100 protein-coding genes, 1 tRNA gene and 1 riboswitch (1 of these 102 cut by a window edge) are annotated in these 114,319 nt (G+C 67.1%); of the genes, 57 read left to right on the top strand and 44 right to left on the bottom strand.

Annotated features, from left to right (window positions below; genetic code table 11):
* Together ABIC50_RS31640 and ABIC50_RS31635 are read right to left on the bottom strand one after the other, a co-directional pair.
* Positions 1-10 carry the beginning of an NAD(P)/FAD-dependent oxidoreductase gene (locus tag ABIC50_RS31640; RefSeq protein ID WP_342612645.1) on the bottom strand. 1,376 nt of this gene lie to the left of the window's left edge, so the window shows 10 of its 1,386 coding nt (coding positions 1-10); its start codon is at positions 8-10; its stop codon lies off the left edge, out of view.
* A complete protein-coding gene (locus ABIC50_RS31635) occupies positions 7-792 on the bottom strand; it encodes a class I SAM-dependent methyltransferase (protein ID WP_006751057.1) in 786 nt (261 codons plus the stop codon). Before ABIC50_RS31635 ends, ABIC50_RS31640 begins: the two co-directional genes overlap by 4 nt.
* A gap of 403 nt (positions 793-1,195) precedes the next feature.
* On the opposite strand from ABIC50_RS31635, the gene ABIC50_RS31630 reads away from it, so the two are divergent.
* The 6 genes from ABIC50_RS31630 to ABIC50_RS31605 are packed head-to-tail and all read left to right on the top strand — an operon-like array spanning position 1,196 to position 12,390.
* The gene (locus ABIC50_RS31630; RefSeq protein WP_354168694.1) at positions 1,196-2,992 is read left to right on the top strand and encodes an O-linked N-acetylglucosamine transferase, SPINDLY family protein; all 1,797 of its coding nucleotides are present in this window, start codon (positions 1,196-1,198) and stop codon (positions 2,990-2,992) included.
* The gene (locus tag ABIC50_RS31625) at positions 2,989-3,930 is read left to right on the top strand and encodes a UDP-glucuronic acid decarboxylase family protein (protein ID WP_175661374.1); all 942 of its coding nucleotides are present in this window, start codon (positions 2,989-2,991) and stop codon (positions 3,928-3,930) included. The genes ABIC50_RS31630 and ABIC50_RS31625 overlap by 4 nt, the downstream gene beginning before the upstream one ends.
* A complete protein-coding gene (locus ABIC50_RS31620; RefSeq protein ID WP_011655670.1) occupies positions 3,927-5,132 on the top strand; it encodes a class I SAM-dependent methyltransferase in 1,206 nt (401 codons plus the stop codon). The genes ABIC50_RS31625 and ABIC50_RS31620 overlap by 4 nt, the downstream gene beginning before the upstream one ends.
* A gap of 12 nt (positions 5,133-5,144) precedes the next feature.
* Entirely contained in the window at positions 5,145-7,646 is a 2,502-nt protein-coding gene (locus tag ABIC50_RS31615) for a tetratricopeptide repeat protein (RefSeq protein WP_354168692.1), read from the top strand.
* Positions 7,643-10,129 (top strand): tetratricopeptide repeat protein, encoded by a 2,487-nt coding sequence (locus ABIC50_RS31610; RefSeq protein ID WP_354168690.1) that lies wholly within the window; start codon positions 7,643-7,645, stop codon positions 10,127-10,129. Before ABIC50_RS31615 ends, ABIC50_RS31610 begins: the two co-directional genes overlap by 4 nt.
* Positions 10,126-12,390 (top strand): O-linked N-acetylglucosamine transferase, SPINDLY family protein, encoded by a 2,265-nt coding sequence (locus tag ABIC50_RS31605; RefSeq protein ID WP_354168689.1) that lies wholly within the window; start codon positions 10,126-10,128, stop codon positions 12,388-12,390. Before ABIC50_RS31610 ends, ABIC50_RS31605 begins: the two co-directional genes overlap by 4 nt.
* Before the next feature lie 145 nt (positions 12,391-12,535).
* Here ABIC50_RS31605 and ABIC50_RS31600 read toward each other — a convergent pair whose 3' ends face one another.
* From ABIC50_RS31600 to ABIC50_RS31590, 3 genes are all read right to left on the bottom strand, one after another.
* Positions 12,536-12,832, bottom strand: coding sequence for a flagellar protein FliT (locus ABIC50_RS31600; RefSeq protein WP_011655674.1), 297 nt, complete (start codon positions 12,830-12,832; stop codon positions 12,536-12,538).
* A gap of 35 nt (positions 12,833-12,867) precedes the next feature.
* A complete protein-coding gene (gene fliD, locus ABIC50_RS31595; RefSeq protein WP_354168687.1) occupies positions 12,868-14,289 on the bottom strand; it encodes a flagellar filament capping protein FliD in 1,422 nt (473 codons plus the stop codon).
* 187 nt (positions 14,290-14,476) lie between these two features.
* Complete coding sequence (locus ABIC50_RS31590) at positions 14,477-15,301, bottom strand: flagellin domain-containing protein (protein ID WP_012362818.1); 825 nt, start codon at positions 15,299-15,301, stop codon at positions 14,477-14,479.
* A gap of 541 nt (positions 15,302-15,842) precedes the next feature.
* Here ABIC50_RS31590 and rpsU point away from each other — a divergent pair.
* On the top strand, positions 15,843-16,055 hold the full coding sequence (rpsU, locus tag ABIC50_RS31585; RefSeq protein ID WP_006401410.1) for a 30S ribosomal protein S21: 213 nt from the start codon (positions 15,843-15,845) through the stop codon (positions 16,053-16,055).
* Between the two features lie 261 nt (positions 16,056-16,316).
* Here the strand turns inward: rpsU and ABIC50_RS31580 are convergent, their stop codons facing one another.
* Positions 16,317-16,922: a DNA-3-methyladenine glycosylase I gene (locus ABIC50_RS31580; RefSeq protein WP_354168725.1), complete on the bottom strand. Its 606-nt coding sequence runs from the start codon at positions 16,920-16,922 to the stop codon at positions 16,317-16,319.
* 141 nt (positions 16,923-17,063) lie between these two features.
* Here ABIC50_RS31580 and ABIC50_RS31575 point away from each other — a divergent pair, with 141 nt between their 5' ends.
* The gene (locus tag ABIC50_RS31575) at positions 17,064-17,945 is read left to right on the top strand and encodes a glucosamine kinase nucleotide-binding domain-containing protein (RefSeq protein ID WP_354168685.1); all 882 of its coding nucleotides are present in this window, start codon (positions 17,064-17,066) and stop codon (positions 17,943-17,945) included.
* 239 nt (positions 17,946-18,184) lie between these two features.
* On the top strand, positions 18,185-19,018 hold the full coding sequence (locus tag ABIC50_RS31570; protein ID WP_012362821.1) for a Cof-type HAD-IIB family hydrolase: 834 nt from the start codon (positions 18,185-18,187) through the stop codon (positions 19,016-19,018).
* A 105-nt stretch (positions 19,019-19,123) separates the two neighbouring features.
* Here the strand turns inward: ABIC50_RS31570 and aqpZ are convergent, their stop codons facing one another.
* Positions 19,124-19,864 carry an aquaporin Z gene (aqpZ, locus tag ABIC50_RS31565; protein ID WP_354168683.1) on the bottom strand — a complete coding sequence of 247 codons (741 nt, stop codon included), beginning with the start codon at positions 19,862-19,864 and terminating at the stop codon, positions 19,124-19,126.
* 298 nt (positions 19,865-20,162) lie between these two features.
* Between aqpZ and ABIC50_RS31560 the strand changes: the two genes are divergently transcribed.
* The gene (locus ABIC50_RS31560) at positions 20,163-20,459 is read left to right on the top strand and encodes an H-NS histone family protein (RefSeq protein WP_006751072.1); all 297 of its coding nucleotides are present in this window, start codon (positions 20,163-20,165) and stop codon (positions 20,457-20,459) included.
* A 103-nt stretch (positions 20,460-20,562) separates the two neighbouring features.
* Here ABIC50_RS31560 and ABIC50_RS31555 read toward each other — a convergent pair whose 3' ends face one another.
* A complete protein-coding gene (locus ABIC50_RS31555; RefSeq protein WP_006751073.1) occupies positions 20,563-21,627 on the bottom strand; it encodes a glycosyltransferase family 4 protein in 1,065 nt (354 codons plus the stop codon).
* Positions 21,628-22,294: 667 nt separating this feature from the next.
* Between ABIC50_RS31555 and flhD the strand changes: the two genes are divergently transcribed.
* From flhD to metF, 25 genes are all read left to right on the top strand, one after another.
* Positions 22,295-22,615, top strand: a complete 321-nt coding sequence (gene flhD / locus ABIC50_RS31550; protein WP_006751074.1) for a flagellar transcriptional regulator FlhD — start codon at positions 22,295-22,297, stop codon at positions 22,613-22,615.
* 95 nt (positions 22,616-22,710) lie between these two features.
* Complete coding sequence (gene flhC, locus ABIC50_RS31545) at positions 22,711-23,265, top strand: flagellar transcriptional regulator FlhC (protein ID WP_011655680.1); 555 nt, start codon at positions 22,711-22,713, stop codon at positions 23,263-23,265.
* 179 nt (positions 23,266-23,444) lie between these two features.
* Positions 23,445-24,305 carry a flagellar motor stator protein MotA gene (gene motA, locus ABIC50_RS31540; protein WP_006755770.1) on the top strand — a complete coding sequence of 287 codons (861 nt, stop codon included), beginning with the start codon at positions 23,445-23,447 and terminating at the stop codon, positions 24,303-24,305.
* A gap of 13 nt (positions 24,306-24,318) precedes the next feature.
* A complete protein-coding gene (gene motB, locus ABIC50_RS31535) occupies positions 24,319-25,338 on the top strand; it encodes a flagellar motor protein MotB (RefSeq protein WP_175746828.1) in 1,020 nt (339 codons plus the stop codon).
* Between the two features lie 179 nt (positions 25,339-25,517).
* Positions 25,518-25,895: a response regulator gene (locus ABIC50_RS31530; protein WP_006755772.1), complete on the top strand. Its 378-nt coding sequence runs from the start codon at positions 25,518-25,520 to the stop codon at positions 25,893-25,895.
* A 33-nt stretch (positions 25,896-25,928) separates the two neighbouring features.
* Positions 25,929-28,163, top strand: a complete 2,235-nt coding sequence (gene cheA, locus ABIC50_RS31525; protein WP_354168681.1) for a chemotaxis protein CheA — start codon at positions 25,929-25,931, stop codon at positions 28,161-28,163.
* 48 nt (positions 28,164-28,211) lie between these two features.
* On the top strand, positions 28,212-28,727 hold the full coding sequence (gene cheW, locus ABIC50_RS31520) for a chemotaxis protein CheW (RefSeq protein ID WP_105833970.1): 516 nt from the start codon (positions 28,212-28,214) through the stop codon (positions 28,725-28,727).
* A gap of 37 nt (positions 28,728-28,764) precedes the next feature.
* A complete protein-coding gene (locus tag ABIC50_RS31515) occupies positions 28,765-30,711 on the top strand; it encodes a methyl-accepting chemotaxis protein (protein ID WP_354168680.1) in 1,947 nt (648 codons plus the stop codon).
* A gap of 3 nt (positions 30,712-30,714) precedes the next feature.
* On the top strand, positions 30,715-31,692 hold the full coding sequence (locus tag ABIC50_RS31510) for a CheR family methyltransferase (protein WP_126226967.1): 978 nt from the start codon (positions 30,715-30,717) through the stop codon (positions 31,690-31,692).
* Positions 31,689-32,450, top strand: coding sequence for a chemoreceptor glutamine deamidase CheD (gene cheD, locus ABIC50_RS31505; protein WP_126226968.1), 762 nt, complete (start codon positions 31,689-31,691; stop codon positions 32,448-32,450). The genes ABIC50_RS31510 and cheD overlap by 4 nt, the downstream gene beginning before the upstream one ends.
* Positions 32,447-33,538, top strand: coding sequence for a protein-glutamate methylesterase/protein-glutamine glutaminase (locus tag ABIC50_RS31500; RefSeq protein ID WP_354168678.1), 1,092 nt, complete (start codon positions 32,447-32,449; stop codon positions 33,536-33,538). Before cheD ends, ABIC50_RS31500 begins: the two co-directional genes overlap by 4 nt.
* 67 nt (positions 33,539-33,605) lie before the next feature.
* Positions 33,606-34,001: a chemotaxis response regulator CheY gene (gene cheY, locus ABIC50_RS31495; protein ID WP_006754880.1), complete on the top strand. Its 396-nt coding sequence runs from the start codon at positions 33,606-33,608 to the stop codon at positions 33,999-34,001.
* A gap of 1 nt (position 34,002) precedes the next feature.
* Positions 34,003-34,734 carry a protein phosphatase CheZ gene (gene cheZ / locus ABIC50_RS31490; RefSeq protein ID WP_006754879.1) on the top strand — a complete coding sequence of 244 codons (732 nt, stop codon included), beginning with the start codon at positions 34,003-34,005 and terminating at the stop codon, positions 34,732-34,734.
* 307 nt (positions 34,735-35,041) lie between these two features.
* Positions 35,042-35,545 (top strand): DUF2844 domain-containing protein, encoded by a 504-nt coding sequence (locus ABIC50_RS31485; protein ID WP_175657344.1) that lies wholly within the window; start codon positions 35,042-35,044, stop codon positions 35,543-35,545.
* Between the two features lie 16 nt (positions 35,546-35,561).
* Positions 35,562-36,791, top strand: a complete 1,230-nt coding sequence (locus ABIC50_RS31480) for a DUF3443 domain-containing protein (protein ID WP_354168676.1) — start codon at positions 35,562-35,564, stop codon at positions 36,789-36,791.
* 162 nt (positions 36,792-36,953) lie between these two features.
* Positions 36,954-37,451, top strand: coding sequence for a VOC family protein (locus ABIC50_RS31475; protein ID WP_011655690.1), 498 nt, complete (start codon positions 36,954-36,956; stop codon positions 37,449-37,451).
* 361 nt (positions 37,452-37,812) lie between these two features.
* Positions 37,813-38,193, top strand: coding sequence for a DUF805 domain-containing protein (locus tag ABIC50_RS31470; protein WP_011655691.1), 381 nt, complete (start codon positions 37,813-37,815; stop codon positions 38,191-38,193).
* A gap of 411 nt (positions 38,194-38,604) precedes the next feature.
* Positions 38,605-39,804, top strand: coding sequence for a flagellar biosynthesis protein FlhB (gene flhB, locus ABIC50_RS31465; protein ID WP_126226971.1), 1,200 nt, complete (start codon positions 38,605-38,607; stop codon positions 39,802-39,804).
* Positions 39,801-41,903 (top strand): flagellar biosynthesis protein FlhA, encoded by a 2,103-nt coding sequence (gene flhA / locus ABIC50_RS31460; protein ID WP_175723758.1) that lies wholly within the window; start codon positions 39,801-39,803, stop codon positions 41,901-41,903. The genes flhB and flhA overlap by 4 nt, the downstream gene beginning before the upstream one ends.
* Positions 41,900-43,630: a flagellar biosynthesis GTPase FlhF gene (flhF, locus tag ABIC50_RS31455; protein ID WP_354168674.1), complete on the top strand. Its 1,731-nt coding sequence runs from the start codon at positions 41,900-41,902 to the stop codon at positions 43,628-43,630. Before flhA ends, flhF begins: the two co-directional genes overlap by 4 nt.
* Positions 43,623-44,441: a nucleotide-binding protein gene (locus ABIC50_RS31450; RefSeq protein WP_354168672.1), complete on the top strand. Its 819-nt coding sequence runs from the start codon at positions 43,623-43,625 to the stop codon at positions 44,439-44,441. The genes flhF and ABIC50_RS31450 overlap by 8 nt, the downstream gene beginning before the upstream one ends.
* A gap of 14 nt (positions 44,442-44,455) precedes the next feature.
* Positions 44,456-45,190 (top strand): RNA polymerase sigma factor FliA, encoded by a 735-nt coding sequence (locus ABIC50_RS31445; protein WP_006760814.1) that lies wholly within the window; start codon positions 44,456-44,458, stop codon positions 45,188-45,190.
* Positions 45,191-45,391: 201 nt separating this feature from the next.
* A riboswitch (S-adenosyl-L-homocysteine riboswitch) is annotated at positions 45,392-45,507 on the top strand.
* 34 nt (positions 45,508-45,541) lie between these two features.
* Positions 45,542-46,960, top strand: a complete 1,419-nt coding sequence (gene ahcY / locus ABIC50_RS31440) for an adenosylhomocysteinase (RefSeq protein WP_011655697.1) — start codon at positions 45,542-45,544, stop codon at positions 46,958-46,960.
* A gap of 155 nt (positions 46,961-47,115) precedes the next feature.
* Positions 47,116-47,469, top strand: coding sequence for a phage holin family protein (locus tag ABIC50_RS31435; RefSeq protein WP_006477367.1), 354 nt, complete (start codon positions 47,116-47,118; stop codon positions 47,467-47,469).
* Between the two features lie 24 nt (positions 47,470-47,493).
* Entirely contained in the window at positions 47,494-48,324 is an 831-nt protein-coding gene (metF, locus tag ABIC50_RS31430; protein WP_354168670.1) for a methylenetetrahydrofolate reductase [NAD(P)H], read from the top strand.
* Positions 48,325-48,432: 108 nt separating this feature from the next.
* On the opposite strand, the gene ABIC50_RS31425 is transcribed toward metF, so the two are convergent.
* Together ABIC50_RS31425 and ABIC50_RS31420 are read right to left on the bottom strand one after the other, a co-directional pair.
* The gene (locus ABIC50_RS31425; protein ID WP_354168668.1) at positions 48,433-49,911 is read right to left on the bottom strand and encodes an amidase; all 1,479 of its coding nucleotides are present in this window, start codon (positions 49,909-49,911) and stop codon (positions 48,433-48,435) included.
* A gap of 80 nt (positions 49,912-49,991) precedes the next feature.
* A complete protein-coding gene (locus ABIC50_RS31420; protein ID WP_175715779.1) occupies positions 49,992-50,684 on the bottom strand; it encodes a dienelactone hydrolase family protein in 693 nt (230 codons plus the stop codon).
* Between the two features lie 282 nt (positions 50,685-50,966).
* Here ABIC50_RS31420 and ABIC50_RS31415 point away from each other — a divergent pair, with 282 nt between their 5' ends.
* Both ABIC50_RS31415 and ABIC50_RS31410 read left to right on the top strand, forming a co-directional pair.
* Positions 50,967-52,046: an NAD(P)H-dependent flavin oxidoreductase gene (locus ABIC50_RS31415; protein ID WP_354168666.1), complete on the top strand. Its 1,080-nt coding sequence runs from the start codon at positions 50,967-50,969 to the stop codon at positions 52,044-52,046.
* Between the two features lie 451 nt (positions 52,047-52,497).
* Positions 52,498-53,640 carry a branched-chain amino acid ABC transporter substrate-binding protein gene (locus ABIC50_RS31410; RefSeq protein ID WP_011655702.1) on the top strand — a complete coding sequence of 381 codons (1,143 nt, stop codon included), beginning with the start codon at positions 52,498-52,500 and terminating at the stop codon, positions 53,638-53,640.
* Between the two features lie 119 nt (positions 53,641-53,759).
* On the opposite strand, the gene ABIC50_RS31405 is transcribed toward ABIC50_RS31410, so the two are convergent.
* On the bottom strand, positions 53,760-54,974 hold the full coding sequence (locus ABIC50_RS31405) for an MFS transporter (RefSeq protein ID WP_354168664.1): 1,215 nt from the start codon (positions 54,972-54,974) through the stop codon (positions 53,760-53,762).
* Positions 54,975-55,241: 267 nt separating this feature from the next.
* Between ABIC50_RS31405 and ABIC50_RS31400 the strand changes: the two genes are divergently transcribed.
* The 3 genes from ABIC50_RS31400 (at position 55,242) to ABIC50_RS31390 (ending at position 57,946) form a co-directional block, all read left to right on the top strand.
* Positions 55,242-55,901, top strand: coding sequence for a HugZ family pyridoxamine 5'-phosphate oxidase (locus tag ABIC50_RS31400; RefSeq protein WP_354168662.1), 660 nt, complete (start codon positions 55,242-55,244; stop codon positions 55,899-55,901).
* Positions 55,902-56,256: 355 nt separating this feature from the next.
* The gene (locus tag ABIC50_RS31395; RefSeq protein WP_011655705.1) at positions 56,257-56,550 is read left to right on the top strand and encodes an H-NS histone family protein; all 294 of its coding nucleotides are present in this window, start codon (positions 56,257-56,259) and stop codon (positions 56,548-56,550) included.
* A gap of 238 nt (positions 56,551-56,788) precedes the next feature.
* Positions 56,789-57,946, top strand: coding sequence for a cation diffusion facilitator family transporter (locus ABIC50_RS31390; RefSeq protein WP_041489740.1), 1,158 nt, complete (start codon positions 56,789-56,791; stop codon positions 57,944-57,946).
* A gap of 27 nt (positions 57,947-57,973) precedes the next feature.
* Here ABIC50_RS31390 and ABIC50_RS31385 read toward each other — a convergent pair whose 3' ends face one another.
* From ABIC50_RS31385 to ABIC50_RS31375, 3 genes are all read right to left on the bottom strand, one after another.
* Positions 57,974-58,444, bottom strand: a complete 471-nt coding sequence (locus tag ABIC50_RS31385; protein WP_006477376.1) for an Lrp/AsnC family transcriptional regulator — start codon at positions 58,442-58,444, stop codon at positions 57,974-57,976.
* A gap of 79 nt (positions 58,445-58,523) precedes the next feature.
* Positions 58,524-59,183, bottom strand: a complete 660-nt coding sequence (locus ABIC50_RS31380) for a 3'-5' exonuclease family protein (RefSeq protein WP_011655707.1) — start codon at positions 59,181-59,183, stop codon at positions 58,524-58,526.
* A complete protein-coding gene (locus ABIC50_RS31375; RefSeq protein ID WP_354168660.1) occupies positions 59,180-59,824 on the bottom strand; it encodes an MBL fold metallo-hydrolase in 645 nt (214 codons plus the stop codon). The genes ABIC50_RS31380 and ABIC50_RS31375 overlap by 4 nt, the downstream gene beginning before the upstream one ends.
* Before the next feature lie 658 nt (positions 59,825-60,482).
* Between ABIC50_RS31375 and ABIC50_RS31370 the strand changes: the two genes are divergently transcribed.
* On the top strand, positions 60,483-61,094 hold the full coding sequence (locus ABIC50_RS31370; protein ID WP_105832027.1) for a septal ring lytic transglycosylase RlpA family protein: 612 nt from the start codon (positions 60,483-60,485) through the stop codon (positions 61,092-61,094).
* A gap of 96 nt (positions 61,095-61,190) precedes the next feature.
* Here ABIC50_RS31370 and rsmI read toward each other — a convergent pair whose 3' ends face one another.
* Complete coding sequence (rsmI, locus tag ABIC50_RS31365) at positions 61,191-62,081, bottom strand: 16S rRNA (cytidine(1402)-2'-O)-methyltransferase (protein ID WP_354168658.1); 891 nt, start codon at positions 62,079-62,081, stop codon at positions 61,191-61,193.
* Positions 62,082-62,127: 46 nt separating this feature from the next.
* On the opposite strand from rsmI, the gene ABIC50_RS31360 reads away from it, so the two are divergent.
* The 5 genes from ABIC50_RS31360 (at position 62,128) to ABIC50_RS31340 (ending at position 64,580) form a co-directional block, all read left to right on the top strand.
* Entirely contained in the window at positions 62,128-62,556 is a 429-nt protein-coding gene (locus tag ABIC50_RS31360) for a YraN family protein (RefSeq protein ID WP_011655711.1), read from the top strand.
* 126 nt (positions 62,557-62,682) lie between these two features.
* Positions 62,683-63,267, top strand: coding sequence for an SIS domain-containing protein (locus ABIC50_RS31355; RefSeq protein WP_105832030.1), 585 nt, complete (start codon positions 62,683-62,685; stop codon positions 63,265-63,267).
* A gap of 17 nt (positions 63,268-63,284) precedes the next feature.
* Positions 63,285-64,082 (top strand): BON domain-containing protein, encoded by a 798-nt coding sequence (locus ABIC50_RS31350; RefSeq protein WP_105832061.1) that lies wholly within the window; start codon positions 63,285-63,287, stop codon positions 64,080-64,082.
* A complete protein-coding gene (locus ABIC50_RS31345; RefSeq protein ID WP_354168656.1) occupies positions 64,079-64,438 on the top strand; it encodes a c-type cytochrome in 360 nt (119 codons plus the stop codon). The genes ABIC50_RS31350 and ABIC50_RS31345 overlap by 4 nt, the downstream gene beginning before the upstream one ends.
* Before the next feature lie 66 nt (positions 64,439-64,504).
* Positions 64,505-64,580: transfer RNA gene (locus ABIC50_RS31340), tRNA-Ala, on the top strand.
* A 906-nt stretch (positions 64,581-65,486) separates the two neighbouring features.
* Here the strand turns inward: ABIC50_RS31340 and ABIC50_RS31335 are convergent.
* From ABIC50_RS31335 to ABIC50_RS31320, 4 genes are all read right to left on the bottom strand, one after another.
* Positions 65,487-65,750, bottom strand: a complete 264-nt coding sequence (locus ABIC50_RS31335; RefSeq protein WP_085503416.1) for a PAAR domain-containing protein — start codon at positions 65,748-65,750, stop codon at positions 65,487-65,489.
* Between the two features lie 67 nt (positions 65,751-65,817).
* Positions 65,818-66,081, bottom strand: a complete 264-nt coding sequence (locus ABIC50_RS31330; protein WP_354168655.1) for a hypothetical protein — start codon at positions 66,079-66,081, stop codon at positions 65,818-65,820.
* 17 nt (positions 66,082-66,098) lie between these two features.
* Entirely contained in the window at positions 66,099-72,068 is a 5,970-nt protein-coding gene (gene tssI, locus ABIC50_RS31325) for a type VI secretion system tip protein TssI/VgrG (protein ID WP_354168653.1), read from the bottom strand.
* A gap of 815 nt (positions 72,069-72,883) precedes the next feature.
* Positions 72,884-73,564: a CGNR zinc finger domain-containing protein gene (locus tag ABIC50_RS31320; protein WP_354168651.1), complete on the bottom strand. Its 681-nt coding sequence runs from the start codon at positions 73,562-73,564 to the stop codon at positions 72,884-72,886.
* A gap of 79 nt (positions 73,565-73,643) precedes the next feature.
* Between ABIC50_RS31320 and ABIC50_RS31315 the strand changes: the two genes are divergently transcribed.
* Positions 73,644-74,636: an arginase family protein gene (locus tag ABIC50_RS31315; RefSeq protein ID WP_354168649.1), complete on the top strand. Its 993-nt coding sequence runs from the start codon at positions 73,644-73,646 to the stop codon at positions 74,634-74,636.
* Between the two features lie 48 nt (positions 74,637-74,684).
* Here the strand turns inward: ABIC50_RS31315 and ABIC50_RS31310 are convergent, their stop codons facing one another.
* Entirely contained in the window at positions 74,685-76,085 is a 1,401-nt protein-coding gene (locus ABIC50_RS31310) for an enolase C-terminal domain-like protein (RefSeq protein ID WP_354168648.1), read from the bottom strand.
* Between the two features lie 67 nt (positions 76,086-76,152).
* Positions 76,153-77,493 carry an MFS transporter gene (locus tag ABIC50_RS31305; RefSeq protein ID WP_354168647.1) on the bottom strand — a complete coding sequence of 447 codons (1,341 nt, stop codon included), beginning with the start codon at positions 77,491-77,493 and terminating at the stop codon, positions 76,153-76,155.
* Positions 77,494-77,794: 301 nt separating this feature from the next.
* Here ABIC50_RS31305 and ABIC50_RS31300 point away from each other — a divergent pair, with 301 nt between their 5' ends.
* Both ABIC50_RS31300 and ABIC50_RS31295 read left to right on the top strand, forming a co-directional pair.
* Positions 77,795-78,439 (top strand): DUF2239 family protein, encoded by a 645-nt coding sequence (locus ABIC50_RS31300; RefSeq protein WP_354168645.1) that lies wholly within the window; start codon positions 77,795-77,797, stop codon positions 78,437-78,439.
* Positions 78,436-79,773, top strand: coding sequence for a carotenoid oxygenase family protein (locus ABIC50_RS31295; RefSeq protein ID WP_354168644.1), 1,338 nt, complete (start codon positions 78,436-78,438; stop codon positions 79,771-79,773). Before ABIC50_RS31300 ends, ABIC50_RS31295 begins: the two co-directional genes overlap by 4 nt.
* Before the next feature lie 13 nt (positions 79,774-79,786).
* Here the strand turns inward: ABIC50_RS31295 and ABIC50_RS31290 are convergent, their stop codons facing one another.
* The 4 genes from ABIC50_RS31290 to ABIC50_RS31275 are packed head-to-tail and all read right to left on the bottom strand — an operon-like array spanning position 79,787 to position 84,049.
* A complete protein-coding gene (locus tag ABIC50_RS31290; protein WP_175708564.1) occupies positions 79,787-80,953 on the bottom strand; it encodes an ABC transporter permease in 1,167 nt (388 codons plus the stop codon).
* 8 nt (positions 80,954-80,961) lie between these two features.
* Entirely contained in the window at positions 80,962-82,116 is a 1,155-nt protein-coding gene (locus tag ABIC50_RS31285) for an ABC transporter permease (RefSeq protein ID WP_354168642.1), read from the bottom strand.
* An 18-nt stretch (positions 82,117-82,134) separates the two neighbouring features.
* Positions 82,135-82,833 (bottom strand): ABC transporter ATP-binding protein, encoded by a 699-nt coding sequence (locus ABIC50_RS31280; RefSeq protein WP_354168641.1) that lies wholly within the window; start codon positions 82,831-82,833, stop codon positions 82,135-82,137.
* A gap of 10 nt (positions 82,834-82,843) precedes the next feature.
* Positions 82,844-84,049 carry an efflux RND transporter periplasmic adaptor subunit gene (locus ABIC50_RS31275; protein WP_175676157.1) on the bottom strand — a complete coding sequence of 402 codons (1,206 nt, stop codon included), beginning with the start codon at positions 84,047-84,049 and terminating at the stop codon, positions 82,844-82,846.
* 369 nt (positions 84,050-84,418) lie between these two features.
* Between ABIC50_RS31275 and ABIC50_RS31270 the strand changes: the two genes are divergently transcribed.
* Positions 84,419-84,652, top strand: a complete 234-nt coding sequence (locus ABIC50_RS31270; RefSeq protein WP_165750728.1) for a hypothetical protein — start codon at positions 84,419-84,421, stop codon at positions 84,650-84,652.
* Positions 84,653-84,725: 73 nt separating this feature from the next.
* Here the strand turns inward: ABIC50_RS31270 and ABIC50_RS31265 are convergent, their stop codons facing one another.
* A complete protein-coding gene (locus tag ABIC50_RS31265) occupies positions 84,726-85,514 on the bottom strand; it encodes a Mut7-C RNAse domain-containing protein (protein ID WP_354168639.1) in 789 nt (262 codons plus the stop codon).
* Between ABIC50_RS31265 and ABIC50_RS31260 the strand changes: the two genes are divergently transcribed.
* On the top strand, positions 85,513-86,481 hold the full coding sequence (locus ABIC50_RS31260) for an NAD(P)-dependent oxidoreductase (protein ID WP_279607888.1): 969 nt from the start codon (positions 85,513-85,515) through the stop codon (positions 86,479-86,481). The two genes, ABIC50_RS31265 and ABIC50_RS31260, sit on opposite strands and share 2 nt — an antisense overlap.
* Positions 86,482-86,552: 71 nt before the next feature.
* Positions 86,553-87,188, top strand: coding sequence for a LysE family translocator (locus ABIC50_RS31255; RefSeq protein ID WP_011655733.1), 636 nt, complete (start codon positions 86,553-86,555; stop codon positions 87,186-87,188).
* A gap of 71 nt (positions 87,189-87,259) precedes the next feature.
* On the opposite strand, the gene ABIC50_RS31250 is transcribed toward ABIC50_RS31255, so the two are convergent.
* The gene (locus ABIC50_RS31250; RefSeq protein ID WP_354168637.1) at positions 87,260-88,537 is read right to left on the bottom strand and encodes an MFS transporter; all 1,278 of its coding nucleotides are present in this window, start codon (positions 88,535-88,537) and stop codon (positions 87,260-87,262) included.
* Between the two features lie 97 nt (positions 88,538-88,634).
* Between ABIC50_RS31250 and ABIC50_RS31245 the strand changes: the two genes are divergently transcribed.
* Positions 88,635-89,555: a LysR family transcriptional regulator gene (locus tag ABIC50_RS31245; protein ID WP_354168635.1), complete on the top strand. Its 921-nt coding sequence runs from the start codon at positions 88,635-88,637 to the stop codon at positions 89,553-89,555.
* 213 nt (positions 89,556-89,768) lie between these two features.
* Here ABIC50_RS31245 and ABIC50_RS31240 read toward each other — a convergent pair whose 3' ends face one another.
* The 7 genes from ABIC50_RS31240 to ABIC50_RS31210 all read right to left on the bottom strand — a co-directional run bounded on the left by ABIC50_RS31240 (position 89,769) and on the right by ABIC50_RS31210 (position 97,337).
* On the bottom strand, positions 89,769-90,602 hold the full coding sequence (locus ABIC50_RS31240) for an OmpW/AlkL family protein (RefSeq protein ID WP_011655736.1): 834 nt from the start codon (positions 90,600-90,602) through the stop codon (positions 89,769-89,771).
* 16 nt (positions 90,603-90,618) lie between these two features.
* A complete protein-coding gene (locus ABIC50_RS31235; protein ID WP_011655737.1) occupies positions 90,619-91,860 on the bottom strand; it encodes a DUF2957 domain-containing protein in 1,242 nt (413 codons plus the stop codon).
* A 154-nt stretch (positions 91,861-92,014) separates the two neighbouring features.
* Positions 92,015-93,448, bottom strand: coding sequence for a DUF2957 domain-containing protein (locus ABIC50_RS31230; RefSeq protein WP_354168634.1), 1,434 nt, complete (start codon positions 93,446-93,448; stop codon positions 92,015-92,017).
* A gap of 429 nt (positions 93,449-93,877) precedes the next feature.
* The gene (argC, locus tag ABIC50_RS31225; RefSeq protein ID WP_012362872.1) at positions 93,878-94,828 is read right to left on the bottom strand and encodes an N-acetyl-gamma-glutamyl-phosphate reductase; all 951 of its coding nucleotides are present in this window, start codon (positions 94,826-94,828) and stop codon (positions 93,878-93,880) included.
* A 200-nt stretch (positions 94,829-95,028) separates the two neighbouring features.
* Positions 95,029-95,601, bottom strand: coding sequence for a flavodoxin family protein (locus tag ABIC50_RS31220; RefSeq protein ID WP_334042694.1), 573 nt, complete (start codon positions 95,599-95,601; stop codon positions 95,029-95,031).
* A 207-nt stretch (positions 95,602-95,808) separates the two neighbouring features.
* Complete coding sequence (locus ABIC50_RS31215) at positions 95,809-96,411, bottom strand: YbhB/YbcL family Raf kinase inhibitor-like protein (protein ID WP_175792224.1); 603 nt, start codon at positions 96,409-96,411, stop codon at positions 95,809-95,811.
* Positions 96,412-96,650: 239 nt separating this feature from the next.
* Positions 96,651-97,337, bottom strand: coding sequence for an orotate phosphoribosyltransferase (locus ABIC50_RS31210; protein WP_006752465.1), 687 nt, complete (start codon positions 97,335-97,337; stop codon positions 96,651-96,653).
* A gap of 460 nt (positions 97,338-97,797) precedes the next feature.
* Here ABIC50_RS31210 and ABIC50_RS31205 point away from each other — a divergent pair, with 460 nt between their 5' ends.
* Positions 97,798-100,068 carry an NADP-dependent malic enzyme gene (locus ABIC50_RS31205; RefSeq protein WP_105832052.1) on the top strand — a complete coding sequence of 757 codons (2,271 nt, stop codon included), beginning with the start codon at positions 97,798-97,800 and terminating at the stop codon, positions 100,066-100,068.
* A 136-nt stretch (positions 100,069-100,204) separates the two neighbouring features.
* Here the strand turns inward: ABIC50_RS31205 and ABIC50_RS31200 are convergent, their stop codons facing one another.
* Positions 100,205-103,795 carry an indolepyruvate ferredoxin oxidoreductase family protein gene (locus tag ABIC50_RS31200; RefSeq protein ID WP_354168632.1) on the bottom strand — a complete coding sequence of 1,197 codons (3,591 nt, stop codon included), beginning with the start codon at positions 103,793-103,795 and terminating at the stop codon, positions 100,205-100,207.
* A 320-nt stretch (positions 103,796-104,115) separates the two neighbouring features.
* On the opposite strand from ABIC50_RS31200, the gene ABIC50_RS31195 reads away from it, so the two are divergent.
* Positions 104,116-104,307 (top strand): hypothetical protein, encoded by a 192-nt coding sequence (locus ABIC50_RS31195; protein ID WP_354168631.1) that lies wholly within the window; start codon positions 104,116-104,118, stop codon positions 104,305-104,307.
* A 114-nt stretch (positions 104,308-104,421) separates the two neighbouring features.
* Here ABIC50_RS31195 and hppD read toward each other — a convergent pair whose 3' ends face one another.
* On the bottom strand, positions 104,422-105,519 hold the full coding sequence (gene hppD, locus ABIC50_RS31190; RefSeq protein WP_105785749.1) for a 4-hydroxyphenylpyruvate dioxygenase: 1,098 nt from the start codon (positions 105,517-105,519) through the stop codon (positions 104,422-104,424).
* Positions 105,520-105,732: 213 nt separating this feature from the next.
* Between hppD and ABIC50_RS31185 the strand changes: the two genes are divergently transcribed.
* Positions 105,733-106,257 (top strand): Lrp/AsnC family transcriptional regulator, encoded by a 525-nt coding sequence (locus ABIC50_RS31185; RefSeq protein WP_011655746.1) that lies wholly within the window; start codon positions 105,733-105,735, stop codon positions 106,255-106,257.
* Positions 106,258-106,324: 67 nt separating this feature from the next.
* On the opposite strand, the gene ABIC50_RS31180 is transcribed toward ABIC50_RS31185, so the two are convergent.
* The 8 genes from ABIC50_RS31180 to paaA form a co-directional block, all read right to left on the bottom strand.
* Positions 106,325-106,972: a GNAT family N-acetyltransferase gene (locus ABIC50_RS31180; RefSeq protein WP_011655747.1), complete on the bottom strand. Its 648-nt coding sequence runs from the start codon at positions 106,970-106,972 to the stop codon at positions 106,325-106,327.
* Positions 106,973-107,206: 234 nt separating this feature from the next.
* Positions 107,207-107,812: a TetR/AcrR family transcriptional regulator gene (locus ABIC50_RS31175; RefSeq protein WP_011655748.1), complete on the bottom strand. Its 606-nt coding sequence runs from the start codon at positions 107,810-107,812 to the stop codon at positions 107,207-107,209.
* A 22-nt stretch (positions 107,813-107,834) separates the two neighbouring features.
* Positions 107,835-108,650: a DUF1835 domain-containing protein gene (locus ABIC50_RS31170; protein ID WP_354168629.1), complete on the bottom strand. Its 816-nt coding sequence runs from the start codon at positions 108,648-108,650 to the stop codon at positions 107,835-107,837.
* Between the two features lie 130 nt (positions 108,651-108,780).
* Positions 108,781-109,869 (bottom strand): 1,2-phenylacetyl-CoA epoxidase subunit PaaE, encoded by a 1,089-nt coding sequence (gene paaE / locus ABIC50_RS31165; RefSeq protein ID WP_192720254.1) that lies wholly within the window; start codon positions 109,867-109,869, stop codon positions 108,781-108,783.
* Positions 109,870-109,871: 2 nt separating this feature from the next.
* Entirely contained in the window at positions 109,872-110,435 is a 564-nt protein-coding gene (gene paaD / locus ABIC50_RS31160; protein WP_175680019.1) for a 1,2-phenylacetyl-CoA epoxidase subunit PaaD, read from the bottom strand.
* A gap of 25 nt (positions 110,436-110,460) precedes the next feature.
* Entirely contained in the window at positions 110,461-111,264 is an 804-nt protein-coding gene (gene paaC / locus ABIC50_RS31155; protein ID WP_354168627.1) for a 1,2-phenylacetyl-CoA epoxidase subunit PaaC, read from the bottom strand.
* 10 nt (positions 111,265-111,274) lie between these two features.
* On the bottom strand, positions 111,275-111,559 hold the full coding sequence (gene paaB / locus ABIC50_RS31150; protein ID WP_006752453.1) for a 1,2-phenylacetyl-CoA epoxidase subunit PaaB: 285 nt from the start codon (positions 111,557-111,559) through the stop codon (positions 111,275-111,277).
* A gap of 35 nt (positions 111,560-111,594) precedes the next feature.
* Complete coding sequence (gene paaA, locus ABIC50_RS31145) at positions 111,595-112,593, bottom strand: 1,2-phenylacetyl-CoA epoxidase subunit PaaA (protein ID WP_011655753.1); 999 nt, start codon at positions 112,591-112,593, stop codon at positions 111,595-111,597.
* A gap of 200 nt (positions 112,594-112,793) precedes the next feature.
* On the opposite strand from paaA, the gene ABIC50_RS31140 reads away from it, so the two are divergent.
* Positions 112,794-114,062 (top strand): SGNH/GDSL hydrolase family protein, encoded by a 1,269-nt coding sequence (locus ABIC50_RS31140; RefSeq protein ID WP_354168626.1) that lies wholly within the window; start codon positions 112,794-112,796, stop codon positions 114,060-114,062.
* Positions 114,063-114,319: the final 257 nt, after the last annotated feature.

Below are 114,319 nucleotides of genomic sequence, written 5' to 3'. Positions count from 1 at the left end.
CGATCTTCATGGGTGCACCCCGCCGCCTTCAGGGAAGCTCAGGTAGCAGAGCGACGGATACGACTTCGCCTTGTGGATCCGGTGCGGATGCTTGCCGAGCAGCTCGCGCACGTAGTGGATTCCTTCGGCCGGCGTCTGGCCGCCGCGCGTGAGCTGCCAGAACGCGACCACGCCGCCCGGCACGAGGCGCTTCATCACCGTCTCGAACGCCTGCCGGGTCGGGCCCGGCACGTTCAGGTCGAACCACGCGAGCGCGACCGGTTCGCCCGGATGCGCTTCCTCGTAGGCGGCCAGCGTGTCGCGGCAATCGCCTTCCCACACATGGTGCTTGCCGTTCACATGGCCCATCGCGTTGTTGCGCTCGTGCAGCGACAGCAGGTTGCGCAGCAGGTCCGCATAGTCGCCGGCGAGCGAGTACGTGCCGTCGGAGAACAGCTTGCGGTCGCGCGAATCGCCGTCGGAGAAGCCCGCGTAGCCGGTGAACGTATCGAACGCGTGAATCCGGCGCTGGAAGTTCAGCGGCTCGAGGATCGCGCGGAAGTTTTCGCACAGCACGGCAGTCTGGCCGCGCCAGGTGCCGAGATCGAGGATCGAGCCCGGCAGCGGCACGATCTGCTCGTAGACCTCGAACGTCGCGAGGATCCGCGCGAGCAGCGAGCCGCGCACGAACAGGCCGAGCGAGCGTTCGAACTCCTCTTGCGTCGCCGGATAGGTCTGCATCAGGTCGAACAGTTCGCGTCGTGCGGCGAGCTGGTCGTCGTTCGAGTTGGAGATGATTGAGGACTCGTGCATACACATGGCTCCAGGCGCTGAGGGTGGCTTCGGGGCATCCCCGGCCGCGGGCCGGCAAGCGGCTTGCGCCCTGCGCGATCGGCCGCGCGGTGGACGCCTCCAAGTCTGTGAACGAGTCTAGCGACCCGCGCGCCAATCAAATGCCGGATTAGCGGGCCGTTTTCCCCCGCATTTCGGGGAATGCCGGCACAGCCGGGGCCGGGCGCGTGCCGCGACCTTGATCGTCGTCAAGCCGGCCGCCGCACCTTCACACGAAAAGCGACCAAATCCGCCACCTGCTCCGCCGATTGGAACGGCGGGCCCCCGCCGAGAATGCTGGCATGTCGAGGGCCGTCCGCGCGTGTGCGATGCCGGCCTCCGCGCGGTTGCGCGCTCCGTACCGAACTCACGCTGGCTTACCACGATGACTGATCTCACGCTGTCCGACTCCCCCGTCGCCACGATCGAAGCGGCGCTGGCGCTCCACCAAGCCGACCGGCTCGAGGAAGCCGAGACGCTGTACCGCCGGATCCTCGATGCCGAGCCGCGGCACGCGGACGCGCTGCACCTGCTCGGCCTGATCGGTCACCAGTACGGGCGGTATCACGAGGCGACGGAACTGATCATGGCGGCGATCGAGATCAAGCCCGACGCGACCTACTACTACAACCTCGGCAACGTGATGCAGGCGAACAATCGCCCGGCCGCCGCCGCCGAGTGTTTCCGCCTCGCGATCGAGCTGCGGCCCGGCTACGTCGACGCTTACAACAACCTCGGCAACGCGCAGCGGCTCGCGGGCCACGCACGCGAGGCCGTCGACGCGTTCTGCCAGGTAATCGCGCTGCAGCCCGACCACGGGCAGGCCTACAACAACCTCGGCAACGCGCTGCTCGACCTGAACGAGATCCCGGCCGCGCTCGAGGCGTACCAGCACGCGGTCGCGCTGCGTCCGGAGTTGCCGGAGCCGCGCAGCAACCTGCTGTTCGCGTATCACTACAGCGATGCGTTCGACCCGCACGCGTACCTCGACGAAGCCGCGCGCTTCGATGCGCTCGTCACGCAGCGCGCGCAGCCGTACTCGACGTGGCAGGTCGACCTGAGCGCGCGCATCGGGCGGCCGCTGCGCGTGGGCATCGTGTCGGGCGACCTGAAGGCGCACCCGGTCGGCTACTTCATCGAAGGGATGCTCGCGCACGTGAAGCGCGAGCGCGTCGAATTGCATGCGTATCCGACGCGCGAGATCGAGGACGACGTGACCGCGCGCATCAAGCCGCGCTTCGCGTCGTGGACGTGCCTCGCCGGCCTCGACGACGCGGCGGCTGCCGCGCGCATTCACGACGACGGCATCGACGTGCTGATCGACGCGTCCGGCCATACGATCCACAACCGCCTGCCGCTGTTCGCGTGGAAGCCCGCGCCGCTGCAGGTGAGCTGGCCCGGTTACTTCGCGAGCACCGGGATGCGCGCGATCGACTACGTGCTCGGCGATCGCCACGTGATGCCGGCCGACGAGGCCGCGCATTTCGTCGAACGCGCGTGGCACCTGCCCGATAGCTACTTGTGCTTTACGCCGCCGGCCGTCGAGCTCGACGGCGGCCCGCTGCCGATGCTCGCGAACGGTTATCCGACCTTCGGCTATTTCGGCAAGCTCGCGAAGCTCACCGATCGCGTGATCGAGGTCTGGTCGCGCGTGCTGCGGGACGTGCCGAATGCACGGCTGTTCGTGAAGGCGCCGCATCTCGACGACCCGCGCGAGCAGGACGCGCTCGCGGCCCGCTTCGCCGCGCACGGCATCGACGCGGCGCGCCTGCTGTTCGAAGGCCGGTCGCCGCGCGACGAATATCTGGCGGCCTACCGGCGCGTCGATCTGATGCTGAGCCCGTTCCCGTACCCGGGCGGCACGACGACGGCCGAGGCGCTGTGGATGGGCGTGCCGGTGCTCGGCCGCCGCGGTGCGCGATTCCTGTCGCACATCTGCGAAAGTCTGCTGCACGCGGCGCGCCTGCCCGAATGGATCGCGGACGACGAGGACACGTATGTCGCGAAGGCCGTCGCGTTCGCGCGCAATCCGGCCGAGCTCGCCGTGCTGCGCACGACGCTGCGCGCGCAGGTGCTGGCGTCGCCGCTGTGCGATGCGCCCCGCTTCGCGCGTCATTTCGAGGAGGCGCTGCACGAAATGTGGGTGCGCCGCGTCGACGCTGCACCGGGAGCCGCAGCGTGAACGGCCAGTCCGTCCTCGTCACCGGCGGCGCGGGCTTTCTCGGCTCGCACCTCTGCGAGCGGCTCGTGCATGCCGGCTACGACGTGATGTGCGTCGACAACTTCCACACCGGCAGCAAGCGCAACATCGAACACCTGATCGGCCAGGTCAATTTCGAGGTGATCCGCCACGACGTGTGGCTGCCGCTCTACGTCGAAGCGGACCGCGTGTTCAACATGGCCTGCCCGGCGAGCCCCGTGCACTACCAGAGCGACCCGGTGTCGACGGTGAAGACGGCCGTGCTCGGCGCGATCAACATGCTCGGTCTCGCGAAGCGCTGCGGCGCGCGCATCCTGCAGGCGTCGACGAGCGAGGTGTACGGCGACGCGCAGCAGCATCCGCAGCAGGAAAGCTACTGGGGCAACGTGAACCCGAACGGGCTGCGTGCGTGCTACGACGAAGGCAAGCGCTGCGCCGAGACGCTGTTCTTCGACTATCACCGCCAGCATCGCGTCGATATCCGCGTGGTGCGGATCTTCAATACCTACGGGCCGCGTATGCGCGCCGACGACGGGCGCGTCGTGTCGAACTTCATCATGCAGGCGCTGCGCGGCGAGCCGATCACGCTGTACGGCGACGGCAGCCAGACGCGCTCGTTCTGCTATGTCGACGATCTCGTCGAAGGGCTGTTGCGGATGATGGACCAGGACGACGACACCGGCCCGATCAACCTCGGCAACCCGAGTGAGATCACGATCCGCGAGCTGGCCGAATGCGTGCTGCGGCTCACCGGTTCGAAAAGCCGCATCGAATATCGCCCGCTGCCGGCCGACGATCCGCTGCAGCGCCGTCCCGACATCGGCCGCGCGCGCCAGCGTCTGGACTGGCAGCCCGGCATCGCGCTCGAGGATGGCCTGAAGGAGACGATCGCCCATTTCCGCAAACAGGTGAATGCATGAGCCCCGACCTGATCGACGCCCCTTGCCCCGTCTGCGCGCATACGGTTGCCGCGCCGTTCTTCCCGGGCGGCGAGCGCACGCTCGCGACGCTCGCGTGGCCCGCATCCGCCGAAGCGGCGCGCGGGCTGCCGCGCCATGCGCTCGACTTCGTCCAGTGCCCGCAGTGTTCGCACGTGTGGAATCACCGGTTCAGCTACGACGCGATACCGTATCAGAGCAACCCGAACCGGATGTTCAACAGCGGCGGGATCTGGAAAGGCCACCTCGCGGCCACGCGCGACCTGCTGCTCGGCACGCTGCCGACTGAACCGACGGTCGTCGAGATCGGCTGCGGAGAAGGCCATTTCGTGCGCGGCCTCGCGCAGGCGAGCCGCGGCGGGCGTTTCGCCGGCTTCGATCCGAACGCGAGCGCGGGCACCGGCAACGGCATCGAATTCCATGCGCGGCTGTTCGAACCCTTGGCCGACATGCCCGCGTTTCGTCCCGATGCGATCGTGATCCGGCATGTGCTCGAACACCTGACCGAACCCGCGAAGCTCGTCGAGCAGCTCGCGTGGGGCGCGTCGCGCCAGCCGAACGCATGCTGGCTGTTCGCGGAAGTACCGTGCATCGACCGCGTGTTCGAGACCGATCGCCTCGCCGACTTCTTCTACGAGCATGTATCGCAGTTCACGACGGAGTCGTTCCGCACGCTGATGGCGCGCGCCGGCGAGATCGTGACGCTCGCGCACGGCTACGACGGTGAAGTCGTCTATGCGCTGGTACGGCTCGGCGTGCCGGCGCACGCGCGCACCCGCGCCGACGCATCGCTGCGGTTCGCGGCGCGCTCGGTCGAGAACCGCGCGGCGATCGCCGGGCAGCTCACCGAGCTTGCCGGGTCGGGGCGGCGCGTCGCGATCTGGGGCGGCACCGGCAAGGCCGCCGCGTTCATCCATCACTTCGATGCCGATGCCGCGCGCTTCCCGCTCGTCGTCGATTCCGATCCCGACAAGGTCGGCACCTATGTGCCGGGCACCGGCCAGAAGATCGAATTCCGCGACGCGCTGAAGGCGGCGCCGGCCGACGTGATCATCATTCCGACGCAATGGCGCGCACGCGACATCGTCGCCGAGATGTCGCGCGAAGGGATCGCGGCCGCGGCCGTGATGATCGAGCACGACGGCCGACTGATCGACTTCGGGCGCGAACCGCATCCGTATTGAGCGGCGCGCGCGATGGAGTCGATTGAACGGCAATTGCGCGCGGCGCTCGCGCATCACGAGGCCGGACGTCTCGGGGAAGCGAAGGCGTTGTACGACGCGATCCTGCACGCCCAGCCCGGGCAGCCCGATGCGATGCACTTCCTCGGGCTGCTCGCGTGCCAGCTGAAGCAGTACGACGCGGGCCTCGCGTTGATGGAGCGCTCGCTCGCCGCGCGGCCGGACGCGTCGTACTTCAACAACCTCGGCAACATGCTGCGCGAATGCGGGCGGCTCGACGACGCGATCGCGCACTACCGTCGCGCGGTGGCGCTGCGGCCCGACTACCCGGAAGCGCACAACAACCTCGGCAACGCGCTGCGCGACGCGCGCGATCCGGCCGAGGCGATGCAGAGCTGTTCGCGCGCGATCGAACTGCGCCCCGGCTACGCGGAGGCCTACAACAACCTCGGCAACGTGCTGCAGGACCTGGGCGAGCTGGACGCGGCCGCGGCGAGCTACGGCAAGGCGATCGCATTCCATCCCGCGTATGCGGAAGCGCATAGCAACCTCGGCAACGTGCTGCGCGCGCAGGAGCGGCACGCGGACGCGATCGTGCACTACCGCAGCGCGATCGAACTGAACCCGGCGCTGCCCGCTGCGTGTCACGGCCTCGGCCTGTCGCTGTGGGCGCTCGGCGAACTGAGCGAAGCCGCGAGCGTGCTGGGCGCCGCCGCGGCCGGGTCCGGCGACGCGAGCCTGCACAACAACTACGCGGGCGTGCTGCGCGATGCGGGTGACCTCGACGCCGCCGCGGCGCACTACACGCGCGCGATCGCACTCGATGCGTCGCTGGCCGCCGCGCATGCGAACCTGAGCGGCGTGCGGCGCCGTCAGGCGCGTTATGCGGAAGCGCTCGTGCATGCGCAGGAGGCGATCCGCATCGCGCCGGATCTCGCCGATGCGCACAACCAGGCGGGCAACGCTCACCACGGCCTGGGCGATCTCGTCGCGGCGCAAGCGTGCTACCGGACCGCGCTCGAGCTGAATCCGGCCGGCAGCGGCGCGTGCCACAACCTGTCGGTCGTGCTGCTCAAGCGCGAGCGGCACGCCGAGGCGCTCGCGTATTGCCGGCAGGCGCTGGCCGGCGGCCGCCCGACCGTGTCGATGTACGTGAATCTTGGCGACATCCTGCGCGCGCAGGGCAACGTCGACGCCGCGGTGCCCGCGTATCGCGACGCGCTTGCGCTGGTGCGCGACGACGCGAGCGACGATGCGGCGGAGGTACTCGGCCGCCTGCTGTTCGCCGCCGCGGCATCGGCGACCGTGTCCCCCGCCGACTACCTGAACGATGCGCGCCGCTACGGCCGCCACCTCGCGGCGCGTTCGACGCGCTATACGCATGACGTGCGCGCACGCGCGGCCGACGCGCTGCACCGCCCGCTGCGGGTCGGCTTCGTATCGGGCGACTTGCGGCAGCACCCGGTCGGAATCTTCGTCGAAAGCGTGTTCGCGCACCTCGATCGCACGCGCATTGCGCCGTACGTGTACACGACGTCGGACGAAGCGGACGCGATCACCGCGCGGCTGAAGCCGCACGCGGCCGTCTGGCGTTCGATCGCCGGTTGCGATCCGCAGGCGGCCGCCCGCACGATTCACGACGACGGCATCGACGTGCTCGTCGATCTCGCCGGCCATACGCAGGCGAGCGGCCTGGCCGCATTCGGCTGGAAGCCGGCGCCCGTGCAGGCGAGCTGGCTCGGCTTCTTCGCATCGACGGGCAGCGACGCGATCGACTATTTCATCGGCGACGCGCGGACGTTGCCGGCCGACGAGGCGCATCACTTCGTCGAGCAGCCGTGGCGGCTGCCCGACAGCTACCTGTGCTTCACGCCGCCGTCCGACGACGTCGCGGTCGGCCCGCTGCCGATGGCCGCGAACGGCCATGTCACGTTCGGCTGTTTCGGCAAGCTCGTGAAGCTCGGTGACGACGTCGTGCGCGTGTGGTCGCGCGTGCTGGATGCGCTGCCCGGCGCACGGCTGTTGCTGAAGGCGCGCGAACTCGAACAGGCGGCGGTGCGCGACGCGACCGCCGCGCGCTTCGCGCGGCACGGGATCGACGCGAGCCGGCTGCTGTTCGACGGCGCATCGCCCCGCGCGGAGTATTTCAACGCGTACAACCGGATCGATGTCGCGCTGAGCCCGTTCCCGTACCCGGGCGGCACGACGACGGCCGAGGCGCTGTGGATGGGCGTGCCGGTGCTCGGGATGAAGGGCGGACGGTTCGTCACGCACATCTGCGAGAGCCTGCTGCACGCGGCCGGGATGCCCGACTGGATCGCCGGCGATGAGGACGACTATGTCGCGAAGGCGGTCGCGGCCGCGCAGGACGGCGCGCGGCTGGCGGCGTTGCGCGTGACGCTGCGCGAACGCACGCTCGCGTCGCCGCTGTGCGATGCGGCACGCTTCGCACGCAATCTCGAAGATGCCTTCGTCGGCATGTGGACACGCTATACGGAAACGGCACAGACAGCATGAACGATATCCAGCAGGCCCTGCAGGAGGCCCTCACGCACCACCAGGCCGGGCGTCTCGGGGAAGCAAAGACGCTGTACGACGCGATCCTGCACGCGCAGCCCGGGCAGCCCGACGCAATGCACTTCCTCGGGCTGCTAGCATGCCAGTTGAAGCAGTACGACGCGGGCCTCGCGTTGATGGAGCGCTCGCTCGCCGCGCGGCCGGACGCGTCGTACTTCAACAACCTCGGCAACATGCTGCGCGAATGCGGGCGGCTCGACGACGCGATCGCGCACTACCGTCGCGCGGTGGCGCTGCGTCCCGACTATCCGGAAGCGCATAACAACCTCGGCAACGCGCTGCGCGACGCGCGCGATCCGGCCGAGGCGATGCAGAGCTGTTCGCGCGCGATCGAATTGCGGCCCGGCTACGCGGAGGCATACAACAACCTCGGCAACGTGCTGCAGGACCTGCGCGAGCTGGATGCGGCTGCGGCAAGCTACGGCAAGGCGATCGCATTCCATCCCGCGTATGCGGACGCACACAGCAACCTCGGCAATGTGCTGCGCGCGCAGGAGCGGCATGCGGACGCGATCGTGCATTACCGTCGCGCGATCGAACTGAACCCTGCGCTGCGCGTCGCGCATCGCGGGCTCGCCATTGCGTTGCGGGCAACCGACGATTTCGACGGCGCGCTCGAGCATGCGCGCGCGGGGCTCGAACCGGACGATGCGGAAGGCCATTGCGCGCTCGGGCGGTCGCTGCGCAGCATGAACGACTTCGACGGCGCGGCGCGCTTGTTCGAGCGCGCGTGCGAGATCGACCCCGGCTACGCGCCGGCATGGTGCCGGCTCGGCGAGCTGCGTTGCCAGCAGGGCGAATACGAGGAATCCCTGCGCCTGTGCCGGCACGCGATCGAACTCGATCCCGAACTCGCGGATGCGTACAACTTCCTCGGTCTCGCGTATCACAACCTCGACCGGATGGCGGCGTCGGAACTGAGCCATCGCCACGCGATCGACCTGAATCCGGACGACGCGGACGCGCACCACAATCTCGCGGCCGCGCTGTTCCGTCTCGACAAGCTCGACGAGGCGATGAGCGAATACCGGATCGCGCAGGAACTCGGCGTCGATCCGGTGAAGATCCAGCTGACGCTCGGCGACATCCTGTGGGCCAAGCGCGATTTCACCGGTGCGGTCGCGGCGTTCCGCGAAGCCGTCGAACACGATCCGCATCGCGCTTACGCGCGGCTGCTGTTCAACATGTCGAGCTCGCCGGCGTTCGCGCCCGAGGAGTGGGTCGTCGATGCGCAGCGCTACGGCGACTACCTCGCGCGCGACGCGCGGCTGCTGTCGCATGACCGCGAACAGCGTGCGCGGCAGGCGCGCGGCCGGCCGCTGCGTGTCGGCTTCGTGTCCGGCGACCTGCGTCAGCATCCGGTCGGGATCTTTCTCGAAAGCGTGCTCGCGCATCTCGATCGCACGCGCATCGAGCCGCATGCATACGTGACCTTCGTGGTGGAGGACGACGTGACCGCGCGGCTGAAATCGGGCTTCGCGAGCTGGAAGAAGCTCACGTGCCTGAATCGCGACCAGGCCGCGCGGATGATCCACGACGACGGCATCGACGTGCTCGTCGACCTGGCCGGCCACACCAACTGGAGCGGGCTGCCCGTATTCGCGCACCGGCCCGCGCCGGTGCAGGCGAGCTGGCTCGGCTTCTTCGCGACGACCGGCTGCCGCGCGATCGACTACTTCATCGGCGACCCGCATACGCTGCCGGCCGACGAGGCGCATCACTTCGTCGAGCAACCGTGGCATTTGCCGGACAGCTACTTGTGCTTCACGCCGCCGGCTTACGACGTCGCGGTCGGCCCGCTGCCGATGGCGACGAACGGTGGCGTGACGTTCGGCTGCTTCGGCAAGCTCACGAAGATCAGCGACGACGTGATCGCGCTGTGGTCGCGCCTGCTGCACGCGCTGCCCGATGCGCGGCTGATGCTGAAGGCGCACGAGCTCGGCGCGAGCGACCTGAACCGCGCGACGCTCGAGCGCTTCGCGCGGCACGGCATCGGCGCGCACCAGCTGATCCTCGAAGGCGGTTCGCCGCGCGCCGAGTATTTCAACGCGTACAACCGGATCGACATCGCGCTGAGCCCGTTCCCGTATCCGGGCGGCACGACGACGGCCGAAGCGCTGTGGATGGGCGTGCCGGTGATCGGGATGAAGGGCGGCCGCTTCGTCACGCATATCTGCGAAAGCCTGCTGCATGCGGCCGGGATGGGCGACTGGATCGCCGCCGACGAGGATGCGTATCTCGCGAAGGCGATCGCGTTCGCGGGCGATCGCGACGCGCTGGCGGCATTGTGCGCGACGCTGCGCGAACGCACGCTCGCGTCGCCGCTGTGCGACGCGGCGCGGTTCGCACGCAATCTCGAGGATGCGTTCCACGGGATGTGGGCGCGCTACGTGGCCGGCGACACGGACGGCACACGCACATGACGGGCGCTGTCGTGGAACGGTTGAACGCGGCGTTCGTGCACCATCAGGCCGGGCGCTTCGACGACGCGCGCGTGCTGTACGAGGCGATCCGGCGCGACGAGCCGGATCAGCCGGATGCGACGCACTTCCTCGGGCTGCTCGCGTGCCAGCTCGGCCAGTTTCCGGCCGGCCTCGCGCTGATGGAGCGCGCGATCGCGCTGCGCGCCGATCCCGTCTACCTGAACAACCTCGGCAACATGCTGCGCGCGCACGGCCGGCTCGACGATGCGATCGGCGCGTATCGGCGTGCGATCGCGCTCGCACCCGACTATGCGGAGGCGCACAGCAACCTCGGCAACGCGTTGCGCGACGCGGGCGACGCGGACGCCGCGATGCTGAGCTGCGCGCACGCGCTCACGCTGCGCCCCGATTACGCACCGGCGTTCAACAACCTCGGTAACGCACTGCAGGACAAGGGCGAACTGGACGCCGCGGCGCGCGCATACGAGAAGGCGATCGCGCTCGATCCCGGCTACGCGCAGGCCCGTTTCAACCAGGGCAACGTATTGCGCGCGCAGCGCCGGCCCGATGAGGCGATCGCGTGCTACCGCGAAGCGATCGCGCTGCAACCGGATCTGCATGCCGCGCATCACGCGCTCGGCGTGCTGCTGTTCGAGCGCGACGATCTCGAGGGCGCGATCGCGAGCCTCACCCGCGCGGCGGAATCGGGCGAAGCGGACTGCCTGTTCCATCTCGCGGCCGCGCTCGAACGTGCAGGCGATCTCGACGGCACGGTGGCGAGCCTGCGGCGTGCGCTGGTCGCGGCGCCCGATCGCGCGGACCTGCATCACCACCTCGCGCAGACGCTGGTGCGGCAGGGCAAGCGGCGTGAAGCGCTCGACAGTTGCCGGATCGCGCTGTCGCTGCCGAACCCGACCGCGCAGATGCATGCGGTGATGGGCGACATCCTGTGCGCGATGTGGCACCTCGATGCGGGGCTCGCGAGCTACGATCGTGCGCTCGAAATCGATCCCGCGTTCCGCAACGCACACTCGGGCCGCATGTTCCACGCGGCCGGCACCGACCGGCTGTCGCCCGCGCAACTGCTCGAACGCGCGCGTGAATTCGGTGCGCGGATGGCCGCGCAGGCATCGCCGCGTACGCATGTGCCGCTGCCGGCTGCCGGGCGCGTGTTGCGTGCCGGGTTCGTGTCCGGCGACCTGAAGTCCCATCCGGTCGCGGTGTTCCTGCTGAGCGTCGTCGCGGCGCTCGACCCGTCGCGCGTCGAGGCGGTGGCTTACGCGACGCAGTCGGTGGAGGACGACACGACCGCGGCGCTCAAGCGCCATTTCGCGCTGTGGCGCGACATCACCGCGCTCGACGACCGCGCGGCCGCCGATCTGATCGTGAATGACCACGTCGACGTGCTGGTCGACCTGAGCGGCCATACCGCGTCGAACCGGCTGCCGTTGTTCGCATGGAAGCCGGCACCGGTGCAGGCGACCTGGCTCGGCTATTTCGCGACGACCGGCATCGCCGCGATCGACTACGTGATCGGCGATCGCCACGTGCTGCCCGACGACGAAGCGCATCACTTCGTCGAGCGGCCGTGGCGGCTGCCCGACAGCTATCTGTGCTTCACGCCGCCCGCGCAACCGCTCGACGTCGGGCCGCTGCCGGCCGCGCGCGAAGGTGTCGTCACGTTCGGCTGCCTGAACAATGCGAACAAGATCGGCGACGCCGTCGTCGCGCTGTGGTCGCGCGTGCTGCATGCGGTCCCTGGTTCGCGGCTGCTGCTGAAGTCGGCGCAGCTCGACGAAGCCGCGCTGCGCACGAGCCTCGCCGCGCGCTTCGCGGCACACGGGATTCCGGTGGAGCGCCTGCTGTTGCGCGGCGGATCGAAGCGGCTCGCGCACATCGCCACGTACAACGACATCGACATCGTGCTCGATCCGTTCCCGTATCCGGGCGGCACGACGAGCATGGAAGGACTGTGGATGGGCGCGCCGTTCATCACGCGGCGCGGCGACCGCTTCCTGTCGCATATCGGCGAAAGCATCCTGCATACGCTCGGGATGCCTGAATGGATCGCTGACAACGACGACGACTATGTCGCGAAGGCGGCCGCGTTCGCGCAGGATCTGCCGCATGTCGCGGCCGTGCGGGCCGGGCTGCGCGAGCGGCTGCTGCGCTCGCCGCTATGCGATGCGCCGCGCTTCGCCCGCCATCTCGAAGCGGCGTTCGCGCAGATGGTCGACGCGGCGGCGGCGGCCGCGCGCTAGTCGATCCGGCACGGTGCGGATTTGCATCGTGCCGGCATCCGTGCCGTTTCTTTTTCCTTCGCTCAAAAAAATAGCCGCCCGAAGGCGACTAGACGTTACGACATCGGCGCACGCTCGACGGCGGCGCGCGTTGTTGTTCGTGGGCTTACAGCATGCCGGTCGCCTGATAGAGGCCGGCCGCGCGAATGCGCTCGCGCGATGCGGTGAATTGTTGCGCGAGCTGATCGCGATCGGCCTGCGCGTCCTGCGCGATCGACGCGTCGATCTCCATGATCCGCCGGATCGTGTCGAGCGCTTCCGGCGTCTGCTCGGGCGACAGCCCCATCAACAGCGGCGAGCGCGCGTCGGCCAGCGCCGCGACGCGTTCCCAGTCGCGCAGCGCGGTGGCCGACTGCATCGCGTGGGTCAGGTGGAGTGCTTGATTCAGCGTATCGGTCGTCATGGTCGTCGTCCGGATGCGGCCTGCGAACAGGCGGCTTACTTGTTGGTGGCGAGCGCGCCGGCGCTGTTCGTGCCGCCGAACAGCTGCGTCAGGTACTTCGTATTGTTCGCCATCGTCGCCATCAGGTTGTTCAGCGCGGTGAACTGCGCGTTGTACTGCGCGGTCAGCTGATCCGAATAGTTCTTCAGCTGCGTCGCCTGGTTGGACAGGTTCTTCAGGTCCGCGTTGAGCGCCGTGGTGCGCTGGTCGATCAGGCCGTTCGCCTGCGTGTACGTGTTGACCAGCTTGTTCAGCGTCTGGCCGACGCCGTTCGTCGTGTTGAACAGCGCGGCGACGGTCGGGCTGTTCGACGTGAGCGCGGTGTTCAGCGCGGTCGAGTCGACCTGCAGCGTCCCGTCGGCCTGCAGGTTGATGCCGATCGCCGCGAGTGAATAGGTCGTGCTCGGGCTGCCCGTCTTGACGCCGCCGCTGATCGCGGTCGCGAGACCGCTCGTGATCGTGTTGAGCATCGCGTCGCCGAGCAGCGGGCCTGCCGTCGACGTGTTCGGATCGTACGACGACAGCGACTTCGCGGTCGTCACGTAGCCGTTGTATGCGTTGACGAATGCGTTGATCGCGCTCGTCGTGGCGGTCGTGTCCTGCGACAGCGTGACCGTCTGGGTCGTGTTCAGCGCGGCCGGCGTCAGGTTCAGCGTGACGCCCGTCAGCACGCCCGACACGCTGTTGGACGCGCTGCTCACCGGCGTGCCGTCGACGGTCAATTGCGCGTCCGCGGCCTTGGTCACGGTGGAATAGCCCGACGTCAGCTTCGCGTTCACGCCGGTGCCGCTCACCGACACCGTGTTGGCCGCGCCGGTGTTGTTCGACTGGATCACGAGATGCTGGCCGTCCGAGCCGGTGATGACCGACGCGGTGACGCCCGGGTTGCCGGCCGTCGTATTGATCGACGTCGCGATGTCGGACAACGACGCGCCGGCCGCGACGTTGACGTTGAATGCCGCGTTGCTGCCGAGCGTGATGCTCAGCGAGCCGGCCGCGATCGTGTCCGCCGACGTGATGCCCGCCGACGACAGCTTGTTCGCGCTCGCGAGCTGCGTGACGTTGACCGCGTACGAGCCGGCCACCGCCCCGCCGCCGTTCTTGACCGACGCGGTGATGCCGGTGCCGCTCGCGGTCGCCGCGAGGCCGCTCAGCGTCGAGCCGTTCGCGAGACCGGCGATCGCGGTTTGCAGCGCGGACAGCGCCGATTTCAGTTTGCCGACCGCGGACAGCTCGGTGTTGTCGCGCGTCTGCTTGGTTGTGAGGGTTTGAGTCTGACCGGCGGTCTTGGCCGTGACCAGCGCGGACACCAGCGAACTGACGTCGAGCGTCGAATTGGTCGCGCCGCTGATGATCGATTGTCCGGCCTGCGCCAGAAGACTGCCGATATCGGTCGTGCTCGTGCTCGTCGTGGTCATGCGGGTGCTCCAGTCGTTTGCGCGGTCGCGCGCGTTCCGGCGGGTCGCCGTGCTTCGATTTCAATGCAAGCAGGGAGGCAAGCCTCCCTGGAGTGTCGGGTCCGGGGTGCCGGACCGGCGCCGTCGCGCGCCGCAACGCGGACGACGCCGTGCGCGCGGGCGGCGAGCCCGGCGCGGATGTTCCCGATTACTGCAGGAGCTTCAGGACCTGCTGCGGCAGCGAGTTCGCTTGCGCGAGCACCGAGATGCCGGCTTGCTGCAGCACTTGCGCCTTGCTCAGGTTCGCCGTTTCCGTCGCGAAGTCCGCGTCGGTGATCTGCGAACGCGCTGCGCTCATGTTGGTTGCCTGCGTTTGCGTCGTCGTGATTGCAGCCTGGAACGTGTTCTGTGCTGCACCCAGCGTTGCCTGGAACGTGTTGACGTTCTTCAGTGCCGTGTCGATTGCCGTGATCGCCGACTGTGCGCTCGTCTGGTCGCTGACCGTCAGGCCGCTCAGGCTCAGGCCTGCGCCCGTGCTCGTCCACACGGTCGCGCCGAAGTTGACGGCGACGGTCTGGTTTGCCGATGCGCCGACCTGGAACGTGACGTTGCCGGCGTTGCTCAGGATGGTCTGGCCGTTGAACGTCGTTTGCGTTGCCACGCGGTCGATTTCGCCCAGACGCGTCGTGACTTCAGCTTGCAGGTTTGCACGTGCGTTCGAGTCCAGCGAGCCGTCGCCGGATTCGACTGCCAGCGTACGGATACGCTGCAGGTTGTCGACGGTCGACTGCAGCGCGCCGGCTGCGGTCTGGATCATCGAGATACCGTTGTTTGCGTTTGCGACACCTTGCGTCAGCGCGTTGATCGCGGCCGTTTGCGTCGTCGAGATCGCGAGACCTGCCGCGTCGTCGGCTGCCGTGTTCACGCGCTTGCCCGACGACAGGCGGTTGATCGCTTGCGACAGGGCGCTTTGCGAGCCCGACAGGTTCGTCTGCGTCGTCAGCGAAAGGATGTTGGTATTGATGTTCAGCATTTGCTTCCTCTTTTTGGAAAATGCCTGAGTACAGACAGGGTCGTTTTCGGCGTTGCGCTTTATCGCGAGTGGCGCTGCCCGCCTTTCCTGGTTGACGGCGGCACCCGGCGAAAACTTTAGAGAGATGTTCGAGGAAATTCGGGACCGAAGAGTCGCATCGCCGCGAAGTCCGCGTCCGGCGTGGCCGGCAGCGATTTCGGCCGGGCCGCGCGAGCGCCTCGTCGGGCGGCTCGTGTGGCCGCGCCGCGTTGGACGGCGAACCGGCATCGAGAAAAGGATGGTTTTGTCTGTGATTTCCTGATATGATGGCGGGCTGAATTGAGATTTTCTGTCACGCCTGTGCCGTCTCGGCATTCTTGCTGGCAGTCAAACGCGGCGCTGCACGTGGCTTGTGAAGCGTACCCGCGGTGCTTTCCGCCTCTCTTTTCCGGCCTCCGAGGCCGTATTTCCGCTCGTTTCGCCTGTTGTGGGGACGCCCGGATGGCCGGTGCGTGGCGCTTGGCCGCTACGTTTTTGACCGTTTAAGCAATTTAGGAACGACATGACGACGATTCTTCTGAAAGAAAACGAGCCGTTCGAAGTGGCGATTCGCCGCTTTCGCCGTGCTATCGAAAAAAATGGCCTGATCGCTGAACTGCGCGAACGCCAGTCCTACGAAAAGCCGACCGCAGTCCGCAAGCGCAAGAAGGCAGCAGCCGTCAAGCGCCTGCACAAGCGCCTGCGCAGCCAGATGCTGCCGAAGAAGCTCCACTAAGAGCGTCTGTCGGTTCGCCGCGAAACGGCGGAGCGTGCTTCGAAAGAAGCCGCTCCGCCGTTTTGCTTTTGGGGGGGGAAATGGGCTTCGGGGCTGGGGCTGGGGTTTTCCCGGCGGCGGCGGTTCAGCACGTTGTCGATCGATGCGCGCGGCGTTATGTCGTGGCAGCGGATGCGCGTCAGGTAGCGCGCGCCAGCATTGACGACCAGGAAGCCCGGTTTGGCGAGGCCCCGCCGGCCGCACGCAGCGGCTCCGACGCCGTCAGCCTGCCTTGCGGCGCCGTGCCGGCTGCTGCTTGCCGGCGAGCGCCGCGCATTTGGGGTGACACGGGCAGCCGGCCTCGTGGTCGTTGACCATCCCGGTTGCCTGCATCAGCGCATAGCAGATCGTCGAGCCGACGAACTTGCAGCCGTACGCCTTCAGCGCCTTGCTGAGCGCGTCGGACTGGGCGGTGGACGCGGGCGCGTCGCGATACGACTGCCATGCGTTCTGCACCGGCATGTGATCGACGAACGACCACAGGAAGTGCGCGAGCGACCCGTGTTCGTCGCGAATGCGTTGCACGGCCAGTGCATTGGTCACCGCGGACTGGACCTTCGCGCGATTGCGCACGATGCCGGGATTCTCGAGCAGCTTCTCGATGTGCTTCGGCGTGAAGCGCGCGACGGCGTCGACATCGAAGTCGGCGAACGCCTCGCGATAGCCGGCGCGCTTGTTCAGGATCGTCGACCACGAGAGCCCCGCCTGCGCACCTTCCAGAATCAGCATCTCGAACAGGTGGCGATCGTCATGTGACGGCACGCCCCACTCGGTATCGTGATAGTGAGCATCCGCTTCCGTCTTTACCCAGTTGCACCGCTGCGACATCATCCGCCTCGTTCCAGTGTCGATTCGATCGTGCCAGCATAGCGGAAGGCCCATTCACGGCATAGCTGGCCGAACGGCAGATGGGCGTGCGGCGCCGATCCGGTTAAGCTTGGCGCCTGTTCGAATCAGCAGGATCAACGCATGACGGCATTACTTTTTGCGATCGGCATCGACGGCGGCGGCACCGGCACCCGCGCGGTGCTGGCCGACCGGCACGGGCGCGAACTCGCGCAGGGGCGCGGCGGCCCGTCGGGGCTCGGCCTCGGCATCGAGCGGGCGTGGGCGTCGATCGGCGCGGCCTGTGCCGACGCATTCACGCGGGCCGGGCTCGCGTTCGACTGGGCGCAGTGCGCGCTCGGCTGCGGGCTCGCGGGCGTCAACAATGCCGCGTGGCTCGCCGCGTTCCGCGCGCAGGCGCCGCTCGGCGCGCTGGAGATCGAGAGCGACGCCTACACGACCGTCGTCGGCGCGCATGGCGGTGCGCCCGGGCTCATCGTCGCACTCGGCACCGGCAGCATCGCGGCGGCGCTCGATGCGGCGGGCGACTGCCGCATCGCGGGCGGCTTCGGTTTTCCGTCTGGCGACGAAGCGAGCGGCGCGTGGCTCGGGCTGCGCGCGCTGGCATACGCCCAGCAGGCGCTCGACGGCCGTGCGCCGCGCGACGCGTTCGCCGGCGCGCTGCTCGCGGAGACGGGCGCGCACGATCGAGACGCACTCGTCCAGTGGTCGTGCGAGGCGAACCAGACGATCTATGCGCGCCTCGCCCCGATCGTGCTCGCGCACCGCACCCATCCGTATGCGGCCGCGCTGATCGCGCAGGCCGGCGACGAGATCGGCAAGATGATCGACGCGCTCGATCCGCAGCAGGCGCTACCGGTCGCGCTGTGCGGTGGGCTGGCAGACGCGCTTGCACCGGCCGTGCCGGCACGTCACGCGAGCCGGCTGCGCGCGCCGCTCGACGATTCCGCGCACGGCGCGTTGCGGCTCGCGCTGCAGGCGTTGCGGGCGGCTGAAGCGGAGTGAGTGGTTTGAGGAGGCCGGGCGCGGTGCGTGGGCTGGGCTGACCGGCTGGTGGGCGAGCTGAGCGGACTGCGCAGCCCGAGCAGAGGCCGAGCAAGCTGGCCAGCCCAAACTGGCAACGCGCCGAAGGCTGAACGGCTTGAACCCGCCACCCGACCCCGTCCCCCACCGCCCGACGCCCCACCGGGCCCGACGTTAAAATGGCGGTTCCGCAGCATCCTGCGCGCCATTTCCCCGCTCCCATGTACAAAGTCATCGCCACTGATCTCGACGGCACCCTGCTGAACAGCGACCACCAGCTCGATCCGTACACGATCGAGACCGTCCGCCGGCTCGACCGCGACGGCCTGCAGTTCGTGATCGCGACGGGCCGCCACTACGCGGACGTCGCCGGCATCCGCGACGTGCTGGGCATCCGGCCGTACCTGATCACGTCGAACGGTGCGCGCGTGCATGCGCCGGACGACACGGCGATTCATGCGCAGGACATCGACCCCGCGATCGTCCGCGGCCTCGTGCAGCCGGGCGTGACCGGCGCGCACGGACGCGTGATCGTCAACCTGTTCACCGACCGCGGCTGGCTGATCGACCGCGAAGCGCCGCACCTGCTCGAATTCCACCAGGATTCGGGTTTCCGGTACGACGTGATCGACATGGCCGCGCACGACGGCGCGGACATCGCGAAGGTGCTGTACATCGGCGAGCCGGCGGATCTGGCGGTGGTCGCCGAGCAGATGCGCGTGCAGTTCGGTGATGCGCTGTACGTCACGTACTCGCTGCCCGACTGCCTCGAAGTGATGACCGCGAACGTGTCGAAGGGCCGCGCGCTGCGCGCGGTGCTCGCGCGGCTCGGCGTCGATACCGGCCACTGCATCGCGTTTGGCGACAACATGAACGACATCGACCTGCTCGAAACGGCCGGTCACGCGTTCATGATGAACAACGCGAATCCCGACCTGATCGCGCAGCTGCCGCACATCCCGCGGATCGGCAACAACTTCGACGCGGGCGTCGCCCGCCACCTGCGCACGCTGTTCTCGCTCGAGGACACCGTCGACGGCGTCGCCGCTTCCTGAGCGCAAATGAAAAACGGGCGCCAGCGGCGCCCGTCCAAATTACCTGCCTCGATGTTGTTCGCCAGCGTGAGGCTCGCTGTTCTGCTCGCGTCACCCCGTAGTGTTTTATTCGCTTGTGCGAGCGGATGCGGGCAGCAGGTCGACGGCGTTGTCACGCCCCGCGACCAGCGGATAGATGATCCCGGCGATGGCCGCACCGATGATCGGCGCGATCCAGAACAGCCACAGCTGGCCGATCGCCTCGCCGCCCACGAACAGCGCGGGGCCGGTCGAGCGGGCCGGGTTCACCGACGTGTTGGTGACCGGGATCGAGATCAGGTGAATCAACGTCAGGCACAGGCCGATCGCGATCGGCGCGAAGCCGGCCGGCGCGCGCTTGTCGGTGGCGCCGAGAATCACGAACAAGAAGAAGCCCGTCATCACGACTTCGCAGATGAACGCCGCGCCGAGCGAGTAGTGGCCGGGCGAGCGCTCGCCGTAGCCGTTCGTCGCAAAGCCGCCGCCGACGAGGTCGAAGCCCGGCTTGCCGGTCGCGATCAGGTACAGCACGAACGCACCGAGCGTCGCGCCGACCACCTGCGCAACGATGTACGGCGCGAGATCGCGCGCCGGGAAGCGGCCGGCGACCGTCAGGCCCACACTCACAGCCGGATTCAAATGGCAACCCGAAATATGGCCGATCGCGAATGCCATCGTCAGCACGGTCAGGCCGAAGGCAAGCGCGACGCCGGCAAAGCCGATGCCGAGGCCCGGAAAGGCGGCGGCCAGCACGGCGCTTCCGCACCCGCCGAGCACCAGCCAGAACGTGCCGAATGCCTCTGCAGCCAGACGCTGAGAAAGATTCATGTAGGGACCTCGTTCAAGTGGGTTGAAGACAAACGGGCGGGCGGATGATTTATTCCGCCGCCCGGAATTGGTCTGGATTATAGGAAATGAATCGGGTTCAAGAGGGTCAACGATTGTTAAATTTGAATGCTGGCGAATGGCCTTTATTAGAATAAGTCCGCATTCTCCATATAGCCAAATCGGTTAAAGATGGCAGCATTAATTTTGAAGAGCAGGGCGGCAGTGCGGACGACGTAACGGGTGTTGGTGTTCCGGCCGGACTCGCCGGAGCCGCATCATGGAAAAAGGGAGTCGAAAAATGTCTCAATACGCGAAACTCAAGGCGCAGATCGCCGATCTGCAGGCTCAGGCGGACGACGTGCGCCGTCAGGAAGTGGCGACGGTGATCGCCGAAGTTCAGCGAATGATTGCCGAATATGGGCTCACGGCCCAGGATCTGGGCTTCGTGGAGCGCGCGCGGCGCGGGCGTCCGCCGAAAAAGGCGCCGCTGCCGCCGAAGTACCGCGATCCGAAGTCGGGTGCAACCTGGAGCGGGCGCGGCAAGCCGCCGAATTGGATCGTCGGGAAAAACCGCGATCGTTTCCTGATCGAATGACCGCGCAAAAAGAAAGAGCCGCATCGACGATGCGGCTCTTTGGTTTTTCCGCGCCGATTTCGGCGCGAATTTTACGGAATATTTCCTGACGAATTTCGCGGCGTCAGGCGCCCGCGACCTGGCGCAAGGTCGGCCGTTTTGCCGCCGTGCAAAGCGATTCGTAGGTTTCGACGTAACGGCGCGCCATCGCTTTCGAGCTGAAACGCGTATCGAAGCGCGCGCGGATCGCGTCGCGCGACAGGCTGTCGATCCGGTGCAGCGCGCCGACCGCGCCCTGCACGTCCTCGACGATGAAGCCCGTCACGCCGTCCTCGATCACTTCCGGCACCGAGCCGCGGTTGAACGCGACGACCGGCGTGCCGCAGGCCATCGCCTCGATCATCACCAGGCCGAACGGCTCCGGCCAGTCGATCGGGAACAGCAGCGCCTTCGCGCCGGACAGGAACGCGGGCTTCTGCGCCTCGTTGATCTCGCCGATGAATTCGACATGCGCCTCGCCGAGCAGCGGCTCGATCACTTCCTTGAAGTAGTCGGCGTCGGCCTTGTCCACCTTCGCGGCGATCTTCAGCGGCAGCCCGCTTTTCGCGGCGATCCGGATCGCCGTGTCGACCCGCTTTTCGGGACAGATCCGGCCGAGGAATGCGAGGTATTCAGGCTTCACGTGCGGCTGCGGCGTGAGCAGCGTGTCGGGCAGCCCGTGATACACGGTGCCGGCCCACGCGGCCTGCGGCAGCGGCTTGCGCTGCGAATTCGAGATCGAGACGACCGGCGAATTCGGGAACGCGTCGAACACCGGCTGCAGTTCCGGCAGGTCGAGGCGGCCGTGCAGCGTCGTCACGTACGGCGTGTCGAGGCGCGACATCAGCGAGAACGGCAGGTAGTCGAGGTGGAAGTGCAGCACGTCGAATTCGTGCGCGACACGGGCGACCTGCTCGATCAGGCGCATATGGGGCGCCATCGAATCGCGGATCGACGGGTCGAGCCGCAGTGCGCGTGGCCATGCCGCCTCGAGACGGGCGGACGTGACGGAGTCGCCGCTGGCGAACAGCGTCACATCGTGGCCGAGCTCGACGAGCGCCTCGGTGAGGTAGGACACGACACGCTCGGTGCCGCCGTAGAGTTTCGGCGGGACAGCTTCGTAAAGCGGCGCGATCTGGGCAATACGCATGGGCGTTCTCCGGTGTCGACCAGCGTGGGCGCTCGATGCGCATGCCGGTCCGATACAAGGTTGCGGAACTCGCCGACGCACGCTCTTCTGCGGTACGTGGCCGGGTCCGGGGCAGGATGCGCCGGGAGCCGGGCGGCAAGCTGCGGGGCGGGGCGGTGCGCCTCACGCCGCCGCCCGTTTGAGTCCATTATCGATATCGCCTAGAAGGGTTCGAGTGTTTTTTCAAACACTTAAGGCTTGTTACACCGTGAAATACGAGAAAACCCGGATAAAAAGGGTCCGGAATCATCATGCGAGACAGACGCAACTATTGTTGCGCTATCGTGAAAAACCACTATAATTTTTACCGATTCACCCGCCGGCAGCCTTGCCGGACGGCCTCCAGCCGGATTCGTCCCATGCGGAACCGCATCTCCGACGAATTCGCGCCCCTGTTTGCCCCGCCTTTTGTCCCCTTTCAATTCGCCTTGTCGGAAAAATTCCTACACGGTTTACAGACAAATCCTGCGCGGCATACGCCACTTCGCTGATACCGACATAAATGCGGTTTGGCCAAAATTCGCCCTGTAAGACTGATAAACGTGCCGGCGTAGCTCAATAGGGCCTGACCGAGCAAACGTTTTCATAACATGAAAGGCCAACAGCAAAGCTCTTTAACGGGGGAATCATGAGCGCCACCAGTGAAATGCTCAGTGAGATCAAAGAGGTCAACCTGTCGTACCTCCTCCTCGCGCAACGACTGCTGCGGGAAGACAAAGCGATGGGGATGTTCCGCATGGGCGTTTCCCAGGAACTGGCCGACGTGCTCGCGAACCTCACGCTCGCCCAGACCGTGAAGCTTGCCGCGTCGAACCAGATCCTGTGCCGTTTCCGCTTCGACGACCACGCGTTGCTGTCGTCGCTCGCCGACAAGGGTCGCAGCGACGTCGTCACGCACGCGCACTCGGCCATCCTGATGGCCGGCCAGCCGGTCGAAAGCGTCCGCTGATCCTTTTTTCGCCTTGCGTTCGTCCCGGCGCGCCGCGCCGGCGGGCGGCGTATTGGCCACTCATCCGAACCACGTCAAGCGGACAGTTATTCACCATGGCAAGCAAAAGCGTCGTGATCGAGGTGAAGGAAATCACCCTCGCCATCGAACTGATCGAACTGGGCGCCCGCCTGCAGCTGCTGGAGGCGGAGACGAGCCTGTCGCGCGATCGCCTGATCAAGCTGTACAAGGAGCTGAAGGGCGTGTCGCCGCCGAAGGGGATGCTGCCGTTCTCGACCGACTGGTTCATGACGTGGCAGCCGAACATCCACTCGTCGCTGTTCTACAACATCTACCGGTTCATGCAGGACCACGGCCGCTGCGATCCGATCCAGTCGATCGTGAAGGCGTACCGGCTCTACCAGGAGCACGTGAACCTGTCCGGCGACGAAGCCGCGCTCAGTCTCACGCGCGCATGGACGCTCGTGCGCTTCTTCGACTCGGGGATGCTGCAGATGACGCCGTGCACGCGCTGCGGCGGCCACTTCGTCGCCCATGCGCATGATCCACATCAAGGTTTCGTGTGCGGTCTCTGCCAGCCGCCGTCGCGCGCCGGCAAGACCCGCAAGGCCGCCGCCGCGCGCGCCGAACTGGCTGCCGCCGCAGCCTGAATGGCGCCGGACGGGGCCGAGCGGCAACCGAGGGGCTGCCGCGGGCCGCGCGAACCGGCCGGGGCTTGCTGGTAAACACCGCCGCGCCGCCGCGGCGCTGCCGCGAAAGTTTTCCTGCCGACTGCCGTAAACCTGATTAACGGCGGTCTCCCCGCCGGTTCTTTCGTGAGGGACAGGCAGTGCTGATTATCGTGGGAACACTCGTGACGCTGTTGTCCGTCTTCGGCGGTTATGCGCTGGCAGGCGGGCATCTGGGCGCATTGGTCCAGCCGCTCGAGATCCTGATGATCACCGGCGCGGGCGTCGGCGCGTTCATCCTCGGCAACGGCATGAAGACCATCAAGGCGACGCTGCGCGTGCTGCCGACGCTCTTCAAGGGCTCGAAGTACACGAAGGACGTCTATATGGAGCTGATGGCGCTCCTGTACGTGCTGCTCGCGAAGGCGCGCAAGGAAGGCACGCTGACGCTCGAAGCCGACATCGACGATCCGGACAAGAGCCCGATCTTCACGCAATACCCGAAGATCCTCGCCGATCGCCACATCGTCGAATTCCTGACCGACTACCTGCGCCTGATGGTGGGCGGCAACATGAACGCGTTCGAGATCGAGAGCCTGATGGACGAGGAGATCGAGACGCACCACACGGAAGGCGAAGGCCCCGCGCACGCGCTGATGCGTGTGGGCGACGCGATGCCGGCATTCGGGATCGTCGCGGCCGTGATGGGCGTCGTGCACACGATGGCGTCGGCCGACAAGCCGCCCGCGGTGCTCGGCGCGATGATCGCGCAGGCGCTGGTCGGTACGTTCCTCGGGATTCTGCTGTCGTACGGGCTGATCGGGCCGCTCGCGAGCCTCGCGGAGCAGCGCGTCGCCGAGTCCACCAAGATGTTCCAGTGCATCAAGGTGACGATCCTCGCGAGCCTGAACGGCTATGCGCCGGCGATCGCGGTGGAGTTCGGCCGCAAGGTGCTGTTCTCGACCGAGCGTCCGTCGTTCACGGAGCTCGAAGAGCACGTGCGCCGCGTGAAGGCAAAGTGACGCGGAGCGTTCGATGAGCAATGGCAAGGATCGCGCGATCGTCGTGAAACGGGTGGCCCCGCAGAAGAAGGGCCATCACGGCGGCGCATGGAAACTCGCGTATGCGGACTTCATGACCGCGATGATGGCGTTCTTCCTGCTGATGTGGCTGCTGAGCTCGGTCACGCCGGTGCAGCTGAAGGGGATCGCCGAGTACTTCAACACGCCGTTGAAGGCCGCGCTGTTCGGCAGCGGCGATCGCAGCTCGCAGGACTCCAGCATCATCAACGGCGGCGGCCGCGACCTGTCGAGCGCCGACGCCGGCACGCTGCGCCGCACCGACGGCACGACGTCGCTGGCCGACCGCGTCGCGAAAGCGGGCGACCAGAATTCGCGCGCGCAGGCGCAAGGCGCGCAGGACCGGCTCGAGCAGACGCGCCTGCACGACCTGCAGATCAAGCTGATGGCGGCGATCGAGGCGAACCCGACGCTGCGCCAGTTCAAGCAGCAGATCCGCATCGATTCGACGCTGATGGGGCTGCGCATCGAGATCGTCGATTCGCAGAAGCGGCCGATGTTCGCGATGTCGAGCGACCACGTCGAGCCGTACATGCGCGACATCCTGCGCGAGATCGGCAAGACGCTGAACGACGTGCCGAACCGGATCATCGTCCAGGGCCACACCGACGCGGTGCCGTACGCGGGCGGCGAAGGCGGCTACAGCAACTGGGAGCTGTCGGCCGACCGCGCGAACGCGTCGCGCCGCGAGCTGATCACGGGCGGCATGGACGAGTCGAAGGTGCTGCGCGTGCTCGGCCTCGCGTCGACGCAGAACCTGAACAAGGCCGATCCGCTCGATCCGGAAAACCGCCGGATCAGCGTGATCGTGCTGAATCGCAAATCCGAAGACGCGCTGATGCGCGACGACGCGACGACCACGACGCTGTCGGCCGACGCGGCGGGCTCGAAGCTGCTGGCCCAGCAGCTCGGCGGCCCGACGCCGGCCGCGCGACCGGAGCTCGCGAGCGCCGTCGCCGTGGCGCCGAAACCCTGACGTTTCCCCGATTCCGAGACACGCATGAAACGATCGACACGCTCACTTTGTTCGCTGCCCCCCGAGGGGGCGCTCGGCCGCCCACGGCCGGCTCTGCAAAGCCGGCCGGACGAACAGGCGCGAAGCGATGCGCCGCGCATTGCCTGCTGCGCCGTCGGGGCGGCCCCGCGGAGGCTGACATGATCCGGACCATTCTCGCGATCGACGACTCCGCGACCATGCGTGCGCTGCTGCAGGCGACGCTCGCGCAGGCCGGCTACGACGTGACGGTGGCGCCGGACGGCGAAGCCGGCTTCGACATGGCGGCCACCGTGCCGTACGACCTGGTGCTGACCGACCAGAACATGCCGCGCAGGAGCGGGCTCGAGGTGATCGCCGCGCTGCGCAAGCTGAGCGCGTACGCGGACACGCCGATCCTCGTGCTGACGACCGAAGGCAGCGATGCATTCAAGGACGCCGCGCGCGAAGCGGGCGCGACCGGCTGGATCGAAAAGCCGATCGACCCGGCCGTGCTGGTCGACCTGGTCGCGACGCTGTCCGAGCAGACGGCCTCCTGACATGAACGCGACGAATCCAACCGGTGACCGGGCATGACTCTCGACATCACGCAGTTCTACCAGACCTTTTTCGACGAAGCCGACGAGCTGCTCGCGCAGATGGAGCAGCTGCTGCTGAACCTCGACGTCGGCTCGCCCGACCCCGAGGACCTGGCCGCGATCTTCCGCGCCGCGCACTCGATCAAGGGCGGCGCCGCGACGTTCGGCTTTTCCGCGCTGACCGAGACGACCCACATCCTGGAGTCGCTGCTCGACCGCGCACGCAACCATGAGCTGACGCTGACCAAGGAAATGGTCGATGCGTTCCTCGAGACCAAGGACGTGCTGTCCGACCAGCTGGTCGACTATCGCGCGAGCGCCGAACCGGATGCGGCCGCCGCCGCGACGATCTGCGCGAAGCTCGAACGCCTGAAGGCCGAGAGCGGCGCGGGTGCGCCCGCGGCCGTCGACGTTGCGCCGGCCGCGCCCGCCGTGGCGGCTGCACCGGCGCCGGCACCGGCCGCCGGCAGCAACGGCGCGCCCGATCACGTGGTCGAACAGGCGGTCGCCGCCGCGCATCCGGCGGCCGACGTCGGCGCGGACGGCCCGCACCTGAAGATCACGCTCGTCGGCGTCGACCCGAAGGACCAGGCGCTGCTCACCGAGGAACTCGGCAATCTCGGCCGGATCGTCGGCCGCGAGGAAGCGGGCGCCGACCTCACGCTGTGGCTCGAATCGGACGTGTCGTCCGACGACATCACTGCCGTGTGCTGCTTCGTGATCGACGACAGCCAGATCCGCATCGCGCGCGGCACCGCGCCGGCCGCACCGGCGGCGCCTGCCGCCACGCCGGCCGCCGAATCGTCAGCCACGCCGGCAGCCGCGCCGGAGCCGGCCGCGCGGGTCGAGGTATTCGCGCAAGCCCCCGGTGCCACACCGGCCGCCGCCGCACCGCAGGCCCAGCCGGGCACCGCCGCGCAACCGGCACCGCAAGCGGCGCCGCAACCGCACGCCGAACCCGCGGCGCCGGCGGCCGCGCATCACGACGACAAGCGTCCGCGCCCGGCTGGCGCCGCAGCGGGCGCCGAAGGCAGCTCGATCCGCGTCGGCGTCGAGAAGGTCGACCAGCTGATCAACCTGGTCGGCGAACTGGTGATCACGCAGGCAATGCTCGCGGAAACCGCGAGCGCGTTCGATCCGGCGCTGCACGACCGCCTGTTCAACGGAATGGCGCAGCTCGAGCGCAACGCGCGCGACCTGCAGGAAGCGGTGATGTCGATCCGCATGATGCCGATGGACTACGTGTTCAGCCGCTTCCCGCGGCTTGTGCGCGACCTGGCCGGCAAGCTCGGCAAGCAGGTCGAGCTCGTCACGTTCGGCCAGGCGACCGAGCTCGACAAGAGCCTGATCGAGCGGATCATCGACCCGCTCACGCACCTCGTGCGCAACAGCCTCGATCACGGGATCGAAACCGTCGACAAGCGCGTCGCCGCCGGCAAGGACGCAGTCGGCCAGCTCGTGCTGTCGGCCGCGCATCACGGCGGCAACATCGTGATCGAGGTCAGCGACGACGGCGGCGGCCTGAACCGCGAGCGGATCCTCGCGAAGGCCGCGAAGCAGGGCATGCAGGTGTCCGACAACATCAGCGACGACGAAGTGTGGCAACTGATCTTCGCGCCGGGCTTCTCGACCGCCGAGACCGTGACCGACGTGTCGGGCCGCGGCGTCGGGATGGACGTCGTGAAGCGCAACATCCAGTCGATGGGCGGCCACGTCGAGATCTCGTCGCAGGCCGGCCGCGGCACGACCACGCGGATCGTGCTGCCGCTCACGCTCGCGATCCTCGACGGGATGTCGGTGAAGGTCGGCAGCGAGATCTTCATCCTGCCGCTGAACTTCGTGATGGAGTCGCTGCAGCCGTCGAACGACGACATCTACACGGTCGGCAACGGCGAGCGCGTGGTGCGCGTGCGCGGCGAATACCTGCCGCTCGTCGCGCTGCACGAGGTGTTCTCGGTCGAGGACGCGCGCACCGATCCGACCCAGGGGATCGTCACGATCATGGAAACCGAGGGGCGCCGCTTCGCGATGCTGATCGACGAGCTGGTCGGCCAGCAGCAGGTGGTCGTGAAGAACCTCGAAACCAACTACCGCAAGGTGCACGGCATCTCGGCGGCGACCATCCTCGGCGACGGCAGTGTCGCGCTGATCGTCGACGTCGCGGCGCTGAACCGCGAAACCCGTGCGATGCACGGCGCCCGAGTCGGCGCCGAGCTCGCGATCTTCTGACTCTCGCCATTCAACCGATTGGGGGCACACGTGTCTGCTGAAGTCCAAATGATCAATCCGGCCGCGGCGAACGCGGCTACCAGAGGCCGCGACGCCGCGCATGGCGATGCGACGGGGCAGGAGTTCCTCGTCTTCACGCTCGGCGACGAGGAATACGGGATCGACATCCTGAAGGTGCAGGAAATCCGCGGCTACGACAGCGTCACGCGCATCGCGAACGCCCCGGACTTCATCAAGGGCGTGATCAACCTGCGCGGCATCATCGTGCCGATCGTCGACATGCGGATCAAGTTCCATCTCGGCCGCGTCGAGTACGACCACCAGACCGTCGTGATCATCCTGAACGTGTCGAACCGCGTGGTCGGGATGGTGGTCGACGGCGTGTCGGACGTGCTGACGCTGCAGACGGACCAGATCATGCCGGCGCCGGAGTTCGGCGCGACGCTGACGACCGAGTACCTGACGGGCCTCGGCACCGTCGACGGCCGCATGCTGATCCTGATGGACATCGAGAAGCTGATGTCGAGCCGGGAAATGGCGCTGATCGAGACGCTCGGCGGATAAGTGCGCCGCGCACGCAGGAATTTCGGGAGAATCTGCAATGTTGCATAACTGGTCGATCCGCACGACGCTCACGGCGGTCGGACTCATCCTCGTGGGCCTGGCCGCCGCGGTCGGCGGCCTCGGCCTTTACGCGCTCGATCACGCGAGCCGCTCGCTCGACGAGATCGCGCACGTCGATCTGCCGGCGATCCATACGCTCGACGACACGTCGTCGTACCTGCTGCGCGCACGCGTGTCGCTCGACCGCTTCCGCTCGCTGACCGAGGCCGGTAACACGGCCGACGCGAGCAAGGTGCTCGAGCGCGCGCAGGAGCTGTACACGAAGTCGAACCAGAACTGGCAGGCGTTCCAGGCGACGCCGAAGCTCGGCATCGAGCAGGCGCTCGTCGACGACCTCGCCGCGCGCTACGCGACGATCATGAAGGAAGGCGTCGAGCCGGAATTCGCGGCCGCGCGCGCGGGCGACATGGCCGCCTATCATGCGGTCGCCGACACCAAGATCAGCCCGATGTTCGTCGCGTACGACCAGGCGGCGGCGGCCGTGGTCGCGTCGCTGCAGAAGCGCGCGGAAGAACGCCAGACCGCGACGCAGTCGCAGATCTCGATGATGATCGGCCTGATCGCGGCCGGCGTCGCGATCGCGTTTGTCGTCGTGATCGCGATCCGCTTCGCGCTGCGCGGGCTGATCATCAATCCGCTCGAAGACGCGATCGCGCACTTCGAGCGCATCGCCGGCGGCGACCTCACGCAGCCGGTGAACGTGTCCAGCACCAACGAGATCGGCCGGCTGTTCGGCGGCATCAAGCGGATGCAGGACGCGGTGACGACGATGGTGCAGGCCGTGCATCGCGGCACCGAGTCGATCGACGTCGGCGCGCGCGAGATCTCGACCGGCAACACCGACCTGTCGCAGCGCACCGAGGAGCAGGCCGCGTCGCTGCAGGAAACCGCCTCGAGCATGGAGCAGCTGACGGGCACCGTGCGCCAGAACGCGGAGAACGCGCGGCAGGCGAGCCAGCTCGCGGTGAACGCGTCCGACATCGCGACGCACGGAGGCGAAGTCGTCGGCCAGGTCGTGTCGACGATGCAGGACATCGCGGCAAGCTCGGGCAAGGTCGTCGACATCATCGGCACGATCGAAGGCATCGCGTTCCAGACCAACATCCTCGCGCTGAACGCGGCGGTCGAAGCCGCGCGCGCGGGCGAGCAGGGCCGCGGCTTCGCGGTGGTCGCGGGCGAAGTGCGCTCGCTGGCGCAGCGCAGCGCGAGCGCCGCGAAGGAAATCAAGCAGCTGATCGGCGATTCGGCCGAGAAGGTCGAAAGCGGGTCGGCGCTCGTCGCGCGGGCCGGTTCGACGATGGACGAGATCGTGCAGGCCGTGCGCCGCGTGACCGACATCATGGGCGAGATCAGCGCCGCGTCGGACGAGCAGTCGACCGGCATCGAGCAGGTCAATCGCGCGGTCGGCCAGATGGACTCGGTCACGCAGCAGAACGCGGCGCTCGTCGAAGAGGCCGCGGCGGCGGCCGCGTCGCTCGAGGAGCAGACGCGCCAGATGAAGGCGATCGTGTCGGGCTGGCGCGTCACGGGCGGCATCGCGATGGCGCCGGTGCGCAGCGCGGCGCGCCCGGCCGCACAAGCCCAGGCCCCGGCGTCGCCGTCGGAGAGCCGTCACGAGGCCGCGCCGGCGGCGCACGCACCGCACGCACCGCAACCCGCTGCCCAGCCGGCCCGCCGCGCGGCGCCCGCGCCGCATGCCGCGGCACCGGCGACGCGCAATGCAGCGAAGCCCGCGACGGATTCCGCCGCACGCGCATCGAAGGACGCGCCTGCCGCCGGCGGCTACGGCCCGCGCCTCGCGAAAGGTGCCGCAGCATCGCCCAAGCCGGCCGACAAGCCCACACTGGTGCGTCCGGCGCTGAACGGCGAGAAGCCGGCGCTGGCCGCGGCCGGTGCGTCCGACGACGACTGGGAGACCTTCTAAGCCATGCCGTCCGCGCGCGCACCGTTTCGACCCGATGCACCGGATACCTCGCCCCGCGCGGGCGAGCCGGGGCGCGACTTCGCGTTTACCGGCGCGGATTTCGCACGCATCCGCGCGCTGATCCATCAACGCGCAGGCATCTCGCTGTCCGAGCACAAGCGCGACATGGCGTACAGCCGGCTGGCACGCCGGCTGCGCGCACGCGGCCTCGACACGTTCCGCGACTATCTCGACCTGCTCGAGCAGGAGGACGATCCGCTCGAGTGGGAGGCGTTCACCAACGCGCTGACGACGAACCTCACCGCGTTCTTCCGCGAGTCGCACCATTTCCCGATCCTTGCCGACTTCGTGAAGGGGCGTCCTGCGCCCGTGTCGGTGTGGTGTTCGGCGGCGTCGACCGGCGAGGAACCTTACTCGATCGCGATCACGCTGATCGAGGCGCTCGGCGAATCGGCCGCGCGCGGCGCGTCGATCCTCGCGACCGACCTCGACACGCAGGTGCTCGCGAAGGCCGAGGCCGGCATCTATACGTACGACCAGGTCAAGCACCTGAGCCCGGAGCGGCTCAAGCGCTTCTTCCTGAAGGGCACCGGCGCGCAGGCCGGCCGCGTGAAGGTGCGCCCGGAACTGCGCGCGATGATCCGCTTCGAGCAGCTGAACCTGACCGATGCCGACTACGGGATCGCGAAGCCGTTCGACGCGATCTTCTGCCGCAACGTGATGATCTATTTCGACAAGCCGACGCAAGGGCAGGTGCTGTCGCGCTTCGAGCCGCTCGTGAAGCCGGGCGGGCTGCTGTTCGCCGGGCATTCGGAGAATTTCACGTACGTGTCGCAGGCATTCCGGCTGCGCGGGCAGACGGTGTACGAACTGACGCGCGATGCCGCGCAAGGCTCGCGCCCGCGCGGCGCGACGCCGGCCGCCGCAGCGCCGCCGCGCGCGCCCGCGCGTGCCGCGCTCGCTTACGGAGAACGCGAATGAGCGGCCTGCCGATCGCGACCAATCGCTACTTCGACAACCACTTCGAACGCCCGGGCGTGAAGCTGCTGCCGAACGAGTTCTACACGACGTCCGAGGACATGGTGCTGATGACCGTGCTGGGCTCGTGCGTCGCCGCGTGCCTGCACGACCCGCTCGCGGGCATCGGCGGGATGAATCACTTCATGCTGCCCGACGACGGCGCCGATGCCGGCGCGGCCGCGTCGGATTCGATGCGTTACGGCGCGTACGCGATGGAAGTGCTGATCAACGAACTGATCAAGGCCGGCGGGCGCCGCGAGCGCTTCGAGGCGAAGGTGTTCGGCGGCGCGGCCGTGCTGGCCGGGATGACGACGATCAACATCGGCGATCGCAACGCGGATTTCGTGCGCCGCTATCTCGCGCTCGAGCGCATCCGCATCACCGCGGAGGATCTGCAGGGCGTGCACCCGCGCAAGGTCGCGTTCATGCCGCGCACCGGGCGCGCGATGGTGAAGAAGCTGCGGCTGCAGGTGCCGGGCGTGACCGAGCGCGAAGCCGCGCTGGCGCGCGAGGCCGACCGCGTGCGGGCCGGCCGGCAGCGCGCGCACGTCGAGCTGTTCGCGGCGAAGCGGCCGGCCGCGCCGCCGCCGGCGCGCCCGCGCATCGAGCTGTTCGGCGCACGCGGCGCCGGCGGCGCGCAGACGACGAACCCGAAGACCGGCAGCTCGTACGCCGGCAGCCCGAGCGCGGCCAACCTTTCGAGAAAGCAGGAGGCATGACCGCAGTGCAGAAGATCAAAGTGTTGTGCGTCGACGATTCGGCGCTGATCCGCAGCCTGATGACGGAGATCATCAACAGCCAGCCCGACATGACGGTGTGCGCGACCGCGCCCGATCCGCTCGTCGCGCGCGATCTCATCAAGCAGCACAACCCGGACGTCCTGACGCTGGACGTCGAAATGCCGCGCATGGACGGGCTCGACTTCCTCGAGAAGCTGATGCGCCTGCGGCCGATGCCGGTCGTGATGGTGTCGTCGCTGACCGAGCGCGGCTCCGAGATCACGCTGCGCGCGCTCGAACTCGGCGCGGTGGATTTCGTCACGAAGCCGCGCGTCGGGATTCGCGACGGCATGCTCGACTACGCGGAAAAGCTCGCGGACAAGATCCGCGCGGCGTCGCGCGCCCGCGTGCGGCAGACGCCGCAGCCGCAGGCCGCCGCGCCCACGGCGAGCGGCCAGCCGGCCGCGCCGATGATCAACAATCCGCTCGTCAGTACCGAGAAGCTGATCATCATCGGTGCGTCGACGGGCGGCACCGAGGCGATCCGCGAGGTGCTGACGCCGCTGCCGCCGGATGCGCCGGCGGTGCTGATCGCGCAGCACATGCCGCCCGGCTTCACCAAGTCGTTCGCGCAGCGGCTGAACGGCCTGTGCCGGATCGCGGTGAAGGAAGCCGAGCACGGCGAACGCGTGCTGCCGGGCCATGCGTACATCGCGCCGGGCCATGCACACCTGCTGCTCGCGCGCAGCGGCGCGAACTACATCGCGCAGTTGTCCGACGAGCCGCCGGTGAACCGCCATCGGCCGTCGGTCGACGTGCTGTTCCGCTCGGCGGCGCAGCACGCGGGCAAGAATGCGATCGGCGTGATCCTCACGGGGATGGGCCGCGACGGCGCGGCCGGCCTGCTGGACATGAAGCGCGCGGGCGCTCATACGTTCGCGCAGGACGAGGCGAGCTGCATCGTGTTCGGGATGCCGCGCGAGGCGATCGCGCTCGGCGGCGCGGACGAGGTCGTCTCGCTGGGCGAGATGAGCCGGCGCGTGATGGCGCGCCTGGCGACGATGGGCGATCGGGTGCAGCGCGTCTGAATCAAATGTCACGGGGCACGTGGGTTGCTACGGGCCCTGACGGTAACGAATCTGGAAAGGAACGACGATGGACAAGAGCATGAAAATCCTGGTGGTGGACGATTTCCCGACGATGCGCCGGATCGTCCGCAACCTGCTCAAGGAACTGGGCTACACGAACGTCGACGAAGCCGAGGACGGCGCGGCCGGCCTCGCGCGGCTGCGCGGCGGCGGCTTCGACTTCGTGATCTCCGACTGGAACATGCCGAACCTCGACGGCCTCGCGATGCTGAAGGAAATTCGCGCGGACGCGACGCTCACGCACCTGCCGGTGCTGATGGTCACGGCCGAGTCGAAGAAGGAGAACATCATCGCGGCCGCGCAGGCGGGCGCGAGCGGCTATGTCGTGAAGCCGTTCACGGCCGCGACGCTCGACGAGAAGCTGAACAAGATCATCGACAAGATGGCGAAGGCCGGGAGCTGACGTGAACCAGCCGATCCATGCAGCGCTCGCCAGCGCGGCGTTCAGCGCCGACAGCCACGCCGAAGGCGCCGATTTCGCGAGCGACCGGATCCTCGCGCGCATCGGCCAGGTCACGCGCGCGCTGCGCGACTCGATGCGCGAACTGGGGCTCGACAAGCACGTCGAGCGCGCGGCGGAAGCCGTGCCCGATGCGCGCGACCGGCTGCGCTACGTCGCGACGATGACCGAGCAGGCGGCCGAGCGCGTGCTGAACGCGATCGAGATCGCGAAGCCGGTGCAGGAACGCATCCAGAACGAGGCCGAGGCGCTCGACGCGCGCTGGACGCAGTGGTACGCGGCGCCGATCGAGCACGCGGAAGTGCGCGAGCTGATGGACGACACGCGCACGTTCCTGCACGCGCTGCCCGACGCGACGTCGGCGACCAGCGCGCAGCTGCTGGAGATCATGCTCGCGCAGGACTTCCAGGACCTGACCGGGCAGGTGATCAAGAAGATCATGGACATGGTCTACCTGATCGAGCAGCAGCTGCTCACCGTGCTCGTCGAGAACATCGCGCCCGAGCGGCGCGAGCAGTTCGCGGCGACCGCGGCCGCGCTCGCGGCCGAGCAGATCAGCGCGACCGGCAGCCCCGAGTCGCTGCTGAACGGGCCGCAGATCGCACCGGAAGGCAAGTCAGACGTCGTGCAGGACCAGGGGCAGGTCGACGACCTGCTCGCAAGCCTCGGCTTCTGAGGCGGCCCCGCGGCTTCTGATCGCATCGGCGCCGCTCCCTGTCGTGGAGCGGCCCGACGTGCGTGGCTTTCGCCGGTTTCCCCCCCACCGGCCGGGAGCGGGGCCGGCGCGCCCGTCGTGCGCTTCGTGCCCCTTCGTGCCCTTCGTGCCCTTCGTGCCGCGACGATTTGACACTCCGGCGCACTCCGCAGGCATACTACGCGTCAGCAGTAACGACGCGTCATTTTTACGACTTTCATATGTTGGCCGGTGGCGCCGAGCCTGATGGGGCCCGCCGGCCACGAAGCCAGTCCCTTTGGGGGGGAACGTGAAGCTGAAACGCTTGGGCTGGGCCGCCGCGCACGCGACGGCTGCAATGGGTGTGCTGTGGAGCGTCCACGCACACGCCGAACTGGGCGGCGCGCCGATGTCGCCGCCGGCGGACGATCACGCCGCCACCGTGCGCGCGATGCAGCGCGCGATGCGCTCGGCCGACGGCGCGCAGGCGAACACGGCCGCCTACACCGTCCGCGAGATCACGCTCGGATCGGGCACCGTCATTCGCGAATACACGAGCGCCGCGGGCACCGTGTTCGGCCTTGCCTGGCGCGGGCCGAGCATGCCGGACCTCGCGTCGCTGCTCGGCAGCTATTTCCCGCAGTACACCGCCGGCGTCCAGGCCGCGCACGCGGCGCGCGGCTGGCGCGCGCCCGTGTCCGTCGATACGAGCGGGCTCGTGATCCGCACCGGCGGCCACATGGGCGCCTTCGCGGGCCAGGCGTGGCTGCCGGCCGCGCTGCCTGCCGGCCTGTCCGGCACCGACATCCAGTGACAGCGGGAGAGCGATCTTGAGAATTCCTCGTACCTTCAAGCGCTGGGTCGGCGTGCTGGGCCTGGCGGCTGCCACGGCCCTGCTCGTGACCGCATGCGGCGGCGGCGACGACAACAACGGCGGTAGCGGCGGCGGCAACGTATCGGACGGCAACACCGCGAACACGGCCGTGATCACGGTCAACAGCGGCGTCGCGCAAGTGATCAACATCCCGACCGTCAACGTGAAGATCTGCGCGCCGGGCACGTCGAACTGCCAGGTGGTCAACAACGTGCTCGTCGACACCGCGTCGTACGGGCTGCGGCTGGTCGGCAGCGCCGTGGGCGTGTTGAACAACCTGCCGCAGGTGACGAGCGGCGGCGCGCCGGTCGCCGAATGCGGGAAGTTCGTGTCGAGCTACACGTGGGGCACGGTGCGTACCGTCGACCTGACGATCGGCTCCGAGCACGCGGCTTCGCTGCCGGTGCAGATCATCGGCGACCTCGGCACGAGCAACGTACCGAGCTCGTGCACGAACGGCGGCGCGTCGGCCAACACGGCGCGCGACCTCGGCGCGAACGGCATCCTCGGCATCGGGCCGGCGCCGGTCGATTGCGGCATCAACTGCGCGACGTTGACGTCGGCGACGTACAACAACTACTACGCGTGCCCGAACGGCAATTCGAGCTGCACGGTGGCGCTGGTGCCGGTGGCGCAGCAGGTGGCCAACCCGGTCCATCGCTTCGCGACCGACAACAACGGCGTGATCGTGCAGATGCCGAACATCTCGAACAGCGGGCAGGGCAGCGCGACGGGCCTGCTGACGTTCGGGATCGGCACGCAGAGCAACAACGCGCTCGGGGCATCGACGGTGTTGACGTCGACGACGACGGGCGACGTGAGCGCGACGTTCCTCGGCAACAGCGCGACCGCGTTCTTCGATACCGGGTCGAACGCGTACTTCTTCGACGATTCGTCGCAGAGGAAGTGCTCGACCAATACGCAGTTCTATTGCCCGACCTCGTCGACCACCTATACGGCGACGCTGACCGGCAGGAACGGTGCGTCGGGCGGCGTGTCGATGCCCGTCGTGAATGCCGATGCGGTGTTCGCGAACGCGTCGACGTTCGCGTTCAACGACATCGCCGGCCCGTTCGGCCTGGCCGGCTGGCTCGATCTCGGCATGCCGCACTTCTACGGCAAGACGATCTACTTCGGGATGGACAAGACGTCGACCGGCGGGCAGCAGCCTTACGTCGCGTTCTGAGCGCGCACGAACGGCGGCAGCAAGAGGGGGCGAGCGATCGCCCCCTTTTTTTGATTCCGCGGGGGCGGGCGGACTACGTACCGGGCGGCCGCGCCACGCCGGCATAGCGCCTACGATATAAGACCGGCATCGGTGCCGGCACGACATCGAGGAGACAGCGCCATGAGTCAGCGCATTCAACGCATCACGCCGTTTCTGTGGTTCGACCAGGACGCCGAGGCGGCCGCCCGCTTCTACGTGTCGGTGTTCGACGACGCACGGATCCTGCACGTCGCCCGCTACGGCAAATCGGGCGCGCAGGCGTCGGGCCAGGCCGAGGGCACGGTGATGACGGTGTCGTTCGAACTCGACGGGCAGGCGTTTCTTGCGCTAAACGGTGGCCCGGTGTTTCCGCTCACGCCGGCCGTGTCGTTCGTCGTCAATTGCCGCGACCAGCAGGAGATCGACCGCTACTGGGCGGCGCTGGCCGAAGGCGGCGACGAGCGCGCGCAGCAGTGCGGCTGGCTGCGCGACCGCTTCGGCGTGTCGTGGCAGGTGGTGCCCGTGCAGATGGCCGAGTTGATGACGGGCGACCCGGCCCGCGCCGAACGCGTGATGGCGCAGGTGATGAAGATGAAGAAGCTCGATCTCGATGCGCTGCAGCAGGCGGCGGCCGGCTAGCGCGAACGCCGGCCGGGAGGCGGTATTTTCGATGCGGGCATGCGATGCACGAAGCGATTCCCGGCCGGCCGGTAAATCGGTCGTCATCTGAGCGGTTCGATTATCGATCGTGATCCATTTCATCCTGGCGTAATCAATTCATGGATTATCCGGCTGATATTTTTGTCGGCGCGTTGCGATTATAAAAATGGCGTGACATGCATGCGGCGGTCCGGCGCGTCGTTGCTGTGGCTGCCCTGCGCCACGATGGCAGTCACCACGGCGATCGTCACGCGAAAAGAGATGCGACGTGTCGAAATTCAAACTTATAATGCCCCCGTTGTTTCCGGGGTCGTCGATTAAAAAACAGGAGGGCAATAAGATGAATTTCACCGAAGCCATTCGTTCCGTATTCAATCAGTATGCGAAATTCGAAGGCCGCGCACGCCGCGCCGAATACTGGTATTTCGCGCTGCTCACCGGCGTCGTGTCGATCGCCTGCCAACTGCTCGCCGCCGCCGGCCGCGAAAGCGGCGCGGTTCCGCTGCTGCTGGCGATCGTCGCGCTGGTCGTGTCGCTCGCGCTCGTGCTGCCGAGCCTCGCGGTCACCGTGCGCCGCCTGCACGATACGGGCCGCTCGGGCTGGTTTCTGCTGATCGCGTTCATTCCGCTCATCGGCGGGATCCTGCTGCTCGTGTGGATGTGCTCGCGCGGCACGAATGGGCCGAACCGCTTCGGCACGGATCCGATTCCGGCGATCTGAGCGTTGCCCGCCCCGACGCGCGGCCGTCGCGTCGGGGGCGGGCCGATAGTTCACCGTCTCACCGACTCCCTGCCTCACCATCTCATCCGCCTCACGGCCTCATCCGCCTCACGGCCTCATCCGCCTCACCGCTTCACCGCCTCATCCATCTCATCCGCCTCACCACCTCCCCCGCTTCACCACCTCCCCCGCTTCACCACACCCCCCGCTTCACCACACCCCCCGCACACGCGTTTCCCCCACCATCCTCCGCCCGCCACACCCACCCGCCGCCTCTCCCCGCACCGCCGCGCCCGATTCCCCGAAATACCCCCCTTTCCCGGCTTTGCTCGACCGATCGGCGTTTGACCCGCGCATGAATAATCGGTGTCACTGGAAAGCGGCATTTCGCCGTACCCGACTGGAGGCCACGTGGCAGACGAGAGCGATCTCGACAGAACCGAAGCCGCCACTCCGAGGCGCCGCGAAAAGGCGCGCGAGGAGGGGCAGGTCGCGCGTTCGCGCGAGCTGGCTTCGTTCGCGCTGCTCGCGGCCGGCTTCTACGGCGCGTGGCTGCTCGCGGCTCCGTCGGGCGCTCATCTCCAGGCCATGCTGCGCGGCGCGTTCGCGTTCGACCGCGCCACCGCGTTCGACACGCACCGGATGCTGTCGGCGGCCGGCAGCGCGAGCATCGAAGGGCTCGCCGCGCTGCTGCCGATCCTCGCGCTCACCGGCCTTGCCGCGCTGCTCGCGCCGATGGCGCTCGGCGGCTGGCTGATCTCGCAGAAGACCTTCGAGCTGAAGTTCGACCGCCTGAACCCGATCTCGGGCCTCGGCCGCATCTTCTCGATCCAGGGGCCGATCCAGCTCGGGATGTCGCTCGCGAAGACTTTGGTCGTCGGCGGGATCGGCGGCATCGCGATCTGGCGCAGCAAGGACGAGCTGCTCGGTCTCGCGACCCAGCCGCTCGGCTCGGCGGTTGCCGATGCGATGCATCTGGTCGCCGTGTGCTGCGGCACGACGGTCGCCGGGATGCTGGTGGTCGCCGCGCTCGACGTGCCTTACCAAATCTGGCAGTACAACAAGAAGTTGCGCATGACGAAGGAAGAAGTGAAGCGCGAGCATCGCGAGAACGAAGGCGATCCGCACGTGAAGGGCCGCATCCGCCAGCAGCAGCGCGCGATCGCGCGGCGCCGGATGATGGCCGCCGTGCCTAAGGCCGACGTGGTCGTCACGAACCCGACGCACTTCGCCGTCGCGCTGCAATACACGGACGGCGAGATGCGCGCGCCGAAGGTCGTCGCGAAGGGCGTGAATCTCGTCGCCGCGCGCATCCGCGAACTCGCGGCCGAGCACAACGTGCCGCTGCTCGAAGCGCCGCCGCTCGCGCGTGCGTTGTATCACAACGTCGAAATCGAACGCGAGATTCCCGGCTCGCTGTACTCGGCCGTCGCCGAGGTGCTCGCGTGGGTGTATCAGTTGCGACGCTTCCGCTCGGAAGGCGGCGCGTTCCCGGCCGCGCCGGTCGATCTCGAGGTGCCGGCCGACCTCGACAAGGGGACGTCGGTATCGGCCGACGACGCGCGTGAAGAAGCCGAGGACACGCTCGGCACGCAAGGGAACGCAGCATGAGCACCCCGACCACCGGCCTGTTCGCCAAACGCACGAACCCGTTCGCGGGCGCCAACCTGCGCGGGCTCGCGGGCCCCGTCCTCATCTGCATGATCCTGGGGATGATGATCCTGCCGCTGCCGCCGCTGCTGCTGGATCTGCTGTTCACCTTCAACATCGCGCTGTCGGTGATGGTGCTGCTCGTCAGCATGTACACGATGAAGCCGCTCGACTTCGCGGCGTTCCCGAGCGTGCTGCTGTTCTCCACGCTGTTGCGCCTGTCGCTGAACGTCGCGTCGACGCGCGTCGTGCTGCTCGAGGGCCACACCGGCCCCGACGCGGCCGGCCAGGTGATCGAGGCGTTCGGCCACTTCCTCGTCGGCGGCAACTTCGCGGTCGGCATCGTCGTGTTCGTGATCCTGATGATCATCAACTTCATGGTGATCACGAAGGGCGCTGGGCGGATCGCGGAAGTGTCCGCGCGCTTCACGCTCGACGCGATGCCCGGCAAGCAGATGGCGATCGACGCCGACCTGAACGCGGGCCTCATCAACGAAGAGCAGGCACGCAAGCGCCGCCTGGCCGTGTCGCAGGAAGCCGAGTTCTACGGGTCGATGGACGGCGCGTCGAAGTTCGTGCGCGGCGACGCGATCGCGGGCCTGATCATCATGGCGATCAACGTGATCGGCGGGCTGATCGTCGGGATGGTGCAGCACGACATGAGCTTCGCGGCGGCCGGCACCAACTACACGCTGCTGACGATCGGCGACGGCCTCGTCGCACAGATCCCGTCGCTCGTGATCTCGACGGCGGCCGGCGTGATCGTGTCGCGCGTGGCGACCGACGAGGACATCGGCACGCAGATCACCGGCCAGCTGTTCACGAACCCGCGCGTGCTGAACATCACCGGCGCGATCATCGTGCTGATGGGGCTGATCCCGGGCATGCCGCATTTCGCGTTCCTCGCGCTCGGCGCCGGCGCGATCTGGCTGGCCCGCACGCAGAGCCGCCGCGCGGCGGCCCGCCTCGCCGCCGGCGACGTGACCGAGGTCGCGCCGCCCGCCGCGTTGCCGGGCGACAGCCACGAGGCGACCTGGGACGACGTGCAGCTGATCGACCCGCTCGGCCTCGAAGTCGGCTACCGGCTGATTCCGCTCGTCGACAAGAACAGCGACGGCGAACTGCTCAAGCGCATCAAGAGCATCCGCAAGAAGTTCGCGCAGGAAATCGGCTTCCTGCCGCCGGTGATCCATATCCGCGACAACCTCGAGCTGCGGCCGAACGCGTACCGGATCGCGCTGAAGGGCGTGGAGATCGGCGCGGGCGAAGTGTTCCCGGGCCAGTGGCTCGCGATCAACCCGGGCCAGGTGACGGCCGCGCTGCCGGGCGCCGCGACGCAGGACCCGGCGTTCGGGCTGCCGGCCGTGTGGATCGACGTCGCGATGCGCGAGCAGGCGCAGGTGTACGGCTACACGGTGGTCGATGCGAGCACGGTCGTCGCGACGCACCTGAACCATCTGGTCGTCCAGCACGCGGCCGAACTGCTCGGCCGCCAGGAAGTGCAGGCGCTCGTCGAGCGTACCGGCAAGGATGCGCCGTCGCTCGTCGAGGACCTCGTGCCGAAGACGATCTCGCTCACGACCTTGCAGAAAGTGCTGCAGAACCTGCTCGAGGAAGGCGTGCCGATCCGCGACATGCGCACGATCCTCGAGGCCGTGTCCGAACACGCCGGCCGCGGCGATGCGTACGAGATCACCGCCGCGGTGCGGCTGTCGCTCGGCCGCGCGATCACGCAGCAGTGGTATCCGGGCGCGGGCGAGATGCAGGTGATGGGCCTCGATTCGAATCTGGAGCGCGTGCTGTCGCAGGCGCTCGCCACCGGCGCGAACCCGGGCCTCGAGCCCGGCCTCGCGCACAACCTTCTGACCGGCACGCAACAGGCGATGCTGCGTCAACAGAATCTCGGGCTGCCGCCCGTGCTGCTGGTGCAGCACGCGCTGCGCGCGATGCTCGCGCGTTTCCTGCGCCGCAGCCTGCCGCAACTGAAAGTGCTGTCGTACGCCGAAGTGCCGGACACACGCACGATCAAAGTCGTTAACGTCATCGGGGGTTCCGCTTGAACATTCGCAAATTCACTGGCGCGACCAGCCGCGACGCGCTTCGCCTCGTGCGAGAGGCCCTGGGCGCCGACGCCGTCGTGCTGTCGAACCGCACGCTCGATGACGGCAGCGTCGAAATCGTCGCACTCGCCGACTCGGACCTCGCCGCGGTCACGCCGCCGGCCGCCGCGCGCCCGCGCACCGTCGCATCGCGCGCACCGGAATCCGTGCCGGCCGCGGCCGTCCCGGGCATCGTGTCGCGCCCGGGCGCCGCGCTCGCGCGCCCGGCCGTGAATCCGTATGCAGCCGGCGACGGCGGGCTGCCGGACGTGTTCTCGTCGGTGTTCGGCGCAAGCGCCGAAGCGACGGAACCGGCCGCCTTCGATGCTGACGCACACGCAACGGACGCGGCAGCGTCGTCGCCGGCAGCGTCGTCCGAACCCGCGCCGTGGCTCGTCGAGCACGCGAAGCGCCTGACGCAGCAGCGCGAAGCGCTGATCGCCCGCGCGCAGGCGGCATCGGCCGCGCCGCAGGCACCGGCTCCGGCGCGCATGCAGCAGGACGCGGCAGCCGCGACGCCGGCCGGCTGGGCGCGCGACATCGTGCGCAACGCCGAACGCCGGATCCCGTCCGCGGCCGCTGGCGTCCGCGCAAGCGATACGAATGAAACGAACGCCGCGAAGCCGGCCGAACGCACGCGCCTGTCGGCCGAAGCGGCCGCCGTGGTAGCCGACGCGGTGAAGGCGCGCATCGAGAGCATCGTCAACGACACGGTGATGCACGAGCTCGGCGCGATGCGCGGGATGATGGAAGAGCAGTTCGACAGTCTGATGTGGCACGACCGCCAGCGCCGCAGCCCGGTGCACGGCGCGCTGACCAAGCACCTGTTCTCGGCCGGCTTCTCCGCGCAGCTGGTGCGCATGATGGTCGACAACCTGCCGTCCGGCGACGGCGCGCAGACCTTCGAGCAGGCCGCCGAATGGGCGCAGTCGGTGCTCGCGGCGAACCTGCCGGTGCTCGAGAACGAAGACGCGCTGATGGAGCGCGGCGGCGTGTTCGCGCTGATGGGGCCGACCGGTGTCGGCAAGACGACCACCACCGCGAAGCTCGCGGCGCGCTGCGTGATGCGCTTCGGCGCGAGCAAGGTCGCGCTGCTGACCACCGACAGCTACCGGATCGGCGGCCATGAGCAGCTGCGCATCTTCGGCAAGATCCTCGGCGTGCCCGTGCACGCGGTGAAGGATGCGGGCGACCTCGAGCTCGCGCTGTCCGAGCTGCGCAACAAGCACATCGTGCTGATCGACACGATCGGCATGAGCCAGCGCGATCGCGCGCTGTCCGACCAGATCGCGATGCTGCACGGCGCGAACGCGCCGGTGCAGCGCCTGCTGCTGCTCAACGCGACGAGCCACGGCGACACGCTCAACGAAGTCGTCCAGGCCTACCGCAGCGCGGCCGAGTATCCCGATCTCGCCGGCTGCATCCTGACGAAGCTCGACGAGGCGACCCACCTCGGCGGCGTACTCGACACCGTGATCCGCTACAAGCTGCCCATTCACTACGTGTCGACTGGCCAGAAGGTGCCGGAGAACCTGTACGTCGCGTCGACCAAATTCCTGCTGAAGAGCGCGTTCTGTGTGCCGCGCGACGGTTCGCCCTTCGTGCCCGAGGACGAGGACATGCCGACGCTGCTTTCCGCACTGACCGCCCGTTCCACCGCCGATCTGCACGAGGTGCGATTTGGATAAACGGATCATCGACCAGGCAGAAGGGCTGCGGCGCCTGCTGGCCGGGCGCGCGTCGCGCATCGTCGCGGTGACGGGCGGGCCGGCGGGTGTCGGCTGCACGACCACCATCGTGAACGTCGCGGCGGCGCTCGCCGCGCTCGGCAAGGACGTGCTCGTCGTCGACGAGCGTGCCGACGTGCATTCGGCCTCGGCGACGCTGGCGGGCGCATGGCTGCGCGACGGCGAGCGCACGCGCGTCGCCGCCGGGTTCGGCCTGTGCGCGGCCGCGGGGTTCGCGCGCGACGGCTACAGCGACACGCAATTGAGCGACTTCATCGACGGCCAGGCCGACATCGTGCTGGTCGACGCGCAGCTCGGCGCGGACGGCGCGTTCTCCGCGCTCGCGCGCGAGGCGCACGACGTGCTGATCGTCACGCGGGTGGCCGCGCAGGCGATCACCGAGGCGTACGCGTGCATGAAGCGGCTGCATTTCGCGCACGCGGTCGCGCAGTTCCGCGTGCTGACCAATCACGTCGGCAGCCACGCCGACGCCAGGACCGCATTCGACAACCTCGCGGGCGTCGCGAGCCGCTACCTGACGGTGTCGATCGCCGACGCCGGCTGCGTGAGCGCCGATCCGCTCGCCGAGCATGCGCGCGACCTGATGCATACGGTGGTCGACGCGTTCCCGTCGTCGGCGGCCGCGCGCGATTACCGGCAGATTGCCGCCGATTTGCTGTACTGGCCGATGCGCCCGAGTACCGGTGCGGGGCGTGCCGTGCATGCGGGCGGCAAGCCGTCGTACGAGGCGGGAGCGGCCCACGCCGCGTGAGGAAGGAGAGAGCCATGATGTACAACGCTCAAGGCAAGATGACCCAGGCCGACGTGCTCGCGCAATACGCGCCGCTCGTGCGGCGCCTGGGGCTGCAGCTCGTCGCGAAGATGCCGGCGAGCGTCGACCTCGACGACCTGATCCAGGCCGGCATGATCGGGCTGATGGACGCGGCCGGCCGCTACAAGGAAGACCAGGGCGCGCAGTTCGAGACCTACGCGACGCAGCGTATCCGCGGCGCGATGCTCGACGAGCTGCGCAGCAACGACTGGCTGCCGCGCAGCCTGCGCAAGACGTCGCGCGAGGTCGAGTACGCGGTGCACCAGGTCGAGCAGCAGCTCGGCCGCTCGGCGAGCGAGACCGAGATCGCCGAGCACCTGAAGATGCCGCTCGACGAATACCAGGGGATGCTGCAGGACCTGCACGGCAGCCAGCTCATCTACTACGAGGATTTCGACCGCGCGGCCGACGACGAGCCGTTCCTCGACCGCTATCGCGTCGATCACGCCGATCCGTTGTCGGCGCTGCTCGACGACCACCTGCGCGAGGCGCTCGTCGACGCGATCGACCGGCTGCCCGAGCGCGAGAAGCTGCTGATGTCGCTGTACTACGAGCGCGGGCTGAACCTGCGCGAGATCGGCGCGGTGCTCGAGGTGAGCGAGTCGCGCGTGTGCCAGCTGCACAGCCAGGCCGTCGCACGCCTGCGCGCGCGGTTGCGCGAACAGGCGTGGGTCGGCGCGGAGAATTGAACGTGCGGACGGCGGGGGCGCGGCAGGTCATTCGCCCCGGCAGGTCCTCCGTCGGAGGCTGGCAACTCGATTGCCGCGCAATCCGCCCGCGCCCGTCTCAGTCTCAATAAAAGGGCGCGCTTCGGCCAGCGCGTCGCCGCATAGGCCATCCAACGGTCCGACACAAGAAATTTTCGTCGCGATTTGCTACAATCCCTCCCGTTTTCCGAGGAGCGTTGCGACGGACCTTCTGCGTCCGCCAGGCTCGGAAAGCATCACCAAGCAGCCGTGCGGCGAGATTCGCGCCGGCCCCGCTTCCTGAACGGCGCTCACGTCACCAATTTCTAGAACTTTTTTAGAAAGGAGGGCGTGATGAACGCCATTATCGATTCGCAAGCTTCCAAGGATTACGTCGTCGCCGACATGGCGCTTGCCGGCTGGGGCCGCAAGGAACTGAACATCGCCGAGACCGAAATGCCCGGCCTCGTGCAGATCCGCGACGAATACAAGGCGCAGCAGCCGCTGAAGGGCGCGCGCATCGCGGGCTCGCTGCACATGACGATCCAGACCGGCGTGCTGATCGAGACGCTGAAGGCGCTCGGCGCCGATGTCCGCTGGGCGTCGTGCAACATCTTCTCGACCCAGGATCACGCCGCTGCCGCGATCGTCGAAGCCGGCACGCCGGTGTTCGCGTTCAAGGGCGAGTCGCTCGACGAATACTGGGAATTCTCGCACCGCATCTTCGAATGGCCGAACGGCGAATTCGCGAACATGATCCTGGACGACGGCGGCGACGCAACGCTGCTGCTGATCCTCGGCGCGAAGGCCGAGAAGGATCGTTCGGTGATCGCGAAGCCGACCAACGAGGAAGAAGTCGCGCTGTACAAGTCGATCGCGAAGCACCTCGACGCCGACCCGACCTGGTACTCGACGCGCCTCGCGCACATCAAGGGCGTGACCGAAGAAACCACGACCGGCGTGCACCGCCTGTACCAGATGGAAAAGGACGGCCGCCTGCCGTTCCCGGCGTTCAACGTGAACGACTCGGTCACGAAGTCGAAGTTCGACAACCTGTACGGCTGCCGTGAATCGCTCGTCGACGGCATCAAGCGCGCGACCGACGTGATGATCGCGGGCAAGGTCGCGGTCGTCGCGGGCTACGGCGACGTGGGCAAGGGCTGCGCGCAGTCGCTGCGCGGCCTGGGCGCCACCGTGTGGATCACCGAAATCGATCCGATCTGCGCGCTGCAGGCGGCGATGGAAGGCTACCGCGTCGTGACGATGGAATACGCGGCCGACAAGGCCGACATCTTCGTGACGGCGACCGGCAACTACCACGTGATCAACCACGATCACATGAAGGCGATGCGCCACAACGCGATCGTCTGCAACATCGGTCACTTCGACTCGGAAATCGACGTCGCGTCGACGCGCCAGTACCAGTGGGAAAACATCAAGCCGCAGGTCGACCACATCATCTTCCCGGACGGCAAGCGCGTGATCCTGCTGGCCGAAGGCCGCCTGGTGAACCTCGGCTGCGCGACCGGCCACCCGTCGTTCGTGATGTCGAACTCGTTCGCGAACCAGACGCTCGCGCAGATCGAGCTGTTCGTGCGCGGCGCCGAGTACGAGAACAAGGTGTACGTGCTGCCGAAGCATCTCGATGAAAAGGTCGCGCGCCTGCACCTCGCGCGCATCGGCGCGAACCTGTCCGTGCTGACGGACGAGCAGGCTTCGTACATCGGCGTGCAGAAGGACGGCCCGTTCAAGCCGAACCACTACCGCTACTGATGCGCCGCCGCCGTGCCGTGCGCGTCCCGCTTCGGGCGTGCGCGGCATCGCGGCATGGTGCCGGATCGCCGGCCGTCGCGCCGTGCCCGCGGGCACGCGGGGCGGCCGGCGGCGGCCACTGACCGTACAGATCGACAATCGAACCGGAGCCCTCCATGAGCGTCATCCTCACCTGGGTCATCAACGCCCTCGCGCTGCTGATCATCACGTACCTCGTGCCGTCGATCCACATCAAGAGCTTCGGCACCGCGCTGATCATCGCGGTCGTGCTCGGCCTGATCAACACGGTGATCCGTCCGGTGCTGATCCTGCTGACGCTGCCCGTCACGATCGTCACGCTCGGGGTGTTTATCCTCGTCGTGAACGCGCTGTGCTTCTGGTTCGCGTCGTCGCTGCTCAAGGGGTTCGAGGTGTCGGGGTTCTGGTCCGCGTTCTTCGGTTCGATCCTGTACAGCATCGTGTCGTGGCTGCTGTCCGCGCTGATCTTCGGGCAGCGCGACATCGGCTGACGGCCGGGCCCACTCTTGCGAATCATGAAACCGATCGAACTCTCGTTTGAATTCTTCCCGCCGAAGACGGCGGAAGGCGTCGAGAAGCTGCGCGCGACGCGTGCGCAACTGCTGCCGCTGAAGCCGAAATTCGTCTCCGTGACGTTCGGCGCCGGCGGCTCGACGCAGCAGGGCACGCTCGACACCGTGCTCGACATGCAGAAGGACGGCCTCGAAGCCGCGCCGCACCTGTCGTGCATCGGCTCGTCGCGCGCCGACCTGCGCGCGATCCTCGACCAGTACCGCTCGCACGGCATCCGCCACATCGTCGCGCTGCGCGGCGACCTGCCGTCGGGGATGGGCGCGGTGGGCGAGCTGCGCTATGCGTCGGAGCTCGTCAGCTTCATCCGCGCCGAGCATGGCGACTGGTTCCACATCGAAGTCGCCGGCTATCCGGAGTACCACCCGCAAGCGCGAACGCCTGCGGCCGATCTCGAGAATTTCGCGCGCAAGGTGAAGGCCGGCGCGAATTCCGCGATCACGCAGTACTTCTTCAACGCCGACGCGTATTTCCGCTTCGTCGACGATGCGCGCAAGCTGGGTGTGGACGTGCCGATCGTGCCGGGCATCATGCCGATCACGAACTTCACGCAACTGATGCGCTTCTCGGAAATGTGCGGCGCGGAAGTGCCGCGCTGGGTCGCGCGCCGGCTCGAGAGCTTCGGCGACGATCGCGACGCGATCCGTGCGTTCGGCGCGGACGTCGTCACGAGCCTGTGCCAGCGCCTCGTCGATGCGGGCGTGCCGGGGCTGCACTTCTATACGCTGAACGCGGCGTCCGCGACGCGGACCATCTGCGAACGGCTCGCGATGTAAGCGCCATTGCGCGGTTGCATGCGATGAAACCCCGCCGGCCAAAACCGGCGGGTTTTTTTTCGCCATCGGCCGATGGCGGTGGCGATGGCAATGGCAATGGTGCTTGCGTCAGCGCTGCGCCTGCATCAACGGCGGGCGCCGGTCGAACCACGGCCGCGCCTGTTCGAGCTGGCGTGCAAGCTTCAGCAGCAATGCATCGTCGGTGTGACGCGCGACGAACTGCACGCCGATCGGTAGCCCGCGCGCATTCCAGTAGAGCGGCACCGACATCGCCGGCTGGCCCGTCAGGTTGAACAGCTCGGTGCAGCCGGCCCACGCGAATGCCTTCTCCGACGTCTTCGCCAGCATTTCCCGCAGCAGCGGCTTCACCGGCAGCGCGCCGAGCAGCTTCATCTGCGCGGCTTCGAACGGCGTCGGCTGCAGCGCGCCGATCCTGACCGGCGGCCCCGCGAGCGTCGCGCACAGGACCACGTCGTAGCGCGACACGAGGCCCGCGACCTGCACGGTGAGCTGGCGCTGCCATTCGAGTACGTCCTGCAGCCGCGCGCGGGCGATGCGCCGGCCGATCACGGCCATCGCCCACGTGGCCGGTTCGAATTCCGCGCGCTTCGGCGTGCGGCCGGTGATCGTGCGCGCGCCGAGCACCAGCTCCTCGGCGATCGTCGCCCAAAGCGTGAGAAAGGTCTCGGCCGCGCGCGCATAGTCGATGTGCAGCGTCGCCGGTTCGACGTGATGGCCGAGCGATTCGACGAGCGCAGCCGCGTCGTCGAGCGCGGCGCGCGTGTCGTCGTCGAGCGCCGGGGCGAGCATCGGGTCGGCGATGAGGCCGATCCGCAGCGGGCCGGGCGGCGTGTCGAGCGCGCCGAGAAAGGTGCCGGGCGCGCCGGGCGGCAGCGTCTGGCCGGTCGTCACGTCGAGCAGCAGCGCGCTGTCGCGCACGCTGCGCGACACCGCGTGCTGGACCACCAGCTCGCCGTTCGACGGCAGGTCGACCAGCACCGGGTTGCGGCTCGGCTTCAGGCCGAACAGCCCGCAGCACGACGCGGGGATCCGGATGGAGCCGCCGCCGTCGGACGCATGCGCGAGCGGCACGATGCCGGCCGCGACAGCGGCTGCCGCGCCGCCGCTCGAGCCGCCGGGCGTGTGATCGAGGTTCCACGGATTGCGGCACGCGCCGAACAGCTCGGGCTCGGTGTACGGCATCTGGCCGATTTCCGACGTGTTGGTCTTGCCGAACACGTTGAGCCCCGCCGCGCGGCTGCGCGCGATCAGCGGCGAATCGTCGGCGGGCACGAAGTAGCGGTAGTGCCGGCTGCCCATCGACAGCGGCAGCCCGGCGACCGCCGCGCCGAGATCCTTCACGAGATACGGGACGCCCGCGAACGGCGCGTCGGTGCCGGCGTCGACGGCCGACTCCGTGCGCCTGCGCGCGGCGTCGTAGTCCTGCAGCACGATCGCGTTGACCGCGCCGTTTACCGCTTCGGCCTGGCCGATCGCGGCATCGAGCAGCTCGCGCGGGCTCGCCTTGCGTTCGCGCACGAGTGCGGCGAGGCCGATCGCGTCATGCGCCAAGTAGTCCGAGTGCATCGCAGTCACCCCCGTTGTGACCTGTGGCGATGAAAGGAGGATAACGCGGGCCCGGCGTGCCGGGCCCGTTACCGGCCGCGTTACAGGTGCTCGGCGAGGAACGTCAGCGTGCGGCCGTGCGCGAGGGCCGCCGCGCGCTGGTTGTAGGACGCGCGGTCCGTGCAGTTGAAGCCGTGCTCGGCGCCCGGGTACACGTGGAACGACGCGTTGTCGCGGCCCGCGAACGCGCCCTTCACCTGTTCGACGGCGTCGAGCGGGATCCCGTGGTCGTTCTCCGCGTAGTGGAACAGGATCGGCTGCGTGACCTGGCCGGCGAGGTCGAGCGCATTCTGGATGCCGCCGCCGTAATAGGCGACTGCCGCATCGACCTTGCCCGTCGCGGCCGCGCGGTACGCGAGCTGGCCGCCGAAGCAGTAGCCGATCGCGGCGAGCTTGCCGGCGACTTCGGGGCGTGCGCGCAATGCGTCGGCGGCCGCGCCGATGTCCGCGACCGCGAGGCCGACGTCGGTCTTCTTCATCAGCTCGATGCCTTTGTCGCGATCGGCGCCTTCGTAGGTCAGCTCGACGCGCGGCTGCGTGCGCCAGAACACGTCCGGCGCGAGCGCGACGAAGCCGTCGGCCGCGTACTGATCGGCGACCGCGCGGATGTGCGCGTTCACGCCGAAGATCTCCTGGATGATGATGACAGCGGGGCCCTTGCCGCGCTTGGGCAGCGCGAGATAGCCGCCGAAGCTGTCGTTACCGGTCGGGATGTCGATCCATTGGGCAGTCACGTTTGAACTCCTGGCGAACGGGCGCGCGACAGGCGCGCCGCGGATGGAAAAAAGGGGCGGCCTAGTGTGCCACCAATCCTGTGGTGTTGCAGCGGGTGCAGGCGGGTGCGTGCCAAGTGTGTGCCGGCTCCTCGTGCTGCTTACAGCCGCGCCCGAACCCGCTTCTCGTGCAGCGATCGTTTCGATCTCGATTATTCATTTTTCGGCGCTGCGCGGCTTCGCTAGAGTCGACGTATCGGCTTTTACAAAGCGCTTTCGCGCATCGTCATCGAAGGATTCGCCATGTCCGCCCGTGCATTTTCCACCCCGTTTGCCGAACGCTTCGGCCTGCGCCTGCCGCTCCTGCAGGCGCCGATGGTCGGCGCCACCACGGCCGCGATGGTCGCGGCCGCGTCCAATGCCGGCGCGCTCGGCAGCCTCGGCGCCGGCGCGTTCGAGCCGGAGCGTCTCGCGACCGAAGTCGACGCGATTCGTGCGGCGACCGCGCGGCCGTTCGCCGTGAACCTGTTCGTGTTGTCCGAGGTCGCGCCCGATGCGGCGAGCGTCGCCCGCGCGCTCGCCGCGATCGATCCGCTGAATGCGGCGCTCGGGCTGCCGCCCGGCACCGCGCCCGCGCGCTACGCCCCCGACTTCCGGGCACAGCTCGATGCGCTCGTCGCGCTGCGGGTGCCGGTCGCGAGCTTCACGTTCGGCGTGCTCGACGCGGCCGACGTCGCGCGCCTGAAGGCGGCCGGCACCTACGTGATCGGCACCGCGACGCACGTCGCCGAAGGGCTCGCGTGGCAGGCGGCCGGCGCCGACGCGCTGTCCGCGCAGGGCGCCGAAGCCGGCGGCCATCGCGGCACCTTCATCGGCTCGGCCGACGATGCGCTGATCGGCACGCTCGCGCTGGTGCCGCAGCTCGTCGACGCGACCGGCCTGCCCGTGCTCGCCGCGGGCGGCATCATGGACGGCCGCGGGATCGCCGCGGCGCTCGCGCTCGGCGCGCAGGCCGCGCAACTCGGCACCGCGTTTCTGACGTGCGCGGAAAGCGCGATCGCGGCGGACTGGAAGGCGCGGCTGCTCGCGAGCGCCGATACGTCGACGCAGGTGACGCGCGCGATCACCGGGCGTCATGCGCGCGGATTGCGCAACACGCTGATGGCGCGGCTCGGCGAACGCGTGGCCGATGCCGCACCGTATCCGGTGCAGAACGCGCTGACCCAGCCGCTGCGCCAGGCCGCCGCGCGCGCGAACGACGGCGACTACCTGTCGCTGTGGGCCGGGCAGGGCGCGCCGCTCGCGCGGCGGCGCGACGCCGCGCTGACGACGTCGCAACTCGTCGACGCGCTCGACGCCGAATGGCGCGCAATCGTCGCATGAACGCGGCGTCGCGCCCGTGTGACCGCTTCGTGTCGGCGTGTCTGTCGCATGAAGAAACGCGCGTGCTGTCACGCGCGTTTCATTCAATGATCCCGGGCACAAAATACCGAATCGAAATGACCCGGGAATGCTTTAAATCGACCTTCCATCCGGCCGCCCGTAATTAGCGGAAACCCTTATCGGGCGGGGCTTGCGACGATATTCGAGCAGTCATTCCAAAGCACCGTATCGGTAGTGTTACCACTACCCCAAAAAAGTCCCACAAATTAATTTGATCACCTACACTTGCGCGCAAGTACGGACGGGGAGCCGCTAAAAGCGGTTGTCTTTACGTGCTTGATGCCAAGTGCATGAACGATGCAACCGGCGAATCGTCCAGTGATGCAAACACAGGGATGGCAGCGGGGCACCGGGCGATGGCGTTTTATTGGGACCGAAACTGGAGACTTACATGAATATCAAGATGCAAAAGCTGCTGCCGATCACCGCCGCGGCGATGCTGTGCGTTGCAGCTGCAAGCAACGCGGCCGCCGATCAAGTCGTCAAGATCGGCCACGTCGCGCCCTTGACGGGCGGCATTGCACACCTGGGGAAGGACAACGAAAACGGTGCACGTCTCGCAGTCGAGGAGATCAACGCCAAGGGTCTCACGGTCGGCGGCCAGAAAATCACGCTGCAACTCGATGCGCAGGATGACGCGGCCGACCCGCGCCAGGCCACGCAGGTTGCGCAGAAGCTCGTCGACGACAAGGTCGTCGCGGTGGTCGGCCACCTGAACTCGGGCACGTCGATCCCGGCCTCGAAGATCTACAGCGATGCGGGCATCGTGCAGATCTCGCCGTCGGCGACCAACCCGGCCTACACGCAGCAAGGCTTCAAGACCACGTACCGCGTGGTGGCGACCGATGCGCAGCAGGGCCCGGCACTCGCGAACTACGCGCACTCGAAGGGCATCAAGAGCGTCGCCGTGGTCGACGATTCGACCGCCTACGGCCAGGGTCTCGCGAACGAGTTCGAGAAGAAGGCGAAGGCGCTCGGCCTGAAGGTGATGTCGCACGACGCGACCAACGACAAGGCGGTCGACTTCCGCGCGATTCTGACCAAGATCAAGGGCGAGAATCCGGACGCGATCATGTACGGCGGCATGGACGCCACCGGCGGCCCGTTCGCGAAACAGGCGAAGCAGCTCGGCCTGCGCGCGAAGATCCTCGCGGGCGACGGCGTGTGCACGGAGAAGCTGGCCGACCTGGCCGGCGACGCGACCGACAACGTCGTGTGCTCGGAAGCCGGTGCATCGCTCGAGAAGATGCCGGGCGGCGGCGCGTTCAAGGCGAAGTACGAGAAGCGTTTCGGCCAGCCGATCCAGATCTACGCACCGTTCACGTATGACGCCGTGTACATCATCGCCGACGCGATGAAGCGCGCGAACTCGACGGACACGGCGAAGATCCTCGCGGCCATGCCGGCGACGAACTACACGGGCGTGATCGGCACGACGACCTTCGATTCGAAGGGCGACCTGCGGCACGGCGTGATCTCGCTGTACAACTACAAGAGCGGCAAGAAGACGCTGCTCGACGAAGTGAAGATGTAAGCTGACAAGCGGTCGACAGAAGGGGTGAAGGCGCGCCCGCGGCAACGCGGGCGCGCTTTCTTTTTGGCGGGTTCGCGGCGGGTGGTGTGCGCCGTGCCCCGTACCCTGTGCCTCATGCGCTAGATTTTCAGATGCGCGAGCACCTTCGGCGCGATCACCGCGACGAGCGCCGCGCACAGCGCGACGACCGCCAGGCCGACCGTCAGGTTCGCGGTTTGCGCGACCGCGCCGATCACGACCGGACCGAACAGCAGTCCGAAGTACGCGAGCCCGGCCACGTGCGCGAGACCTTCGGCCGCATGGATGCCTTTCACGCGCGCGGCGGCGGCGAACAGCACGGGCATCATGTTCGCGAGGCCGAGGCCCATCAGCGTGAAACCCGTCAGCACGGCGATCGGGTTCGGCAGCAGCAGCGCGCCGATCATCCCGGCGCACGCGAGCGACGCGCTCGCGAACACGAGTTGCGGCGCACCGAACCGCGCGCGCACCGCGTCGCCGGCGAAACGCGCGATCGCCATTCCGCCGGAGAACGCCGCATATGCGGCGCTTGCGAGCGCGGGGCTCGCCGCGACCACGTCGCGCATGTAGACCGTCGCCCAGTCGTACATCGCGCCTTCGGCGATCAGCGCAAGCAACGCGATGCCGCCGAGCATCCACAGCGCGGCCGAGCGCCAGCGGTTGCCGCCGCCGTGCGCGTGCTCGTGATGCGGGACGTGCGGGAGCACGGCCGGGATCGCGGCCAGCAGCACCGCCGCGTTGATGGCCGCCGCGAGCGCGAGATGCACGGCCGGCGCCATGCCGGCCGACAGCAGCGCGCCGCCGGCTGCCGCCCCCGACATCCCGCCGATGCTGAACATCCCGTGCAGCGACGACATGATCGGCTTGCCGAGCGCGATCTCGACCGCGCTCGCCTCGGCGTTCATCGCGACGTCGAGCGTCGCCATCGAGAAGCCGAACAGCGCGAGCACGACGAGCAGCATCCAGTAGTCGGGCACCACGAGGATCAGCGCCGCGCACGCGGACATCACGAGCCCGCCGACGAGGCACGCGGTGCGCGAGCCGACCCGCGCGATCCAGCGCGCGATCGTCAGCATCGCGGCGATCGAGCCGCCCGCGACCGCGAACAGCGCGATCGACAGCAGGCCGGGGCTCAGCGCGAACTTGTCGCGTACGGTCGGCACATGCACGCCCCACGACGCGTACATCATGCCGGCGGCGAAGAACAGCGCCATTGTGGCCGTGCGGGCGCGCTGGCGGACCGGCAAGGCCAGCGTGCGATGCGCGTCGGGTGGCGCGGCGAAGTCGGACGACGATCGGGAGGAGGACTCGGACATGGAACTCGCTTGAATGGACGACACGCGGGCGCGTCGCGCCCATCGGATTCGTCCGATTCTATCGAATCGCTTACGGTTTTGCCGGCGCGCTGGCCATTCGGCTGATCTCGGTCTTCGCCTGCGCAACCTGTATCAGCCATCCGGCCGATGCCCGGCCGGCCGCCGCCGCAGGTAACATCGATGCGCAGGCGGCGTGCGCCGAAGCTTGCCGGTGCTGCGCGCCTTCGCCATCCTTGCCGCCCAGTCCTTCCGACCGCAGGAGTCACCGTGAACATCGATCCAGCCCTTGCCCTGCACCTGCTGCACCGCTGCGCACTCGGCACGCTCGCAACCCACGCGCGCGACCCGCAAGGTTTTCCGTATCCGACGGTCGTGCCATTTGCCCCGGATGCGAATCATCGGCCCGTGATCCTGGTGAGCGGCCTCGCTGAGCACACGCGCAACCTCGCCGCCGATCCGCGCGCCGGCTTTCTCGTCGTCGACGCGCCGGACGGCGACGTGCTGAACGCCGAGCGCGCGACGCTGCTCGGCCGCTTCGTGCCGCTCGGCGACGATCCGCACGTCGCCGCGCGCTATACGCGCTACGAGCCCGACGCCGCGCGCTATCTCGCGCTCGGCGATTTCGCGTTCTGGGCGCTCGACATCGAGCGGCTGCGCTATATCGGCGGGTTCGGCCGGATGGGCTGGGTGGACGGCGCGGGCCTCGACGCACTGCCGCCGCTCGGATTCGACGACGAGCGGGCGTTGTGGGACGCGTACGAATCGAGCGGCGCGCGCCGCGACGGGCTCGACCTGCTCGGCGTCGACCGCCACGGCGCCGACTGGCGCTGCGACGGCCGCCGCGTCCGCACGCCTTTCGATCCGCTGCCGGGCGACGCCAGTGCGCTGCGCGAGCGGTTAATCGCATGCGCGGCGGATGTGACGTGACGCCGCGCATGCCGATTTGTCTGTATGGCGAACAACGCCATACGATTTACACAAACCTGTCGTGGGATGAAAGGTTTGATTTTCCAGAATGCAGGGTAATTGCGTATGTTGATAGCCCTATTACCGGAATCGGTAATGTCCTAATCTCTATGCAAGCGCATGAAAATTTGAGAAAAGGCCGTTGCCGGTCAAAATGACATGCGTGAATTACAATTGGTCTCGGGATTTCCATGAATCCCGCTTCTATCAAATCTTTTTTGTGCTAATCTCTGCCTTCGAAAATCCGAGGCACAAATATTCCATGAATGGTGAGCTGGCTGAGACCGGCGCCATTGATCATATAGAAAGGGAAACTATGTCTTCTTACAAGGACCTGCTGGCCCAGCGGGAAAAGCTGGAGAAGCAAATCGAAGAAGCGAAGTCGCGCGAATACGCCGAAGTGCTGAATGACGTGAAGCAGAAAATTGCCGACTACGGCTTTTCGCTCGCCGAACTCGGCCTCAACCGCGCGAAGGCAGGCAAGGTTGGTCGCCCGCGCGCAGGCGTGGCCGCGAAGTACCGCGATCCGGAAACGGGCGCGACGTGGTCGGGCCGCGGCAAGCCGCCGCGCTGGATCGCCGGCAAGAACCGCGAACAGTTCACGATTTAAACATCTGTTTAAGTCGTCGCCTCAAAAAGAGCCGCGTGTCCGTCGAGGAGCGCGGCTTTTTGCATTGTGGCATCCGAGTGGTTGCGCGATTGTCATGAAAATGTCAGAAAGCGTGCGTGAATGAAAATGCGACCCGTTCGCATAAGCGGTTGATTTAAATGGAAAATTTCGTGTTACTCGAATGCCGCGCGGGCGCCGTTTGATAGAATTCCATATCTCAACCGATATCTCGTATTTCATGTCCACGTTTTCTGGCGACGCGCAAAGCGCGGATAAGCACACGGTGGCGCGCAAGAGCACCCTCGTCAGTATCGTGCTGAATGTGGTGCTTGCGACGTTTCAGATCGCCGTGGGTGTGGTTGCGCATTCGCAGGCATTGATTGCCGATGGCGTCCATTCGATTTCCGATTTGATCTCGGATTTTGTCGTACTGGTTGCGAATCGCCATAGTGGTGCATCGCCGGATGCCGATCACAATTACGGACACAGCCGCTACGAGACGGTCGCATCGCTGTTCCTCGGCGCGATCCTGATCGCGGTCGGTATCGGCATGCTCTGGCGCGCCGGCAACCGTCTCGTGAACCTCGAGAACATCCCGGCCGTCCATTTTTCGGCACTGATCGTCGCGCTGACCGTGCTCGTGTCGAAAGAGGCGCTGTTCCGCTACATGCTGCGCGAGGCGCGGCGCGTGCGCTCGGCGATGCTCGTCGCGAATGCGTGGCATGCGCGCTCGGACGCCGCATCGTCGCTCGTCGTCGCGATCGGCATCGTCGGCAGCCTCGCCGGCGTGCGGCTGCTCGACCCGATCGCCGCCGCGATCGTCGGCTTCATGGTCGCGCGCATGGGCTGGACGTTCGGCTATGACGCGTTGCAGGACCTGTCGGATCGCGCGCTCGACACGTCCGCGTCGGCCGAGATCCGTGCGCTGCTCGTCGCCACGCCGGGCGTGCGCGACGTGCACGAGTTGCGCACGCGCAAGATGGGCGATGCAGCGCTCGTCGACGCGCACATCCTCGTCGATCCGATGATCTCCGTATCCGAAGGGCACTACATCGCGGAAACCGCGCGTGCGCGCGTGCTGCGCGACCCGCGCGTGCTCGACGCGCTGATCCACGTCGACCCGGAGAACGACGTGGCGCGCCGTCCGGCGCTCGCGTTGCCGCCGCGCGCCGAGATCGCGACGCGGCTCGAGGCCGCACTCGCGCAGCGCGGGCTGCATCCGGCCGCGATCAACCTGCACTACCTGAGTACGGGGCTCGAGATCGACGTGACGCTGGACGCCGGCGCAGGCGACACCGACGCGGCGCTGGCCGGCCGGCTCGATGTCGACACGCTCAAGCGCCAGTTCGGCGCGCGCCGGATCGGATTCACGCGCGGGCTGCCCGCGCAGCCGTGAGCGGCGCGGGCGGCCGCGGGCCGCGCGTTACAGCGGCAACTGCGTGTCGAACTTGATTTCGCGCAGCACGACGCTCGTGCGCACCTGCGACACGGCCGGAATCTTGAAGATCCGTTCGTGCAGGAAGACGTCGTAGGCCTTGATGTCGGGCGCGACGATCTTGAGGATGTAATCGGCTTCGCCCGTCGTGCTGTAGCACTCGGTCACTTCGGGGCAGGTCGCGATTTCGCGCTCGAACTGCTCGACGCCGCCTTCGTTGTGGCGGGTCAGGTGCACGTGCGCAAGCGCGCACACGTGCAGGCCGAGCTTCTCGCGATCGAGCAGCGCGGTGTAGCGCTGGATCACGCCGGACTGTTCCATGTCCTTGATGCGGCGCCAGCACGGTGTGCTCGACAGGCCGACCTGGTCGGAGATTTCCTGTACGGAACGGCGCGCGTCGAGCTGCAACAGGCGAAGGATTTTTTGCGAAAAGGAATCGAGCGTCACCTGCGCCTCCATGCGGCAGCTACAACATGCTCAATGTTAGAGGGCCGGGAAAGGAAAGGCAATCTGGCGGCGTGCCGGTGAGCGGGATTCTCTAATTTGCGCGCGGATCCGTGGGGTTTTGTCCCGCACCCGCCTGTTCCGACCGGTCGGTATCGGATACCGCGAGGCCCGCGAGCGCCGCCTGCTGACGGCGCAGGTCGGCGAGCATGTTGCAGAACAGCGTGCCTTGCTCGATCGCATCGTCGAGCGCGACGTGCGTGTGCGGATGATCGTCGAACCAATGCTTCGGAAAGCGCGGCTTGATCGCCTTGCGGTACGGCAGGCCCGTCATCGCGAACGCGAGCGTCTTGATGTCGAGCGCCGACCACGAGAACGGGCAGCGCCCGGTGAAGCGCATCATGTACCAGAACATGAACGTGAAATCGAAGCCGGCCGGCATCGCGACGAACACCGGCTTGCCCGGCAGCGCCTCGACCCACTCGACGTACGCGACGAGCGCGGCCTCGGGCGCCTGCAGGTCGCGCCGGCACGCGGCCCACGCTTGCGGTTCGGTCTTCCACCACGCTTCCTGCACCGGATGGGCGTGAGCGCCGGGCAGCGTCTCGAGGTTCGCGGAGAACGTCGCGATCAGCTGCTTGTCCTCGGTATAGGCGGCCGATGCGAAGCTCAGCATCGAGTGCGGGCCGGGAATCGGGCCGTCGGCCTCGACGTCGGTGCTGACGTAGATTTCGGGAATGGCGGTCTGGTTCATCCGAACACCTTGTCGGACACGAACGGATTCGTGCGGCGTTCGTCGCCGAAGGTCGACACCGGGCCGTGGCCTGGGACGAACGTGACGTCGTCGCCGAGCGGCCACAGCTTCTCCTTGATCGAGCGCACGAGGTCCGCGTGGTTGCCGCGCGGGAAATCGGTGCGGCCGATCGAGCCGGCGAACAGCACGTCGCCGACGATCGCGACGCGATGCGCGCGGCTGAAGAACACGACGTGGCCGGGCGTGTGGCCCGGGCAGTGATAGACCTCGAGCGTCTCGTCGCCGACCTGCACGGTGTCGCCGTCGTTCAGCCAGTGGTCCGGCTCGAACGTTTCGGCGGCCGGGAAGCCGAAGCGCTGGCTCTGCGTCGGCAGCTGCTCGATCCAGAAGCGCTCGTCTTCCTGAGGCCCGACGATCGGCACGCCGTAGCGCGTCGCGAGCGCCTTCGCGCCTCCGCAGTGATCGATGTGGCCGTGCGTGAGCAGCACCTTCTCGAGCTGCACGTTCTGCCGCGCGATCTCCTCTTCGATCCGTTCGAGATCGCCGCCCGGATCGATGACGGCGGCGCGGCCGGTCTTTTCGCAGACGATCAGCGAGCAGTTCTGCTGGAACGGCGTGACCGGAATGAGCGTGACTTTCATGGAGACACCGGCGGCTAAAAGGAGCGATTGTACCGGTCGCGCGCGCGGCCCGCCGCTCGTGCGGTGCAGCGTCGGACGCGCGCGTGCGGGCAATCCCGGAGCATCCCGATTGTTGCCGCCATAGAGAGAATCAATGGTCCGGGCGGGGGCCTTTTCGAGATGACGTTTTGATTTATGTATAATGCCGCCCATTGCGCGTGAATTTCACGCAATTCGCTGGTGTTTCGGCCCCGTTAAATGAGGGCGTCGGATTCACCGTCAAGCATCGACCGCCGGGGAGTCCGGCGGTGTATCCAGCACCGAGCATTCGGTGCTCACGTCTTGTCCGGCCGGGTGCTGCGCGCCCGTCTGCGGCCTTGCTGCCGCGCCGCCGGATGAGGCCTGTGCCGCCGTTCCTGTGCGTTGGCTGTATGCGACGCGCGCGAACGTGAGAGCCATGTTCGATGGCGGCATGTGGGGTCTGGTCAGGCTGCCGGGGACAGGTTGCGCCAGACGTGAAAACTAATCAGGACGGTTGCGGCAGAGACGAAAGCCGCGCCCATGCTAGCCGCCTGCTCGCATCCGAGCGGGGCGTGCCCGCATTTGCCGTCCGGGCCGTGTATCCGCGTTGTTGAGCAGCGTTGTATCGGTGCGGCCCGAACCACAAGGCGACACGTCGATGAATTTACGTTTTCCGACTCGATTCGGGACCATTGCATTATTTTTCGCGCTGACGGGCTGTGCGGTGCCATCCAGCCAGACGACCAGCAGCATCAACCAGAAGAGCGCGGTCAGCAAGACGGCCGCGGCCGCCAAGGCGGACGACGACAAGCAGCAACTGAGTTTCGATTCCGCGCTGGCATCGATGCCGGCTGCCGACAGCAAGGACGCGAAGAAGTCGTCGCTGGCGGACGCCGAGCCGATCGACGGCAAGGACGTGTCCGACTTCCGCCAGACGGGCCGGGCATCGTGGTATGGCCGGGATTTCCACGGCCGGCGCACCGCGAACGGCGAGCGCTTCAACATGAACGCGCTGACCGCCGCGCACCGCACGCTGCCGCTGTCCTCGTACATCAAGGTGACGAATTCGTCGACCGGCAAGTGGGTCGTCGTGAAGGTCAACGATCGCGGGCCGTACAAGCGCGGCCGCGTGCTCGACCTGTCGTATGCGGCTGCCAGGATGATCGGTCTCGTGCACTCCGGCACGGGTCGCGTGAAGATCGAAGGGCTGTCGCCGCAGGAAGCACGTGAAGCACGCGACGAAATGCTCGCGTCGCTGTCGACGAAGTAACGCGGCGGTTCGTCCGCTGATGCAAAAAGGGCTGCCTTCGGGCAGCCCTTTTGCGTTTTCGCTGGCGTGGCGGCAAGTGCCGCCCGCGCTCGCCTGTCAGTCTTCCTTCGAGCCTTCCTTCAGCGCGAGCGCGCGCGCATACAGCGTGTTGCGCGACGCGCCCGTCAGCGCGGCCGCGAGCTTCGCCGCGCTCTTCACCGGCACTTCTTCCAGCAACAGCTTGAGCAGCGCGTCGTGCGCGGTGTCGTCGGCTTCGCCGCTGTCGGCCGGCGCGCCTTCGACGACCAGCACGAACTCGCCGCGCTGCCGGTTCGCATCGCCGTCGAGCCAGCTCTGTCCTTCGGCCAGGGTGCCCTGGAACAGTTGCTCGTGTAGCTTGGTGAGCTCGCGTGCAATCAGCAGCCGGCGCGCGGGGCCGAACGCGTCGGCGAGGGCGGTGACGGTGTCGGCGATCCGGTGCGGCGCTTCGTAGAACACCAGCGCGTACGGGTGTCGCGCGAGCGCCTGCAGCGCGTTCGCGCGCTGCTTCGCCTTCGGCGGCAGGAAGCCCGCGAACGTGAACGCGCCGGCCCAGTCGCCCGCCACGCTCAGCGCGGTCACGGCCGCGCTCGCGCCCGGCAGCGGAATCACCGGGAAGCCGGCCGCGCGCACGGCGTCGACGAGCCGCGCGCCCGGGTCCGAAATGCCGGGCGTGCCGGCGTCCGACACGTACGCGACCCGTTCGCCGGCACGCAGCAGTTCGATCATGCGCAGCGCCGCTTCGCGTTCGTTGTGCTCGTGCACGGCGACGAGCGGTTTCGAGATTCCGTAGCGGGCCAGCAGCTGGCCGGTGTTGCGGGTGTCTTCGGCCGCGATGCGGTCGGCGAGGCCGAGCACGTGCAGCGCGCGCAGCGTGATGTCGGCGGTGTTGCCGATCGGCGTCGCGACCACGTAGAGCGCGGCGTTCGGGTAGTGCTGCGTTTGCGCGAGTTCGAGGAGGGCAGTCATGGCAGGCAATGCGCGCAATCGCGGCGCAAGCGGAACAAGGACGGCATTGTGCCACGCGGCGCCGGCCGCGCCGGCTAGCGGGCGCGGTTTGCCGCACGGCGGCGGCAACTTTTCCGGCGCGGCGGGATCCAGATCGGTGGGCGCGACGTTCGAGCAGCGCGCGCGGCAGTTCCTTGAACGCCGCGGTCTCGCGTTCGTCGCGGCCAACGTGACGATGCGCGGCGGCGAGCTCGATCTCGTGATGCGCACGCCCGACGGCACGCTCGTGTTCGTTGAGGTGCGCGCGCGGCGCAGCACTCGGCACGGCGGCGCGGCCGCGAGCGTCGGCTGGCGCAAGCGGCGTCGTCTGGTCAAGGCCGCGCTTCATTTCTGGGTGCGGCACGGCAAGGGCGCCGCGTGCCGTTTCGACGTCGTCGCGTTCGAGGCCGGCCGGCTCGAGTGGCTGCATGACGCATTTCGTGCCGACGATGTGTAGCCGCGAGCTGTGACGAGATGTAAAGAGTTCTTGCCATACCGCTGGAGACGGTGCCGGAGTGCGGTAAACTCGCCGCACCCATGACGTTGCGTGCTGCGTGCCACGCGCCCAGTTCACCAGGAATCGATGTCAGTCGAACGTATTCAGCAACATTTTCGCGACAGCGCCGCGCTTCACGCCGAAGCGGCCGACGCGCTGTCGCTGCCGATCGCAGCCGCGGTCGACGCGATGTTCGCCGCGCTGGCGAACGGCAACAAGATCGTTGCATGCGGTGACGGCCTGTCGGCCGCCGCCGCGCACTACCTCGCCGTGTCGCTCGTTGGCGGCTTCGAGCGCGAGCGTCCGGGCCTGCCGGCGATCGCGCTGGCCACTGATGCGTCGCAGGGCGGCCTCACTGGCGCAGCCGCTGCCGATCAGCTGTTCGCGCAGCAGGTGCGCGTGCTCGGGCAGACCGGCGACATCCTGCTGGTGCTCGACGCGAGCGGGGCGTCGCCGCGCGTGCTGGCCGCGATCGACGAGGCGCACGAGCGCGAGATGACCGTCGTCGCGCTCACGGGCGGCGACGGCCACGCCGTCGCGGCCGCGCTGTCCGATACCGATATTCCAATCAGCGTGCCCGCCTCGCGTGCGGCGCACGTCCACGAAGTCCATCTGCTGACCATCCACTGCCTGTGCGACGGCATCGACGCGATGCTGCTGGGTGAGGATTGAACGAAGGAGAGCCGTCGATGAATCAAAGCCGCGTCAAACAGACGCTCGTCAGAACCACGTTGCTCGCCGCGCTGACGGCGGGCCTCGCGATGTCGCTGCAGGGCTGCGTGCTCGGCGTGCTGGGTGCGGCGGCCGGCGGCGGCGCGCTGATCGCGACCGATCGCCGTACGCTCGGCGCGCAGACCGAGGATCGCGAGATCCAGGTCAAGTCGCTCACGCAGATCAACAACGGGCTGCCGGACCAGTCGCACGTGAACGTCACGGTGTTCAACCGTCGCGTGCTGCTGACGGGTGAAGTGCCGAACGACGCATCGAAGCAGCGCGCGGAGGAAATCGTGCGCGGCATCAACAACGTGAGCGCGATCGTCAACGAGCTGTCGGTCGAGCCGGCATCGTCGCTGTCGTCGCGCGCGAACGACTCGTACCTCGAAGGGCGCGTGAAGTCCGAGCTGATCGCGACGAAGGGGCTGTCGGCGAACTACTACAAGGTCGTCAGCGAGCGCGGCAACATCTACCTGCTGGGTCTCGTGACGGTCGACGAAGGCAACCGCGGCGCGGCTGCGGCGAGCCAGGTGCCGGGCGTCGAGAAGGTCGTGAAGGTGTTCCAGTACATCAAGCCGCAGGACGCGCAGGCGTTGCAGGCTGCGTCGCCGAGCACTGCGTCCGACGCGCAGGCCGCCGCCGCGCCCGCGGATGCCGCGACGGTCGGTGCGGTGCCCGATGCATCGGTGCAGTCCGCCCCGCTGCAACCGCCCGCGCCGATCTCGAATTCGTCGAGCGTGCATCCGGGCAACCCGAAGGCAACGCCGCAATGAAGTCGATGCAGATCAGAATCAGGCAGTGGTTCGTGCAGGGCGCCGCGGCCGCGGCGCTTGCGGCCGGCGCACTCGGCACCGCGCACGCGGACGTCGGTGATGGCCTGAAGGTCGCGCGCAGCAATGCGTGCATGGGCTGCCACGCGGTGGACCGCAAGCTTGTCGGCCCGTCGTTCAAGGACATCGCCGCCCGCTACAAGTCCGATCCGCAGGCCGTTGCGAAGCTGTCGAAGAAGGTGAAGGACGGCGGCTCCGGCGTCTGGGGCGCGATTCCGATGCCGGGGCACCCGCGCCTGAGCGACGCGGATCTGCGTTCCGTGGTCGATTGGGTGCTGGCCGGCGCGCCGTCGAAGTGACGCGCCGGGGGTGACGCAAGCCCTATTGCCAAGCGCGGAAATGCATGTGTATGATGGTTGTCTGTTGGGGCGGTAGCTCAGCTGGGAGAGCGTCGCGTTCGCAATGCGAAGGTCGGGAGTTCGATCCTCCTCCGCTCCACCAACGGAATCCGAAGGGCTCGGTCGCTGAGACAGGAAGGATAATTTTGCCTTGAGTGCAAAGATATGCTTCTCTGACAAAGTGCGATCTTATGCTTCAACGACAAAGCCGGCCATGTGCCGGCTTTGTCGTTTTGGCGCGACTTCCTAGTGTGCTGGCGGAGTCCACCGTGCGGTGAGGGTGACTGCGGATCGCAAGTTCGGCACAACGATGTAAAGCACTCACATGCAGACCCCTAGCGGCAAGCACCGCCAAAGGAAGGGCATCGCGTCGATCAGTACTCGGATGCCACTAGACAATACGTATTCATGGGGCGCTTCGGGAGACTTGCGTGATGGCGTGTTTGGCGCGGCCTATCGTTTGACGCGATACCGCTTTTGGCGAGAGGAGTTTGCTCCGGGACTGGCTTAGGATTTTTGGAATCCCAAGGGCGTACTTCCAGTGTTGCTATCGTTCAAATACCAGCGCCCAGTGTCCAGTGGGTTGCCCTCGTCATATGACGTGTTGGCGGCTGCGCTAAACCGAGGGCGAGGCGGAAATCATCCGTTGCGACGATTGTTTCTCTTGGCTTGGAAGGCATACCAACCTCCGACAACCGATCGGCAGGCTGCCACCGTTGAGCGATTCATGGGATACCTCGACGAGGATGAAGACTACGATCGTAGATACGATGATTTCGTATCTGTTTTGCTTCCGGAAGCAAGAAATTTGCTAAGAGGAGAGTGAAATAGCTCTCGGTCGTGCCGGCTAGGTTGTTGATCTTTGCGTTTAACCGTAAGGAGAGCAGCTCTGTCATGACAAGCGTATGCACTTGCTCGCCAAGCTACAGCGATCTCAGTTATGAAAGGTGCAGGAAACTAGCGTGCGGTGTCCTCTTTCTACCGTTGATGAACCAAAAAGGGGGACATTTTACTTATCCGCGAGAAACTGCTGCTGACTGGCGATTAGTGATGCGCCACAGGCGGTCTTCATGCCATGCAGGGCGACAGCGCGACCTTCAATCGAATACTGGCTCGATCCCTGAATGATCGGGAATATACCTTTACATTTCGGACAGCTGACCATGTGGCCAACGCCAGCCGCCGGCTGACCACTGAGATCCATGCCTCCGAAGCCATCGAGCACGACACCACCGTGATCCGTCAAGTCGCCCTTACGAATGATGGGTTGCATTTTGCCAACTCAATACGTCATTCTTTGTCAATTGTTACTCGACTGTCGTCGTGATATTTAGAAAATATCATTTCGCATCGCTAAATTTCGGGTCCTTCACTATCTCATCATCTTCACTAGAGTAGTAAAGAAATCCGAGCGCCTTTGTTTCCACAAGAATACCTTCTGACATTTTTCCGCCTCCGACCAACTCTTGATCGATAAGCCAGTCGTCATACCCATCTACACATTGGTGCTTGTCGAAATCACACACGACAAGGCCTGCAACGTCCCCCTCGACGATAACATGATCGCCGATGTGGATATCTAGTCCAGATGAAACGTATTTCACGATGCGCCTCCTCCCTATCAAGGTGAGTTGAGAAATGGCTCAATCGGCACCATGCTTGACGTTAATTGCTCCGGCTTAAGCACATATTTTTGCTTCGCCCAGAAGCAAATGCATTTCGGATATGGCGACTGATTGGCCTGAAATATATTGTGATGCGACCCGTACACGCCATGTTGCATTTCATTATCAGGTATCACGTCGAGCGGCCTGTACCCAAATGTGCCAACTGCGATGATCTTCCCCGACACGGTTTTGCATGGATTGCATTTGTTCGGGCAGTCATCTTTTTCCTTGACCTTTTCTTGCGTACTGTCGGTGGACCTCGTCATGTACCAGATGCCCGCTCCGATCATGACTAGGGCGCCAATTCCTGCACCGATCAGTGTTCCCGGGCCCGGAACGACGCTTCCGATACCGGCCCCCATTGCTATTGTGCCGAGACCATCCGGATCGATCTTGTGTGTCGGAATGCCGTCCGCATAGGCGTAGAAATTTAGCCCTGCACGCAGTCCGATCGGATCCTGATTGATGTATCGACCTATAGCTGGATCGTAGTATCGATGCCGGTTGTAGTACAGCCCGGACTCTCTGTCCCTGAATTGCCCCGGAAACCGAATCGGGTTGTCGATTTCGTCGGCGATCATCGACTTCGTCTGTCCGTAGCCGTCGAAGTCTGCCGCCCACACGACGCGGCGCATCTCGTCGTAGAGTTCTTGCGGAGCGCCAAGGTGGTCGGTAATGTAGAAGTACCTTTTGCCGCGCTCGAGCCGAGCCACAGGCCCGGCATGGTCCGGATGAGCAACATAGGTCACGGACTCATCGTTACGAGGTGTCCGACCTGCACGGACCTCCTGCAGCATCCAGTCGCCGTCCCAGACGAACAGCGTCGTAGACGGCGCTGCGCCGGCGGGTGTATGAACCTTTGCGATACGTCGGCCGAGCGCGTCGTACCGGTATTCGGTGCGGCTGCCGTCGGCCTGTTCGATACTGCTCAATTGATGCCCGTTGTCGTAGCGGTAGCGCGTTTCCACGGATTCAGGCGTGGTTACGGGGGTGACGGCCTCCCTGCGGGCAAGTAACCGGTCGAGCAGCCCCGGATTGTGATCCGACTCGGGAACGTCCTGTATCGGACGCTCTACGCGCCCTGTACGGTTGCCGTGCCCATCGTAGCTGAAATCAAGTTGGGAGCGTGTCAGTCCGGCGACTGTGATGAATCTCTTCAGTCGATCGCCAGGCGCCTCCGGGACGGCGGCCGCCTCGGCCATCGACGTCGCTGTGCTATCGCGTTCAGATCCGTGGTCTAGCCGCGAGAGCAGGTTGCCGGCTGGATCGTACCGATATATTTCACCCGATGGGTGCGGCACGGCTTCGCCGCCTCGCCGGTTCACGCCGGTCAACCGCGCGAGCGGATCGTATTCGAAATGACGCTCGCCTCGCCACGTGTCGGCCAGCCGCGTGATCTGCCCGGCCATGTCGTAATCCCATGTGCGCCACGGACGCGGTTCCGCACGTGGCTGCCCCCGTTCATCGAGGTCCTGCAAGCGCTGAGTTTGAAGGAGCCCGGCGTCGTTGTACGCGAACAGCTGTGCGATAGGGCCTTGAGCCGCATGAATCGTCCGATGCAACGCATCGCGCTCGAAACTCGCCAGCGGTTCGCCGTCGAGCAGTAGTCCGTGGATATGACCACTGCCGTAACGTTGCCACGTCAGCATGCCGACGCCGGGCAACTGCATCCCGCTGCGGTTGTTGGCTGCATCGAACGTGTGCTGGAGTCGCCAAACTCGCCCGTGGTGCGATTGAACCTCGGCCGTGCGCCGTCCGGCAGCATCGTATTCGTACGTGATCTGCGATGGTTCGCTGTCTTTCGGTTCGTGGCGGATCTGCGTCAGCAGGCCACGAGCGTCGTAGCCGAACGTGGTGTGTGTGCCATCCCCGAGTCGTCGCTCGATCGGCCGTCCCAGACTGTCGTACAGCAGCGTCGTGCGCAATTGGCCGTCATTGCCGTGATTGATTTGTGCGATCTGTTCGCCAACGGCGTTGTATTCGACTTGCTGGCGTCGGCCATCGAATCCCGTTTGGGCAATCATGCGACCCTGCGCGTCATACTCGAACGTGCAGCGTTCGCCCTTGGCGTTGATCAGCGCCACGACTCGCCCGAGCGCGTCGTAACTGTAATTGGTGGTGGTGCCATCCGGCGCTTCAACCCGGACGATCTGGCCGTAGGCGTCCCGTGTCACCTGCGTCGTGCGCCCGAGCGGATCGGTATAGGCAATCGCCTGTCCTGCCCGATCGTATGTCGTTTTCCAGACGCCGAGCCCAGCCGGGGCGATCGCCGTCGGCAGTCCGGCAGCATTACCGTAAAATTTGCTCGTCTGCCCGAGTGCGTTCGTCTGGTGGGTTTGCCGCCCGCGCTCGTCGTAACCGTACTGCGTCGTGAAGCCCGAGCAGTCGGTGCGTGCGATCATCTGACCGGCGTCGTTGAATTGTGTTTTCGTCACGTTACCGAGCGCGTCGGTGTGTGCGACAGCCAAGCCATTTTCAAACGTGGTACTAGATGTGTTGCCGAGCGGGTCGATCTCCTTGACCAGATGGCCGTCGGTGTCGTATTCGCGCTGCCAGATATGCCCGGCGGGATCGGTAATTCGCGTCGGCAAGTTCTGGTCGTTGTATTCAATGCGGGTCAGCTGGCCTGCGGCGTCACGGATCGCGATCGGATTCCCGGTTGTGTCGCTGACTGATTGCGTCTTGCGGCCGAGCGCGTCGATGCGCGCCGCGACATTACCCGTCTCATCGAACTCGGTCTGGTCCGCGCTGCCGTCCGAATGAACGATCTGGTCGACTGCCCATAGGCCGTTGTAGCGGTACGTCGTCGTGTTCCCGAGTGCATCCGTCACCTGCGTCATCCGGGCGGTCGGCTGGTACGAGAAGCGTGCCTCGCGCGTCACGACTGGCTGGCCGTCGGCGTCGAGTGTGTACGCGTAGGTTCTGATGCAGCGCGCCTGTGGCGTCTCGCCGTCCCACTCGGCGACGAACGTTGCGCCGGCCGGCGTCTCGTAGCGCGTCAGCAGGTGCGCATGATACGCGTATGTCCAGGTTAGATTGCCGCTGTCGATCGCGTGAACGAGATCGCCGTGATCGTCGTATCGATACGCGGCAAGTTTCTGCGTCGAAGTGCCATGCTCGTCGAGCAGATGGACCTCGATGATGCGGCCTTCACTGTCGTGCTGGCACGAGACCGTATGGCAGTTGTTCTGGATCTGATGCAGGTTGCCGCTCGGCGTATACCTAAACGACAGCGATTGCTTGTCGCGGGTCTCGTAGCGCTCCAACAGCCAACGATCGGATTCGCTCGGATGCGGGCTATACGTCTCGACGATGCCATTCGGAAAGCGTACCGCGTACCTCGTGAGCCCCTCGATACTGTCAAGCCGCTGAAGCGTGTATTTCTCGATCGGATGAAAGTATTCCTGACCCGAGTCGAGCACCGGAAATTGCAGCTGTCGGCCGTCGAAGTCGATATAGACGAGCTTCGGTATATCAGCGATCGTCACGCGACGTACTTCGGTCGCGTACTGAAGCTTCCATGCGATGCCGAAACTGCCGGTTCGCTGATCGGCACTGCGATAGCGCCGATTCCAGCGGATCGGCACTCTTCCTGGCAATGTGAAATCGTCGTGCGTGAGCAACTTCTGGCCGGTTGCAACGTCCACTGGATGCGCGCTGGTGGTCTTCTTGGCGCATTCCGCGCAATCGGCCTCCGTGACGGGCGCGAGACCTTTTGCACTGCCGCCGCTCTGCGTGACCGGTCCCTCGAGATAGATTCCCTTGCCCTTTAGGTGAATACCGGCCGCGTCGATCGTGATCGTGCCGCCCGGACCGACCAGTTGCGCTGTCTTCGCGCCTGAGAGGCTTGCCTGGCCCGAGTCGGTGATTCGGATCTGATTGCTATTCGCACTCTGGACCGGATCGGGGATTTGCGGGCTGAAGCTGGGGGAAATGTCGAGCGGCGTCTCCTGGTCTTTCTTGACCGCATCGCCGACGGCCTTGCCTCGTACCGTTACCTCATAGGTATGTCCCACGTGCGCGGTCCAGTCTTGTACCACGCGATCAACGCGATCCATGCCGACCGTGCTGGCCATCTGCAGTACGACATTGCGTAGATACAGGCCGCCGACGTTGACGTTGTAGGCCAGACCGACGTTGAGCATTTTGCCAAGTCCGACCGATTGCACGGAGGCCAGACCGACGGTCTCAAACTTGACGCCACCAGTCGATAAGGTCCAGTTCTGGCCAATGCTGGCCTTCTCGTCGTTCCCAACCGATTTTTCGCGATCGTTGCCGACCGAGTGCGATTCATCGTTCTCGACTTCGATGCGCTGATCTTTCTCCGCATGCAACCAGACTTCTTCTTGCCCCTTTCGGTCTTCGAAGCGCAGTGCGTTCGCCGTTCCGTTGTCGCCGCCTGTCGTTGAGCGTGTCAGGATGCCGCTCTGGGTCGCGTTGTCCGGCAGCGCCCACGGTGGCATGTTCGCCGCGTTGTAGACAGATGCAATAATTAGGGGGCGATCAGGGTTGCCGTCGGTGAAGGTCACGACGACCTCGTCCCCAATGCGAGGAAGCTGGATCATCCCGAATCCGCTACTGGCCCAGGGTTGCGCGACGCGAACCCAACACGAACTCGCCTGATCCTGCTTGCCGAGCCGATCCCAAGGCAGCTGGATCTTCACGCGACCAAGCCTGTCGGTGTAAATTTCCTCGCCTTTTGGCCCGACCACCACTGCTGTCTGCACGCCATGGATCATGGGTCGCGGACTCGTCAGCAGCGGCCGATACGGAATCTTCTTGCGGATGCAGCGGAATTCGGCCGTATAGATCGCGCTGTCCGGCGCAGTTAGGATTTGCGACTCCGGCTTTGCCTGGTAGTTGTTCGTTCCGTGGTGCCGGATCGACGTCAATAGAAATTGCCGGTCCTCGGGCTTCGCCTGCTCGTGATCGTAGTGCGCGTCGAGCTCGAAGTACCGCTCAAGCTCTAGCCTGCGATAGTGACTCTTGCCGACGAAGGTCTTGCTGTGGGCAGCCAGCGCCTCGGTCCGGAATCGGGCGAGTTGTTCGCCTCGATCGGAATCGGGAAAACCGTGGGCGCCGAGATAGTCGTAGAGCTCATAGTTGTCGACTTCACCCTGATCGACAGCCGTGTCGCGTTCGACGTAGCGCCGCGCACCAGGCGCTTTATAGTCTCCGGTCTTGAGCGCGACGCTGCCCGACGTGAATTTGCGACGCGATACGAATGATGTAACGACCTGGTTGCTTTCTAGGATCTCGTCGGTCGAATAGCGCAGCACCGGACTGTGCCCGGCAACCGGACCGGCGTTGATCGACGAGTCCGTGATGATTAATGTATGGCCGTCCTTCTTGTGTTCGAAATAGAAGAACAGCCCTTCTTCCTGCATCAGGCGCAGCGCGAAAGCGAGATCAGTCTCCTTGTACTGGGTACAGTAGCTGCGATTAACCGTTGGCGCGGACAAACGAAACACGACGTCACCGAATCTCCGGTATCGATGCATCACGTCGTTGAGGATCTCGCCGACCGTCTGTTCCTGAAAAATCCGGATATCCTGACGGCGATCCATGAAGGCGAGCCATGGCCTGGCGACGGCCTCGTAGGTTGCCAGACCGCCATCGGTGCCTGTGTGTATAAAATCGGTGACGTAGCCGTGGAAATAGCGCACGTCCGTGCTGGCAAGCGCGTCGGTCAGCTGCAGGGTGACCGTCACCGGCTTGCCGATCAGTTGCTTGAGCTCGATGTTCGGATCCTGGGACGCGAGCATGAACTTCATTTCAAACAGTTCGCCCAACCCCTCTTCGCAGACGAACTCGGTCAGCACAAGCGCTGAGCGACCGGACAGCGGCGTGTCGATCGTGAACAGCCGATTGTTTTGCAGCGCAAAGAATTGCTTTGCGATCTCTTGAAGGGAAATCGGCGACATAGGCGATGACGTCCTGTCGTTGTTGGTTCTTCTATCGGACCGGGAGGCAGCCTCCTCCCATATATCGGTCCTCTCTCATTAGGCACGCGGCCCAATCGTATGATCGTAGCAAAGTCGTTTTCGATAGGCGCGATTTTTTGGCTATTGTTTCTTATCGATGCCGAACTGGAGGGATGTGCGCCATATTGTTGGAGAAATTGTGGATTAACGTGTCGCTGCGGCTCGCGATGACATCGTCCGATGCGCAATAATCAGTTGCGCCGCTGCAGTGCCTGCTCACGTACCTCGAGCAAAATCGAACGGCGAACCTTATTGGGGCATCTTCAGATGTGTTCATGACTGCGCCTATTGAGGTGATTTTTAACCAGCATTCAACATAAAGAATTAAGTTGACGCGCCAGAATATAGGGGAAATTCTTCTGCCGACGTCGCTGCGTTGCATCACAGGAATCGTCTGCTACAACGCGAAATCAGTGAGGGCGCTGTGTACCGATACCGCGTCCATCAATATGTCGGTCGGTGCCTGATCGATGTCCTAGATTTCATCACTGACGCAGCTTCGACTCACGAGAGCTGCTGCTGTGATGACGGAAAGTTTCATCATCAATGAAATGGACTCCTTTGAGAGTGAGTCCCGAGCGATCAGCGACGGTCGACGATGGCTGTGACGGATGATTTCGCCGTCAGTGCAGAGATATGGTTGAGCCGTCGAAAAAATATCCTTCCTGTCTCACGCAAGACCGAGCCCTTTTTGTTTTCCAGCATCCCGCGCGTAACCCCCGCGCCTCGTGCATCGCTTTCGACGCAGCCCGCTCCTATTCGGCCGCATCGTGCTCGTGCGCCGGCCCCGCCAGCCCGTGCCTCGTCGCGTGGTAGTGCCGTCGCGCCTTCGCGACGTTTCCACAGGTTGCCATGTCGCACCACTTGCGACGCCCGGTCTTCGACCCGTCGATGAACAGCCACGCGCAATTCGGCCCCGCGCACATCCGGAGCCGGCCGCCCGGTATCGCTTCGAGAAGCTTCACTGCATCGAGCGCAATCCGCTCGGCGGGCAGGTGCAGGTCCGCGTCGACGCGCGTATCCGGCGCGTAGCCGAATGCCACTCGTCCGGCCGTCGTGACCAGCCGCTGCCTGCTCACGGCCCGCCGCCACGCGTGCTCGAGCGTGGCGAGATCCGCTGCGGCCGGCGATGCGCGGTGTGCGAGCGCATCGAAGATCCCGAACAACGCTTCACGCAGGCCCTTGGCATCGCGCAGCGCGCGGTCGGCCGCCGCGGGGGCTTCGGCCGCGCGGGCCGCGAGCCGCTTCAGGTCGAGCGCGGGGAGTAAGGTCGCCGACGCCAGCCACGCCAGATACGCGTCGTAATCGGGCAGCCAGTCGCGCGGCGTGTCGTCGCGGCCGGTCACCGTGTTGACGAAGTCGAGGACGGCGTGACCGCCGATGAAATCGCGCGCCACGAACGTGTGCGCTTCCATAACCGGTGAAGTCTTTGACATGGGTTAAATCGATGATAACCTTTGATGGCGTTTTTACGGGTTATCACGCTCGACGACCGCGATTGCGCGAGGAGAAGTCATGACGGAGCCGACCGCTTCATCCGACCTGCAGGCCGAACACTCGTCAACCGGCGTCGTTCGGCCGACCGAACTCATCGCCGCGCCGAGCAGCCTCGGCCTGAAGCCGAACGGCGCCGGCCGCGAGCCCGACACGTGGCGCGGCCCGGACGCGCTACTCGCCACCGGCCTCGCCGCGCGTCTGGGCGCGCGCGTCGCGTGGCTTCCGCATCGTGCCTACGCGTTCGAGCCGCAACCCGGCACCCGCATCCGTAACGGCATGTCGATCCGCGCGTTCTCGCTGGAACTCGCCGCGCACGTCGCCGGTGCGCTCGCGCGGGGCGCCTTTCCGATCGTGCTCGGCGGCGACTGCAGCATCCTGCTCGGGTGCCTGCTGGGCAACCGGCACGCAGGGGGCCGCGGGCTCGTCCACGTCGACGGGCACAGCGACTTCTTCCATCCGGGCAATTACGACACGTCGACGCGGCTCGGCTCCGCGGCCGGGATGGATCTCGCGCTGGCGACCGGCCGGGGCGAGCCGCTGCTGACGTGCTGGCCGGACCTGGACGGTCCGCTTGTCGACGATCGCGACGTATGCCAGGTCGGCGAGCGCGACGCCGAAACCGCCGAGTTCGAGGCTGCCTACGGCGATATCGTTCGAACGGCGATCACACAAACGACGATCCAGCAGTTGCTCGCGCGCGGGCCTGCCGCCGTCGCTGGCGAACTCGTCGACTGGCTGCACAGGCGCGCGCTTCGGCGGGTGTGGTTGCACGTCGATTTCGACGTGCTCGATCAGTCGCAACTTCCTGCCGTGGATTCACCTGGCTCGCCGGGGCTGGACTTCGATGGGCTCGATGCGTTGCTTGGGCCGCTCGTCGCGTCCGGGCGCGTTGCGGGGATCGACTTCACGATCTACGATCCGGGGCTCGATCCGGGGCTGACGCATGCGGACCGGATCGCGCGCAGCGTCGCGCGGAGCGCGGCCGCGCTGCCGGGTGCGCGGAGCCGATAGTGCGGGCCGCCTGACGGAAGACGCCTGACCGCCGACGCGAACGCGTGCCTATCGGCGACGCCCGAAACTCGGCCGCTTCGGATCATACGTCCACCCCGGCACCAGATACCGCATCGCCATCGCATCATCGCGCGCGGTACCACCGACCTCCCGATACAGCGCATGCGCGGCCTCGACCTGCGCCATGTCGAGCTCGATCCCGAGCCCCGGCCGCTCGGGCACGGCCACCTGGCCGCCGACGATCGCGAGCGGTTCGCGCGTGAGCCGCGCGTCGCCTTCCTGCCAGATCCAGTGCGTGTCGATCGCGGTGATCGTGCCGGGCGCCGCCGCGGCCGCGTGCGTGAACATCGCGAGCGACACGTCGAAGTGATTGTTCGAATGTGAACCCCACGTGAGCCCCCAGTCGCGGCACAGCTGCGCGAGCCGCACCGAACCCTGCATCGTCCAGAAGTGCGGATCGGCGAGCGGGATGTCGACCGCCTGCAGCCGCACCGCGTGATCCATCTGCCGCCAGTCGGTCGCGATCATGTTGGTCGCGGTCGGGATGCCGGTCGCCCGCCGAAACTCGGCCATCACCTCGCGGCCCGAGTAGCCGGCTTCCGGCCCGCACGGGTCCTCCGCGTACGCGAGCAGGTGGCCTTGCCCGCGGCACAGCGCGACCGCTTCGTCGAGCGCCCACGCGCCGTTCGGGTCGAGCGTCGCGCGGGCGTCCGGAAAGCGCGCCTTGATCGCCGCGATCGCTTCCATCTCGTCCGCGCCGGCCATCACGCCGCCCTTCAGCTTGAAATCGGCGAAGCCGTAGCGTTCGACCGCGGCCTCGGCCTGCTGCGCGATCGCGGCCGGCGTGAGCGCGGCTTCGTTGCGCAGGCGGAACCACGGATCGGTTGCCTGCGTCTCGTCGCGATACGGCAGGTCGGTGCGGCGACGCTCGCCGATGTAGAACAGGTACGCGAGCATCGGCACTGCGTCGCGCTGCTGGCCTTCGCCGAGCAACGCGGCGACCGGCACGTCGAGATGCTGGCCGAGCAGGTCGAGCAGCGCGGCCTCGATCGCGGTGATCACGTTGTCGAGCCGCAGGTTGATCTCGTGCGGCTGGCGCAGCACGGCCGCCTCGCCGGCCGACGTCACTTCGTGCTGGATCGTGCGTCCGGCGCCCGCCCCCGCGCCGGACAGCGCCGCGCGCACCGCATTGAGCGTCGCCTGGTAACGCCCGATCGACTGGCCGACCACGAGGTCGGTCATTCGTTCGAGCGCATGACGGATACCTTCGCCGCCGGGCACTTCGCCGACGCCCGTGTGGCCGCTGCTGTCGTCGAGGATCACGAGGTTGCGCGTGAAATACGGCGCGTGCGCGCCGCACAGGTTCAGCAGCATGCTGTCGCGGCCGGCGACGGGGATCACCTGCATGCGCGTGACGCGCGGCGTGCCGGCACGGCGGGATTCGGACATCGGTTCGCTCCTGGTTCCGGTGATGCGCGGGCCGCCGGACGCGCCGACGCAGCCCGCGCCGTTCAGTTCAGTTCAGCTCGACGCGGCGAATTTCGCCGACGACGAACAAGTAGCAGATCACGGCGACGAGCGCGTGCGCGACGACATACACGAGCGCGCCGTTGAACGAGCCGCTGCGGTCGACGATATAGCCGATCGCGATCGGCGTCGTGATGCTGGAAAGATTGCCGCAGGTGTTGAGCAGCGCGCCGCTCAGTCCGGCGATCTGGCGCGGCGCGGTGTCGGCGTTGACGGCCCAGCCGAGCGCGCCGAGGCCCTTGCCGAAGAACGACAGCGCCATGAACAGCACGACGAGCACGTGCGAGTTGGTGTAGTTGCAGACGATCATCGACATCGACAGCAGCATGCCGATCACGATCGGCACCTTGCGCGCGACCGACAGCGACCGGCCCTGCTTGAGCAGCCCGTCGGACACGACGCCGCCGAGAATCCCGCCGAGGAACCCGCACACGGCCGGGATCGACGCGACCAGCCCCGCGTTGAGGATCGACATCCCGCGCGCCTGCACGAGATAGACGGGAAACCACGTGATGAAGAAGTAGGTGAGCGCGTTGATGCAGTACTGCGCGACGTACACGCCGACGAGCATCCGGTTCCTCAGCAGCGCCTTCACGTGACGCATCGACGGGCCGCCGTCGCGCGCGCCGGTCGCCTGGTCGATGTTGACGAGCGCGCCGCCTTCGGCGAGGTAGTCGAGTTCCGCATCGTTGACGCTCGGGTGCGCCTTCGGGTCGTACATCGTGCGATTCCACACCAGCACGAATGCGAAGCCGAGCACGCCCATCACCGCGAACACCGACTGCCAGCCGAACGCGTGCACGAGCCAGCCCATCAGCGGCGCGAACACGACGGTCGCCGCGTATTGCGCGGCGTTGAAGATCGCCGATGCGGTGCCGCGTTCGGCGGCCGGGAACCAGGTGGACACGATCCGGCTGTTGGCCGGGAACGACGGCGCCTCGGCCGCACCGACCAGGAAGCGCAACCCGAACAGCAGCGCGAACGCGGCCGCACCGCTGAAGAAGCCGATGCCACCCTGCAGCAGCGTGAACAGCGACCAGAAGAAGATGCTGAACGCATAGACGATGCGCGAGCCGAAACGATCGAGCAGCCAACCGCCCGGCAGTTGCGCGATCACGTACGACCAGCCGAACGCTGAGAAGATGAAGCCCATCTGCACGTGGCTCAGGTGCATCGCGCGGGCGAGCGCCGGGCCGGCGATCGCGATCGCCGCGCGATCCGCATAGTTGATCGTCGTGACCGCGAACAGCACGGTCAGCACGAGCCAGCGCACGCGGGTGCGCCGGGCCGTTGCCGACACGGATGCCGGCAATGCGTGAAGCGGATTCATGACTGTCTCCTCCGAAGGGCGGAAGGTGCCGTCGTGCGGCGGCGCGTCGGGTGCGCGCGTTTTTTCGTGGTGGTATTGCCGGCCGGAGACCGGATGTCGATGCCCCGGCAGTCGGGGCGTCCGGGTCATTCTGTCATGGCGAATATTGCGGTTTCATGCCAATTGCTGACTTGATCGATTCAGGAATTGAATCGATCGGTCGTACGTCGGGAATATATTTTTTTACCCGGATAATATTGACATCCCATTTATACCCGGATGAAAATAGCGTCTTTCTGATTCCAGCCTGCGGGCGACCACGATGACACTCTCCACGCTCCTTCCTTCGTACACGGCCTTCGACGGCCACCGGCGGCTCGTGTCGGGGCCGCTCGCGCCGGTCGCGCTTGCGGTCCGGCAGGTTGTCGGCGACGCAACGCCCGGCACGATCCTGATCTTCGACGACGCGACCGGCCGCGCGATCGACCTCGACCTGCGCGGCACGGCGGACGAGATCCGCGCGCGATACGCGGCGGCGCCAGCCGATGCGTCCGCACCCGCCGGCGAGCCGGCCGGCGAGGGCGAACCACGCGGCCGCGGCCGCCCGAAGCTCGGTGTCGTATCGCGCGAAGTCACGTTGCTGCCGCGTCACTGGGACTGGCTCGCCGCGCAGCCGGGCGGCGCGTCGGTCGCGCTGCGCAAGCTGGTCGAGGACGCGCGGCGCACGCATGCGGCGGCCGACCGGCGTCGCGACGCGCAAGCGCGTGCGTACCACTTCATGTCCGCGATCGCGGGCGACCTGCCGGGTTTCGAGGAAGCCGCGCGTGCGTTGTATGCGAACGATCTCGCGCGTCTGGCTGAACTCATCGCCGGCTGGCCGGACGACGTGCGCGACCATGCGCTCGCGCTGGCGCGTGGCGATCTGCCGCCGTCGACCGAAGACTCTGACGGCGCGCCGATGCGATGACCGTATTCGACCTGAACCGCGGTGCGATCGCGCCGGTCGCCGACGAAGTCGACGTCGTCGGGCTGCGCGTGACCGGCACGATCCCGCCCGAACTCGACGGCACGCTGCTGCGCAACGGCCCGAATCCGCCGGGCGGCCGCTTCGACGGGAACGACGTACTGTCGTGGTGGCCGGAAGCGGCGATGCTGCATGCGATCGCATTCGAAAACGGCCGCGCGGCCGGCTACCGGAACCGCTGGGCGCGCACGCAGCGCTGGGCCGCCGTGCATGCACCCGCGCAGGCGCCGCACCTGCCCGACACCAATCCGAACGTGAACCTCCTGCAGCACGCGGGCGAATTGCTGGCGCTGGCCGAAGGCGGCGCGCCGGTCGCGATCACGGCCGCGCTCGACACGCTCGGCGCACCCATGCGGCACGCGGCGCTCGGCGGCGCGATGACCGCGCATCCGAAGGTCGATCCGGTGACGGGCGAGCTGATCCTGTTTCGCGCGGACTGGCGCAAACCGTGGCTGCGCTATGGCGTCGCGGACGCGCACGGCGTGCAGCGCGTCGACCTCGCCGTCGACGTGCGCGCGCCGTCGATGATGCACGACCTCGCGATCACCGAAACCCGCAGCCTGCTGCTCGACCTGAATGTCGGCTACGACTTCGCGATGTTGAAGCAGGGGCACCGGATGCCGCTGCGCTGGCACGACGACCGCAATGCACGGATCGGCGTGATCCCGCGCCACGGCGGCGACGTGCGCTGGTTCGGCATCGAGCCGTGCTTCATCCAGCACGTCGTGAACGCGTACGACTGCGACGCGTCGTGCATCGTGCTCGACGTGGTTCGCTATCCGTGGTTCCTGCGGCTCGACGCGCGCACCGGCCGCTTTGCCGACAACCCGCTCGGCGAGCTGTGGCGCTACGTGATCGATACCGCGAACGGACTGGTCGACGAAGGGCCGCTCGCCGACGGCGGCATCGAGCTGCCGCGCATCAACGAAAGCAGGACGGGGCGCAGCTACCGCTATCTGTATGCGGTCGAGCAGCCGAACAACGCGGAAATGCGCGGCGTGATGCGCTTCGACCACGTGTGCGGCACGACGACGCGTTACGCGGTGCCGGCCGGCGACCAGAACGGCGAGCCGGTGTTCGTGCCGCGCCCGGGCGGTACCGACGAAGACGACGGCTGGCTGCTGGTGGTGGTCTACCGTGCGGCGACGGATACGAGCGACGTCGTGATCCTCGATGCCCGCGCGATCGATGCGGCGCCGGTCGCGACGGTGCACCTGCCGCGTCGCGTGCCCGCCGGCTTCCACGGCGCGTGGGTGCCGCGCGAGCGCCGGGCGTAAGCGGCCGCGCGCGTCACCGCGCGCGCAGCGCGTCGACGATGTTCAGCCGCGCGGCGCGCATCGCCGGCAGGAACCCGCCGACGAGGCCCATCACCAGCGAGAACAGCAGCGTCTTCACGACGATCGCGGGCGTCAGCACGAAACGGAACGACAGGTCGGCGAAGGTCTGGAAGTTGGTCGTCGAGAACGACGCGAACTCCATCAGCGACGCGCACGCGAGCCCCGCGACACCGCCGACGAAGCCGAGCAGCAGCGCTTCCAGCAGGAACGCGGCGAGCACGTTCATGCGCTTGAAGCCGAGCGCGCGCAGCGTGCCGATCTCGGCGGTGCGGTTCGCGACCGATGCGTACATCGTGATCATCGCGCCGATCATCGCGGCGATCGAGAAGATCGTCGACAGCGTGATGCCGAGGATGTTGATGAACCGCGACAGCGCCTTCGACTGGTCGCCGTAGAAAGTCTGTTCGCGCTTTGCCTCGTCGGTCAGCCGCGGGTCGACGTCGATGTCGGCCTTGAAGCGCGCGAAGCCGTCGGCGCTCGGGATGCGCAGCACCATCGACGAGTAGCTCGTGCGCCGGAACGACTGCATCAGCTGGTCGACGTCGCCCCAGATCTCCGAATCGAAGCCGCTGCCGCCGGCGTCGAACACGCCGACCACGGTCCAGTCGCGCTGCGCGAAATGCAGGCTGTCGCCGAGCTGCGTGCCGCTGAAGCCTTTCGCGATCGCGCTGCCGACGACGATCTCCGACGAACCCGGCGCGAACGTGCGGCCGGCCACGAGCTTCAGGTGCGGCCGCAGCGCGAGGCCGGCCGGCGACACGCCGCGGATCACGACGTTCGACGGCTTGCCGGTCGACGTCTTCACGAGCGAGATCAGCACGACGGCTTCCTTCGACACCCGCGGCCGGCCGTCGGGGCCGAGCGCGACGGCCGGATGCATCTCGAGCGCGTTGGCCTGCTGGTGGTCGATCGAACTCTGGATCTCGGTTTCGGCGCCCTTGCGGATCACCACGGCGTTGTCGGGTTCGCCGGTCGACACGAGTGTCTTCGTGAGCCCCGCATCGAGCATCTGCACCGTCGCGAACACGAAGATCACGAGCGCCATCCCGCCCGCGGTGAGCGCGGTGGTGAGCCGCCGGGTCCACAGGTTGCGCGCGATGTAGGTCAACGGAATCGCCATGCGTGCGCCTAGCCGATCGCCCGCAGGCCTTCGACCACGCGCACGCGCGCGGCCTGCCACGCCGGCACGAGCGCGGCCGCGATGCCGACCGCGACCGAGCACGCGGCCTGCAGCGCCATCGTCTCGGTCGATACCTTGAACACCGGGAAGATGCCGCCCGCGGCCTGCTTGAAGAGGCTCGCGGCCGGCGGCGTCGCGAGTATCCCGAGCCCGCCGCCGGCCACCGCGATCACCATCGATTCGCCGAACACGATCAGCGCGAGAAAGCCCGGGCCGAAGCCGAGCGCCTTCAGCGTCGCGTATTCGGCGGTCCGTTCGCGCGCGCTCATCGCCATCGCGTTTGCCATCACGGCCATGATGATCAGGATCACCACGTACGACACGACGCGGATCGCCGCGATGATCTGGTTGGACATCGCGACGAAGCCGAGCTGGAACGCCTGCTCGGTCTCGGTCAGGGTTTCGGCGAGCGAGTTCTTGAATACCGCGTCGACGTTGCGCGCGATCGCGGCGCCGTCGTCCGGATTCGCGACGCCGAGCACGAACACGCCGACCTGATCGGCCTGCTTCGGCGTGCGCTTGCGCACCGTCTCGTTCAGGTAGTCCCAGTGGAACACCAGCTGGCGCGTGATCGTCGAGTCGTCGCGGCCGTCGAGAATGCCGCGCACGACGAAGTCCCACGTGCCCGGATAGATCGTGCCCTTCAGCGGGATCACGTCGCCGACCTTGAAGCCGAACTGCGTCGCGAGCTGGCGCCCGACCAGGCAGCCGCGGCGGTCGCGGTCGTAGTCGGCGCGCTGCTGCGCGGGCAGGAGGAATTCCGGATACAGGTCGAGATAGTTTTCCGATACCGCGAAGCTCGCGAAGAAGTTCTTCGGGTCGCGGTACACGCCGCCGAACCAGTTCGAGCGGACCACGGCCGTCACGCCGTCGACGCCGCGGATCCGGTTCTCGTAGCTGACCGGCAGCGGGAACACGAGCGAGATCGCGTTGCGCGTGACGAGCCGGCCGCTCGACGCGGCGGCCGCGCCCGCGTACCACGCGTCGACCACCGTGTGCAGCAGCCCGAACGCCAGCACCGCGATGGTCAGCCCGAGCACGGTCAACAGCGTGCGCAGCCGGTGCCGCAGCGCATTGCGCGCAATCAGCTTCAGCACGTACATCGCGCGCGCTCCCGCCGGTCAGACGGCGTGCCCATCGATCAGCTCCCCTTTTTCCAGATGCACGAGCGACTGCGCGGCGCCGGCCGCGTGCGCATCGTGGGTCACCATGATGATCGTCTTGCCGAGCTCCGCGTTCATCCGCTGCAGCATCGTGAGCACGTCGCTGGCCGACGCGCGGTCGAGGTCGCCGGTCGGCTCGTCGGCGACGATCAGCACCGGATCGGTGATCAGCGCGCGCGCGATCGCGACGCGCTGCTGCTGGCCGCCCGACAGCTCGGACGGGTAATGATTGGTCCGGTCGCCGAGGTTCACCATGTCGAGCACCAGCTCGACGCGCTCGCGCCGTTCGCGGCGCGACAGGTGCGTGAGCATCAGCGGCAGCTCGACGTTCTCGAACGCGGTGAGCACGGGCATCAGGTTGTAGAACTGGAAGATGAAGCCGACGTTCGCCGCGCGCCATTCGGCCAGCTGCGCCTCCTCGAGCCGCGAGATGTCGAGGCCGCCCACGCGCAGCTCGCCGCTGTCGGGCCGGTCGATGCCGGCGACGAGATTGAGCAGCGTGCTCTTGCCGGAACCCGACGGCCCCATCAGCGCGACGAAGTCGCCTTCGCCGATGTCGAGCGTGATGTCGGTCAGCACCGGCACGACCTGGTTCCCGCGCCGGTACGACTTCGCGACGTGGCTGATCTCGACGAGGGGAGGCGAGGCGTCGTTCACGCGCGCCACGCTACTTCTTCGCGACGGTCACTTTCGCGCCGTCCTTCAGCTTCGCGCCCGGCGCGAGCACGACCGTGTCGCCGGGCTTCACGCCGCGGATCGCGACGAGTTCGCCGATCCGCGTGCCGGTCGTCACCGCGGTTGCGTGCACGGTGTCGTCCTTCACGACGAATACGACCGGCCGGCCGTCGCGCTCCACCACGGCGCTCGCTTGCACGGCCGTCACCGGCTGCCGGTCCTGCGCCGACGCCGGCTTCGACAGGAACGCGATCTTCGCGCTCATGTCGGGCAGCACCCGCTCGTCGCGGTCGACGAAGCGCACCTTCACGAGCACCGTCGCCTTCGAGCGGTCGACCGTCGGCACGATGCGCGACACGCGGCCCGCGAAGCGCATGTCGGGCAGCGCGTCGAGCTGGATCTCGCACGGCTGCTCGGCGCGGATCTTCGCGATGTTCGATTCCGCGACGTCGGCCTCGACCTCGAGCGTGTCCATGTCGGCGATCGTCACGACGGCGCCCTTGCTGTCCGACGCCGACGAGAACGGCGTGATGTTGTCGCCGACGTTCGCGTGCTTCGCGAGCACGATGCCGTCGAACGGTGCGCGGATCACCGTCTGGTCGACCGCGACCTGCGCGGCCTGCGCGTTCGCTTCGGCGGACGCGATCGCGGCCTGGTCGCTGCCGAGCGTCGCGCGCGCCTTGTTCGCGCGGGCCGTGTCGGTGTCGAGCTGGGCGGCCGGCACCGCGCCCTTCGGGGCGAGCACGGCGCTGCGGCGCAGCGCGATCTGCGCGTCCTTCAGTTCCGCCTGCGCGACGCCGAGATTCGCGCGGGACACCAGCACCTGCGCGCGCGCCTGCGCCAGCGAGGCTTCCACATCGCGGCTTTCGAGCCGCGCGATGATCTCGCCCTTCTTCACGCGCGTGCCTTCGAGCACGCCGAGCCATTCGACGCGGCCCTGGCCCTTCGACGCGACCGCGGCCTTGCGCTGCGGCACGACGTAGCCGGTCGCATTGAGCTGGGTGTCGTTCTGGTACGGGTACGCGGACGTGACGGAGGTCGTGTCGACCGTCGGGCGGCCGGTGAGCGCGAGCGCGGCGATGATCGCGAGGATCACGAGCACGGCGGCGACCGCATAGCGGACCCACCGGCGCCGGCGGGGCGCGGGCGCGATCGGACGCCGGTCGATTTTCAGTTTGTCCAGATTGTGGTCGGGCAATTTGGGCGCCTCGCGACGGCGGCGGTAGCGTGACCGGCCGCGCTCCGGTTGGGACGGAAGGACGCCAGTATAGCGTCGCCGCGGCGGGCGCGAGAGCCGGTTTGTCGGACGATTGACGCCGGTCGCGGCGGCGCGTGGGGCGGCCCGCAAGCCCGTGCGTCGGGGGAAACCCGAGGGTTGGGTGCAGCGTGTCAACTCGCGGTGCGGGCGGTGCGTTATGGACCGAGTGCGTCAGTATTTGCCGCGGCGAAGAGGCGAAAGCCGACCCGCCCGGCGGCGACCGTCAACCCGGCGCCACTGATGTCCCGATGCGGATGCCTCGCATCTCTTACCGGTACGTTTGACTTTTTCTCCGCTAAAGGAAGAACAATGAAGAAGACGCTCGCTTCGATCATGACCGCAGCACTCGCTCTCGCATCGGTTTCGGCATTCGCACAGGCGTCCGCGCCGGTAGGCGACATGTCGGCTTCCGCACCGGCACCGATGAAGAAGGATCACAGCAAGCCGAAGCACGCACTGAAGCAGCACGGTTCGGCCAAGGGCAAGGCGAAGGCCGCAGCCGCTTCGGCAGCCGGTACGAACGACGCAGGCGCAGCAAACTAAGCACGCTTCGTCGGAGCCGGCATCGCCGGCCGCCCGCCGAGAAACCCCGCACGCTTCGGCCTGCGGGGTTTTTTTACGCGTCTGCCGCGTCCGGCGCATCTGCCGTGCTCGCCGCGTCCGCCGTGCCGGGCGGCAGCGCGCGCATCGCATCGACCACCGCGCGCATGTGCCGCCAGTGCGACCCTTCCCAGAACACGCGCCGGCACACGTCGCACGCGGCGAAGCGCCGGTGCCGCTGGCGCACGCCCGCTGGCACGCGCGGCGCGGCGTCCGCCGCATCGAGCGCGTGCAGCGGCGCGTTGCAGCGCAGGCACAGCCGGAACGGGCGCATGTGCGGCGCGAGGTCGAGCCGCGCGAACAGCTCGTGCAACTGCGCGTCCGGCTGCTGCGCGTGCAGGTAGCAGCCGCGTACGACCGCGCGGCGCTTCAGCAGCTCGCGGTCGCGGGTCAGCACGATCCGGCTTTCGCGCGCGGCGAGCGCGACGAGTTCGTCGTCGCGGTAGTGGTTGTCGTAGCAGGTGTCGAAGCCGGCGAGGCGCAGCAACTGCGCGAGGCCGCCGAGATGCGCGTCGGCGACGAAGCGCCAGTGCTCCGGCTGCTGCTGCACCGGCGATTCGATGGCCGGCCGCGCGCGTTCCGGATGGATGTCGACCCGGTCGCCGTCGGCCAGCGGCCGGTCGAGCGCGGCCGGCGCGCCGTTCACGCAGAGCCGGCCGATTTCCGTATGCGGGACGCCGAGCGCCTCGACCGCGTGCTTGACCGTCGCATCGCGCGCAAACACGTGCGCGAACGCGCACTCGCGCTGCGCGCGTGCGAGAAACGCGTTCAGTTCGCCGTGGAAGCGGAAGGTCGCGGTCGCCATGCGCGCAGTATCGCACCGCGCGCGGCCGGTGGCGGGGGGCTGCAGGCCGCCGCCATCTGTGTTTAACTCCCCGCTTCACGGGTCGAAGGAGCGGGAAATGGATCTTGGATTTATCGGACTGGGCGAAATGGGGCAGGCGATCGCGACGAACCTGCTGAAGGCCGGGCACGCCGTGCGGGTCTGGAACCGGTCGCGCGAGCGCGCCGAGCCGCTCGCCGCGTTGGGCGCGCGGATCGTCGATACGCCGGCCGATGCGTTTCGCGGCGATGCGGTGTTCTCGATGCTCGCCGACGATGCGGCCGCGCGCGAAGTATTCGACGACGCGCTGCTCGCCGACGCGCCGCGCGGCCTGATCCACGTGAACATGGCGACGGTGTCGGTCGCGCTCGCCGAATCGCTCGCGCACGCCCACGCGTCGCGCGGCCTCCAGTACGTCGCCGCGCCCGTGATGGGGCGCCCGGACGTCGCGGCCGCCGCGCGCCTGACGATCATGGCCGGCGGGCCGGCCGAGGCGATCGACCGCGTGCAGCCGCTGTTCGACGCGATCGGCCAGAAGACCTGGCGGTTCGGCTCGCTGCCGCAGCATGCGAACGTCGCGAAGATCGCGGCGAACTTCACGCTCGCGTCGGCGATCGAGACGCTCGGCGAGGCGTCCGCGCTGCTCGGTGCGCACGGCGTCGCGATGCGCGATTTCCTCGACGTGATCACGAACAGCGTGTTTCCGGGGCCCGTCTACGAAGGCTACGGCGGGATGATCGCCGAGCGCAGCTACGAACCCGCGCGGTTCAAGGCGCGCCTCGGGCTGAAGGACGTGCGCCTCGCGCTGCAGGCCGGCGACGCGGTGTCGGTGCCGCTGCCGGTGGCGAGCGTCGTGCGCGACAGCCTGCTCGATGCGCTCGCGCACGGCGGCGGCGAACAGGACTTCGCGGTGCTCGGCGAAGTCGCGCTGCGCCGCGCGGGCCGCTGAGCCGACGCGCGACAGCAACGCCGTGCACGCGGCATAATCGACATTTCATTTTTCTTTCGGTCGGGGCGGTCATGAACCTGCATACGTGGTGGCTTTTCGTGGCGACGGTGTTCGTCGTGTCGGCGATTCCGGGTCCGAACATGCTGCTCGTGATGACGCACGGCGCGCGGCACGGGCTGCGCCGCTCGTCGGCGACGATGGCCGGCTGCCTGAGCGCGCTGGTGCTGATGCTGGCGGTGTCCGCGGCGGGGCTCGGGGCGGTCCTCGAGGCATGGCCGGCGATGTTCGATGGATTGCGCCTCGCGGGCGCGGCCTATCTGATTTATCTCGGCGTGAAGGCGTGGCGCGCCCGCATCGACGACGCGCCGGCCGGCGATGTCGACGCCGTTTCGCAGGGCGCATCGGCATCGCGCTGGACGCTGTTCCGCAATGGTTTCCTGGTCGCGGGCAGCAACCCGAAGGCGATCCTGTTCGCGGCCGCGCTGCTGCCGCAGTTCATCAACGCCGCCGAGCCGACGCTGCCGCAATTCGGCATCCTCGTCGTCACGTTCGCGGTGATCGAGGTGAGCTGGTATCTCGTCTACGCGTCGTTCGGCACGCGCATTGGCGCGACGCTGAAGAGTCAGAGCGTCGCGAAGGTGTTCAACCGGCTGACGGGCGGCATCTTCGTCGGCTTCGGCGCGATGATGGCGCTGGTTCGCCACTGATTTCGGCCGCGCGGCCCGCCGCACGCCCCGCATCTCCTCAGAGGGCGGGGCGTTTTTACATCGGGAACGCGTCACGCGCGCGGCCGCACGGTGACGCCGCTGCGGCGCCCGGCCGACACCCCGAACGCGGCGGCGGCGCCCGCGAACGCGAAGCCGACACCGCACACCGCGCTCCACCCACCCCACGCCCACGCGCTGCCCGCGAGCGCGGCGCCCAGCGCGCCGCCGACGAAGAACAGCCCGACGAACAGCCCGTTCAGACGCCCGCGCGCGGCCGGGTTCAGCAGATTGATTTCCCGGCGGCCGATCGTCTGGTCGACGATTACGCCTGCATCGAGCAGCGCCGCGCCGCCGGCCAGCAACGCCAGCGCGACGTCGCGATGCGTGTGCGCATCGAAGCCGAACCAGCCGGCGCCGGCGATGCCGAGCACGCCGAGCGCCGCGAGCATCGTCACGTGAGCGAGGCGCTGCGCGGCCGGGCCATGGCCGCGATCGCCGGCGCGCCCGGCCAGCGGCGTGACGATCGCGCCGCTCGCGCCGGCGAACGCGAACAGCGCGATTCCGTGCAGGTCGAGGCCGAACGGCGGCTGCGCGAGCCGCAGCCCGACGGCGGTCCAGAACGCGCTGAACGCGGCCATCGCGAGCGCGGCCGACAGCGCATGCCGGCGCAGCACCGGTTCGTCGGCCAGCAGGCGGCCCATCGAGGCGAGCAGCGCGCGATAGCCGGCCGTCGCCGACGGCACGCGCGGCGGCAAGCGCAGCGCGAGCACCGCCGCGATCGCCGCGTTCGCGAGTGCGGCCAGCGCGTAGAACGCGCGCCAGCCGGCCGTGCCCGCGATCAGGCTCGCGAGCGGCCGCGACAGCAGGATGCCGAGCATCAGCCCGCTCATCACGTTGCCGACCGCGCGCCCGCGCTGCGCTTCGGGCGCCATCGACGCGGCCATCGGCACCAGCATCTGGATCACGCTCGACGCGGCGCCGGCGGCCAGCGTCGCGAGCAGGAACACGGTGCCGGACCGCGTGAAGGCCGGCAGCGCGAGCGCGGCTGCGCACGCGACGAGCGTCACGACGATCAGGCGGCGGTTCTCGAGCAGGTCGACGAGCGGCACCAGCAGCACGAGCCCGGCCGCGTAGCCGAGCTGCGGCAGCATCGCGACGAGGCCAGCCAAGCCGGGCGGCAGCCGCAGGTCGACGCTGATCGGGCCGGTCAGCGGCTGCGCGGCGAACAGGTCCATCACGATCACGCCGACCGTCGCGGCGAAGAAGAGCGTCATGCCCGCGCTCAGTGCGGGCGGTGCGCCGAGCGCGGGGGGACCGGCGACAGGGCGGGAGTCGGCAGGACAGTTCATCGGAAGCCTGGGGAGTAGAGCGAAGGAATCCCCATCGTAGGTGGTCGATGTTTATGCGACAATTGAAATATGTCTAACATGATTATGCGAGTTCGCTTTGAATACGCGTGATCTCCAGGCGTTCGTCGCGGTCGTCGATAGCGGGTCGATGGTCGCCGCCGCCGCGAAACTTCATCTGACGCAGCCGGGCCTCACGCGGCGCGTGCAGAATCTCGAGACGCTGCTGGGCATCCCGCTGCTCGAGCGTCAGAGCAAGCCGCTGAAGCCGACCGCCGCCGGGCGCGACGTCTATGTGCTCGCGCGCAACGTGCTGGGCGCGGTCGACGAATTGATGGCGGCCGGCGCACCGGACAGCGAGCCGTCCGGCGAACTGCGCATCGGCGTGCCGCCGTTCCTGTCCGAGCTGGCGCTCGAGCAGCCGATCGACCGGCTGCGCGACGCGTTTCCGCGGCTCACGCTGCGCGTGACGGCCGGCTGGTCGCCCGCGCTCGTGCAGGGCATCGAGCGCGGCACGCTCGATGTCGCGACGGTGATGGCGCCAGCCGGCGCGGCGCTGCCCGACGCGCTGACGGCCACGCTGCTCGGCACGCAGCCGACGGTGCTCGTCGCCGCGCGCGATTTCCCGCTACCGGACGGCCCGCTGTCGCTCGACGTGCTGTCGCGTTTTCCGTGGGTGCTGAGCCAGGACGGCTGCGGGATGCGTTCGGCGCTGAGCCGCGCGCTCGGGGCGGCCGGGCTGCCGTTCGACGTCGCGGTCGAGGCGTTCGGCTCGGAACTGCAGCTGTCGCTCGTCGCGCGCGGCGCCGGCATCGGCATCGCGCCGCCGAACGCGCTGGCGCGCAGCGCGCATCGCGACGCGCTGAGGGTAGTGGAAACGGCGGGGCTGGAGACGCGGATCAACGTGTGGGTCGTGCACGGCGCGCTGCCGGGCCGCCTGACGCGGCCGGTCACGCTGCTGCGCGACGCGCTGGCAGGCGTGCTCGACAGGGAAATCAGGAAGGGGTCGGAGTCGAACTAGCGATCTAGAGTGCGCATTCGAGGGAAAATCCTGATTTTCTCCACGGAAATGTTGCAATGCGGAAATCGATTCGCTATAGTTACACCTGTCTCCTCCATGTCTCCTCTGATATGGATTCAGCCCGCCTCTTAGGCGGGCTTTTTTTTGCCCGCGATTTTGCCGCGGGCCATCCATTCGTCCCTTCCCGTTCCTGCGTCCCTTCCGTCGCCGGCGTCAGAACTTGTAGGTCATCCCGACATAGCTGATGATCGGATCGGCCTTCAGGTCCGATTTCGACTCGGAGAGCACCGTGCCGTCGGCCGCCTTGATCGTCACCGTCGACGTCGTCTTCAGCGGGATGTAGGTGACCGACGCGACCAGCCCGAAATGCTCGGTGATGTTGTACTGCAGGCCCGCGTTGAACACCGGCTGCCACGACGACGACGCCTTCGCCTCCACCGAGGTCGTACCCGGCTTGCCCGCACCCGCCGCGAGAATCGCGCCGAGGTTGTCCTGCGTCTGCTTGATGAAGTTCGTGTTGAGCTGCAGGTCGCTGAACCAGTTGTACGACACGCCGAGGCCGAGGAACGGCCGGAACTTCGCGTTCGCCTGCGCGAAGTAGTACTGCAGGATCAGCGCCGGGCTCCACTGCCGCACGCTCTTCACGATCGGGTTCACCGAGCCGAGCCCGATGTTCTGCGTGCCGAGCGCGCCGGCAGGGCCCGGCGGCCGGATCGTCCCCTGGCCCGATACCTTGAACACCGGCGGTACGCCGGCCACCGACGTGACCGCGATGTGATCGGTCAGGAAATGACTGACCGTCAGGCCGACGGTATCCGCGCCGCTCGTGCGCAGCCCGGTGCCCGGCGACGTGAACGACGGCGGCAGCCGCAGCGGCGTGTTGATCGGCGTCGGCGCGACGTTGGTTGTCATCGGCGTGCTGCTCTGCTGCGGCATCACGTGGAACCAGCCCAGCGTGACGACGTTGCTGCCGGCGCTCTGCGCGTGCGCCGCGAGCGGCGCCAGGGCGGCGGCGCCGGCCGCCGCGCAGAGAAGGGTCTTCTTCATCACGGCTTGCCTCCGCTTACTGGACGAACGCGCCGATCGTGAAATACGGCGTCGAACCCGCGTTGTCGAGGAAACCGAACACGCCACCCGTGAAGATGAACTTGCCGGTCGGCGACGTGCTGCCCGAACCCGTATGGATCGTCGTGACCGTGCCCGGCACCTTCTGCGTGTAGTCCAGGTCGAGCGGGGTCGCGAGCGAGGCCTGCGACGGCTGGAACGGATCCAGCAGCGTGGCCTGGTTGTTGATCAGCGCGGTGGTCCGGTAGTCGAACCGGCTGTCGACGCCGATGTATTCGCCGTTCTGCGAGCCGGCCGCGACCGCGGTCTGCGGCGCGAGGATCGAGATGCTCGATTCGTCGTCGGCGGTCAGGCCCGGCACGCCGTTGCTGTCGGGCGTCGGGTTCGGGTTCGCGACACCGGTGCGCACGAGGATCGGCACCAGCTGGTTGCGCAGCTTGCCGACGATCATGAAGCCCTTGCCTTGCGGCGTCGCCGACAGCGTCGGCTTCAGTTGGCTCGCGTAGTTGTTCGTCTGGAACGCGCCGCTGCCGTCGGCCGACTGCACGAAGTTCGTGCCCTGCTGCGTGCACGCGCCGCCGGCGAACTGGCCGGTCGTATCGCACTTGGTCCACGTGCCGTCCGCGTTGATCGTCACCTTCGCGTCGATCGACGCCGGCGCGAAGTTCTGCGACGGCACTTCGCCGAAGCCGACGTGGCTGTATGTGCCCGCAACCTTCGTGATGTCGGTCTCGATCGACGAGAAGCCGATGAACGGGTAGTACGGGAATTTCGTGTCGGGCACGGCCGCCTGGCCGAGCACGCCGGCGAACTGGATTTCCTTGCCGGGGATCGTGCCACCCGCGACGCCGAAGCCGACGAAGATGCGCGCCGGACGCGACGCATCGAGGCTCGCGCCGTTCAGGCGGAATGCGCACTGGTTGAGCTTGTTGGTCGGCAGCATCGTTTCCTGCGTGAGCGTGCCGCTGTCGACGGTGCCCGCGCGGGTCGGCGTGACGGTGCCGGTGGTTCGCGGCACCGGCGATTCGACATAGGTGACCTGCCAGGTCATCTTGGTCGTGTCGAGCTGCACCTTGGCCAGTTCGCCGCTGCCGGCGCCGCCCGTGTAGACGGTGTTGTAGTCGAGCGACGCGGGGCAGAGCCGGTCTTCGACGAGCGGGGGCGGATTGTCGCTGCCGCCGCCGCAGGCGGAAAGAAGAGGGGCGGCAAAGGCCGCCGCCAGAATGAGGTTGCGCTTCATGTTGCTCCTCCAGATTTGTCTTGTCCGGCGGCCAGCTCCCTGTCGACCGCTTCTATTGCTTGTGCTCGTGCTGCCCGCGCCGTGCCGGGCGCCGTCGCTTCGTGCCTTCCCTGCATCCCGCGGCGGCGAACCGGCCGCCGCCGCGTCCCCATCGTTACTTGCTGATCTGCGCACCCACGCCGAAGTACGGTGTCGACGACGTGCTCGAGTTCGCCGACGTCGGCGTGACGCCGCCGTTCACCGTGCCCTGGATCAGCGCCGCGTACAGTCCGCCCGTCGCGATCACCACGCCTGTTGCCGACGGGTAGGTCGCCCCGCTCGGCGGCTTCGTCGTCGCGTTCAGCAGGCCGGCCGTCGTCTGGCCGTAGTCGAGCGTGAAGCCGTCTTCTTCAGCCTGCGTGGTCGGGTTGATGAACGACGCGTTGCTGCCGCGGATCAGCGCGGCCGTGTACTTGAAGTTCGAGTCCGCGCCCGCGTAGCCGCCATCGATCGCGCCCGACTGGATCGCACTCGCCGCGCCGAGCACCGCGATGCCCGATTCGTCGTCGACCTTCGCATCGGTATGCAGCGCGAGGTCGGTGCCCAGATAGACGGAACCCGTGCGGACCACCACCGGCACGGTCGCGCCGTTGAGCTGGCCGATGACCATGTGCGCGGTCGCCGACTTGCCGGTCGCGCCGATCAGCGGCAGTTGCGTCTGCGGCAGGATCTGCGGTGCCTTCGCGCTGTCGAGATAGCCGCCGTTCGCGGTGTTGACGGTCCACGGATCGCCGGTCGTCTGGCAGCCGCCCGCACTCGTCGACGTACACGCGCCGTTTGCATCGAACGTCTCGCTCGAATTCGTGCCCTTCGTCGCATAGTTGCCCGACGGCACGAGGTGGTAGAGCAGCGCGTTGTACGTGCCGGGCAGCTTCGTGAGGTCGGTCGTCGTGTTCGCGAAGCCGAGGAACGGATAGAAGTCGAAGTGGCGGTTCGGCACCTGGCCGACGTTCTTGAAGACCGGGAGGCCGACCACGCTGATCGTCAGCCCGTCGTACTGGACCGTCGCGCCGGGGATGCCGCCGCCCGCGACACCCATGCCGACCAGCAGCATCGGCGGGTTCGCATGGTTGAAGTCGGCGGCCGTCGAATAGGTCGAGCCGTTCGGTGCTTTACCCGAACCGGGCGTGAGGACGAACGCGCAGCGCGTCTGCTCCGCGGTCGGCAGCGTGCCGGCCGGCGGGTGGATGACCTTGCCGGTGATCGTGGTGCCGGTGCGGGTCGGCGTGACCGTGCCGGTCGCGAGCGGAATCGGCGATTCGAGCCACTTCAGCGTGTAGGTCATCGCGACCGCGTCGATGTTGACGCTGACGACCTCGCCGCTACCGGCGCCGCCGAGGTACGTGCTCTTCACGATGTCGGCATCGGCCGGGCACAGCGAGCCGTTGACGGGCTGCGACGGCGGCGGCCCTTGCGTGCCGCAGTCCGATCCGGAACATTGGGGGGTGTTGATCGGCGCGGGCGAGCCGCCGTCCCCTCCACCACAGGCAATCAGGAAAGGTGCGATGGCAAAGGCCGTTGCCACCCCCTTCGATAAGGCGTGCGACATGCCGCTGTCTCCAATCGTTTAATTGTGCGAGCTAATGTCGCTGCGCGGATTTTTGCTGTCAATTGATGAACTCGTCTAAAAAAGGCGATTGAAACAAAGCGGGCGTTAGGAATCCTTGCAGGCTGGCGATTTCAGTAAGAATTAAAACGCGCGGAGGGCGCTAGAGTGCCGCTGAAGTTGGGCGATTGCCACGCACGGGCGGCTCGCGGAGCCTTCCCGCGTATAACGGAAGCGTTTAAAGCGAGGGTATCCGGTTTATCCCTATTCGGGATTGACAGGAGAAAAGGAGAGCGAAATTAATTCACCGGTAATCGCGCAATGGAAAGCTTGTAAATATTTGTAAATGCACGAGCCGGATTTTATATATTGCCTGCGACGCATAAATAAAAAGCCGGCCAGCGGCCGGCTTTGCATCGCGTGCAAGCGGGATCAGCGGTTGAGGCCCGCATCCTCGGCGGCGCCGATGTTCAGGTTCATGCACTGGATCGCGGCGCCCGATGCGCCCTTGCCAAGGTTGTCGAGGCGCGCGACCGTGACGAAGCGCTCTTCGTTGCCGAACACGAACAGGTCGACGCGGTTCGTGTCGTTGTTCGCCTGCACGTCGAAGAAGCCGCTGTCGAGATTCGCGTCCGCGTTGAACGGCGCGACGCGCACGAACGGTTCGTCCGCGTAGTACTCGGCGAACACGCGCTGCACGTCCTGCGGCGTCGCGCGTTTCGCGAGCTGTTCGGGCGTGAAGTAGGTCGTCACGGCAAGGCCCTTCAGGAACGGCCCGACGATCGGCGTGAAGATCGGCGCGTGTGCGAGGCCCGTGTGCGCGGCCATTTCCGGCAGGTGCTTGTGCGCCAGCGCGAGCGCATACGGACGCGGGCTCGCGAGCTTGCCGCCCGGCGCCGCGCTTTCGTATTCGGCGATCATCGACTTGCCGCCGCCGCTGTAGCCGGTGATCGAGTAGCTGTGCGCGGCGAAGGTCGGCGCGACGATGCCCGCGTCGACGAGCGGACGCATCGCGAGCACGAAGGCAGATGCGTGGCAGCCCGGCACGGCGATGCGCTTCGACGTGCGAATCTTCTCGCGCTGCGCGCGGGTCAGCTCCGGCAGGCCGTATGCCCAGTCGGCGCTCGTGCGGAACGCGGTGCTCGCGTCGATCAGCGTCGTGTCCGGGTTCTCGACCAGCGATGCCGATTCGCGCGACGCGACGTCCGGCAGGCACAGGAACGTGACGTCCGACGCGTTGATCAGGCGGCGGCGCTCGTCGACGTCCTTGCGCTTCGCTTCTTCGATGCGCAGGATCTCGATGTCGTTGCGCGCCGACAGGTATTCGAAGATCTTGAGGCCCGTCGTACCTTCCTGGCCGTCGACAAAAACTTTGGTGCTCATTTCGTTCTCGCTGAATGAAACGGGAGCCGCGGCGCCCTGAAACCGCCATTTTAAGACGTCATCCGGCGGACCTGCACCGCACGGGGCGAAAAAAGACGGCCCGCGGGCCGTCTTGCGTCCCTTTCACGCGCGTGCGCTGCGCTGCCCCCCGAACCGCGAACCCGCGACCCGCGAACCGCGGCGCGAGCGAGTGGGCGCGTTCAGCGGCCGCCGGCCAGCCAGCGCGTCGTCGCGTCGGCGACGCGCGCGCCGAACGCCTTCGCGGTCTCGAGGTCGCCGGGCAGCGGGCCCTCGTCGGGCGTCGCGTCCGCCGGCGACTGCGCGAGCAGGCCCGTGAAGCCGCCGACGTAGTTGATGTCGTTGCGCGTGGCCGCCTTCGAGTTGGCCGGCATCATGCCCGTGCCGACCCATACCATTCCATGTTGCATCGCCAGCGTGACGAAATACTGAATCGTCGAGAACTTGTCGCCGTTCATCGTCGCGGAGTTCGTGAAGCCCGCGGCGATCTTGTCCTTCCATTTCTGCGTGAACCACGGTTTCGACGTGGCATCGGCGAATTGCTTGAACTGCGCGGACGGGCCGCCCATGTAGGTCGGCGCGCCGAAGACGATCGCGTCCGCCGCGTCGAGCGCGGCCCAGCCTGCGTCGTCGAGTTCGCCGACGGCGATCAGGCGCGCGGTGGCGCCGGCATCCTGCGCGCCCGCATGGACGGCCTCGGCCAGTTTCTGCGTGTGACCGTAGCCGCTGTGATAGACGATGACGATGTTCGACATGAAGCGTTCTCCGGAAGGGGACGAAAGGGCAGGCGTCGTGGCCTGCCGCGACACGCGCCGCACTCGGGCGGCGCGACCGATGCACGGCGGGATGCCGCGAGCGGTGCAGCGGAGTCTAGCAAGCCGAAATGACGGGAGAAAAGCGTGCGTCGCACGCACGGGATTTCACTGGCGCGGGCCATCGCGACGCCGGACGTGCGCGACCGCTTACTGCCCGTAATTGACCGTGAGCCGGGCGGTGCCGATCGTCAGCGTCCCGATCTCGTGCTCGAACATCGGGGCGGGGCGGCCTTGCGCGACGCGCAGGTCCGTGCCCTTCAGCGCATGGACGGTGATCACGTAGCGGTGCGGCTTGCCGGGCGGCGGGCACGGGCCGCCGTAGCCGTCGATCCCGAAGTCGTTGCGCGCTTCGCTCGCGCCGATGCGCCGCAGGAAGCCCGACGCGCTCGCATCGGCCGGCACGCTCGTGACGCTCGCCGGGATGCCGGTGACGGCCCAGTGCCACCAGCCGTGCCCCGGCGCATCGGGATCGAAGATCGTGATCGCATAGCTGCGCGTGCCGGGCGGCGGATTGTGCCAGCTGAGCTGCGGCGAGCGGTTCTCGCCCTTGCAGTCGCCGCGGTCGAACACGTTCGCGGCGGGCACGCGCCCGCCGGGCGTCAGCGCGTCGCTCGACACGGTGAACGGGCCTTCGGCCCGCGCGCGCGGAGCGGCGAACGCAATGCAAGCGGCAGCGCAGAGAACGGCGACGATGAACGGAGACGGACGACCCGGGCACGCAGGCGAAGTGATCCGGCGATCCACACGCATATGGCGCTTCTCCCGTCACGTGAACCGGATCGATGCTCCCGGCATTGTTGGCGTTGTGCGTTGCCTGCGCAGCTAATGGAGGCGATGGATCAAGTCTAGCATTAGGGTTCGATGAGCGACGCATGCCATTGCCCGCAATCGGGCGCGGCGTGATGCGGATCGACGGACGAAAAAAAGCCGCTCGCGATCAGGCGAGCGGCTCTTTCAGCCAGGGTGCCGGCCTGCGGGCCGGCGCGGCGTCATTCCTTCGGGGCCGTGGCACCGCCGTGCGCGGCCGACCACTCGGCCGGCGCGTGCAGGAACTTCTCGACTTCGTCGAGCGTCTTGGTCTCGAAGTAGCCCGATGCCTTCGCGACGCGCAGCACGTCCCACCAGGTCGCCAGCGCGTGCAGGTCGACGTCGATGTCCTTCAGGACCGACACGCTTTCCTTGAAGATGTTGTAGTGGAACAGCACGAAGCAGTGGTTCACCGTCGCGCCCGCGGTGCGCAGCGCGTTGACGAAGTTGATCTTGCTGCGGCTGTCGGTCGTCAGGTCTTCCACCAGCAGCACGCGCGAGCCTTCTTCCAGATGACCCTCGATCTGCGCGTTGCGGCCGAAACCCTTCGGCTTTTTGCGCACGTACTGCATCGGCACCATCATGCGATCCGCGAGCCATGCCGCGAACGGGATGCCGGCCGTCTCGCCGCCCGCCACCGAGTCGATCTGCTCGAAGCCGACGTCGCGCATGATCGTCGTTTCCGCCATTTCCATCAGCGCACGACGCACGCGCGGATACGAGATCAGCTTGCGGCAGTCGATGTAGACGGGGCTTGCCCAGCCGGACGTGAAGATGAACGGTTTTTCGGCGTTGAAGTGCACCGCCTGCACTTCGAGCAGGATTTTGGCGGTCGTATCCGAGATCGACTGACGATCGTAGCCTGTCATGGGCATTCCTTGGGTGATGAGCGAAGAGCGGGCGCGGGCCCGGCGGCGCAGCAAGGGGAACCTGCCGGAGGGGCGGGGGTGCGATCGGCGGGCCAATCGCATCGCTGCGCGCGTAGCCCGCTATTTTACCCGATTCGGGCCGGTTTTCGGCGGAACTCGCGCAGGTTCGACGCGCAGCTCACCACCGGCGAAACAAACGGGGCACGATCACGCGGACGCCGATGCCAGGGATGCCGCGGTGCACCAACAGAGGTCATTTAGGGGGTGTACACTAGGCGACCCTTAGAAATCGTTCAGTACTTTGTACTTCCTCTTGCCCACCCGCCAAGGTTCGGTGGCGTGCCGACCCGGTGCGTCGCGAGCCGTCTCGCAGTCGACCATCCCCTCGATCCCGGCAGACGCGGCTCAAGGTGCTGTGTACTGAACCGTCAAAATTTCGCATGTCTCTCGCAGGTCAATCATGGACGAACAACTGAAGCAGGCCGCACTCGCTTATCACCTGAACCCGAAACCCGGCAAGATTTCGGTCACACCGACCAAGCCGCTGTCGAACCAGCTCGATCTGTCGCTTGCCTATTCGCCGGGCGTCGCCGCTGCGTGCGAAGCGATCCACGCCGATCCGCTCGACGCGCAGAAGTACACGTCGCGCGGCAACCTCGTCGGCGTCATCACGAACGGCACGGCCGTGCTCGGCCTCGGCAACATCGGCCCGCTGGCCGCGAAGCCGGTGATGGAAGGCAAGGGCTGCCTGTTCAAGAAATTCGCGGGCATCGACGTGTTCGACATCGAACTGTCGGAGTCCGACCCCGACAAGCTCGTCGAGGCGATCGCGATGCTCGAGCCGACGCTGGGCGGCATCAACCTCGAGGACATCAAGGCGCCGGAATGCTTCTACATCGAGCAGAAGCTGCGCGAGCGCATGAAGATCCCGGTCTTCCACGATGACCAGCACGGCACCGCGATCATCGCGTCGGCCGCGATCCTGAACGGCCTGAAGGTCGTCGGCAAGAACCTCGCCGACGTGAAGCTCGTGTGCTCCGGCGCGGGCGCGGCAGCGATCGCGTGTCTGGACCTGCTCGTGAACCTCGGCCTGACGAAGTCGAACATCCTCGTCGCCGATTCGAAGGGCGTGATCTACGAAGGGCGCGGCAACCTCGACCCGTCGAAGCAGCGCTATGCGGCGACCACCGACGCGCGCACGCTCGCCGACGCGATCGTCGGCGCGGACGTGTTCCTCGGCTGCTCGAGCGCGGGCGTGCTGAAGCAGGACATGGTCAAGACGATGGGCGACCGCCCGCTGATCCTGGCGCTCGCGAACCCGGAACCGGAAATCCGCCCGGAAGACGCGAAGGCGGTGCGCCCGGACGCCATCGTCGCGACCGGCCGTTCGGACTACCCGAACCAGGTCAACAACGTGCTGTGCTTCCCGTTCATCTTCCGCGGCGCGCTCGACGTCGGCGCGACGACGATCACGGAAGAAATGAAGCTCGCGTGCGTGCGCGCGATCGCCGAACTGGCCCAGGAAACCGAGCAGAGCGAGGAAGTCGCGAAGGCGTATGAAGGCCACTCGCTCGAATTCGGGCCGGAGTACCTGATTCCGAAGCCATTCGATCCGCGCCTGATCATCAAGATCGCGCCGGCCGTCGCGCAAGCCGCGATGGATTCGGGCGTCGCCACGCGCCCGATCCAGGACATGGACGCGTACCGTGAGCAGCTCGGCGCGACCGTCTACCGCACCGGCATGGTGATGCGTCCGGTGTTCGCGACCGCGAAGCAGAAGCAGGCGCGCATCGTGTTCGCCGAGGGCGAGGACGAGCGCGTGCTGCGCGCCGCGCAGTTCGTGCTGCTGGAAAAGATCGCGAAGCCGATCATCATCGGCCGTCCGTCGGTCGTCGAGATGCGCCTGCAGAAGATCGGCTCGAAGCTGAAGGCCGGCGTCGATTTCGAGATCGTGAATCCGGAAGACGACACGCGCTACCACCGCTACTGGCAGGCGTACCACGAGATCGGCGCGCGCGACGGCGTCACGCCGGAAGTCGCGAAGGCCGCGCTGCGCAAGTTCAACACGCTGATCGGCGCGATGCTCGTGCACCTGGGCGATGCGGACGGGATGATTTGCGGGATGATCGACACGTACCACACGCACCTGAAGTTCATCGAGCAGGTGCTGGGTCGTGCGAACGGCGCCGAGCACTACGCGGCGATGAACCTGCTGATGCTGCCGGGCCGCAACCTGTTCATGTGCGACACGTACGTGAACGAAGTGCCGAGCGCGGAACAGCTCGCCGACATGACGATCCAGGCTGCCGCCGAGATCGAGCGCTTCGGCATCACGCCGAAGGCCGCGCTGCTGTCGAACTCGAACTTCGGCAGCGCGCCGTCGTCGTCGTCGCGCCGGATGGCGGAAGCCCGCAAGCTGATCAGCGAGCGCGCACCGAACCTCGAAGTCGACGGCGAAATGCACGGCGACGCGGCGCTGTCCGAAGCGGTCCGCAAGGCCGCGTTCCCGGGCACGACGCTGTCGGGCGAAGCGAACCTGCTGATCATGCCGAACGTCGAAGCGGCGAACATCGCGTACAACCTGCTGAAGATGGTCGGCGGCGAAGGCGTGACGGTCGGCCCGTTCCTGCTCGGCGCGGCGAAGCCGGTTCACATCCTGACGCCGGCCGCGACCGTGCGCCGGATCATCAACATGACGGCCGTTGCCGCCGCGAACGCGAACACGAAGTAAGTTCGCGCCCGCGTGGGCCGCGCATCACGCGCGGCGCCATGAAAAACGCCACGGAACCCGCGTTCCGTGGCGTTTTTTTGTGCCCTGCTTGCCGCACGGGGCGGGCGTCCTGACCGCGAACGCCCGCCCCGTACCGTTACGCGACCTGCTGGCTCGTCTGCCCGGCCGTCGGCGAACGCCACTGCGCGAGCAGCGTGTTCCACTTCTGGCGCACCGCGCGCAGGTTGTTCTCCTTCACGTGGCCATAGCCGCGAATGCCGTCCGGCAGCGCCGCGAGCTCGAGCGCGAGCGGGCGGTTGGCCGCGTTCAACTTGCCGAGCACTTCGCCAATCAGCGCTTCGTACTCGCCGATCAGTGCGCGCTCGGTGCGGCGCTCCTCGGTGCGGCCGAACGGGTCGAGCCCCGTGCCGCGCAGAAACTTCGCCTTCGCGAGCAGCCGGAACGTGGACATCATCCACGGGCCGTACGCCTTCTTCACGAGATGGCCGTGTGCATCCGTCTTCGCGAACAGCGGCGGCGCGAGGTGGAATTTCAGCTTCCAATCGCCTTCGAACTGCGACGACAGGCGGGCGAGGAACGCGGGATCGGACTGCAGCCGCGCGACCTCGTATTCGTCCTTGTACGCCATCAGCTTGAACAGATTGCGTGCGACCGCCTCGGTCAGCGGCTCCTGCACGGCGTCGCCGTCCGCCAGCGCGCGTTCGGCCGCTCGCACCCGGTCGACGAAGGCGGCATAGCGCGCTGCGTACGCGGCGTTCTGGTACGCGGTGAGGAACTCCACGCGCTTCGCGATCAAGGCATCGACCGCCTTCTTCGTGTGCAGCGCGATCACCGTCGCGCCCTGCACGGGGCGCGCGTCGCCGGCCGCGGCCTGCTTTACGCTCGCGAGGTCGTGCGCGGCGCGGCGACCCCAGTCGAACGCCGCCCGGTTCTTCTCGACCGACACCGCGTTCAGCTCGATCGCGCGTTCGAGCGACGCGAGCGTGAGCGGTAGCCAGCCTTTCTGCCACGCGTAACCGAGCACGAACGGGTTCGTGTAGATCGCGTCGCCGAGCAGCGCGACCGCGAAGCGGTTCGCGTCGATGAAGTCGACGGCCGAGCCGGCCGCCGCGCGGATGTCGTTCTCGGCGGACACGCCCGGGAACGCCCAGTTCGGGTTCTTGATGAACTCGGCGGTCGGCGTCTGCGCGCTGTTGACGACCACGCGCGTCGTGTCATGCCGCATCCGCGACGTGCATTCGTCGCCGGCCGTGACGATCGCGTCGCAGCCGATCACGAGGTCGGCTTCGCCCATCGCGATTCGCGTCGCGTGGATGTCGGTCGGCGCGTGCGAGATCTGCACGTGGCTCATCACGGCGCCGCCCTTCTGCGCGAGGCCCGTGACGTCGAGCACGGTCACGCCCTTGTTCTCCAGGTGCGCGGCCATGCCGAGCAGCGCGCCGATCGTGACGACGCCCGTGCCGCCGACGCCCGTGACGAGCACGCCGTAGGCGCGATCGATCGCCGGCAGCGCCGGCTCGGGAATCGGCGGCAGCGCGCCGCCGTCGACCGATACGGCCTTCGGCTTCTTCAACTGGCCGCCCTCGACCGTGACGAAGCTCGGGCAGAAGCCCTTCAGGCACGAGAAGTCCTTGTTGCAGCTCGACTGGTTGATCTGGCGCTTCGTGCCGAATTCGGTTTCGAGCGGCTCGACGGACAGGCAGTTCGACTGCACCGAGCAGTCGCCGCAGCCTTCGCACACCGCGTCGTTGATCACGACGCGCTTCGCCGGATCCGGATACGTGCCGCGCTTGCGGCGGCGGCGCTTCTCCGTCGCGCAGGTCTGGTCGTAGATCAGGATCGTCGTGCCGGCGATCTCGCGCAGCTCGCGTTGCACGTCGTCGAGCTGGTCGCGGTGATGGATCGTCACGCCCGGCGCGAGCAGCGCCTTCTGGCCGTCGTACTTTTCCGGCTCGTCGGTGACGATCACGATCTTCTTCGCGCCTTCGGACGCGAGCTGGTGCGTGATCTGCGGCACCGTCAGCACGCCGTCGACCGGCTGGCCGCCCGTCATTGCGACGGCGTCGTTGTAGAGGATCTTGTAGGTGATGTTCGCCTTCGACGAGATCGCCGCGCGCACCGCCAGCAGGCCCGAGTGGAAATAGGTGCCGTCGCCGAGGTTCGCGAACACGTGCTTTTCGTCGGTGAACGGCGCCTGGCCGATCCACGGCACGCCTTCGCCGCCCATCTGGCTGAAGGTGCTCGTGCTGCGGTCCATCCACACCGTCATGTAGTGGCAGCCGATCCCGGCGATCGCGCGCGAGCCTTCCGGCACGTTGGTCGACGTGTTGTGCGGGCAGCCCGAGCAGAACCACGGCTTGCGCTCGGTCTGCACGTGCGGCTTCGCGAGCGCCATTTCCTTCGCGTTGATCACCGCGAGCCGCGCGGCGATGCGCGCGCGCACGTCGGACGGCAGCTCGAACTTCTCGAGGCGCGTCGCGATCGCCTTCGCGATGATCGCGGGCGACAGTTCGTAGTGCGCGGGCAGCAGCCAGTTGCCCATCGGCACCGACCATTCGCCGCCGGCGCCGTCCTTCTCGTCGAACTTGCCGAATACGCGCGGGCGCTGCGCATCGGGCCAGTTGTACAGCTCTTCCTTGATCGCGTATTCGAGGATCTGGCGCTTTTCCTCGACGACGAGGATTTCGTCGAGGCCGCGCGCGAAGGCCTGCGCGCCTTGCGCCTCGAGCGGCCACACGCAGCCGACCTTGTAGAGGCGGATGCCGATCCGCGCGCAGGTTTCGTCGTCGAGGCCGAGGTCGCTCAGCGCCTGGCGCACGTCGAGGTACGCCTTGCCGCCCGTCATGATCCCGAAGCGCGCGGTTGGCGAGTCGATCTCGATCCGGTCGAGCTTGTTCGCGCGCACATAGGCGAGCGCCGCGTACCACTTGTAGTCCAGCAGCCGCGCTTCCTGCACGAGCGGCGGGTCGGGCCAGCGGATGTTCAGGCCGCCTTCCGGCAGGATGAAGTCGGTCGGCAGCACGATCTCGGTGCGATGCGGGTCGATGTCGACCGACGCCGACGATTCGACCACGTCGGTCACGCACTTGAGCGCGACCCACAGGCCCGAGTAGCGGCTCATCGCCCAGCCGTGCAGGCCGAAGTCGAGATATTCCTGCACGTTGGACGGGAACAGCACCGGCAGCCCGCAGGCCTTGAAGATGTGTTCGGACTGGTGCGCGAGCGTCGACGATTTCGCCGCGTGGTCGTCGCCGGCGAGCACCAGCACGCCGCCGTGCGGCGACGAGCCGGCCGAGTTCGCGTGCTTGAACACGTCGCCGGTGCGGTCGACGCCCGGCCCCTTGCCGTACCACATGCCGAACACGCCGTCGTACTTCGCGCCGGGGTACAGGTTCACCTGCTGCGAGCCCCACACGGCGGTGGCGGCGAGATCTTCGTTGAGACCGGGCTGGAAGACGATCTGGTGGGAGGCGAGGTGCTGCTTGGCCTTCCACAGCGAGAGGTCGAGGCCGCCGAGCGGCGAACCGCGGTAACCGGAGATGAAGCCGGCCGTGTTGAGGCCGGCGGCGCGGTCGCGTTCCTGCTGGAGCATCGGCAGGCGCACGAGCGCCTGGATGCCGCTCATGTACGCGCGGCCGCGTTCGAGCGTGTATTTGTCGTCGAGCGTGACGGACTTCAGCGCGGCTTCGAGCGAAGCGCGTTGGTCTGCGTCTAGCGGGGCATTCATTGAACAGTCTCCTCCACCCAGTTTGGGATCACCAAAGCTTCAAGTGCGTCGACGTCTTGTGAACGTCTCGGCAGTGGCCGGCATATTGGCCGGTTTTAAGCGATGGTAGCACTGGGATAAACCCGTCGCCCACCGGCCGGTTGGCCACCGCGCGTCGACGAAACGGCGTGCCGCCATGCGTTACATCATGTAAAAGCATGTAAAGCCGGCCCCATCTTCGTACAAATGCCGTTAATCTTGTCGGCCTGCCGGAGGTGCCCGGCCGCGTCGGCCCGTTCCGACGCAACCGGGGAGGCGCCGGCAGTTTTTAAGGAGGTGCAATGAACACACGTCATATCCAGAGTTTCCTGATCGTGTCCACGGCGTTTTTCGCGATGACCGGCCCGGTGCACGCGCGCGGCGCGAGCGCACTGGCGGCAGCCGGCGCGCAGATGCGTCAGATCGCGCCGGCGCAGGACGCAGCCGCGCAGCCGGCCGAGCGCGCCATCGCAGCGAAGGCGAACGTGCGTTGATCCGTTCGCGCGGCCGCCGGGCCGCGCCGACACGCGCAGAACGACAAAAGGGCGGGAATCGCAAGATTCCCGCCCTTTTTTCTTGTGCCGCCGATATGCGCGCGGCCGTCTGCGTCAGGCCTTGTCCTGGACCACGCCGCGGCGGATCTGATCGAGCTCGATCGATTCGAACAGCGCCTTGAAGTTGCCTTCGCCGAAGCCCTGGTTGCCCTTGCGCTGGATGATCTCGAAGAAGATCGGGCCGATCTGGTTCTCGGTGAAGATCTGCAGCAGCAGGTCGTCGCGGGCGCCGTCGATCAGGATCTTGCGCTTCTTCAGCTCGTCGAGCGATTCGCCGTGGTTCGGCACGCGGCGGTCGACCAGCTCGTAATAGGTGTCGATCGTGTCGAGCAGCTTCACTTCCTTGCCGCGCAGGCCGTCGACCGCGCCGTAGATGTCGTTCGTGCCGAGCGCGATGTGCTGGATGCCTTCGCCGTGATACGCGTCGAGGTATTCCTGGATCTGGCCGGCCGTGTCCGAGCCTTCCTCGTTGATCGGGATCCGGATCTTGCCGCACGGCGACGTCATCGCCTTCGACTTCACGCCCGTCACCTTGCCTTCGATGTCGAAGTAGCGCACTTCGCGGAAGTTGAACAGGCGCTCGTAGAACTCGGCCCATTCCTGCATGCGGCCGCGATGCACGTTGTGCGTCAGGTGGTCGATGTAGGTGAGGCCGTGGCCGGCCGGGTTCGGGTTCGCGCCGGCGATCGGCTCGAAGTCGACGTCATAGATGCTGATGTCGCCGATCGCACCGGGCTGCGCGCCGTTCTTGCCGCGCCAGCGGTCGACGAAATAGATCAGCGAATCCCCGATGCCCTTGATCGCCGGGATGTTCAGCTCCATCGGGCCCGTCTTGTTGTCGAAGCCCCACGCGCCGAGGTCGAGCGCGTGCTTGTACGCCTTCGCGGCGTCCTGCACGCGAAACGCGATCGCGCAGATCGACGGGCCGTGCAGGCGCGCGAAGCGTTGTGCGAACGAATCGGGTTCGGCGTTGATGATGAAGTTGATGTCGCCCTGGCGGTAGACCGTCACGTCCTTGTGGCGATGGCGTGCGATCGCGGTGAAACCCATCCGCTCGAACAGCTGTCCGAGCGCTTTCGGATCCGGTGCGGTGTATTCGATGAATTCGAAGCCGTCGGTGCCGACGGGATTCTCCCAGTTGGGGATCTGCATGCCGTGTCTCCTGTGTGCGGTGCGAGCGGCCGGGGCGAGGTGGGGAACCCGGCCGGTTTCAAGTCGAAGGAGATGCGTGCCGCGGCGCGCGCAACGCATCGCTCCATGCGACAAAGTGTAGCGGGCAGAGGAGAGCGTAAACTTGCGAACTTAATTGTCCGTGCCTACGATGGCGCAATTTACAGTCTCGAAATAATCATCGGAGGGCAGAAAATGGCGCAAGCCGAATTGGATGCCATCGACCGGCGGATTCTCGCGATTCTCCAGGAGAACGGCCGCCTGTCGAACCAGGAGATCGCCGAGCGCGTGAACCTGTCGCCGAGCCCGTGCCTGCGGCGAATCCGCCGGCTCGAGGAAATCGGCGTGATCACCGGCTACGTCGCGCTGCTCGATCCGCAGAAGCTCGGGCTCGACCTGCTCGCCTATGTGAGTGTGCGACTCGAGAAGCGGGGCGGCCTGGCGCCGGTCCGGGCCGACGAGACGTCGGCGCGCGCGGGCGCGACCCACGCAGAACTGTTCCGCGCGGCCGTGCAGACCTGGCCGGAAGTGGTCGCGTGCCATGCGATGACGGGCGACATGGATTACCTGCTGCGCGTGCAGGTCGAGGACATGGCGCACTTCTCCCGCTTCGTGCAGGAGCATTTGCTGCACCACCCGTCGGTGATCGACGTGAAGACGAGCTTCTCGCTCGAGTGCTTCAAGGAGACGACGGCGTTGCCGATCCGGTCGGTACGCTAGCGCGCGGCGGGGAAGAGGGCAAGGAAGAAGGGCCGGGCGCCCCGCGGGGCAGCCCGGTCGGCCGATGTCACGCCGTCAGCGTGGCGGGCATCAGCGATTCGATGAACTTCGACGTGCGGTGCGCCTGGCGCTTCAGCGCATAGTCGAACACCGCGGCCTGTTCCTGCAGCATCTCGGCGAGGATCGTCGAGTGGTCGGCCGGCGGCAGCGACAGGTACGCATCGGCTTCGCCGTACGCGTATTCGATGCGCATCCCGGACTTCTTCGCGATGTGCATCATCGTCGCGTTGCGCGACAGGCAATGCATGTACAGCATCGTCACGCGGGTGTTGCGGCTGCGGATCGCCGCGCGCTCGAACAGCTTCGAGCCGACGCCGCGGCCGCGGGCGCTTTCGAGCACCGACACGCCGAATTCGGCCGTGCGCTTGTCGCCTTCGACCGGCAGGTAAGCCAGGTGGCCGACGCCGATCAGTTCGAGCGCATGGTCGAACACGCCGAACACGGTGTCGCGCCCGAAGTCGAGCGTCCGGACATAGTTCTCGATCACGTGGTCGGGCACCATCTGGCCGAAGCGCAGCAGGCGGTCCTCTTCGTCGAGCGAGAGAAAGTGGGTGAGCATGCGCTCACGGTCTTTGGAAGCCAGTTCCCTGACGAGAACCGGCGCAGTACCGGCGTGGCCGACGGCATCGGCACGGCGGTTGGATTGCGTGTTCATCGTGGGTTCCTCAGTGTGGTGCTGCACAAATGTGTTGTGCGACGCAGCGCATTTTACCCGAGCGGGGTTGGGGAAAACCCGTATTTGACGTTATTTGTGCTGAGGGGAAATTCTAAATCCGCTTAGTTAATTCGTTATCTATTTGATTTTTAACGGATTTAAAATTCATCATATGAAATGCGCGGCGCGCTGCCGCAGTGTGCCCGCCACGCAACGCATGCTGCTCTGCGGCAATCACGCGCCCGCCGACAGCCCCCGCTCCATCAGGTCGATCACCTGTTCGGCGAAGTCGCGGTAGCCGAGACGGCCGCCCGGCTTGAGCCACGTGAACGTCCAGTTGATCATCCCGAACACCATCATCGTGACCGACGTCTGGTTTTCCTTGGAGATCCGGTCCGGATACGCGCGCGCGAGCTGGCGCGCGAAGGCCGCGACGATGTCGCGCTGGCGGTCCAGCACGATTTCGCGCTGCGCATCCTCCAGATACTTCACGTCGTTGAGCAGCGCGACGTGGCGGCTGTGCGACGTCTCGTACTCGGCGAGGAACGCCCGCACCAGTTCGGCGAACGCGTCGCGCTCGCTGAGGCCGCGCCGCTGGCTGGCGCCTTCGACCTCGGCGATGATCAGCATCAACCGTTTCGTGTAGCGGTCGAGCAGGTCGAACAGGATTGCTTCCTTGCTCTCGTAATAGTGATAGAGACGCGCCTTCGACGTGCCGCTCGCGGTCGCGAGATCGGACATCGACGTGCTCGGATAGCTCGTTTGCGCGAATTTCTCGGCGGCGAGATCGAGGATCTGCTCGCGCTGGGATTCGTGGTCGGGCGCTCGGGTACGGGCCATGGTGGAATGCGAAAGAGTAGCGTTAGCGGGGCGCGGCGGGCGCGCGTACCTGCGTGAAAGAGAGGGCGGCCGGCGCGTCGTCCTGCAACTCGAGCCGGCCGGCTGCCGCGAGCTCGCGGCAGCGCCACCACGCGATCGAGTCGCTGACGAACAGCCCGCCGCGGTCGGCGCCGGCCATGATGCCGCCGACGATGCGTTGTGCGGGCTGCCAGCCGGGTTCCGCGTGCGCGGCGATCAGCGCGTCGAGGTCGGCGTACTGGCCGCTCTTGATCGTGTTGCTCACCCAGTAGCGCAACTCGGCATTCAGGTGCTTGGCCTCCTGCCATTCGAGCGCGAGGCGGCCGATGCGCAGCACCGAGACCGGCGCGGCCATCGGCCGTTTGCGTGCGAGCGCCGCCGGCGAGAACATCCCCGTCGAACAGGCCTGGTCGGTGCGGGTCAGCGCCGCGCGCTGCGGTGCGTCCAGGTCGGCGGCCGACAGCCGCACCTCGTTCAGGCGCTGCGGCACGTTGCGCAGGTGATAGGCGACGCGGCGCAGCAGCAGTTTGTCGCCGACGCTCGGCGCGTGCCACACGACCACCTGGCCGGTGTCCATCGCGAGCTGGTCGAGGCGGGCGAACTCGCCCTGGATTTCCGCATTCCAGTCGGGAATCTGATCGCCGAGCACGCGCTGCCAGAAGGCGGCGCGCGTGTCGGGCGTCTCGTCGGCGCCCTTCAGTGGCCCGACCGCGAGATCGTCGAGCAATCCGACGACGCGCTCGTCGCGTCCGGCTTGCGCGAGCGCCTCGCGTAGCGACGCGGCGGCGGTGCCGCCCTGAATCACGTGAATGGTACTCATCGGCCTGTCATCGAACAAAAGAAAACCGCCGGACGGGCGGACGCGATGACGTCCAGCCGGCCGGCGGCCCCTAGTGTAAGCGAGATGTGTGACGACGAGAAACCGGCACGCCGCGCCGGTACGACGCCGCTCAACGCTCGTCGAAGCTTACGACGACCTTGTCGCTGATCGGGTGGCACTGGCACGTGAGCACGAAGCCGTCCTTCACTTCGTGTTCCTCGAGCGTGTAGTTCTTTTCCATCCGCACTTCGCCTTCGACCACCTTCGCTCGGCACGTGCAGCACACGCCGCCCTTGCACGCGTAGGGCAACGCGAGGCCCGCGCGCAGGCCGACGTCGAGCAGGCTCACGCCTTCGTACGGCAGACGCAGCTTGCGCTTCTTGCCGTCGAGCACGATTTCGAGGTCCGCGGCCGGCGTCGTGTCGGTGATCTCGACGACGGGGGCGCCGGCCTGCGGCAGCGGCGTGCCGAAGCGTTCGACATGGACCTTCGCCTGCGGCACGCCGGCTGCTTTCAGCGCGGCTTCGGCTGCGTCCATCATCGGCGCGGGGCCGCAGATGAACGCTTCGTCGATCGCGTCGGCGGGCATCAGCGTGGCGAGGAATTCCGCGCATTTCGCCTGGTCGAGGACGCCATTGAACAGCTCGACGTCCTGCTGGTCATCCGACAGCACGTGATACAGGACGAAGCGGTTCATGTAGCGGTTCTTCAGGTCCTCGAGCTCCTCCGCGAACATGATCGCGTCGACGCTGCGGTTGCCGTAGATCAGCGTGAACGTGCTGCGCGGTTCGAGTTCGAGCGTCGTCTTCACGATCGCGAGCACCGGCGTGATGCCCGAGCCGCCGGAGAACGCGACGTACTGCTTGCCGTGATCGGCGTTCAGGTGCGTGAAGAAGCGGCCGTCCGGCGTCATCACGTCGATCGTGTGGCCCGGCTTCAGCGTGTCGAACGCGAAATTCGAGAAACGGCCGCCGCGCACGCGCTTGATGCCGATGCGCAGTTCGCCGTCCCGGTCGTAGTCGGTCGTGCCGACACAGATCGAGTACGAGCGGCGCGTTTCCTCGCCGTCGATATGGGTCTTCAGCGTGACGAACTGGCCCTGCGTGAAGCGGAACGCGTCGCGCAGCTCCGGCGGCACGTCGAAGGAGACGGTAACGGCGTCGGCGGTCTCGGGGCGCACGTCGCGGATACGCAGCGGGTGAAATTGCGGAGTCGCCATGATCAATAGGGTTTGAAGTAGTCGAAGGGTTCGCGGCAGTCGACGCAGCGATACAGCGCCTTGCAGGCCGTGGACGCGAATTGCGCGAGACGCTCGGTGCGGGCGGAGCCGCAGCGCGGGCAAACCGGCGCCGCGACTGGCCGCGGCACGAAACGCACGACGGTTTCCCGTGGCGCGGCGCTGCCGCACTGACCGACGGGCGGCGCGATGCCGTAGGCGCGCAGCTTCTCGCGCGCTTCCTGCGTGATCCAGTCGGTCGTCCACGCGGGCGCGAGCACCGTCTCGATCCGGTGCGGCGGCAGCTCGGCGGCCTGCAGCGCGGCGGCGATGTCCTCGGCGATCTGCGACATGGCCGGACAGCCGGAGTAGGTCGGCGTGATCACGACTTCGAGCAGGCCGTCGTCCGCGCGACGGACGTCGCGCAGGATGCCGAGCTCGCGGATCGACACAACCGGGATTTCGGGATCGGGCACCGCTTCGAGCACATCCCACGCACGCGCGAGCAACGGATCGTGGCGATGCGCGGCGGGCGTGGCGTCGGCGGGTGTGGCGGTCTGGACGGACATCGTCGGGCTCCGTTGGGTCGGCCGGTTACCAGCTCGCGCCGGGGTGCTGGCGCGCGAGGCTCTGCATTTCCGCGAGCAGATAGCCCATGTGCTCGGAGTGCTCGCCCTGCTTGCCGGTCGTCACATGCTGGACGGGTGCCGGCAGGGTGAGCGTCGCCTCCGCGAGCGCATCGTCCACGTCCGCGCGCCACGCGGCTTCGAGCGCGGCCGGTGCCGGTGCGATGCCCAGTGCGGCGACGGCGTCGTCGATCGCGTCGGCCGCGAAGAATTCGCGCGTGTACGGAATCAGGTAATCGAGCGCGGCCTGCGCGCGGCGATGCGATTCGTCGGTGCCGTCGCCGAGGCGCACCAGCCATTCGCGCGCGTGCTGCACGTGATAGCGGGTCTCCTTCACCGATTTCGCGGCGATCGCGGCGAGGTGCGCGTCCGTCGACGTTTCGAGCGCCGTCCACACGTGCAGCATCAGCGTCGCGTAGAGGAAGTTGCGCACGATCGTCACCGCGTAGTCCTTGTCGGCGTGCGCGGTGCCGGCGATCGGGCCGTAGTGCGGCAGCTCGGAGAGCGTGAAGTTCGCGAATTCGCGCTCGGTGCGGAAGTACGCGTAATCGTCTTCCGTCTTCGCCGCGCCGTTGAGCTGGCGCTCGAGTTCGGCTGCGTGCGTATACAGCATGCGGGCCTGGCCGATGAGGTCGAGGCTCATGTTGGTGAGCGCGATGTCTTCCTCGAGGATCGGGCCGTGGCCGCACCATTCGGCGTTGCGCTGACCGAGGATCAGCGCATTGTCCGCAAGGCGCAGCACGTAGGAGAGGTGTTCGGGCGTGATCGTCATGGCGCGGGCGTTACATGTGGTTGACTTCGTCGGGCAGCGTGTAGAACGTCGGGTGACGGTAGATCTTGTCGCCCGCCGGTTCGAACAGCTCGGCCTTCTCGGCCGGATCCGACGCGGTGATCGCCGACGACGGCACCACCCAGATGCTCACGCCTTCCTGGCGGCGCGTGTAGACGTCGCGCGCCATGCGCAGCGCCATCGACGCGTCGGCCGCGTGCAGGCTGCCGCAATGCTTGTGGTCGAGGCCCTGCTTGCTGCGCACGAACACTTCCCAGATCGGCCATTCCTTGTTCATCACTCTCTCCTGAATCTGTATTCGATGGTTGCCGCTCAGGCGGCGTGCTGTTCGGCGCGGGCGCGGCGCTTCGCTTCGTGCGCGAGCGCGGCTTCGCGTACCCACGCGCCGTCGTCGTGCGCCTTCACGCGGGTCGCGAGGCGTTCCTTGTTGCAAGGGCCGTCGCCGTTGACGACGCGCCAGAATTCATCCCAGTCGATCGCGCCGTAGTCGTGGTGGCCGCGCGCGTCGTTCCATTTCAGGTCCGGGTCGGGCAGCGTCACGCCGAGGACCTTCGCCTGGTCGACCGTCGCGTCGACGAACTTCTGCCGCAGGTCGTCGTTCGAGATCCGCTTGATGCCCCATTTCGCGGACTGGCTGCTGTGGACCGAATCGGCATCGCTCGGGCCGAACATCATCAGCACCGGCCACCACCAGCGGTTCACGGCCTGCTGGACCATCGCGCGCTGCGCGTCGGTGCCCTTCATCATCGACAGCAGCGCATCGAAACCCTGGCGCTGGTGGAACGACTCTTCCTTGCACACGCGGATCATCGCGCGCGCGTACGGGCCGTATGTGCAGCGGCACAGCGGAATCTGGTTCATGATCGCGGCGCCGTCGACGAGCCAGCCGATCACGCCGACGTCGGCCCAGGTCGGCGTCGGGTAGTTGAAGATGCTCGAGTATTTCGCCTTGCCGGCGTGCAGCGCGTCGATCAGCGCATCGCGCGAGACGCCGAGCGTTTCGGCTGCGCTATATAGATAGAGGCCGTGGCCGGCTTCGTCCTGGACTTTCGCGAGCAGGATCGCCTTGCGCTTCAGGCTCGGCGCGCGCGAGATCCAGTTGCCTTCCGGCAGCATGCCGACCACTTCCGAGTGCGCATGCTGCGAGATCTGGCGGACCAGCGTCTTGCGATAGGCGTCGGGCATCCAGTCCTGCGGTTCGATCTTGCCGTCCGCGGCCATGACCGCGTCGAACCGCGCCTGCTCGGGCGACTCGGCTGCGGCGTCGAGCGGCGCGACGTTGCCGGGGATGTCGAGGGATTGCGTGTACATGGCGGAGATTCCCGTCCGGTTGAATGTGTGCGAAGTATAAACCAACCGACCGGTCGGTTAATAAATTTCTTGTGCATTTGCGGCAAGACTGGGGTAAACGAGAGGCGTCGGGGCTCGATCGCTGCACGCGAAGGCGGTTCGGCGCGTGAGATCGGCGGCTTCTGCGGCACAATGCCCGCTTTCCGATGAGGATTTCGCCGATGTCATTTCGAAGCAGTTTCGTCGCGACCGTGCTGGGCGCGTCCATGTTCCTGTCGCCGCTCGCGGCCTCGGCCTCGGCCCAGGCCGGTTGGGTCGCCGCGTGGGCGACGGCGTTGCAGCCGATTCCCGACCTCGCTGCGCCGCCGCCGCTCTATCGTGCGCCCGACGTCGCCGGCCGGACCGTTCGGCAGATCGTCTATCCGACCGTATCGGGACATGCCGCGCGAATTCGGGTGAGCAATGCATATGGTCGCGCACCGCTGGTGATCGACGCCGCGGGCCTTGCGCGCGCGGGCGACGGCGCGGCGCTGGCCGATGGGTCGGGCACGGCCGTGCGCTTCGGCGGCAAGGCGTCGGTGACGCTCGGGCCGGGCCAGGAACTCGAAAGCGACCCGGTGACGATCGACGTGACAGCCGGGCGGCCGTATGCGATCAGCCTGCGGATGGGGGCGAACCAGCGGATGACCGTGTGGCACCGGGTGTCGAACCAGTTCAATTACGTATCGGCGCCGGGCGATCACGTGAACGACCCGGGTGCCGGCGCATTCCGCACGCGCTTTACCCAGTATGCATGGGTGACCGAATTGGCCGTCGAGGCCGGCGCCGCGCGGGCGAGTGTCGCGGCGATCGGGGACTCGATCACCGACGGCCTGCGCTCCAGCCTGAACCGCAACCGTCGCTGGCCGGACGCGCTGGCTCTCCGGCTGACCGCGGCAGGTTCGAATACGCTCGGCGTGGTGAATCTCGGGATCAGCGGCAACCGGCTGCTCAGCGATTCGGCGTGCTACGGCACGTCGCTCGCGTCGCGGTTCGAGCGCGATGCGCTTTCGCGCGCGGGGGTGAAGGCGGCGATCGTGCTGATCGGCATCAACGACATCAACTTCGCGACGATGCCGCCCCGGGCGGGGCTCGATTGTGACAGCCCGCATACGCAGGTCACGGCCGCATCGTTGATCGACGGCTACCGCCGGTTGATCGAGGCCGCGCACCGCCAGGGCGTGAAGGTGTTCGGTGCAACGCTTACGGCTGCTGCATTGCCGGCCGGGCGCGAGGCGATCCGGCTCGAGGTGAACCGGTGGATTCGGAGCGGCGGCGGGTTCGACGGTGTGGTCGACTTCGACGCGGTGCTGCGTGATCCGGCGCGCCCGAGTGTGCTGCTGCGCCGATACGACAGCGGTGACGGCATTCACCCGAGCGACGCCGGCTACACGGCGATGGCTGAGGCGGTGCCGATTGAGCAACTGCACGCCGCGGTTGGCGGCAAGTGAAATCGCCCAGTACATATATATAGAGAAAGGGAGTGCGACCAGCCGCCAGCTGCCTCAGGATCGCGGGTGGTGCGTAGTCCGTCGAACCCCCGGCCCCGTGCGCGGCAGCGCACGGGGGCTTTTTCAAAATATTTTCACAAAGGGGTTGCGTCGGCAGGGGCGGGTGCCTACAATCACGCCTCTTTCGCGCTAACGGAAACGCGGCGCGGGAGGAAGGGAAGCGGTGCTGACGGGGAAGGTTGTAGAAGCCCCGGCGC

Origin of the sequence: Burkholderia sp. 567, from assembly GCF_040545115.1 — a bacterium.
In the GTDB taxonomy this organism is placed as follows: domain Bacteria; phylum Pseudomonadota; class Gammaproteobacteria; order Burkholderiales; family Burkholderiaceae; genus Burkholderia; species Burkholderia ambifaria.
Note: the sequence above shows the minus strand (reverse complement) of the source record. Positions and strands in the feature narration are given on the sequence as shown.

Excerpts from the sequence above, each read along its gene's own strand:
- ABIC50_RS31635 (WP_006751057.1), bottom strand. The coding sequence starts at position 792 with ATGCACGAGTCCTCAATCATCTCCAACTCGAACGACGACCAGCTCGCC.
- ABIC50_RS31630 (WP_354168694.1), top strand. The coding sequence starts at position 1,196 with ATGACTGATCTCACGCTGTCCGACTCCCCCGTCGCCACGATCGAAGCG.
- ABIC50_RS31620 (WP_011655670.1), top strand. The coding sequence starts at position 3,927 with ATGAGCCCCGACCTGATCGACGCCCCTTGCCCCGTCTGCGCGCATACG.
- ABIC50_RS31615 (WP_354168692.1), top strand. The coding sequence starts at position 5,145 with ATGGAGTCGATTGAACGGCAATTGCGCGCGGCGCTCGCGCATCACGAG.
- ABIC50_RS31610 (WP_354168690.1), top strand. The coding sequence starts at position 7,643 with ATGAACGATATCCAGCAGGCCCTGCAGGAGGCCCTCACGCACCACCAG.
- ABIC50_RS31605 (WP_354168689.1), top strand. The coding sequence starts at position 10,126 with ATGACGGGCGCTGTCGTGGAACGGTTGAACGCGGCGTTCGTGCACCAT.
- ABIC50_RS31600 (WP_011655674.1), bottom strand. The coding sequence starts at position 12,832 with ATGACGACCGATACGCTGAATCAAGCACTCCACCTGACCCACGCGATG.
- fliD (WP_354168687.1), bottom strand. The coding sequence starts at position 14,289 with ATGACCACGACGAGCACGAGCACGACCGATATCGGCAGTCTTCTGGCG.
- ABIC50_RS31590 (WP_012362818.1), bottom strand. The coding sequence starts at position 15,301 with ATGCTGAACATCAATACCAACATCCTTTCGCTGACGACGCAGACGAAC.
- rpsU (WP_006401410.1), top strand. The coding sequence starts at position 15,843 with ATGACGACGATTCTTCTGAAAGAAAACGAGCCGTTCGAAGTGGCGATT.
- ABIC50_RS31580 (WP_354168725.1), bottom strand. The coding sequence starts at position 16,922 with ATGTCGCAGCGGTGCAACTGGGTAAAGACGGAAGCGGATGCTCACTAT.
- ABIC50_RS31575 (WP_354168685.1), top strand. The coding sequence starts at position 17,064 with ATGACGGCATTACTTTTTGCGATCGGCATCGACGGCGGCGGCACCGGC.
- ABIC50_RS31570 (WP_012362821.1), top strand. The coding sequence starts at position 18,185 with ATGTACAAAGTCATCGCCACTGATCTCGACGGCACCCTGCTGAACAGC.
- aqpZ (WP_354168683.1), bottom strand. The coding sequence starts at position 19,864 with ATGAATCTTTCTCAGCGTCTGGCTGCAGAGGCATTCGGCACGTTCTGG.
- ABIC50_RS31560 (WP_006751072.1), top strand. The coding sequence starts at position 20,163 with ATGTCTCAATACGCGAAACTCAAGGCGCAGATCGCCGATCTGCAGGCT.
- ABIC50_RS31555 (WP_006751073.1), bottom strand. The coding sequence starts at position 21,627 with ATGCGTATTGCCCAGATCGCGCCGCTTTACGAAGCTGTCCCGCCGAAA.
- flhD (WP_006751074.1), top strand. The coding sequence starts at position 22,295 with ATGAGCGCCACCAGTGAAATGCTCAGTGAGATCAAAGAGGTCAACCTG.
- flhC (WP_011655680.1), top strand. The coding sequence starts at position 22,711 with ATGGCAAGCAAAAGCGTCGTGATCGAGGTGAAGGAAATCACCCTCGCC.
- motB (WP_175746828.1), top strand. The coding sequence starts at position 24,319 with ATGAGCAATGGCAAGGATCGCGCGATCGTCGTGAAACGGGTGGCCCCG.
- ABIC50_RS31530 (WP_006755772.1), top strand. The coding sequence starts at position 25,518 with ATGATCCGGACCATTCTCGCGATCGACGACTCCGCGACCATGCGTGCG.
- cheA (WP_354168681.1), top strand. The coding sequence starts at position 25,929 with ATGACTCTCGACATCACGCAGTTCTACCAGACCTTTTTCGACGAAGCC.
- cheW (WP_105833970.1), top strand. The coding sequence starts at position 28,212 with ATGATCAATCCGGCCGCGGCGAACGCGGCTACCAGAGGCCGCGACGCC.
- ABIC50_RS31515 (WP_354168680.1), top strand. The coding sequence starts at position 28,765 with ATGTTGCATAACTGGTCGATCCGCACGACGCTCACGGCGGTCGGACTC.
- ABIC50_RS31510 (WP_126226967.1), top strand. The coding sequence starts at position 30,715 with ATGCCGTCCGCGCGCGCACCGTTTCGACCCGATGCACCGGATACCTCG.
- cheD (WP_126226968.1), top strand. The coding sequence starts at position 31,689 with ATGAGCGGCCTGCCGATCGCGACCAATCGCTACTTCGACAACCACTTC.
- ABIC50_RS31500 (WP_354168678.1), top strand. The coding sequence starts at position 32,447 with ATGACCGCAGTGCAGAAGATCAAAGTGTTGTGCGTCGACGATTCGGCG.
- cheY (WP_006754880.1), top strand. The coding sequence starts at position 33,606 with ATGGACAAGAGCATGAAAATCCTGGTGGTGGACGATTTCCCGACGATG.
- ABIC50_RS31475 (WP_011655690.1), top strand. The coding sequence starts at position 36,954 with ATGAGTCAGCGCATTCAACGCATCACGCCGTTTCTGTGGTTCGACCAG.
- ABIC50_RS31470 (WP_011655691.1), top strand. The coding sequence starts at position 37,813 with ATGAATTTCACCGAAGCCATTCGTTCCGTATTCAATCAGTATGCGAAA.
- flhA (WP_175723758.1), top strand. The coding sequence starts at position 39,801 with ATGAGCACCCCGACCACCGGCCTGTTCGCCAAACGCACGAACCCGTTC.
- ABIC50_RS31445 (WP_006760814.1), top strand. The coding sequence starts at position 44,456 with ATGATGTACAACGCTCAAGGCAAGATGACCCAGGCCGACGTGCTCGCG.
- ahcY (WP_011655697.1), top strand. The coding sequence starts at position 45,542 with ATGAACGCCATTATCGATTCGCAAGCTTCCAAGGATTACGTCGTCGCC.
- ABIC50_RS31435 (WP_006477367.1), top strand. The coding sequence starts at position 47,116 with ATGAGCGTCATCCTCACCTGGGTCATCAACGCCCTCGCGCTGCTGATC.
- metF (WP_354168670.1), top strand. The coding sequence starts at position 47,494 with ATGAAACCGATCGAACTCTCGTTTGAATTCTTCCCGCCGAAGACGGCG.
- ABIC50_RS31425 (WP_354168668.1), bottom strand. The coding sequence starts at position 49,911 with ATGCACTCGGACTACTTGGCGCATGACGCGATCGGCCTCGCCGCACTC.
- ABIC50_RS31415 (WP_354168666.1), top strand. The coding sequence starts at position 50,967 with ATGTCCGCCCGTGCATTTTCCACCCCGTTTGCCGAACGCTTCGGCCTG.
- ABIC50_RS31410 (WP_011655702.1), top strand. The coding sequence starts at position 52,498 with ATGAATATCAAGATGCAAAAGCTGCTGCCGATCACCGCCGCGGCGATG.
- ABIC50_RS31405 (WP_354168664.1), bottom strand. The coding sequence starts at position 54,974 with ATGTCCGAGTCCTCCTCCCGATCGTCGTCCGACTTCGCCGCGCCACCC.
- ABIC50_RS31395 (WP_011655705.1), top strand. The coding sequence starts at position 56,257 with ATGTCTTCTTACAAGGACCTGCTGGCCCAGCGGGAAAAGCTGGAGAAG.
- ABIC50_RS31390 (WP_041489740.1), top strand. The coding sequence starts at position 56,789 with ATGTCCACGTTTTCTGGCGACGCGCAAAGCGCGGATAAGCACACGGTG.
- ABIC50_RS31385 (WP_006477376.1), bottom strand. The coding sequence starts at position 58,444 with ATGGAGGCGCAGGTGACGCTCGATTCCTTTTCGCAAAAAATCCTTCGC.
- ABIC50_RS31380 (WP_011655707.1), bottom strand. The coding sequence starts at position 59,183 with ATGAACCAGACCGCCATTCCCGAAATCTACGTCAGCACCGACGTCGAG.
- ABIC50_RS31375 (WP_354168660.1), bottom strand. The coding sequence starts at position 59,824 with ATGAAAGTCACGCTCATTCCGGTCACGCCGTTCCAGCAGAACTGCTCG.
- ABIC50_RS31370 (WP_105832027.1), top strand. The coding sequence starts at position 60,483 with ATGAATTTACGTTTTCCGACTCGATTCGGGACCATTGCATTATTTTTC.
- rsmI (WP_354168658.1), bottom strand. The coding sequence starts at position 62,081 with ATGACTGCCCTCCTCGAACTCGCGCAAACGCAGCACTACCCGAACGCC.
- ABIC50_RS31355 (WP_105832030.1), top strand. The coding sequence starts at position 62,683 with ATGTCAGTCGAACGTATTCAGCAACATTTTCGCGACAGCGCCGCGCTT.
- ABIC50_RS31350 (WP_105832061.1), top strand. The coding sequence starts at position 63,285 with ATGAATCAAAGCCGCGTCAAACAGACGCTCGTCAGAACCACGTTGCTC.
- ABIC50_RS31345 (WP_354168656.1), top strand. The coding sequence starts at position 64,079 with ATGAAGTCGATGCAGATCAGAATCAGGCAGTGGTTCGTGCAGGGCGCC.
- ABIC50_RS31335 (WP_085503416.1), bottom strand. The coding sequence starts at position 65,750 with ATGCAACCCATCATTCGTAAGGGCGACTTGACGGATCACGGTGGTGTC.
- tssI (WP_354168653.1), bottom strand. The coding sequence starts at position 72,068 with ATGTCGCCGATTTCCCTTCAAGAGATCGCAAAGCAATTCTTTGCGCTG.
- ABIC50_RS31320 (WP_354168651.1), bottom strand. The coding sequence starts at position 73,564 with ATGTCAAAGACTTCACCGGTTATGGAAGCGCACACGTTCGTGGCGCGC.
- ABIC50_RS31315 (WP_354168649.1), top strand. The coding sequence starts at position 73,644 with ATGACGGAGCCGACCGCTTCATCCGACCTGCAGGCCGAACACTCGTCA.
- ABIC50_RS31310 (WP_354168648.1), bottom strand. The coding sequence starts at position 76,085 with ATGTCCGAATCCCGCCGTGCCGGCACGCCGCGCGTCACGCGCATGCAG.
- ABIC50_RS31305 (WP_354168647.1), bottom strand. The coding sequence starts at position 77,493 with ATGAATCCGCTTCACGCATTGCCGGCATCCGTGTCGGCAACGGCCCGG.
- ABIC50_RS31300 (WP_354168645.1), top strand. The coding sequence starts at position 77,795 with ATGACACTCTCCACGCTCCTTCCTTCGTACACGGCCTTCGACGGCCAC.
- ABIC50_RS31295 (WP_354168644.1), top strand. The coding sequence starts at position 78,436 with ATGACCGTATTCGACCTGAACCGCGGTGCGATCGCGCCGGTCGCCGAC.
- ABIC50_RS31290 (WP_175708564.1), bottom strand. The coding sequence starts at position 80,953 with ATGGCGATTCCGTTGACCTACATCGCGCGCAACCTGTGGACCCGGCGG.
- ABIC50_RS31285 (WP_354168642.1), bottom strand. The coding sequence starts at position 82,116 with ATGTACGTGCTGAAGCTGATTGCGCGCAATGCGCTGCGGCACCGGCTG.
- ABIC50_RS31270 (WP_165750728.1), top strand. The coding sequence starts at position 84,419 with ATGAAGAAGACGCTCGCTTCGATCATGACCGCAGCACTCGCTCTCGCA.
- ABIC50_RS31260 (WP_279607888.1), top strand. The coding sequence starts at position 85,513 with ATGCGCGCAGTATCGCACCGCGCGCGGCCGGTGGCGGGGGGCTGCAGG.
- ABIC50_RS31265 (WP_354168639.1), bottom strand. The coding sequence starts at position 85,514 with ATGGCGACCGCGACCTTCCGCTTCCACGGCGAACTGAACGCGTTTCTC.
- ABIC50_RS31255 (WP_011655733.1), top strand. The coding sequence starts at position 86,553 with ATGAACCTGCATACGTGGTGGCTTTTCGTGGCGACGGTGTTCGTCGTG.
- ABIC50_RS31250 (WP_354168637.1), bottom strand. The coding sequence starts at position 88,537 with ATGAACTGTCCTGCCGACTCCCGCCCTGTCGCCGGTCCCCCCGCGCTC.
- ABIC50_RS31240 (WP_011655736.1), bottom strand. The coding sequence starts at position 90,602 with ATGAAGAAGACCCTTCTCTGCGCGGCGGCCGGCGCCGCCGCCCTGGCG.
- ABIC50_RS31235 (WP_011655737.1), bottom strand. The coding sequence starts at position 91,860 with ATGAAGCGCAACCTCATTCTGGCGGCGGCCTTTGCCGCCCCTCTTCTT.
- ABIC50_RS31230 (WP_354168634.1), bottom strand. The coding sequence starts at position 93,448 with ATGTCGCACGCCTTATCGAAGGGGGTGGCAACGGCCTTTGCCATCGCA.
- argC (WP_012362872.1), bottom strand. The coding sequence starts at position 94,828 with ATGAGCACCAAAGTTTTTGTCGACGGCCAGGAAGGTACGACGGGCCTC.
- ABIC50_RS31220 (WP_334042694.1), bottom strand. The coding sequence starts at position 95,601 with ATGTCGAACATCGTCATCGTCTATCACAGCGGCTACGGTCACACGCAG.
- ABIC50_RS31215 (WP_175792224.1), bottom strand. The coding sequence starts at position 96,411 with ATGCGTGTGGATCGCCGGATCACTTCGCCTGCGTGCCCGGGTCGTCCG.
- ABIC50_RS31210 (WP_006752465.1), bottom strand. The coding sequence starts at position 97,337 with ATGACAGGCTACGATCGTCAGTCGATCTCGGATACGACCGCCAAAATC.
- ABIC50_RS31205 (WP_105832052.1), top strand. The coding sequence starts at position 97,798 with ATGGACGAACAACTGAAGCAGGCCGCACTCGCTTATCACCTGAACCCG.
- ABIC50_RS31200 (WP_354168632.1), bottom strand. The coding sequence starts at position 103,795 with ATGAATGCCCCGCTAGACGCAGACCAACGCGCTTCGCTCGAAGCCGCG.
- ABIC50_RS31195 (WP_354168631.1), top strand. The coding sequence starts at position 104,116 with ATGAACACACGTCATATCCAGAGTTTCCTGATCGTGTCCACGGCGTTT.
- hppD (WP_105785749.1), bottom strand. The coding sequence starts at position 105,519 with ATGCAGATCCCCAACTGGGAGAATCCCGTCGGCACCGACGGCTTCGAA.
- ABIC50_RS31185 (WP_011655746.1), top strand. The coding sequence starts at position 105,733 with ATGGCGCAAGCCGAATTGGATGCCATCGACCGGCGGATTCTCGCGATT.
- ABIC50_RS31180 (WP_011655747.1), bottom strand. The coding sequence starts at position 106,972 with ATGAACACGCAATCCAACCGCCGTGCCGATGCCGTCGGCCACGCCGGT.
- ABIC50_RS31175 (WP_011655748.1), bottom strand. The coding sequence starts at position 107,812 with ATGGCCCGTACCCGAGCGCCCGACCACGAATCCCAGCGCGAGCAGATC.
- ABIC50_RS31170 (WP_354168629.1), bottom strand. The coding sequence starts at position 108,650 with ATGAGTACCATTCACGTGATTCAGGGCGGCACCGCCGCCGCGTCGCTA.
- paaE (WP_192720254.1), bottom strand. The coding sequence starts at position 109,869 with ATGGCGACTCCGCAATTTCACCCGCTGCGTATCCGCGACGTGCGCCCC.
- paaD (WP_175680019.1), bottom strand. The coding sequence starts at position 110,435 with ATGTCCGTCCAGACCGCCACACCCGCCGACGCCACGCCCGCCGCGCAT.
- paaC (WP_354168627.1), bottom strand. The coding sequence starts at position 111,264 with ATGACGATCACGCCCGAACACCTCTCCTACGTGCTGCGCCTTGCGGAC.
- paaB (WP_006752453.1), bottom strand. The coding sequence starts at position 111,559 with ATGAACAAGGAATGGCCGATCTGGGAAGTGTTCGTGCGCAGCAAGCAG.
- paaA (WP_011655753.1), bottom strand. The coding sequence starts at position 112,593 with ATGTACACGCAATCCCTCGACATCCCCGGCAACGTCGCGCCGCTCGAC.
- ABIC50_RS31140 (WP_354168626.1), top strand. The coding sequence starts at position 112,794 with ATGTCATTTCGAAGCAGTTTCGTCGCGACCGTGCTGGGCGCGTCCATG.